98 protein-coding genes and 2 tRNA genes (1 of these 100 cut by a window edge) are annotated in these 100,927 nt (G+C 64.0%); 54 read left to right on the top strand and 46 right to left on the bottom strand.

Annotated elements, in window-relative coordinates:
* The 3 genes from FJ426_RS13800 to FJ426_RS13790 all read right to left on the bottom strand — a co-directional run.
* Positions 1-564, bottom strand: a 564-nt coding sequence (locus FJ426_RS13800; protein WP_181171839.1) for a tripartite tricarboxylate transporter permease, incomplete at its 3' end; no start/stop codon positions are given.
* A gap of 10 nt (positions 565-574) precedes the next feature.
* Positions 575-1,036, bottom strand: a complete 462-nt coding sequence (locus FJ426_RS13795) for a tripartite tricarboxylate transporter TctB family protein (RefSeq protein WP_140560255.1) — start codon at positions 1,034-1,036, stop codon at positions 575-577.
* Positions 1,037-1,111: 75 nt separating this feature from the next.
* The gene (locus FJ426_RS13790) at positions 1,112-2,089 is read right to left on the bottom strand and encodes a tripartite tricarboxylate transporter substrate-binding protein (RefSeq protein ID WP_140560256.1); all 978 of its coding nucleotides are present in this window, start codon (positions 2,087-2,089) and stop codon (positions 1,112-1,114) included.
* Positions 2,090-2,395: 306 nt separating this feature from the next.
* Between FJ426_RS13790 and FJ426_RS13785 the strand changes: the two genes are divergently transcribed.
* Positions 2,396-2,935 carry a GNAT family N-acetyltransferase gene (locus FJ426_RS13785; RefSeq protein WP_140560257.1) on the top strand — a complete coding sequence of 180 codons (540 nt, stop codon included), beginning with the start codon at positions 2,396-2,398 and terminating at the stop codon, positions 2,933-2,935.
* Positions 2,936-3,047: 112 nt separating this feature from the next.
* On the opposite strand, the gene FJ426_RS13780 is transcribed toward FJ426_RS13785, so the two are convergent.
* Positions 3,048-3,896, bottom strand: coding sequence for an IclR family transcriptional regulator (locus tag FJ426_RS13780; protein ID WP_224684736.1), 849 nt, complete (start codon positions 3,894-3,896; stop codon positions 3,048-3,050).
* A gap of 183 nt (positions 3,897-4,079) precedes the next feature.
* Between FJ426_RS13780 and FJ426_RS13775 the strand changes: the two genes are divergently transcribed.
* The 5 genes from FJ426_RS13775 to FJ426_RS13755 all read left to right on the top strand — a co-directional run bounded on the left by FJ426_RS13775 (position 4,080) and on the right by FJ426_RS13755 (position 9,314).
* Positions 4,080-5,057 carry a tripartite tricarboxylate transporter substrate-binding protein gene (locus FJ426_RS13775; protein ID WP_140513746.1) on the top strand — a complete coding sequence of 326 codons (978 nt, stop codon included), beginning with the start codon at positions 4,080-4,082 and terminating at the stop codon, positions 5,055-5,057.
* A 130-nt stretch (positions 5,058-5,187) separates the two neighbouring features.
* Positions 5,188-5,724: a tripartite tricarboxylate transporter TctB family protein gene (locus FJ426_RS13770; protein WP_140513745.1), complete on the top strand. Its 537-nt coding sequence runs from the start codon at positions 5,188-5,190 to the stop codon at positions 5,722-5,724.
* Between the two features lie 4 nt (positions 5,725-5,728).
* Positions 5,729-7,252, top strand: a complete 1,524-nt coding sequence (locus tag FJ426_RS13765; RefSeq protein WP_140556474.1) for a tripartite tricarboxylate transporter permease — start codon at positions 5,729-5,731, stop codon at positions 7,250-7,252.
* Positions 7,253-7,267: 15 nt separating this feature from the next.
* A complete protein-coding gene (locus FJ426_RS13760; RefSeq protein ID WP_140560258.1) occupies positions 7,268-8,452 on the top strand; it encodes a CoA transferase in 1,185 nt (394 codons plus the stop codon).
* A 16-nt stretch (positions 8,453-8,468) separates the two neighbouring features.
* Entirely contained in the window at positions 8,469-9,314 is an 846-nt protein-coding gene (locus FJ426_RS13755; protein WP_140560259.1) for a citryl-CoA lyase, read from the top strand.
* 5 nt (positions 9,315-9,319) lie between these two features.
* On the opposite strand, the gene FJ426_RS13750 is transcribed toward FJ426_RS13755, so the two are convergent.
* Together FJ426_RS13750 and FJ426_RS13745 are read right to left on the bottom strand one after the other, a co-directional pair.
* Positions 9,320-9,796, bottom strand: coding sequence for an NUDIX hydrolase (locus FJ426_RS13750; protein WP_140496381.1), 477 nt, complete (start codon positions 9,794-9,796; stop codon positions 9,320-9,322).
* A 122-nt stretch (positions 9,797-9,918) separates the two neighbouring features.
* On the bottom strand, positions 9,919-10,197 hold the full coding sequence (locus FJ426_RS13745) for a hypothetical protein (RefSeq protein WP_224646479.1): 279 nt from the start codon (positions 10,195-10,197) through the stop codon (positions 9,919-9,921).
* A gap of 175 nt (positions 10,198-10,372) precedes the next feature.
* Between FJ426_RS13745 and FJ426_RS13740 the strand changes: the two genes are divergently transcribed.
* Positions 10,373-11,140: an invasion associated locus B family protein gene (locus FJ426_RS13740; protein ID WP_246674783.1), complete on the top strand. Its 768-nt coding sequence runs from the start codon at positions 10,373-10,375 to the stop codon at positions 11,138-11,140.
* 71 nt (positions 11,141-11,211) lie between these two features.
* On the opposite strand, the gene coaBC is transcribed toward FJ426_RS13740, so the two are convergent.
* From coaBC to ubiE, 4 genes are all read right to left on the bottom strand, one after another.
* Complete coding sequence (gene coaBC, locus FJ426_RS13735) at positions 11,212-12,684, bottom strand: bifunctional phosphopantothenoylcysteine decarboxylase/phosphopantothenate--cysteine ligase CoaBC (RefSeq protein ID WP_210240544.1); 1,473 nt, start codon at positions 12,682-12,684, stop codon at positions 11,212-11,214.
* Positions 12,685-12,686: 2 nt separating this feature from the next.
* Positions 12,687-12,896, bottom strand: coding sequence for a plasmid stabilization protein (locus tag FJ426_RS13730; protein ID WP_140496375.1), 210 nt, complete (start codon positions 12,894-12,896; stop codon positions 12,687-12,689).
* A 74-nt stretch (positions 12,897-12,970) separates the two neighbouring features.
* Complete coding sequence (ubiB, locus tag FJ426_RS13725) at positions 12,971-14,545, bottom strand: 2-polyprenylphenol 6-hydroxylase (RefSeq protein WP_140496372.1); 1,575 nt, start codon at positions 14,543-14,545, stop codon at positions 12,971-12,973.
* Positions 14,546-14,558: 13 nt separating this feature from the next.
* Positions 14,559-15,335, bottom strand: a complete 777-nt coding sequence (ubiE, locus tag FJ426_RS13720; RefSeq protein WP_140560260.1) for a bifunctional demethylmenaquinone methyltransferase/2-methoxy-6-polyprenyl-1,4-benzoquinol methylase UbiE — start codon at positions 15,333-15,335, stop codon at positions 14,559-14,561.
* 133 nt (positions 15,336-15,468) lie between these two features.
* Between ubiE and FJ426_RS13715 the strand changes: the two genes are divergently transcribed.
* The 3 genes from FJ426_RS13715 to FJ426_RS13705 all read left to right on the top strand — a co-directional run bounded on the left by FJ426_RS13715 (position 15,469) and on the right by FJ426_RS13705 (position 17,954).
* The gene (locus FJ426_RS13715) at positions 15,469-16,443 is read left to right on the top strand and encodes an adenosine deaminase (RefSeq protein ID WP_140560261.1); all 975 of its coding nucleotides are present in this window, start codon (positions 15,469-15,471) and stop codon (positions 16,441-16,443) included.
* Positions 16,444-16,573: 130 nt separating this feature from the next.
* Positions 16,574-17,203: a uracil phosphoribosyltransferase gene (gene upp / locus FJ426_RS13710; protein ID WP_140496366.1), complete on the top strand. Its 630-nt coding sequence runs from the start codon at positions 16,574-16,576 to the stop codon at positions 17,201-17,203.
* A 187-nt stretch (positions 17,204-17,390) separates the two neighbouring features.
* Positions 17,391-17,954 carry a TIGR02281 family clan AA aspartic protease gene (locus FJ426_RS13705; RefSeq protein ID WP_140496364.1) on the top strand — a complete coding sequence of 188 codons (564 nt, stop codon included), beginning with the start codon at positions 17,391-17,393 and terminating at the stop codon, positions 17,952-17,954.
* 30 nt (positions 17,955-17,984) lie between these two features.
* Here FJ426_RS13705 and deoA read toward each other — a convergent pair whose 3' ends face one another.
* The 6 genes from deoA to FJ426_RS13675 form a co-directional block, all read right to left on the bottom strand.
* Positions 17,985-19,304 (bottom strand): thymidine phosphorylase, encoded by a 1,320-nt coding sequence (gene deoA, locus FJ426_RS13700; protein WP_140560262.1) that lies wholly within the window; start codon positions 19,302-19,304, stop codon positions 17,985-17,987.
* Positions 19,304-20,110: a purine-nucleoside phosphorylase gene (locus FJ426_RS13695; protein ID WP_140560263.1), complete on the bottom strand. Its 807-nt coding sequence runs from the start codon at positions 20,108-20,110 to the stop codon at positions 19,304-19,306. Before FJ426_RS13695 ends, deoA begins: the two co-directional genes overlap by 1 nt.
* Entirely contained in the window at positions 20,107-20,499 is a 393-nt protein-coding gene (gene cdd, locus FJ426_RS13690; protein ID WP_140560368.1) for a cytidine deaminase, read from the bottom strand. Before cdd ends, FJ426_RS13695 begins: the two co-directional genes overlap by 4 nt.
* Positions 20,500-20,564: 65 nt before the next feature.
* Entirely contained in the window at positions 20,565-21,536 is a 972-nt protein-coding gene (locus FJ426_RS13685) for an ABC transporter permease (RefSeq protein ID WP_140560264.1), read from the bottom strand.
* A gap of 1 nt (position 21,537) precedes the next feature.
* Positions 21,538-22,677 carry an ABC transporter permease gene (locus FJ426_RS13680; RefSeq protein WP_140513733.1) on the bottom strand — a complete coding sequence of 380 codons (1,140 nt, stop codon included), beginning with the start codon at positions 22,675-22,677 and terminating at the stop codon, positions 21,538-21,540.
* On the bottom strand, positions 22,674-24,206 hold the full coding sequence (locus FJ426_RS13675; RefSeq protein ID WP_140560369.1) for an ABC transporter ATP-binding protein: 1,533 nt from the start codon (positions 24,204-24,206) through the stop codon (positions 22,674-22,676). Before FJ426_RS13675 ends, FJ426_RS13680 begins: the two co-directional genes overlap by 4 nt.
* Positions 24,207-24,419: 213 nt before the next feature.
* Between FJ426_RS13675 and FJ426_RS13670 the strand changes: the two genes are divergently transcribed.
* Entirely contained in the window at positions 24,420-24,629 is a 210-nt protein-coding gene (locus FJ426_RS13670; protein WP_140513732.1) for a SlyX family protein, read from the top strand.
* A 17-nt stretch (positions 24,630-24,646) separates the two neighbouring features.
* The gene (locus FJ426_RS13665) at positions 24,647-25,030 is read left to right on the top strand and encodes a hypothetical protein (RefSeq protein ID WP_140560265.1); all 384 of its coding nucleotides are present in this window, start codon (positions 24,647-24,649) and stop codon (positions 25,028-25,030) included.
* On the opposite strand, the gene FJ426_RS13660 is transcribed toward FJ426_RS13665, so the two are convergent.
* From FJ426_RS13660 to FJ426_RS13645, 4 genes are all read right to left on the bottom strand, one after another.
* The gene (locus FJ426_RS13660) at positions 25,025-25,465 is read right to left on the bottom strand and encodes a GNAT family N-acetyltransferase (protein WP_224684735.1); all 441 of its coding nucleotides are present in this window, start codon (positions 25,463-25,465) and stop codon (positions 25,025-25,027) included. The genes FJ426_RS13665 and FJ426_RS13660 overlap by 6 nt on opposite strands.
* Positions 25,466-25,572: 107 nt before the next feature.
* Positions 25,573-26,562, bottom strand: coding sequence for a BMP family ABC transporter substrate-binding protein (locus FJ426_RS13655; protein WP_140496350.1), 990 nt, complete (start codon positions 26,560-26,562; stop codon positions 25,573-25,575).
* A gap of 194 nt (positions 26,563-26,756) precedes the next feature.
* The gene (locus FJ426_RS13650) at positions 26,757-27,074 is read right to left on the bottom strand and encodes a hypothetical protein (protein ID WP_140560267.1); all 318 of its coding nucleotides are present in this window, start codon (positions 27,072-27,074) and stop codon (positions 26,757-26,759) included.
* A 128-nt stretch (positions 27,075-27,202) separates the two neighbouring features.
* A complete protein-coding gene (locus FJ426_RS13645; protein WP_224617918.1) occupies positions 27,203-27,952 on the bottom strand; it encodes a hypothetical protein in 750 nt (249 codons plus the stop codon).
* Between the two features lie 370 nt (positions 27,953-28,322).
* On the opposite strand from FJ426_RS13645, the gene FJ426_RS13640 reads away from it, so the two are divergent.
* The 9 genes from FJ426_RS13640 to FJ426_RS13600 all read left to right on the top strand — a co-directional run bounded on the left by FJ426_RS13640 (position 28,323) and on the right by FJ426_RS13600 (position 37,510).
* Positions 28,323-28,412: transfer RNA gene (locus FJ426_RS13640), tRNA-Ser, on the top strand.
* Between the two features lie 259 nt (positions 28,413-28,671).
* Complete coding sequence (locus tag FJ426_RS13635; protein WP_140560268.1) at positions 28,672-28,896, top strand: alkylphosphonate utilization protein; 225 nt, start codon at positions 28,672-28,674, stop codon at positions 28,894-28,896.
* Positions 28,897-29,313: 417 nt separating this feature from the next.
* Positions 29,314-29,403: a K(+)-transporting ATPase subunit F gene (gene kdpF, locus FJ426_RS13630; protein ID WP_015315765.1), complete on the top strand. Its 90-nt coding sequence runs from the start codon at positions 29,314-29,316 to the stop codon at positions 29,401-29,403.
* Between the two features lie 22 nt (positions 29,404-29,425).
* Positions 29,426-31,126 (top strand): potassium-transporting ATPase subunit KdpA, encoded by a 1,701-nt coding sequence (kdpA, locus tag FJ426_RS13625; RefSeq protein WP_140825231.1) that lies wholly within the window; start codon positions 29,426-29,428, stop codon positions 31,124-31,126.
* Positions 31,127-31,138: 12 nt separating this feature from the next.
* Positions 31,139-31,369 (top strand): hypothetical protein, encoded by a 231-nt coding sequence (locus FJ426_RS13620; RefSeq protein WP_224518924.1) that lies wholly within the window; start codon positions 31,139-31,141, stop codon positions 31,367-31,369.
* Complete coding sequence (gene kdpB, locus FJ426_RS13615) at positions 31,366-33,459, top strand: potassium-transporting ATPase subunit KdpB (protein WP_140522466.1); 2,094 nt, start codon at positions 31,366-31,368, stop codon at positions 33,457-33,459. The genes FJ426_RS13620 and kdpB overlap by 4 nt, the downstream gene beginning before the upstream one ends.
* Before the next feature lie 12 nt (positions 33,460-33,471).
* Positions 33,472-34,041 (top strand): potassium-transporting ATPase subunit KdpC, encoded by a 570-nt coding sequence (kdpC, locus tag FJ426_RS13610; protein WP_140560270.1) that lies wholly within the window; start codon positions 33,472-33,474, stop codon positions 34,039-34,041.
* A gap of 53 nt (positions 34,042-34,094) precedes the next feature.
* On the top strand, positions 34,095-36,821 hold the full coding sequence (locus FJ426_RS13605) for a sensor histidine kinase KdpD (RefSeq protein ID WP_140560271.1): 2,727 nt from the start codon (positions 34,095-34,097) through the stop codon (positions 36,819-36,821).
* Positions 36,818-37,510, top strand: a complete 693-nt coding sequence (locus tag FJ426_RS13600) for a response regulator transcription factor (RefSeq protein ID WP_140560272.1) — start codon at positions 36,818-36,820, stop codon at positions 37,508-37,510. The genes FJ426_RS13605 and FJ426_RS13600 overlap by 4 nt, the downstream gene beginning before the upstream one ends.
* 16 nt (positions 37,511-37,526) lie before the next feature.
* Here FJ426_RS13600 and FJ426_RS13595 read toward each other — a convergent pair whose 3' ends face one another.
* The 9 genes from FJ426_RS13595 to FJ426_RS13555 form a co-directional block, all read right to left on the bottom strand.
* A complete protein-coding gene (locus FJ426_RS13595) occupies positions 37,527-38,963 on the bottom strand; it encodes an MFS transporter (RefSeq protein WP_140560273.1) in 1,437 nt (478 codons plus the stop codon).
* Positions 38,964-39,141: 178 nt separating this feature from the next.
* Positions 39,142-39,624: a DUF992 domain-containing protein gene (locus FJ426_RS13590; RefSeq protein WP_140513722.1), complete on the bottom strand. Its 483-nt coding sequence runs from the start codon at positions 39,622-39,624 to the stop codon at positions 39,142-39,144.
* A 73-nt stretch (positions 39,625-39,697) separates the two neighbouring features.
* On the bottom strand, positions 39,698-40,705 hold the full coding sequence (locus tag FJ426_RS13585) for a hypothetical protein (RefSeq protein WP_140560274.1): 1,008 nt from the start codon (positions 40,703-40,705) through the stop codon (positions 39,698-39,700).
* A 9-nt stretch (positions 40,706-40,714) separates the two neighbouring features.
* Entirely contained in the window at positions 40,715-41,725 is a 1,011-nt protein-coding gene (locus FJ426_RS13580) for a hypothetical protein (RefSeq protein ID WP_140522454.1), read from the bottom strand.
* 415 nt (positions 41,726-42,140) lie between these two features.
* Positions 42,141-42,617 carry a DUF992 domain-containing protein gene (locus FJ426_RS13575; protein WP_140522452.1) on the bottom strand — a complete coding sequence of 159 codons (477 nt, stop codon included), beginning with the start codon at positions 42,615-42,617 and terminating at the stop codon, positions 42,141-42,143.
* Positions 42,618-42,816: 199 nt separating this feature from the next.
* Positions 42,817-43,659, bottom strand: a complete 843-nt coding sequence (locus FJ426_RS13570; RefSeq protein WP_140496334.1) for a tetratricopeptide repeat protein — start codon at positions 43,657-43,659, stop codon at positions 42,817-42,819.
* A 141-nt stretch (positions 43,660-43,800) separates the two neighbouring features.
* The gene (gene rpsU / locus FJ426_RS13565; RefSeq protein ID WP_010911429.1) at positions 43,801-44,067 is read right to left on the bottom strand and encodes a 30S ribosomal protein S21; all 267 of its coding nucleotides are present in this window, start codon (positions 44,065-44,067) and stop codon (positions 43,801-43,803) included.
* Between the two features lie 179 nt (positions 44,068-44,246).
* Positions 44,247-44,633: an SET domain-containing protein-lysine N-methyltransferase gene (locus tag FJ426_RS13560; protein ID WP_140513719.1), complete on the bottom strand. Its 387-nt coding sequence runs from the start codon at positions 44,631-44,633 to the stop codon at positions 44,247-44,249.
* A gap of 111 nt (positions 44,634-44,744) precedes the next feature.
* Positions 44,745-45,503: an SDR family oxidoreductase gene (locus FJ426_RS13555; RefSeq protein WP_140560275.1), complete on the bottom strand. Its 759-nt coding sequence runs from the start codon at positions 45,501-45,503 to the stop codon at positions 44,745-44,747.
* 265 nt (positions 45,504-45,768) lie between these two features.
* On the opposite strand from FJ426_RS13555, the gene FJ426_RS13550 reads away from it, so the two are divergent.
* The 7 genes from FJ426_RS13550 to FJ426_RS13520 all read left to right on the top strand — a co-directional run bounded on the left by FJ426_RS13550 (position 45,769) and on the right by FJ426_RS13520 (position 53,137).
* Positions 45,769-47,022 (top strand): sarcosine oxidase subunit beta, encoded by a 1,254-nt coding sequence (locus FJ426_RS13550; RefSeq protein WP_140496331.1) that lies wholly within the window; start codon positions 45,769-45,771, stop codon positions 47,020-47,022.
* Positions 47,023-47,049: 27 nt separating this feature from the next.
* Positions 47,050-47,361 carry a sarcosine oxidase subunit delta gene (locus tag FJ426_RS13545; RefSeq protein WP_140496330.1) on the top strand — a complete coding sequence of 104 codons (312 nt, stop codon included), beginning with the start codon at positions 47,050-47,052 and terminating at the stop codon, positions 47,359-47,361.
* Positions 47,358-50,351 (top strand): sarcosine oxidase subunit alpha, encoded by a 2,994-nt coding sequence (locus FJ426_RS13540; protein ID WP_140560276.1) that lies wholly within the window; start codon positions 47,358-47,360, stop codon positions 50,349-50,351. The genes FJ426_RS13545 and FJ426_RS13540 overlap by 4 nt, the downstream gene beginning before the upstream one ends.
* Positions 50,344-50,928 carry a sarcosine oxidase subunit gamma gene (locus FJ426_RS13535; protein WP_140560277.1) on the top strand — a complete coding sequence of 195 codons (585 nt, stop codon included), beginning with the start codon at positions 50,344-50,346 and terminating at the stop codon, positions 50,926-50,928. Before FJ426_RS13540 ends, FJ426_RS13535 begins: the two co-directional genes overlap by 8 nt.
* Positions 50,929-50,985: 57 nt before the next feature.
* Positions 50,986-51,207 carry a hypothetical protein gene (locus FJ426_RS13530; protein WP_140496327.1) on the top strand — a complete coding sequence of 74 codons (222 nt, stop codon included), beginning with the start codon at positions 50,986-50,988 and terminating at the stop codon, positions 51,205-51,207.
* An 80-nt stretch (positions 51,208-51,287) separates the two neighbouring features.
* Entirely contained in the window at positions 51,288-52,073 is a 786-nt protein-coding gene (locus FJ426_RS13525; protein WP_140560278.1) for a ThuA domain-containing protein, read from the top strand.
* Positions 52,074-52,084: 11 nt separating this feature from the next.
* Positions 52,085-53,137 (top strand): Gfo/Idh/MocA family oxidoreductase, encoded by a 1,053-nt coding sequence (locus tag FJ426_RS13520; RefSeq protein WP_140560279.1) that lies wholly within the window; start codon positions 52,085-52,087, stop codon positions 53,135-53,137.
* Between the two features lie 44 nt (positions 53,138-53,181).
* On the opposite strand, the gene FJ426_RS13515 is transcribed toward FJ426_RS13520, so the two are convergent.
* The 6 genes from FJ426_RS13515 to FJ426_RS13490 form a co-directional block, all read right to left on the bottom strand.
* Entirely contained in the window at positions 53,182-53,430 is a 249-nt protein-coding gene (locus tag FJ426_RS13515) for a DUF680 domain-containing protein (protein ID WP_140560280.1), read from the bottom strand.
* Between the two features lie 194 nt (positions 53,431-53,624).
* Positions 53,625-54,269: a TetR/AcrR family transcriptional regulator gene (locus FJ426_RS13510; RefSeq protein ID WP_140560281.1), complete on the bottom strand. Its 645-nt coding sequence runs from the start codon at positions 54,267-54,269 to the stop codon at positions 53,625-53,627.
* Positions 54,270-54,360: 91 nt separating this feature from the next.
* Positions 54,361-55,137: an SDR family oxidoreductase gene (locus tag FJ426_RS13505; protein WP_140560282.1), complete on the bottom strand. Its 777-nt coding sequence runs from the start codon at positions 55,135-55,137 to the stop codon at positions 54,361-54,363.
* A gap of 17 nt (positions 55,138-55,154) precedes the next feature.
* Positions 55,155-56,186 carry a phosphotransferase family protein gene (locus FJ426_RS13500; RefSeq protein WP_140560283.1) on the bottom strand — a complete coding sequence of 344 codons (1,032 nt, stop codon included), beginning with the start codon at positions 56,184-56,186 and terminating at the stop codon, positions 55,155-55,157.
* Positions 56,183-56,683 carry a MaoC family dehydratase gene (locus tag FJ426_RS13495; protein WP_263483366.1) on the bottom strand — a complete coding sequence of 167 codons (501 nt, stop codon included), beginning with the start codon at positions 56,681-56,683 and terminating at the stop codon, positions 56,183-56,185. Before FJ426_RS13495 ends, FJ426_RS13500 begins: the two co-directional genes overlap by 4 nt.
* Before the next feature lie 24 nt (positions 56,684-56,707).
* Entirely contained in the window at positions 56,708-57,523 is an 816-nt protein-coding gene (locus FJ426_RS13490) for an SDR family oxidoreductase (RefSeq protein WP_140496320.1), read from the bottom strand.
* 120 nt (positions 57,524-57,643) lie between these two features.
* Between FJ426_RS13490 and FJ426_RS13485 the strand changes: the two genes are divergently transcribed.
* The 6 genes from FJ426_RS13485 (at position 57,644) to FJ426_RS13460 (ending at position 63,566) form a co-directional block, all read left to right on the top strand.
* Positions 57,644-58,882, top strand: coding sequence for an acyl-CoA dehydrogenase family protein (locus FJ426_RS13485; protein ID WP_140560284.1), 1,239 nt, complete (start codon positions 57,644-57,646; stop codon positions 58,880-58,882).
* A 50-nt stretch (positions 58,883-58,932) separates the two neighbouring features.
* Positions 58,933-59,970 carry a zinc-binding dehydrogenase gene (locus FJ426_RS13480; protein ID WP_140560285.1) on the top strand — a complete coding sequence of 346 codons (1,038 nt, stop codon included), beginning with the start codon at positions 58,933-58,935 and terminating at the stop codon, positions 59,968-59,970.
* A 228-nt stretch (positions 59,971-60,198) separates the two neighbouring features.
* The gene (locus tag FJ426_RS13475; protein WP_140560286.1) at positions 60,199-61,365 is read left to right on the top strand and encodes a glycosyltransferase family 87 protein; all 1,167 of its coding nucleotides are present in this window, start codon (positions 60,199-60,201) and stop codon (positions 61,363-61,365) included.
* A complete protein-coding gene (locus FJ426_RS13470; protein WP_140560287.1) occupies positions 61,358-62,344 on the top strand; it encodes a glycosyltransferase family 2 protein in 987 nt (328 codons plus the stop codon). Before FJ426_RS13475 ends, FJ426_RS13470 begins: the two co-directional genes overlap by 8 nt.
* Entirely contained in the window at positions 62,341-63,162 is an 822-nt protein-coding gene (locus tag FJ426_RS13465; protein WP_140496315.1) for a ChbG/HpnK family deacetylase, read from the top strand. The genes FJ426_RS13470 and FJ426_RS13465 overlap by 4 nt, the downstream gene beginning before the upstream one ends.
* Complete coding sequence (locus FJ426_RS13460) at positions 63,159-63,566, top strand: GtrA family protein (RefSeq protein ID WP_140560288.1); 408 nt, start codon at positions 63,159-63,161, stop codon at positions 63,564-63,566. The genes FJ426_RS13465 and FJ426_RS13460 overlap by 4 nt, the downstream gene beginning before the upstream one ends.
* Positions 63,567-63,621: 55 nt before the next feature.
* Here the strand turns inward: FJ426_RS13460 and FJ426_RS13455 are convergent, their stop codons facing one another.
* The 3 genes from FJ426_RS13455 to FJ426_RS13445 form a co-directional block, all read right to left on the bottom strand.
* On the bottom strand, positions 63,622-66,753 hold the full coding sequence (locus FJ426_RS13455) for an efflux RND transporter permease subunit (protein ID WP_140560289.1): 3,132 nt from the start codon (positions 66,751-66,753) through the stop codon (positions 63,622-63,624).
* Positions 66,750-67,907, bottom strand: a complete 1,158-nt coding sequence (locus FJ426_RS13450; protein WP_140560290.1) for an efflux RND transporter periplasmic adaptor subunit — start codon at positions 67,905-67,907, stop codon at positions 66,750-66,752. The genes FJ426_RS13455 and FJ426_RS13450 overlap by 4 nt, the downstream gene beginning before the upstream one ends.
* A 280-nt stretch (positions 67,908-68,187) precedes the next feature.
* Positions 68,188-69,012 carry a MurR/RpiR family transcriptional regulator gene (locus tag FJ426_RS13445; protein ID WP_140560291.1) on the bottom strand — a complete coding sequence of 275 codons (825 nt, stop codon included), beginning with the start codon at positions 69,010-69,012 and terminating at the stop codon, positions 68,188-68,190.
* Between the two features lie 144 nt (positions 69,013-69,156).
* Here FJ426_RS13445 and FJ426_RS13440 point away from each other — a divergent pair, with 144 nt between their 5' ends.
* The 14 genes from FJ426_RS13440 to FJ426_RS13375 all read left to right on the top strand — a co-directional run bounded on the left by FJ426_RS13440 (position 69,157) and on the right by FJ426_RS13375 (position 84,296).
* The gene (locus FJ426_RS13440; RefSeq protein WP_140560292.1) at positions 69,157-69,975 is read left to right on the top strand and encodes an N-formylglutamate amidohydrolase; all 819 of its coding nucleotides are present in this window, start codon (positions 69,157-69,159) and stop codon (positions 69,973-69,975) included.
* A 19-nt stretch (positions 69,976-69,994) separates the two neighbouring features.
* Entirely contained in the window at positions 69,995-71,551 is a 1,557-nt protein-coding gene (locus FJ426_RS13435) for an amino acid permease (RefSeq protein WP_140496309.1), read from the top strand.
* A 99-nt stretch (positions 71,552-71,650) separates the two neighbouring features.
* Positions 71,651-73,021, top strand: coding sequence for a glutamine synthetase family protein (locus FJ426_RS13430; protein ID WP_140496308.1), 1,371 nt, complete (start codon positions 71,651-71,653; stop codon positions 73,019-73,021).
* 61 nt (positions 73,022-73,082) lie between these two features.
* Positions 73,083-73,535 carry a hypothetical protein gene (locus FJ426_RS13425; protein ID WP_140560293.1) on the top strand — a complete coding sequence of 151 codons (453 nt, stop codon included), beginning with the start codon at positions 73,083-73,085 and terminating at the stop codon, positions 73,533-73,535.
* A gap of 8 nt (positions 73,536-73,543) precedes the next feature.
* Positions 73,544-73,948 carry a type II toxin-antitoxin system VapC family toxin gene (locus FJ426_RS13420; RefSeq protein ID WP_246675537.1) on the top strand — a complete coding sequence of 135 codons (405 nt, stop codon included), beginning with the start codon at positions 73,544-73,546 and terminating at the stop codon, positions 73,946-73,948.
* 30 nt (positions 73,949-73,978) lie between these two features.
* Positions 73,979-75,364, top strand: a complete 1,386-nt coding sequence (locus FJ426_RS13415) for an aldehyde dehydrogenase family protein (protein WP_140560294.1) — start codon at positions 73,979-73,981, stop codon at positions 75,362-75,364.
* A 17-nt stretch (positions 75,365-75,381) separates the two neighbouring features.
* Positions 75,382-76,554, top strand: coding sequence for an iron-containing alcohol dehydrogenase (locus FJ426_RS13410; protein ID WP_140560295.1), 1,173 nt, complete (start codon positions 75,382-75,384; stop codon positions 76,552-76,554).
* 240 nt (positions 76,555-76,794) lie between these two features.
* Positions 76,795-77,901 (top strand): ABC transporter substrate-binding protein, encoded by a 1,107-nt coding sequence (locus FJ426_RS13405; protein WP_140560296.1) that lies wholly within the window; start codon positions 76,795-76,797, stop codon positions 77,899-77,901.
* 63 nt (positions 77,902-77,964) lie between these two features.
* On the top strand, positions 77,965-78,879 hold the full coding sequence (locus FJ426_RS13400; protein WP_140513697.1) for an ABC transporter permease subunit: 915 nt from the start codon (positions 77,965-77,967) through the stop codon (positions 78,877-78,879).
* Complete coding sequence (locus FJ426_RS13395; RefSeq protein ID WP_140513696.1) at positions 78,876-79,667, top strand: ABC transporter permease; 792 nt, start codon at positions 78,876-78,878, stop codon at positions 79,665-79,667. The genes FJ426_RS13400 and FJ426_RS13395 overlap by 4 nt, the downstream gene beginning before the upstream one ends.
* 16 nt (positions 79,668-79,683) lie before the next feature.
* Positions 79,684-80,748: an ABC transporter ATP-binding protein gene (locus FJ426_RS13390; protein ID WP_140560297.1), complete on the top strand. Its 1,065-nt coding sequence runs from the start codon at positions 79,684-79,686 to the stop codon at positions 80,746-80,748.
* A gap of 128 nt (positions 80,749-80,876) precedes the next feature.
* The gene (locus FJ426_RS13385) at positions 80,877-82,427 is read left to right on the top strand and encodes a sodium:proton antiporter (protein WP_140513695.1); all 1,551 of its coding nucleotides are present in this window, start codon (positions 80,877-80,879) and stop codon (positions 82,425-82,427) included.
* 107 nt (positions 82,428-82,534) lie between these two features.
* Complete coding sequence (locus FJ426_RS13380; protein WP_140560298.1) at positions 82,535-83,443, top strand: endonuclease/exonuclease/phosphatase family protein; 909 nt, start codon at positions 82,535-82,537, stop codon at positions 83,441-83,443.
* A 7-nt stretch (positions 83,444-83,450) separates the two neighbouring features.
* Positions 83,451-84,296, top strand: a complete 846-nt coding sequence (locus tag FJ426_RS13375; protein WP_140496297.1) for an EamA family transporter — start codon at positions 83,451-83,453, stop codon at positions 84,294-84,296.
* Here FJ426_RS13375 and FJ426_RS13370 read toward each other — a convergent pair.
* Together FJ426_RS13370 and FJ426_RS13365 are read right to left on the bottom strand one after the other, a co-directional pair.
* Positions 84,283-85,518, bottom strand: coding sequence for an MFS transporter (locus FJ426_RS13370; protein ID WP_140513694.1), 1,236 nt, complete (start codon positions 85,516-85,518; stop codon positions 84,283-84,285). The two genes, FJ426_RS13375 and FJ426_RS13370, sit on opposite strands and share 14 nt — an antisense overlap.
* 227 nt (positions 85,519-85,745) lie before the next feature.
* Entirely contained in the window at positions 85,746-86,027 is a 282-nt protein-coding gene (locus tag FJ426_RS13365) for a hypothetical protein (protein WP_140560299.1), read from the bottom strand.
* Between the two features lie 193 nt (positions 86,028-86,220).
* Here FJ426_RS13365 and FJ426_RS13360 point away from each other — a divergent pair, with 193 nt between their 5' ends.
* Positions 86,221-86,553 carry a hypothetical protein gene (locus FJ426_RS13360; RefSeq protein WP_140496294.1) on the top strand — a complete coding sequence of 111 codons (333 nt, stop codon included), beginning with the start codon at positions 86,221-86,223 and terminating at the stop codon, positions 86,551-86,553.
* Between the two features lie 692 nt (positions 86,554-87,245).
* Here the strand turns inward: FJ426_RS13360 and FJ426_RS13350 are convergent.
* Together FJ426_RS13350 and FJ426_RS13345 are read right to left on the bottom strand one after the other, a co-directional pair.
* A tRNA-Val gene (locus FJ426_RS13350) sits at positions 87,246-87,320 on the bottom strand.
* A gap of 116 nt (positions 87,321-87,436) precedes the next feature.
* Positions 87,437-87,799, bottom strand: coding sequence for a response regulator (locus FJ426_RS13345; RefSeq protein WP_006199474.1), 363 nt, complete (start codon positions 87,797-87,799; stop codon positions 87,437-87,439).
* A 164-nt stretch (positions 87,800-87,963) separates the two neighbouring features.
* Between FJ426_RS13345 and FJ426_RS13340 the strand changes: the two genes are divergently transcribed.
* The gene (locus FJ426_RS13340; RefSeq protein ID WP_140560300.1) at positions 87,964-88,905 is read left to right on the top strand and encodes an N-formylglutamate amidohydrolase; all 942 of its coding nucleotides are present in this window, start codon (positions 87,964-87,966) and stop codon (positions 88,903-88,905) included.
* A 383-nt stretch (positions 88,906-89,288) separates the two neighbouring features.
* Entirely contained in the window at positions 89,289-90,062 is a 774-nt protein-coding gene (hisN, locus tag FJ426_RS13335; RefSeq protein ID WP_140513691.1) for a histidinol-phosphatase, read from the top strand.
* A gap of 24 nt (positions 90,063-90,086) precedes the next feature.
* Here the strand turns inward: hisN and FJ426_RS13330 are convergent, their stop codons facing one another.
* Entirely contained in the window at positions 90,087-90,530 is a 444-nt protein-coding gene (locus FJ426_RS13330; RefSeq protein ID WP_140825230.1) for a hypothetical protein, read from the bottom strand.
* Positions 90,531-90,813: 283 nt separating this feature from the next.
* Positions 90,814-91,794: an alpha/beta hydrolase gene (locus FJ426_RS13325; RefSeq protein ID WP_140496289.1), complete on the bottom strand. Its 981-nt coding sequence runs from the start codon at positions 91,792-91,794 to the stop codon at positions 90,814-90,816.
* A 470-nt stretch (positions 91,795-92,264) separates the two neighbouring features.
* Between FJ426_RS13325 and FJ426_RS13320 the strand changes: the two genes are divergently transcribed.
* A complete protein-coding gene (locus tag FJ426_RS13320) occupies positions 92,265-92,732 on the top strand; it encodes an Hsp20 family protein (protein ID WP_140496288.1) in 468 nt (155 codons plus the stop codon).
* 73 nt (positions 92,733-92,805) lie between these two features.
* On the opposite strand, the gene FJ426_RS13315 is transcribed toward FJ426_RS13320, so the two are convergent.
* On the bottom strand, positions 92,806-93,858 hold the full coding sequence (locus FJ426_RS13315) for a low specificity L-threonine aldolase (protein ID WP_140560302.1): 1,053 nt from the start codon (positions 93,856-93,858) through the stop codon (positions 92,806-92,808).
* A 473-nt stretch (positions 93,859-94,331) separates the two neighbouring features.
* Here FJ426_RS13315 and gltB point away from each other — a divergent pair, with 473 nt between their 5' ends.
* Together gltB and FJ426_RS13305 are read left to right on the top strand one after the other, a co-directional pair.
* On the top strand, positions 94,332-99,056 hold the full coding sequence (gene gltB / locus FJ426_RS13310) for a glutamate synthase large subunit (protein ID WP_140560303.1): 4,725 nt from the start codon (positions 94,332-94,334) through the stop codon (positions 99,054-99,056).
* 142 nt (positions 99,057-99,198) lie between these two features.
* Positions 99,199-100,653: a glutamate synthase subunit beta gene (locus FJ426_RS13305; RefSeq protein ID WP_140496285.1), complete on the top strand. Its 1,455-nt coding sequence runs from the start codon at positions 99,199-99,201 to the stop codon at positions 100,651-100,653.
* A 154-nt stretch (positions 100,654-100,807) separates the two neighbouring features.
* Here the strand turns inward: FJ426_RS13305 and FJ426_RS13300 are convergent, their stop codons facing one another.
* Positions 100,808-100,927 carry the final stretch of a DUF459 domain-containing protein gene (locus FJ426_RS13300; protein ID WP_140560304.1) on the bottom strand. It continues 1,110 nt past the right edge of the window, so only the last 120 of its 1,230 coding nucleotides appear in the window; its start codon lies beyond the right edge, outside the window; it ends in the stop codon at positions 100,808-100,810.

Raw genomic sequence — 100,927 nt, 5'->3', positions numbered from 1 at the left:
GTAGATATCGGTGCCGACAATGCCGAGCAACAGACCGAGCACGACCATCGCCAGCGCCTTGACGATCGAACCGTGCGCAAGCGCGACCGACGAGACGAGGCCGACGACCATCAGCGAAAAATATTCGGCCGCGCCGAATTCCAGCGCGATCGAGGTCAGCGGCGGGGCGAAGATGGCGACGAGGAAGGTCGACACCGTGCCGGCGAAGAACGAACCGATCGCCGCGATCGCGAGTGCCGCGCCGGCGCGGCCGTTCCTGGCCATCTGATAGCCGTCGATCGCCGTGACGGCCGAGGACGATTCGCCGGGCATGTTGATGAGAATGGCTGTGGTCGAGCCGCCATATTGCGCACCGTAATAGATGCCGGCGAGCATGATGAGGGAGGAAACCGGGTCGCCGATCTGAAAGGTGATCGGCAAGAGCATGGCGATGGTCGCGGTGGCGCCGATCCCGGGCAGGACGCCGATCAGCGTGCCAAGAAGGACGCCGATCAGGCAGAAACCAAGGTTCGTCAGCGATGAAGCGGTCGAAAAGCCGAGCGCCAGATTGTCGAGGAGCTCCATGCTCATCTCCTCACAATGGCAGCCATGGGCCAAAGCGCCGGAACGGAAGGCCGAGTGCGTAGCTGAAGACGAAAAATGCAAACAGGGTCAGGCCGGTCGACAGCACGAACGCGGTCAGCGGTTTCATGCGGCCGCTGGCGAACGATGCGATCAGCGCCGTCAGGAAGATTGACGGAATGAAGCCGAGGCCGCGCACCGTCAGGCCGAAGAAGATCGGAGCGGGAAGGATGAACAGCGAGCCGCGCCACGCAATGTAGCCGATCGGATCGCCCTCGAATCGCACCGCCTGGAAGAGGATGACGAGGCCAAGCAGGATCAGCACGATCGCCAGCACCAGCGGGAAATAGCCCGGCCCCATGCGGAAGGCGGTGCCGATTTCCAGGCCGAGCGACTGCAACGCGAAAAATGCGCCGAAAACGATGAACAGCGCAGCGCATATGCCGTTCGTCCTGTCGATTGCGAAAGCCTTCATGACATTCCTCCCAGGCTGCGGGCGCGCGACGATACCGAAGCGAGAACGGGGCGCCGGCGGCGCCCCGTTCAAACCTCAGTCGGCGTACTGGCCGGCGGCTTCGATGATCGGCTTCCAGCGAACGATCTCGTTTTCCAGCTTGGCCTTCAGCGCGGCCGGCGTCGCGTCGGCCTGCTGCGACGGCCTGGTGCCGAGCTCGGCGAAGCGGGCGGCGACGTTCTCGTCCTTCAGCGCGACCTGCAGGGATTTCGACAGCCGTTCGGTGATCTCCGCCGGAGTGCCCTTGGGGGCATAAAGACCGTGCCAGATGCTGACCTGCACGTCGGGAAGGCCGGCTTCCGTCGTCGTCGGGACATCGGGCAGCACATCGAGGCGCTCCGGCGAGGTGACGGCGTAAGCCTTGATCGTGCCGCCCTGGATCTGCTTGGTGGTGTTGGTCGTCTGGTCGCACATGATGTCGACCTGGCCGCCGAGGAGATCGGTCATGGCCGGGCCGGTGCCCTTGTAGGGGACGGTGACCAGCGGCGTCTTGATAGCGCTCATGAACAGCATGCCGCAGAGATGCGAGGCAGCACCTATGCCGGCATTGGCTACGGTGACGCTATCCTTGTTGGCCTTGGCGTACTCGACCAATCCCTTCAAATCGGCCGGCTCGAGGTCCTTTCGGCCAACGATGGTCATTGGCACCTCGGTGACGAGGCCGACATATTCGAAGGCGTTCAGCGTGTCGTAGGCGAGCTTTCGGTAGAGTGTGGCACTGGTGGCCATGCCGATGTGATGGAGGAGCAGGGTGTAACCGTCCGGCTCGGCCTTCGCGACGCGGCCAGCGCCCAGCGTGCCACCGGCGCCGCCGACATTCTCGACGATGACCTGCTGGCCGAGATCCTTGGACATAGCTTCCGCGACAAGACGCGTGACCGTGTCGGTCGGGCCGCCGGCCGCAAACGGCACCACGACGGTGATGGTGCGTTCGGGATAGGTTTGCGCGCCTGCGGCGACCGGATAAAGCGTGACGGCCACGGCGGCAGCCAGAGCGGCGACAAATCTTCTCATCGTGATTTCCTCCCAGAGCTTAAATCTTCAACCGCTGCGCGGAGTTCTCCTCGACACCGGCTGCACGGGTACAACTAGGGCAGGCTAACAGATTGCAATCGTACTCAAATGGCAAAGTGCTGATATCCGCAACCGTTCTGAATTGCGATCCATGAGGCGGCCGGACCATCGGAGGAACGACTGTCCCGGCTGGATCGGGGCACGCCAAGCGCGCGCCGTCTGTCTGGAAGATGATCCGCCCGGCCTGGCCCTTGCTCGCGGCCGGTGATTTGCTAGGTGCTTTGCAGGTTTGAGCGAGGGCGACCCATGAACCATCACGACACAAGCGGCGTTCCGATTATCGAAACGACGCGCGCCATCCTGCGAGCGCACCGGCTGGAGGATTTCGACGCCTATGTCGCCATGTGGGCCGATCCGGTCGTCACCCGCTTCATCGGCGGCAGGCCGCGCACGCGAGAAGAGAGCTGGATGCGCTTCCTGCGTCACGCCGGGCTCTGGTCGCTGCTCGGCTACGGTTTCTGGGCGATCGAGGACAAGGCGACGGGCCGTTTCGTCGGTGAGGCCGGGTTTCACGACCTCAAGCGCGATATGGAGCCGCCGATAGAGGGCATTCCGGAGGCCGGGTGGGCGCTCGCTCCGGCCGCCCACGGCGCCGGCCTCGCCACCGAGATCGTCAGCCGCGTGCTTGGCTGGGGCGACGAGACCTTCGGACGTGGCAAAACCGTCTGCATCATCGACCCCGAAAACACCGCTTCCTTGAACGTGGCGACGAAGTGCGGCTACCGGGAGGTGGCGCGGACCATCTATCACGAAACCCCGACCATCCTGCTGGAGCGGTTGGCCTGAGCACTCGCCAAGTGCCTAAAGCGCGCGGCGTCGAAACGGATTCATGCGCTGCGCCTAGCTTTCTTGTTTTACGTCGTTCTCCCAAAGCCGAGGTCCCTTTGGGCGGCATGCATTAGCGGTCGTTCCGCAAAGGCGTCGAAATGATCCGAGAACGCCGTCTGCTCCTGATAACCGCGCCGGGACTGGCATTATCCGTTTGCACCGCGGCTTCGCGAGCCGCTTCATCGAGCATCGAGGCATCCTCGCCGAAGGCGCGGGTGGCACTGGCCGCCGCCTCGAGCAGCGGCCGCCGCATGCGCCGCAGGAAGGCCGCGTCGACGCGTGTGCTCGGGCCGGCCAGGGTCAAGGCGCCGAGCAGAACCCGCCCAGGCCCGAACACCGGCGCCGAGACGCCCGCCGTCTGCGGGTCGCGGTCGCCGATGGCGAGGCAGTTGCAGGTCTTGCGGATGGTTTCGTACGGTTCGCCCGGCTGTCCGGAAAACGCCGCCAGCACACGCCCGCCGGAGCCCACCAGCAACGGCAGGACGTCACCCTCGCGGATCGTATAGCGGATAGGATGCTTGGACTCGACGCGATAGAGACAGGTGCGCACGTCTCCCGACCGGACATAGAACGCAACGCTTTCCCAGCTTAGCTCGCAGAGATCGCGCATGATCGGCAGCAGGATGTCGACCGCCACGACCGACCGCTGATAGAGCGCGCCGAGCCGGAAGCTGGCCGGTCCGATGCGGTAGCGTCCGTCGTCCAGGCGTTCGAGCAATTGTCCGCGCAAAAGCGAATTGGCCAGCCGCAGAATGGTGCTCTTATAGAGGCCGGTTCGGGCCGCGATCTCGGAAAGGCTGAGCGAGCGGTCCGCCGTGGTGAATGCATCGAGGATGGCAATGGCCCGGTCAAGCGCGGCAACACCGTCGGCTGACGCGCTCCGGATTTCGATGCCAGCTGGTTTGCCTGCCGAATTCATTGGTTCCCAGTCGAACAAAGGTCGAGCGGCGCGATTGTGTCGCGCAGCTCAAGCATTCTGTCCAGCAGAATATCGTTCCTGTTGACGGAACGCGGTAAAGTCTGCTTGAACTCAAGCACGGGTCTGGTTTCAGGCGCGTTTTTGGCGGGCACCGGAGGAGGTGTCGTGATTTGGAGGAATCCCATGCTGAACAGACGCAAATTTTTGATGAGCACCGCTGCCGCGGGGGCCGCCGGGCTGGTGGCGTCGCGTCTTTCTCCCGCCTTTGCCCAAGGCACGCCACAGATCCAGATTTTCGTGCCGGCGGCGCCCGGTGGCGGCTGGGACCAGACCGCGCGCACGATGGACCAGGTGCTGCGCAGCGAGAAGCTGATCTCCGGCTCGCAGATCACCAATGTCGGCGGCGCCGGCGGCACGGTCGGGCTGCCGCAATTCATCAGTCAATGGAACGGCAAGGGCAATTCGCTGATGGTTGGCGGCATGGTCATGGTCGGCGCCATCATCGCCAACAAGGCTGCCAATAATTTGACGCAGGTCACGCCGATCGCCCGGCTCACCGGCGAGTTCGAAGCGCTGGTGGTGCCGGCGGCCTCGCCGTTCAAGACGGCCGCCGACTTCGTCGCCGCGCTTAAAGAGGATCCGACGAAGGTTCCCGTCGCCGGCGGCTCGGCCGGCGGTTCGGACCATATCCTGTTCGGCCTGATCGCCAAGACGGCGGGCGTGCCGGCGACAAACCTGTCCTACGTGCCGTTCGCGGGCGGCGGCGAGGCGCTGTCAGCGCTGCTCGGCAACCAGGTGGCGGCGGGCATTTCCGGCTTTGGCGAGTTCTCCGAACAGGTCAAGGCCGGGGCGCTCAGGCTGCTCGCCATTTCCGCCGACAAGCGGCAGGAGGGCATCGATGCGCCAACGCTGAAGGAAGCCGGCATCGACGTCGAACTGTTCAACTGGCGCGGCGTCTTCGCACCCCCCGGCGTCTCCGATACCGATAAGGCGGCGATGATCACGCTGGTCGAGACCATGGCCAAGAGCGATGCCTGGGCCACGGAATGCAAGAACCGCAACTGGACGCCCATCCTGCTCACCGGCGACGACTATGCGAAGTTCCTTGCCGAGGATACGGCTCGCATCGAAGCCATCCTCAAGGATCTCGGGCTCGCCTGATTTCCCTGAAGGGGGCGGGTCCATGGTCCGCCCTTTTTCCTCCCGCCGTTCGCATGGACATGCGATCCACCGGGGATAAAAATAGGATAAAAGCCGGCTGTGAGACGCCGGCTGTCTTGGGAGGACATTCATGAGCACCAGCGACCAGCAGGCTGCGTCCTCGCGCCTTGCCGTACCCGAACTGCTGATCGGCATCGGGCTTCTGGCCTGTGCCGGGGCGGTCGCCTGGCAGACCTTGGCGATCCCGGTGTCGCCGCTCTACTCCAAGGTCGGCCCGACCGTCTTTCCCTACCTCACCATGTTCGGCCTGGTGGTTCTTTCGCTCCTGCTCATCGTCGCCGCACTGCGCGGCGGCTGGCAGCCGGAGGAGGAAAAGGAGACGCCGACCGACTGGAAGGCGATGGGCTTCGTCGTCATCGGCCTTGTCGCCAACCTGCTCCTGATCCAGCCGCTCGGCTTCACCGCGGCATCCGTCATCATGTTCGTTCTGGTCTGCTACGGCTTCGGCAGCCGGCATACGCTGCGCGATGCGCTCACTGGCCTCGTGCTGGCGCTGGCCGCCTATTTCGGCTTCGCCAGGGCGCTCGGCGTCAATATCGGCGCCGGTTTCATCGAGAACCAGCTGAATACGGTAATCGATGCGTTCACCAGCACGCTGAGGGGCTGACGCCATGGAAACGCTAGGCCATCTGGCACACGGTTTCGCCGTCGCCTTCACTCCGGTCAACCTTCTGTGGTGCCTGCTCGGCACCACGCTTGGCACCGCCATCGGCGTGCTGCCCGGCCTCGGACCGGCGCTGACCATCGCGCTGCTTCTGCCGATCACCTACCAGGTTGCGCCGGAGGCCTCCTTCATCCTGTTTGCCGGCATCTATTACGGGGCCATGTATGGCGGCTCGACGACCTCGATCCTGCTCAACACGCCAGGCGAAAGCGCTACCATCGTCACCGCGCTGGAAGGCAACAAGATGGCCCGGTCCGGGCGCGGCGGCGCCGCACTTGCCACCTCGGCGATCGGCTCCTTCGTCGCCGGCACTCTCGGCACGCTGGGCGTCGCCTTCCTGGCGCCTATCGTGGTCAGGTTCGCGCTGGCCTTCGGCCCGGCCGAATATTTCTCGCTGATGGTGCTGGCCTTCATCACGGTTTCGGCGGTGCTCGGCTCGTCCTCGGTGCGCGGCTTGACCAGCCTGTTCGCCGGCTTTGTTATCGGCATGATCGGGGTCGACCTGCAGACCGGCCAGCCGCGCTTCACCTTCGGCATGACCGAACTGCTCGACGGCGTCGACGTCATCATCGCCGCCGTCGGCCTGTTCGCCGTCGGTGAGACGCTCTACATGGCCTCGCGCCGTTATGCCGGCAAGGACGAGATCGTGCCGCTGAAGGGCTCGCTCTATATGACGGCGGCCGAATGGAGGCGCTCGTGGAAGCCCTGGTTGCGCGGCGCCGCGATCGGCTTCCCGATCGGCGCCATGCCGGCCGGCGGCGCCGAGATCCCGACCTTCCTGTCCTATGCCATCGAAAAGAAGCTTTCGAAGCACAAGCAGGAATTCGGCACGGTTGGCGCCATCGAGGGCGTAGCCGGTCCGGAGGCCGCCAACAATGCCTCGGCTGCCGGCGTGCTGGTGCCGATGCTGACGCTCGGGCTGCCGACCTCGGCGACGGCGGCAATCATGCTTTCGGCCTTCCAGAGCTACGGCATCAATCCAGGCCCGCTGCTTCTGACGACACAAGGCAACCTGGTCTGGGGACTGATCGCCAGCCTGTTCATCGCCAACGTCATTCTCGTCATCCTCAATCTGCCGCTGATCGGGCTTTGGGTGCGGCTGCTGAAGATCCCGGCGCCGCAGCTCTATGCCGGCATCCTGGTTTTCGCCACCGTCGGCACCTACGGCATTTCGCAGTCGCCGATCGACCTCGCCATCCTCTATCTCCTGGGTGCTGCCGGCTTCCTGATGCGGCGCTTCGATTTCCCGACCGCGCCCGTCATCATCGGCATGATCCTGGGACCGCTCGCCGAAACCCAATTCCGCCGCGCCATGACGATCTCGAACGGCGACTGGTCGGTGTTCTACAAGCACCCGCTGTCGCTGACCCTGCTGACGCTGGCCTTCATCGGCCTGGTCGGGCCGCATATCTGGGCCTACATCGAACGCCGCCGATTGCGGGGGCCGGAGCATGTGCCGGGCGATGCCTGATCGATTTGAAGTGACATGACAGACCTGCTTTCCGGCATTCGCGTGCTCGACCTGACCAACGTCCTGGCCGGGCCCTACTGCGCCTACCAGTTGGCGCTGCTCGGCGCCGACGTCATCAAGGTCGAGGCGCCGCAAGGCGGCGACCTGGCGCGACAGCTCGGCGGTTCGCCGGAACTCAACCAGGCCGGCATGGGCGCTTCGTTCCTGGCTCAGAATGCCGGCAAACGCTCCGTCGTGCTCGACCTCAAGAAGGAAGCCGAGCGCGAACGCTTCCTCGACCTGGTCGCCAGCGCCGATGCGCTGGTGGAAAACTTCCGCCCCGGCGTCATGGGCCGGCTTGGCCTCGGCTACGAGGCGCTGAAGGCGGTCCGCCCCAACCTTGTCTACTGCGCGATATCGGGCTTCGGCCAGACCGGGCCGATGCGCGACAATCCGGCCTATGACCAGATCATCCAAGGCCTTTCGGGCATTATGAGCATCACCGGCACGCCGGAGACGGCACCCTTGCGGGTCGGCTATCCCGTCGCCGACACGCTGGGCGGACTGGTCGGGGCCTTCGCCATCGTCTCGGCGCTGGTAAGGCAGAAGACGAGCGGCGAGGGTGCTTTTCTCGACGTGTCGATGCTTGAATGCACATTGTCGGCGCTTGGCTGGCCGGTTTCCAACTATCTGACGGCCGGGGTCGATCCCAAGCCGATGGGCAATGAGAACATGACGGCGGCACCGTCGGGCGCCTTTCGCACCGGCGACGGTCTGCTCAACATCGCCGCCAACAAGCAGGAGCAGTTCGTAACGCTTTGCCGGCTTATCGAACGGCCGGAGCTGGCGTCGGATCCACGCTTTGCCGAGCGCGAGACGCGCAAGCGGAACCGTGCGGCGCTGAAGATCGAGATCGAGGGGGCCCTGGCGAATGGCCCGGCGGCTGCGTGGGAAGAAAAACTGAACCGCGCCGGGGTGCCGGCGGGCAGGGTGCTGACGATCCCGCAAGTGCTGGCCGAACCGCAGGTGCTGGAGCGCCAGATGACCAGGGCTTTCGACGGCGTGGCTGACATGGAGAGACCGCTGACGGTTCTGCGCGGCGGCTTCATGGTCGATGGCACGGCTCCATTGCCGGCCTCCCCGCCACCGGCCCTGGGCGAGCACATGGACGAGGTTTTCGCCGGCCTGTCGCCGCGAGCGAAGACAAAGGCACTCACATGAACGAGCAAAAGACGATATGAGTGAGCAAAAGACGGGCCGCGAGCGTGCAGAGGAGTGGTGGCAGACCGGCATTATCGAAATGCGGCCGGGCGTCATCCGGCTGCGCGGCTATGAAATCCAGGACCTGATCGGCCGCGTCAGCTTCCCGGCTGTCATCTGGCTGATGCTGCGCGGCGAATTGCCCAGCGAGGAACAGGCCGCGCTGCTCGGCATTGCGCTGGGCGCCGCAGTCGACCACGGGCCGCAGGCGCCGTCGATCGCCATCGCCCGCATGGCGGCGACCTGCGGTGTCGGCATCAACAGCGCCATGGCTTCGGCCATCAACGTGCTTGGCGACGTCCATGGCGGCGCCGGCGAGCAGGCGCTTGCCTTCTATGGCGACATTGCCGCGGCGCTCGATGGCGGCACGACGCTGAAAGAGGCTGTCTCGGGGCGGCTTGACCGGTTCTTTGCCGGGGAAAAGGGCTACGTGCCGGGGCTGGGCCATCGCTTCCATCCGGTCGACCCGCGCGCGCCGCGCCTGATGGAACTGACTCGGGAGTTTGCCGCGCGCGGCGTGATCCATGGCCGCTTCGCCGATATCGCCGAGGCGATCGAGGCGGAGGTCGCGCGGCGCAAGGGCAAAAAGATACCGCTCAACATCGATGGCGCGACCGCCGTCATTTACGGCGAGCTCGGCTTTCCGCCACCGCTAACGCGGGGGCTTTTCGTGCTGTCGCGCTCGGTCGGCATCCTGGCGCATGCCTGGGAACAATCCCAGCAAGCCGAGCGGAACAAAGGTCCGCTGCCACGCGAATGGCTGTGGGCCTATGCCGGGACGCCAGTGCGACCGCTCCCCGAAGAGGACGGCGCCGGGGCGTGAGGCCTTTACGTAGGGCCGATTTGTGCCGGCTGGGGAAGCTTCAAGGTCCTTACCAGCGTCGAAAGTTCGGGTTCGTCGATGAGCATGGCCGCATCGGCCGGCGCCAGCCAGGCCCGTTGCCGCCGTTTGGCTTCCTGCCAGTCGGCGAGCTCTTGCGTTACTTCCAACAGATAGACGATGACATCGACGCGCACGAACCGGTTGGCCAGCCGCTTCCAATAGGAATAGGTGCCCGCCGGCTGCTTCAGGGTCTTGCCGAGCACGCCCGCTTCTTCCTGCGCCTCGATGGTGGCCGCCTTGCGTCCGCTCTTGCCTTTCATCGGCCAGCCCTTGGGTACGATGAAGCGCCTGGTGGTGCGCGAGGTGACCAGCATGACCTCGATGTCGCCGCGCTGGTCCAGCCGAAAAGGGATAGCCGCGACCTGGCGGATCGTCTCGCCCTTCTTGGCCTTGCGCACGGCCTTTTTCTTGGTGGCTGCCATTCGAAAATCCAGTCGGTGCAGTGCCCATACCGTGACGCGGTGTCGTTACAAAACCCAAACTGCGGCAGGGGCACCTGAACGCCCCTACCATGTAAGTCGGCTAAATAAAAGAGAAGCCCGCCTCAGCGGCAGGTGCTTACGGCGGTGTTGCCGATTATCTGCGTCTGGCAGTTCGGCCTGACCCGCGGCACGATGGGCGGGGGCTGTTGCACGATCACCCGGTCCTGAGCCCGATTCTGTTGCTGCTGCTGCTGAAACTGCTGCCGCTGGACACGGTTTTGCAAGGCCTGCAGATCGTTCTGCTGGATCAACGCGTTGTTGTCGACGGAGGGAATGAGCACCTGCGCGGAAGCAGGCAGACGGATGCCCGCCAGCGTCGCGGCTGCCAATGCCGCCGTCATGAAAACCGTTGATGGCCGAAGCGCCAACATCTGCTCATTCCCGCACAAACAAAGTTCCCTCTACATATAGTGCGTTTGTCCCCTCGTGCCACGCCAGAGTGCCGATTAACAGGAAATCGCGTGATCGCGCCCCCTTCGCGGCGGAGGAGAATCTGCCCCGCCGCCCGCATCGCACTTGACGGAAGCGATCGATTCGCCGCTCTATCGGGCTGACGCCGGCCTCGAATTCCATGGCGTCAACGGCGTCGGCATGTCCGTCGGATGTAACGGCGCCTTCGAGGAAACGGTCAAACAGAACGCCGACAGTGCGTCCTTCAGGGTCAGCTTCCAGCTGGCTCAGGGATGGAGCCGGGCAAAAGGGGTCCTTATGAGGAAGCATGCGTATCTGCTGGCGATGCTGGGGGCTGCCTGCATCGCCGGTCTGCCGGCCGCGGCGGCGCAGACAAAAGGCGACAAAGCGGCGGCCGCGCCCGCCGCCAACCAGCCACAGTTGCCCGGCGGCGCATCGGCCCTGTCCGAAACCCATGGCGACTGGGCGGTCAACTGCCAGATATCGGGCGCGGCCAAGGCATGCAGCCTGTCACACCAGCAGTTCAACAAGCAAAGCAACCAGCGTCTGCTGGCGATAGAGCTGTCGAGCAGGACGGGCGAAGACGCGACCGGTACGCTCGCTTTGCCGTTCGGCCTGGCGCTCGCCAAGGGCGTCACCCTGACGATCGACGACCAGAAGCTGGACGGCAGTCTGCAGTTCAACACTTGCCAAGCCGTCGGCTGCCTGGTGCCGGTGGCGTTCGATGCCAACGTCGTCCCCGTGCTCAAGGCGGGCACCACCTTGAAGGTCGATGCCTTCGCGGCGGATACGGGGCAAGCGGTTAGCTTCTCCATCCCGCTCAATGGCTTCGGAAGTGCGCTTGCCCGGACGGCCGAGCTTCTTGCCGACTAGCGGTTCAGCGTTCGACAGAATCGCTAGCTTGCGCTAAGCCTTTGTTTTAGGAATTCCGACGGTCCAGCTCGTCACGCTGCGGTCGTTTTCAGCCGTTCCGCGATCAGGGTGGCGAGCCGGGTCGCCACTTCGTCCTTGCTCATCTCGGGCCATTCCTCGACGCCGGTCTTCGAGACGATGCGAACACGGTTGCGGTCGCCGCCCATCACACCGGATGGGCCGACGCCGCTGGTCTGCGACACGTCGTTGGCGACAATGAAGTCGGCGCCCTTCTTCCTCAGCTTGGCTTCGGCGTTGCGCAAAAGGTCCTGCGTCTCGGCGGCGAAGCCGACCACCAGCGCCGGCCGCTGCTTGTGATGCCCGACGCCCGCAAGGATGTCGGGGTTCTCGATCATGCGCAGCACCGGCGGGCCTTCGCCCGGCGCTTTCTTGATCTTCTCGCCAGCTGGGCTGTCGGTGCGCCAATCGGCGACGGCGGCGACGAATACCGCCGCATCGGCCGGTAGAAGCTGTTCCACGGCATCGCGCATTTCCTGCGCCCGCTCGACGTGGATGGTTTTCACACCAGCCGGATCGGCGATGCTGACGGGACCGGAGACCAGCCTCACGTCGGCGCCGAGCCTGGCCAATGCCGCCGCTATGGCATGGCCCTGCTTTCCCGACGATCGGTTGGCGATGTAGCGAACGGGGTCGATCGGCTCGTGCGTCGGGCCTGACGTGACGATGATCTTCTTGCCGGCCAGCGGCTTGGATCCGGTATCGAGCAGCGCCTCGATGGCGGCGACGATCTCCAGCGGCTCGGCCATGCGGCCTTCGCCAGCCTCGTTGCTCTCGGCCATCTCGCCTTTGGCGGGGCCAACGAAGGTGATGCCATCCTTGTGCAGCGCCGCACGATTGCGCCGCGTCGCCGGATGCGCCCACATTCTGGGGTTCATGGCCGGCGCCATCAGCACCGGCTTGTCGGTGGCCAGGAGCACGGTGGAGGCAAGATCATTGGCGTGGCCGTTGGCGAGCTTGGCCATCAGGTCGGCGGTGGCGGGCGCCACGACTAGCAGATCGGCCTCGCGCGATAGCCTGATATGGCCGACATCGTGCTCGTCATTGCGATCGAAGAGATCGGTAAAGACATGGTCTGCCGAGAGCGCACCGGCCGACAGCGTGGTGACGAATTCCCGCGCAGCCGACGTCATGACCACGCGCACCGCCGCACCCCTTTCACGCAGACGGCGGATCAGGTCGAGTGCCTTGTAGGCGGCGATGCCGCCGCCGATGATGAGCAGGATGCGCTTGCCGGAGAGGCTCATGAAGGACCAGAGATCATCAGCGACTTTCTTCTGATCAAAATCTGCTTTTTGCAGCTCCCGGCCGAATTCGAGGATCTCCTCCGCCGTAACGAAATCCTCGGCACCTTTGAAGGTGGGCGCCACTTCCTTGAGCAGCAGACTTCTTGCCTCCTGCTCCATCGACACACCATGACGGGCAGCCCGCTCGCGCAGTCTTTGTTTCAAATCCTCGTCGAGATTGCGAATGGTCAGGGTACCCATGGCTAACTTTGCCTCCCTGCCATTGGTTGAACCTTGGCCTCGTCCTTGAATGTCAGGCGTCCACCATCGAAGCCTTTCGTGGTCGGAAGCCCAACTGATGCCGCGAGCACATCCCGCGCCTCCTGCTCCATGGAAACGCCGCGCGCGGCACCGCGTTCACGCAATCGCTGCATGACATGATCTTCCAGATTCCGGACAGTAATCCTGGCCATAGTCGCACTCCTGCGCACAATATAGCTATCCCGTCTTTCGACTGCAATGACCGCATTGCTGTCATTGCAGTCACTCAGAGCAGCTTCCAGGCTATATAGACCAGCGTCAGGGCTATCACCCACAGCGCCACGCGGCCGGAGCGGTTGTAGCGCGCTTCGGCCTTTCCGATGGCGCGGGCCGTCGCCTCGTCGAAGCGCAGGCCATGCTCGGCCATCAGGTCGATCTCGCGCGACAGCCGCTCGGTGCGCGCTGCCAACTCGGGGGCTTGGCGGATCAGCGTCAGCATCGCCTTGCCGCCGTCGCGGGCGTCGGCCAGCAGGCCGCTTGGCCCGAGATTTCCTGATATCCAGCCGCTGACCACGGGTTCGGCGGTCTTCCACATGTTGAAGGCCGGATCGAGCGTGCGCGCCACGCCCTCGACCACCACCATGGTTTTCTGCAGGAGGATCAGTTCGGGCCGCGTCGCCATGTCGAAGAGTTCGGTCACCTCGAACAGCAGCGTCAGAAGCTTGGCCATGGAAATGGTCTCGGCCGGCTGGCCATGGATCGGCTCGCCGATGGCGCGGATCGCCTGGGCGAAGGCCGCGACATTGTGCTGGCGCGGCACGTAGCCGGCCTCGAAATGAACCTCGGCGACGCGCAGATAGTCGCGCGTGATGAAGCCGTAGAGGATTTCGGCGAGGAACCGGCGCTCCTTCTTGCCGAGCCTGCCGGCAATGCCGAGATCGACCGCGACGATCGTGCCATCAGCCTCGACGAACAGGTTGCCCGGATGCATGTCGGCGTGAAAGAAGCCGTCGCGCAGCGTATGGCGCAAGAACGACTGGATGAGGTTGGCCGCGATTGCCCTCAGATCGTGTCCAGCGGCGGCGAGTCCGGCGATGTCGTTCATCTTGATGCCGTCGACCCATTCCATGGTCAGCACGTCGCGGCCGGTGCGCTCCCAGTCGACGGAAGGGACGCGAAAGCCCGGATCCTCCCTGGTGCTTTGACCAAGTTCGGAAAGCGCGGCCGCCTCGAGGCGCAGGTCCATCTCGATCTTGGTGGTCTGCGCCAGCGTCTCGGTCACCTCCACGGGCCGCAGCCGGCGTGAGGAGGGGATGTATTTCTCCTGCAGGCGGGCCGCGAGGAAATAGCTTTCGAGATCCTGGAAGAAGCGGCGGCGCACGCCCGGCCGGATCACCTTGACCGCCACCTTCCTGGCGACGCCGCCATCGACGGTTTCAGCGGCATGGACCTGGGCGATGGAGGCCGCGGCGACCGGGTCGCCGAACCGCGTGTAGAGGTCGCCGAGCTTGCGCCCGAGCGAGCCCTCGATGGCCGCCACCGCCTCGGCCGTCGGGAAGGTGTGCATCTTGTCCTGCAGCATGGCGAGATCGAGCGCCATGTCGTTGCCGACGACATCGGGTCGTGTCGCCAGAAACTGGCCCAGCTTGACATAGGACGGCCCGAGCCGGACCACCGCCTTGGCCAGCCGATCGCTGCGCTCATAGGCGAGCGCGCGGCGGCGGGTAAACAGCCGCGCCAGCCGCCAGCCCAATTTCGGCAGGCCGGACAGTTCCTCGCCGGGCAAAGCGGCGACGACGCCCTCGCGCACAAGCACCCAGCCGGCCCGCATGAGCCGAAATCCAGCGCTGACGGTGCTCATGCCCGGGCCTGCCTCAAAGTTTCCAGCCCGAATGAAGCGCGGCGATGCCGCCGGAATAGTTGCGGAACGAGACCCGATCGAAGCCCGCGCGGGTTATCATGGAAGCAAAATTCGCTTGGTTGGGGAATTTCGCGATCGACTCGACGAGATAGGAATAAGGCTCGCCATCGCCGGTGACGGCCTTGCCGATCTTCGGAATGGCCTTGAACGACCAGGCCTCGTAGACCCTGTCGAGCAACGGCATCTCGACCTCGGAAAATTCCAGGCACAGGAACCGCCCGCCCGGCTTCAGCACGCGCAACGCTTCGGTGAGAGCGACGTCGATCCTGGGGACGTTGCGGATGCCGAAAGCGATGGTGTAGGCGTCGAAGGTGGCGTCCGCGAACGGCAGTTCCTCGGCATTGGCTTCGACGAAGTCGGTGTTGCCGGACATGCCTTTCTTTTGCGCCCTGTCGCGACCGACGGCGAGCATCGAGCCGTTGATGTCGAGCACGGTGGCATGAGCATGCCCATGGCTGGCATCGACGATGCGAAAGGCGATGTCGCCGGTGCCGCCGGCGACATCGAGCACGCACCAGCCCGGCCGCTTCGGCGGATTGAGCCAGGCTACCATGGCGTCCTTCCACAGCCGGTGCAGGCCGCCCGACATCAGGTCGTTCATCAGATCGTAGCGGTTGGCGACCTTGTGGAAAACATCGTTGACCAGGGGCTGCTTGTCGCCTGCCCCTACACGCTTGAAACCATAGGAGGTTTCCATGCCGCCGGCGGCCGTGGTTCTCTCAACTGACATTTTTTTGATCCGTCATAAAACCGGCGGGACCATAGCCGATCGATGGTGCGGGCGCTATTGTTTAAGGCGCGGTGTTCGGCCGCGCTTCCAGGTGGCGGGTTTCGAGACCTGGACTGACCGACGGGATGTTTGAATGCCTTTGAAAGCGGAACTGCACTGCCACATCGAAGGGGCAGCGGCACCGGAACTCGTCATCCGACAGGCGCAGAAATACGGCAAGGACATCTCGCCCTATATCCAGAACGGCTCTTTCGTCTGGCACGATTTCACCTCTTTTCTCGCCGCCTATGATTTCGCCTCCGACCTGTTCCGGACCGAGGAAGACTATGCACGGCTGGCTGACCACTATCTGACCAGCCTGGCGCGTGACGGCGCCATCTACTCGGAGGTCTTCACCTCGCCGGACCATGCCACGAAGGCGGGGCTGTCGCCGAAGGCTTATACTGACGCGCTCGGCGAAGGCATGGCCCGCGCCAAGGCCAAGACCGGCATCGAGGGCCGCATGATCGTCACCGGCGTGCGCCATGCCGGCGTCGAGTCCATCGAGCGGGCAGCGCGCTTTGCCGCGCGCTGCGGACATCCGCTGGTGACCGGCTTCGGTGTCGCCGGCGACGAGAGGGTCGGCGAGATGGAGGACTACGTCAGGGCATTCGAAATCGCCCGCGAGGCCGGGCTCGGCATTACCGTTCACGCAGGCGAACTGACGGGGTGGGAGACGGTCCAGGCGGCGCTCGATCACATCCGCCCGTCGCGCATCGGCCATGGCGTGCGCGCCATCGAAAACCCCGATCTTGTCCGGCGCATCGCCGATGAGGGCGTGGTGCTGGAATGCTGTCCCGGCTCCAATATTGCGTTGAAAGTGTTCGACAGTTTCGCCGCCCACCCGTTCCCCGCCCTGCTAGCGGCCGGCTGCAAGGTGACGCTCAACTCGGATGATCCGCCCTATTTCTGGACCTCGCTGAAACGCGAATACGACATTGCGGCCGAGTATTTCTCGATGAACGAGAAGGCGCTGGCGGCCGTTACCCGAACGGCCATCGAGGCCGCTTTCGTCGACAGGAAGACCAAGGCAACGCTGCTCAGCCGGCTGGATGCGAAGGCCAGGTGAATGAAGGCTGGGTGGACAGGGAGTGGCCAGCAGTGAGCAGTTTGGCGGAGCGCGCATCGGGACTCGCAAATCGGCTCACTATTCACTACTCACTATTGGCTACTCACCACGAACCACGTCGGAGCACATCATGAAGGGCGTCACCGTCGTCGACCACCCGCTCGTCCAGCACAAGCTGAGCATCATGCGCAAGAAGGAGACCTCGACGGCCGGTTTCCGGCGGCTGCTGCGCGAGATCTCGCTGCTGCTCGGCTATGAGGTGACGCGCAATCTCGAACTCACGACGACGACCATCGAAACGCCGATCGAAACGATGGAGGCGCCGACGCTGGAAGGCAAGAAGCTGGTCTTCGCCTCGGTGCTGCGCGCCGGCAATGGCTTGCTCGAAGGCCTGCTCGACCTGGTTCCGGCGGCCCGCGTCGCCCATATCGGCCTCTATCGCGACCATGAGACGCTGGAAGCAGTCGAATATTTCTTCAAGGCGCCGAGCGACCTCGCCGACCGGCTGGTCATCGTCGTCGATCCGATGCTGGCCACCGCCAATTCCGCCATCGCGGCGATCGACAAGCTGAAGGGGCGCGGCGCCACCAACATCCGCTTTCTGTGCCTGCTGGCGGCGCCCGAAGGCATCGAGCGCTTCACCAAGGCACATCCCGACGTTCCCGTCTTCACGGCTTCCATCGATCGCCAGCTCAACGAGAAGGGCTACATCATGCCCGGCCTCGGCGACGCCGGCGACCGCATGTACGGGACAAAGTGATTTACCGAAAGTTTACGCAACGGCGCGGTTTCGAGCGGCGTTAAAACGGCAAACACCATCCCGGCGTTAAGAATCGGCCTTCACGACAGCGCCGCGCGTCCTGTCGGACGCTGCGGCACTTTGATTTGCGCGTGATCCTTTCCGAAATCGATCCCGATTTTCGGGGTCATGCGCCGGGGGCCGATCCATGCTGCGCAAGCTACTTATCCTCAGCGTCTTTGCCGGTACATCGGCATCCATCCCGATTGTCTATCAGTCGAATCCGCAGATGTTCGAAAGCCTGCTGAAAACGGCGGTGACGGCCAAGCCAGCGGCCGACGCCCGTCCGGAGGTCGCCTTGGCAGCGGCTCCCGACAAGCCGGTGGCGCCGTTGCCGATGGGCCGCAAGGTTGTCGTCACGGCCGACGCGCGAGGGCATTTCTCGTCGGCCTTCAAACTGAACGGACGCCAGATCGACGGCATGATCGATACCGGAGCGACACTGGTCGCCGTCAACACCTCGACGGCGCGCAGGATCGGATTGTCGCTGAACCCATCGGATTTCAGTCATGAGGTCAACACGGCCAACGGCACGATCAAGGCGGCGGTGGTGATGATCGACCGCTTGCAGATCGGCAGCATCACCGTCAACGACGTGCAGGCTATCGTGCTCGACGACAAGGCGCTGCACACCAATTTGATCGGCATGAGCTTTCTCAATCGGCTGGGCAAATATCAGGCCGAAAACGGCACGCTGCTTCTTGTCCAGTGAGCGGGCACGGCCGTTCGGGGCTGGGTCATATCAGCCACGCGGCAGGATGCGCCGGATGACCGACTTGTCGGCAGGCGGCTTGGAAGCGCCGATCGCATAGGCCGAAAGCACCGTTGCCGCCGTGGCTTCGGCGTCGGACACCGAGCGGGCATGGACCAGCGCCAGCGGCTCGCCAGCTCGAACCTCGGCGCCGACCGGCAACAGCCTGGTGATGCCGACCGCCGGGTCGACCTTGTCGTCTGGCCGGGTGCGGCCGCCGCCCAGCCCGACCACGGCAAGGCCGATATCGCGCGTGGCAATGCCGGTGACGAAGCCGTCCGCGATCGCTCTCACCGCGTGTTCCGTTGGCGCAACGGGCAAATATCGTTCCGGCTTCTCGATGAAATCGGCGGGGCCGCCGAGCACCGTCACCATGCGCGCGAAGGTGGCGGCGGCGCGGCCGCTGGCAAGCGTTTCGGTCGCCCGCCGCATGCCGTCCTGGTTGGACGGCACCAGACCCGCCGCCTGCAGCATTTCGGCGGCGAGCGCCAGCGTCACATCCTCCAGGCGCCGGTCGCGAAGGCGGCCGGTCAGGAAATTGACGGCGTTGCGCACCTCGACCGCGTTGCCGGCGGCCGAGGCCAGCGGTTCGTTCATGCCGGTGATCAGCGCCGAAACTTTCAGTCCGGCGCCGCTTGCGACTTCGACCAGGCTGTTGGCGAGCGCCGTCGCGTCGCGCGACTTCTCCATGAAGGCGCCATTGCCGACCTTGACGTCGAGCACCAGCGAGCCCAGGCCTGCCGCCAGTTTCTTCGACAGGATCGAGGCGGTGATCAGCGGCACCGACTCCACGGTTCCGGTCACGTCACGGATGGCATAGAGCCGGCGGTCGGCCGGCGCGAGGTCCGCGGTCTGGCCGATGATGGCGCAACCCGCCTCCAGCACCGCCTTGCGAAACAGCGCGATGTCGGGCTGGCTGGCGTAGCCGGGGATGGAATCCATTTTATCCAGCGTGCCGCCGGTGTGGCCGAGGCCGCGGCCGGATATCATCGGCACATAAGCGCCGCAGGCAGCGACGATCGGCGCCAGCATCAGCGAGACGTTGTCGCCGACGCCGCCTGTCGAATGTTTGTCCGTGACCGGGCCGGGCAGGTCCGACCAGTCGAGAACGTCGCCGGAATCGCGCATGGCCAATGTCAACGCCACGGCCTCGTCGCGGCCCATGCCGTTGAAGAACACCGCCATGGCGAAAGCCGCGACCTGGCCATCGGTGACGGCGCCATCGGTTACGCCAGCGATGAAGTCGGCGATTTCGCGCGCCGGCAGTCTGTGGCCGTCACGCTTGTGGCGGATGATTTCCTGCGGAAGCATCAGTTCTCCAACAGTCCGTCGCGGAACACACGCTTCAGGATCGTCGCCAGCCGCGCGCCGCCGACCGGGGCCATATCCTTGGTCTCCTGGTGCGAAAGCTCGGCTCCGGTCATGCCGGCGGCAAGATTGGTGATGATCGAGCAGGCGGCGACACGCAGGCCAAGGAAGCGGGCAAGGATGACTTCCGGCACGGTCGACATGCCGACCGCGTTGGCGCCCATGATGCGCGCCATGCGGATCTCGGCCGGCGTTTCGAAGCACGGGCCGGAGAACCACATGTAGACGCCCTTGTGCAGCGCCGTGCCGGTCGCCTTCGCCGCCTGTTCGATCGCCTTGCGGATGCCGGCATCGTAGGCTTCGGTCAGGCCGACGAAACGGCGGTCGCTTGGCTCGCCGATCAGCGGGTTGGTGCCGGAGAAATTGATGTGGTCCGATATCAGCATCACCGAACCCGGCCCCATCTCCGGATCGACCGAGCCGGCGGCATTGGTGAGGATCAGCTTGGTGATGCCGGTGCCGGCGAGCACCTCCAGCACCGGCCGCATAGCCGCGGCGTTGCCGTGCTCGTAATAGTGGGCGCGGCCCGACAGCATCAGCACCGGCGTGCCGGCAAACAGCCCGACCACCACCTCTCCGGCATGGCCGGAAACGCCGCTTCTGGGAAAGCCGGGCAGATCGGCATAGGAGACACGGATCGGGTTCTCGATCTGGCTGACCAGCCCTCCCAGGCCAGACCCCAGCACCAGCGCCGTGGTCGGCGCCAGGCCGTCCAGCCGTTCGATCAGATGGTCGAGCGCTTCCTTCATTTCAGCATGTCGCCGCGAAAGCCGTAAGGCAGCATGTCGCCCATGGTCACGGTCTCGGCGACGCCGGTATTGTCGCAGAGATAGAGTTTGGTGTCGGGACGGCAGAATTCGGCCAGCCGCTGCCGGCAGCCGCCGCAAGGCGAGCATTTGGCCATGCGCTCGGCAAGGACGGCGATTTCCATGATCTTGCCGCCGCCGCCCATGATATAATGGCCGAGCGCCGTCGTCTCGGCGCACCAGCCTTCGGGATAGGAAGCAACCTCGATGTTGGCGCCTGTGAAGACGCGCCCGTCCTCGGTGCGAAGTGCGGCACCGACCGGAAATTTCGAATAGGGGGCATAGGCCTTGGCCATGGCAGCCTTCGCCGCTTCGAACAATTCATGCGACATTTCAGTGTTCTCTCCGATGATCTTGTCCATAAGCCGGCGCGCCTTTTGCGTCGCGCCCTCGATCCTCAGCGTTCCTTGACATAGGGCACGCCGCCGGCGCGCGGCGGGATCGCCTTGCCGATGAACCCGGCGAGAAGGATGACGGTGAGAATATAGGGCAGGGCCTGCATGAACTGCACCGGCACCTTGCCGATGAGCGGCAGCGGCGAGCCTTGCAGGCGGATCGACAGGGCGTCGAGGAAGCCGAACAGCAGGCAGGCGAACATGGCGTTGACCGGCTTCCACTTGGCAAAGATCAACGCGGCCAGCGCGATGTAGCCCTTGCCGGCCGTCATGTCCTTCACGAAGCCGCCATTCTGCACCATCGACAGATAGGCGCCGGCGACGCCGGTCAGGATGCCGGTGCAGATCAGCGCCCTGTAGCGCAGCCAGGCGACCGAGATGCCGGCGGTGTCCACGGCGGCTGGGTTTTCGCCGACCGCGCGCAGCCGCAGCCCGAAGCGCGTGCGAAACAGCACCCACCAGGTGAAAGGCACCATCGCGAAGGCGAGATAGACCAGTATCGAGTGGCCGGAGATCAGTTCCGCGTAGATCGGCCCGAGGACCGGCACGCCTCGGACGGCCTCGGCGCCGGGCCAGACAATGGCTTCGAACCGCTCGGCTGGTTGCAGCGCCGGCGTGCGCCCGCCTTGCTGGAACCAGGCCTGGCCGAGGATAATGGTCGAGCCGGCGGCGATGAAGTTGATCGCCACGCCGGAAACGATCTGGTTGCCGCGATGGGTGATCGAGGCAAAGCCGTGGATCATCGCGAACGCGACCGAGATCAGGATCGCCATGCCCAGTCCGAGAAAGGCCGAATGGAAGACCGACGCGGCCGCCGCACCGGCGAAGGCGCCGACCAGCATCTTGCCTTCGAGGCCGATGTCGAAGATGCCGGCGCGTTCCGAATAGAGGCCGGCCAGGCAGGCGAGCAGCAGCGGCACCGAGAGGCGGATGGTGGAGTCCAGCGTCTGGACGATGGCGTTGAAGGTGTCCATCTCAGGCGCCTTTTCCCTTGACCGCTTCCATGCCGACCGACCTCGGGCTGAGCGAGGCGAACAGCGCCTGGATGTAAGGCCTGAACATGTGTTCGAGAGCACCGGCGAACAGGATGACCAACCCTTGGATGATCACGATCATGTCACGGCTGATGGCAGGCATCTCGAAGGCGAGTTCGGCGCCGCCCTGGTAGAGCATGCCGAACAGGATGGCCGCCAGCACGATGCCGACAGGGTGCAGGCGACCCATCAGCGCCACGGCGATGCCGACGAAACCGGCGCCGCTGACGAAGTCGATCGCGACATTGTGCTGGTCGCCCATCACCGGGTTGAGCGCCATCATGCCGGCGAGCGCACCCGAGATCATCATGGCGGTGATGATGATGCGGGTTTCGGAAATGCCGGCATAGCGCGCCGCCTTTGGGCTGTGGCCGTAGGTGCGCATCTCATAGCCGAGCTTGGTGCGCCAGATCAGCAGCCAGACCAGGAAGGCCATGAGCAGCGCGAGCAGGAAGGAGATGTTGAGCGGTGCCGAGCGGATCTTGGCGCCGAACAGCTCGATGACCCAGTTGAGTTTCGGCAATTCCGCGCCCGCCAGGAAGTTGCGCGTCTGCGGCGCCTGCGAGGCTGCCGGTTTCAACGGGCCGACCAGCAGGTAGACCATGATCGAAGCAGCGATGAAGTTGAACATGATGGTGGTGATGACGATGTGCGAGCCGCGCCTGGCCTGCAGATAGGCGGGGATCAGCGCCCACAAGGCGCCCACGGCCGCCGAAGCCACGATGGCCAGCGGAAATGTCAGCCACCATGGCAGCACGCTGTCGAAGGAGAGACAGACGATGGCGATGCCAAGGCCGGCGATGTAGGCCTGCCCCTCGGTGCCGATGTTGAACAGGCCGCAATGCGCTGCTACCGCCACCGAAAGTCCGGTGAAGATGAAGGTGGTGGCATAGAAGAGGGTAAAGGCGATACCTGTTCCCTTGCCGAAGGCGCCCTCGACCAGGATGACGGCGGCACGGAACGGGTTCTCGCCGACCAGAAGCACGACGAAGCCGGCGACGATGAAGGCCACAGACAGATTGATCAGCGGGATCAGCCCATAGTCGGCCCAGGCCGGCAATTTGGCATAAGGCGTGCTCATTGCGCCGCCTCCTGGCGCTCAACACCCGCCATCAGCAGGCCGAGCTCGCCCTCGCTTGCCTCCGGCCCGCGCTCGCCGACGATGCGGCCGGCAAACATCACCAGGATGCGGTCGGAGAGCGAGCGGATCTCATCGAGCTCGACCGACACGACCAGCACGGCCTTGCCCTGGTCGCGCATGGCGATCAGGCGCTTGTGGATGAACTCGATGGCGCCGACGTCGACGCCGCGCGTCGGCTGGCCGACGATGAGAACGCCGGGGTCCTGTTCGATTTCCCGCGCGAGCACGATCTTCTGCTGGTTGCCGCCGGAGAAGTTGGCCGTCTTCAGCCGAGGATTGCCGGGGCGGATGTCGTATTTCTCGATCTTGTCCTTGGCATCGGCAACGATGGCGTCGATGTTGAGGAACGGCCCTTTGAGATAGCGGGGATCGTCATGATAGCCGAGGATGGAATTCTCGTTCTCCTCGAAGGCCAGCACCAGCCCGACATGATGGCGATCCTCAGGCACATGGGCGAGGCCGCGGTCGCGCAGTTCGCCGGGATCGGCCTTGCCGGTGAGATCGATCGGCTTGCCCTCGAGCATCACCGAACCGGAAACGGCGTGCCTGATGCCGGAGATCGCCTCGAGCAGTTCGGACTGGCCGTTGCCGGCGACACCGGCGATGCCGACGATCTCGCCGGCGCGCAGGTCGAAGGAGATGTCGTCGACCATGGTGACGCCGCGGGAATCCTTGACCGTCAGGTTCTTGACCGCGAGTTTTACCGCGCCGGCTTCCGCTTCGCCCTTCTCCACCCGCAAGAGCACGCGGCGCCCGACCATCAGTTCGGCCAGTTCCGCGACGGTGGTCTTCTTCGTTTGCCTGGTCGCCACCATCGTGCCCTGGCGCATCACCGAAACCGTGTCGGTGATGGCCATGATCTCGCGCAATTTGTGGGTGATCAGCACCACCGTCTTTCCCTGCTCCTTCAATTGCTTGAGGATGCGGAAGAGGTGGTCGGCCTCGGCCGGCGTCAGCACACCCGTCGGCTCGTCGAGGATCAGGATCTCGGCGCCGCGATAGAGCGCCTTGAGGATCTCGACGCGCTGCTGCAGGCCGACCGGCAATTCCTCGACGATGGCGTCGGGATCGACCTCGAGGCCGTATTCACGCTCCAGCCGCTCCAGTTCGGAACGCGCCTTGGCGATGCTTTTCTTCAGCAAGGCGTCGCTTTCGGCGCCCAGGATGACGTTCTCCAGGACCGAGAAATTGTCGACCAGCATGAAATGCTGGTGCACCATGCCGATGCCGAGCGCGATCGCATCGTTGGGCGTGCTTATCGATGCCGGCTTGCCGCCGACGCGGATCTCGCCGCTGTCGGCCTGGTAGAAGCCATACAGAATCGACATCAGCGTCGACTTGCCGGCGCCGTTCTCGCCGACGATGCCGTGGATGGTGCCGCGCGCGATTTCCAGGTTGATGTCGCGGTTGGCGCGCACGGCGCCAAAGCTCTTGTTGATGCCAATCAGTTCGATTGCGGCCAGTTCAATCGCGGCATGCGCCATGCAGCCTGTCCCACTCTTATTTTTTTATCGCTTGGTCAAAATGCCTAGCATGACGCTCCGCCCGTGCCAATTGGCCGGAGCAGCGTCCACTCTCGACAAATCCCGGCGCGCTTGTCAATTTCGAACGTGGCCGAAGCTCTCATATTCGCTAATATGGCAAGCCGATTTGACACTGCGCGCGACACCTGAGGACTTTGCATGACCATGCCCGCCGACCGGCTGACGACGCTGGAGATCCGCTCCGCCGAGCAGGAGAAGACCATCGAGGAGCTGTCCGGCCAGATCGCCGAGCAGTGGAAGGTGATCGAGCGCATGCAGCGCAAGCTCGACGCGCTGACCGACCGCTTCCTGGCGCTGGAGGAACAGGCGGCACCCGACGTGCCGGTGACTAAGCCGCCGCACTGGTAGGGGAGGGAAGCCGAGCGATGGCCAGCGATCGCATCGCAAGAGCCGGCGACTACGTGCTTGGCCTGATGAACGATGCGCAACGCCAAAGGGCCGAGCGCGATCTGGAGGTCGACCCCGCCTTTCGCGATGCGGTGGTCCAGCTTGCCGAGCGCATGCATATTTTCGACCGCGCCGAACCTTCCGGCGACGATCGCTGGCGGCTGATCTCGCAACGCATCGCCGAACTGCCGCAGATGCGCTCGCCCGGCGATGACGAGGCGAAACCTTCGGTGGTAATCCGCAAGCTGGAACGCCAACCCTACGGCGTCGGCGTTCCCGCGCTCGGCGGCCGGCGCGGCGCGGTCATCGCCATCTTGCTGATCGCGGTTTTCGCGCTCGGTTATCTGGTGGGCCAGCTATAGCCGAAGCTCGCGCACCATTAGCAGCATTGGGTGACCGTCCTGTTCAAACGGCTCGACGACTACCCAACCGAGCCCAGCATAGAAATCACGCGCTTCCCACGTATAGAGGTAGAGTCGCTCCGCACCGATCGACGCCCCATGTGCTTCGATGGCCCGGACCAGTGCGCCACCGATCCCTTTGTTGCGGTGGTTGCGATCCACGACCAAGCCGGCAAGCCATGGCGTCAGGTCGTGCGAAGGTTCCAATTCGTGGCGAACCAGCAGGCATGTGCCAACCGATACTTCGCCGATCCGGGCCACAAGCGCCGTCTCGAAGCCGTCCCCGGCCAACAGCCTGCGGAGCCCGGCGGCATCCTCGTCCGGCGTCCTTGCGCTACCCTCGAAAAAGGCGGCAACCCGCAATCGTGCCATCGCCTCGACGTCGCTTTCGGTCATGGGTTCTATCATCGGCGCCACTCTTGCCTCGGTGCATGCCATCAAGGTCTTCCAAAAACAAAACCGCCGGGATAAGGCCCGGCGGTTCGAAACTTAGTGCTTACCGATCAATACGGGCAGGCGTTGTCGGCGGTGTAATCGTGCACCTCGACCTTGCCGGCGATGATGTCGGCCTTGGCCTTCTCGACCGCCGCCTTCATTTCGTCGGTCACCAGCGCCTTGTTGTTGTCGTCCATGGCGTAGTCGACGCCGCCTTCCTTGAGGCCGAGATTTTCGACGCCACCCTTGAAGGTGCCATTCTTGCCGTCCATGAAGGCGGTGTAGACGGCAACGTCCACGCGCTTCAGCATCGAGGTCAGAACCTTGCCGGGCTGGAGGCCGTTCTGGTTGGAATCGACACCGATGCCGAGCTTGCCGGCATCAGCCGCCGCCTGAAGCACACCGACGCCGGTGCCGCCGGCGGCCGCATAGACCACGTCGGAACCCTGGTCGATCTGCGTCTTGGCGATCTCGCCGCCCTTGGCCGGGTCATTCCAGGCGGCCGGCGTGTCGCCGGTCATGTTCTGGATGACGTCGGTCGCGCCTGCCGATTTGGCGCCGCCGACATAGCCGCATTCGAACTTGCGGATCAGCGGAATGTCCATGCCGCCGACGAAGCTCACCTTCTTCGTCTTGGAGGCCATCGCCGCCATGATGCCGACGAGATAGGAGCCTTCATTCTCCTTGAATACCAGCGAGCGGACATTGGGCAGGTCGACGGCATCGTCGATGATGGCGAAGTTGAGATCGGGATATTCGGTCGCGACCTTCTTCAGCGCATCCTCCCAGGCGAAGCCGGCCATGACGATCGGGTTGTGGCCGTCCTCGGCGAAGCGGCGCAACGCCTGCTCGCGTTGCGAAGCGTTGGAGACCTCGAACTCGACATAGGGGACGCCGGTCTCTGTCTTGAACTTTTCGGCGCCATGGTAGGCGGCCTCGTTGAAGGATTTGTCGAACTTACCGCCGAGATCATAGAGGATGGCCGGCTGCACATCCGCGGCGAAAGCCGGAAGAACCATTGCAGTTGCGGCCAGAAGGCCGAGAACGATACGTTTCATGTGATCCACACCCTGTCGGTTATTTTTTTCCGTTACGCCCCGCCCGCCTGCCCGGTTCTCCGGCATGCGCGCGACGTCAGCCAGGAGTGTATATTCCCCTCCCGCTCAGCGGCAATCTGGCACGGCCCGAAACAAAATTCACGTGGAATTTTGACCTTTTGGAAAAGCACGGCGGGGTGCGATGCCCGTGCCCTTCAGGCGAATTGCCCCGTGCGCCGCTGCCGCCTGTAGCCGATGGCGTAGAGCAGCAAGGCAAGCACCGCGAACACGGCAAAGCCCGGCTGGTTGAGCACCCAGGCGATGGGGCCGTCCCATAGCAGCGGGCCGGCCTTGGCGCGAACGAAGCTTTCAAAGGTGGCGCGCGTGTCGGGCGACACGGCCAGCCAGCTTGCATTGAGCGGGGTCAGCACCAGTGCCGAGGCGGCCACCGTGCGTGTCGTGTCAAGCACCGCCATGATGACCGAAATCGACAGCGCGACCATGGCCGCGAGACGAAAGACAAATCGAAGCATCAAAGACCTTTCCCCTGGCCGATCCTCAATATCCTCCCGAGGTCTCCGGCGGTGTTCCGAACGAGAAATAGAGCGCGCAGGCCCTATTCGCAATCACGGCACGCGAATTGAATCGCGGCCGACGCAGTCTACCCGGCCCTCCTGCGCTTGCGCCGGTTGGCGAGCCAGACGGCGAGAATGCCGCCGGCAATGGCGCCGACCACCAGCCCGGCCAGGCCGATGAAGGCGGCGAAGTAGCCGCACGCACCCTCGAAGCAACTCACGTCGGTGATATCGGCGATGAGCGAACCGGCCAGGAAGCCACCCACCGCGCCGACGACCGCGCCGAGGATGATGCCGAGCAGCGCGGCGACAATGGAAACGAAGACCGACGGCGCTTCGGCTCGCGGCCTGGCATAAACGGTCTCGGCGCCGGAGCCGCGGCGCAACAGGTAGATGCAAAGCAGGCCGATGGCGATCTCGGCGGCGGTGATGGCCAGGCTTCTGGCGGAGAAGACGAAGCCCGGCACGGCGAGTGCGTAAGCGTGACTTGCCAGCAGCCATATGATCGTGGTGGCCTGCCAGATGGTGAAATGGCTGGGGAAGCGCGCCGAACGGCCGAAGGCGAGGCCGAGCAGGTAAAGTCCCCACAGGATGGTGATGACGTCGGCGACGAGTCCGCTGAAGAGGAAATAGAAAACGGCGTCCGGCAGGCCTGAACTCCCCACCAGCCACAAGGCCGACGCCAGCCAATAGACCGACAGGGCCATAACGATAACCAGCCAGCCCACCGGGACATAGGAAAGTCCGCTGTCCGGATGTCGGGCCGGGACCTTTCCCTCGGCCGGTGGCTGTCCGTTGTCCGGCGTACCGCCCGGAATTCCGCTGCTCGACGCCATGTTGCGACGATGCCCCCCGCAAAGCCTTTCGGACACTCGACAGGCCGCTCGGGACGAAGTCAAGCGCGGCTGGCCTCGCAGCCTTGCTCGTGCACGTTATCAAGCAGCGATTGAAGTGGCGGGACTCCAAACGGATGTGCCGGCGGCCCCCATGAACGCCGTGCGGCCGGCAAAGCGAATTGACCGCCGTTATGGCTTGGCATTCGGCGCCGGATCGACTAGATGAGCCCCGCGCCTGTTGCTTTGACGGCTCAGGTGCGGGCAGGGCGTCCGCTGGTTGGCGGCGCCCGGTGCGGAAAGTTCCGCAGCCCAAAGGGAGAGCATCTCCCCAACCCGCGCGGCGAAACCGGCCGGCGCGAAAGGCAAGGACGGAGAGGTGGCCGAGTGGTTGAAGGCGCACGCCTGGAAAGTGTGTTTACGGGAAACCGTAACGCGGGTTCGAATCCCGCTCTCTCCGCCATCCTGCTTCGCTCTTCGAGCTTCGCAGGATTGGCTCAATCGACAGCGCGAAGCAGGATGCCCTCCGAAGCTTCAGCGTAGGAGGGCAGGGTCATCAACCTTGCCGACCGGCTTGCACGATTAAAAAAGCAGCTGTGAGTTTCGAGCGCTTTGGGAAGCGCGTCGAGTGATCCTTGGGCATTCTATGAAAACGCCGCGCACGAGCCGGTTTTGGAATTCCTGGTGATCTGGTAGTGGTGATCCCGATCACAGGAGATAGCATGCCGGACGATGTAGTGGTGCGCGACAGCAACGGCGCTCAGTTGAGTGACGGCGATTCCGTTACGCTGATCAAGGACCTCAAGGTCAAAGGCACTTCGGAGACGATCAAGCGGGGCACGTTGGTGAAGAACATTCGCCTCAACGGCAATCCCGGCGAGATCGAATGCAGTACCAGGCAAGTGAAGGGCCTCGTGCTCAAAACCGAGTTCGTAAAGAAGGCGTGACCCTCAAGGCGGTCGAGCCGCAGCGATAGAATTGCGTTTGCCGGCGACGAGGCGCGTCGTCGGCCAACCTGGCTACTCCTTACGACTGCCGATATGGGGCGCCAGGGCGCATTCACCACTTTCAGTTCATTCCGCCGAAAATCTTTATAGAATTCCTATTTCTTTCCGCTTTGCCCCGTCTCGAACCTTTATGGCGATCGGGTCCATATTCCGCTTTGAGAAAAACGTCGGACGCCGTCACCCAAGTGGGCGGGCCGTTTTCGCGTAATCGCCGAGCTGCTTCGAGCGGGCGCAAAGTGGAAAAATCAAAGCAAGGACAAGCACAATGGACATCATTGTTCTCGGGATCGGGGTTTTGTTTTTCGCCCTCTCCTTTGCCTACGTCAAAGCCTGCGACAGAATTTGAGCGATCGGGACATGCTTGTCGATTACATCCTCGGTGGCGGCGTGACGTTGTTCCTGCTCGCCTACCTGACATACGCACTGATCCGCCCGGAACGCTTCTGACCGGCGCACGGAAAGCCAAATCATGACTATCAACGGATGGATACAGATCCTCCTCTATTGCGGGATCCTGGTTTTGCTCGTGAAGCCGCTGGGCGGCTACATGCATCGCGTCTTCACCGGCGACCGCAGCTTGCTGTCGCCGGTGCTCGGCCCCGTCGAGCGGGGCCTTTATCGCCTGGCCGGAACCGGCGACCAGGAGCAGCACTGGACGGGCTATGCCGCCGCCATGCTGTTGTTCAACCTTGCCGGTTTCCTGGCGCTCTATTTCCTCCAGCGCCTGCAAGGCGGCCTGCCCTACAACCCGGCCGGCATGAGCGCGGTCGAACCGGGGCTCGCCTTCAACACCGCGGCCAGCTTCATGACCAACACCAACTGGCAGAACTACGGCGGCGAGAGCACGATGTCCTATCTCGTGCAGATGGCCGGCCTCACCGTGCAGAACTTCCTGTCGGCGGCCACCGGCATCGCCATCGCCATGGCGCTGATCCGCGGCTTTGCCAGCGCTTCCGGCAAGTCGATCGGGAATTTCTGGGTCGATATGACCCGTGCCACGCTCTACGTGCTTTTGCCGCTCTGCGTCGTGCTCACCCTGGTCTATGTCTGGCTCGGAATGCCGCAGACGCTGGGAGCCTATGTCGGCGCCACCACGCTCGAAGGCGCGCAGCAGACCATCGCCGTCGGGCCGGTCGCCTCGCAGATCGCCATCAAGATGCTCGGCACCAATGGCGGCGGCTTCTTCAACGCCAATGCCGCGCATCCCTTCGAGAATCCGGACGCCATCTCCAACCTGATCCAGATGCTGTCGATGTTCGCCATCGGTGCTGCCTTGACCAACGTCTTCGGCCGCATGGTCGGCAACCAGCGCCAGGGCTGGGCGATCCTGGCCGCCATGGGCGCGCTGTTCATCGCCGGGGTTGCGGTCTGCTATTGGGCGGAAGCCGCCGGCAATCCGCTGGTCCATGCGCTGGGCATCGAGGGCGGCAATATGGAAGGTAAGGAAACCCGCTTCGGCATCGCGCTCTCGGCGCTGTTCGCGGTCATCACCACGGCGGCTTCCTGCGGCGCGGTCAATGCCATGCATGACTCGTTCACCGCGCTCGGCGGCATGATCCCGCTCATCAACATGCAGCTCGGCGAAGTCATCGTCGGCGGCGTTGGCGCCGGCTTCTACGGCATCCTGATGTTCATCCTCATCGCCGTCTTCGTCGCTGGCCTGATGGTCGGGCGCACGCCCGAATATCTGGGCAAGAAGATCGAGGCCAAGGAGGTCAAGATGGCGATGCTGGCAATCCTGTGCCTGCCGCTGGCGATGCTGACCTTCACGGCCATCGCGGTGGTCCTGCCGAGCGCCGTGGCATCGATCGCCAATGGCGGTCCGCACGGCTTCTCCGAGATCCTCTACGCCTATACGTCGGCGGCGGCGAACAACGGCTCGGCATTCGGCGGCCTCACCGGCAACACGCCCTGGTACAACATCACGCTGGGTCTCGGCATGCTCATGGGCCGTTTCCTGGTCATCATCCCGGCGCTCGCCATCGCCGGCTCGCTGGCGGCGAAGAAGACCGTGTCCGCCTCGGCCGGCACGTTCCCGACCGACGGCCCCCTGTTCGTCGGGCTGCTGGTCGGCGTCATCGTCATCGTCGGCGGCCTGACCTTCTTCCCGGCGCTCGCCGTCGGGCCGATCGTCGAGCATCTGGCCGCCATCCACGGGCAGACATTCTGAGACGGAAGTGTCTTGGCTGAAACGGAAATGTCCTGGTTCAACAACAGGCATCGCAACGATCGCCATCCCGCCGACAACGGAAAGGAGGAACGGCCTCCTCCTTTCCCCACCATGTCGACATTCCTCGGCATCGCCGCCGTCATGATCGTTCTGTGGTTGCTGGCCTACGGGCTTCCGCATCTTCTTTCGGCATCCGACCGCTCGGTGCCGTCCAACAACACCGAAGCTGGAGCTTCAAAATGAGCCAGTCGAAATCAGCCAGCATCATGGATGCCGGCATCCTGTGGCCCGCCATCGGCGGCGCCTTCAAAAAGCTGAACCCACGCACATTGGCCAGGAACCCGGTGATGTTCGTCGTTGCCGTCGTCTCGGCGCTGACATCAGTGCTTTTCGTCAAGGACCTCGCCAGCGGGCGCGGCAACCTCGGCTTCACCATCCAGATCATCATCTGGCTGTGGTTCACCGTGCTGTTTGCCAACTTCGCCGAAGCCGTCGCCGAAGGCCGCGGCAAGGCGCAGGCCGATTCGCTGCGCAAGGCGCGCACCGAGACCCAGGCCAAGCTCCTGACCGGCGAGGACCGGACGAAATTCAAGCTGGTGCCCGGCACCAGCCTGAAGGTGGGCGACGCCGTGCTGGTCGAGGCCGGCGACATCATCCCCTCCGACGGCGAGGTGATCGAAGGCGTGGCTTCGGTCAACGAGGCGGCGATCACGGGCGAATCGGCGCCTGTCATTCGCGAATCCGGCGGCGACCGCTCCGCGGTCACCGGCGGCACGCAGGTGCTCTCCGACTGGATCCGCGTGCGCATCACCGCCGCCGCCGGCCACACCTTTCTCGACCGCATGATCTCGCTGGTCGAGGGCGCCGAGCGCCAGAAGACCCCGAATGAGATCGCGCTCAACATCCTGCTGGTCGGCATGACGCTGATCTTCGTGCTGGCCACCGCTACCATCCCGAGCTTCGCTTCCTATTCGGGGGGCTATATCCCGGTCACGGTGCTCGTCGCTTTGTTCGTGACCTTGATCCCGACCACTATCGGCGCGCTTTTGTCGGCCATCGGCATCGCCGGCATGGACCGTCTGGTGCGCTTCAATGTGCTCGCCATGTCCGGCCGCGCCGTGGAGGCGGCCGGCGACGTCGACACGCTTTTGCTCGACAAGACCGGCACGATCACGCTCGGCAACCGCCAGGCGACCGAATTCCGCCCGGTGAAGGGCGTCACCGAGCAGGAACTGGCCGATGCGGCACAGCTTGCCTCGCTCGCCGACGAAACGCCGGAAGGCCGCTCGATCGTCGTGCTGGCCAAGGAGAAATACGCCATCCGCGCCCGCGACATGGCGACACTGCACGCCACCTTCGTGCCCTTCACCGCGCAGACCCGGATGAGCGGCGTCGACATAGACGGCTCCTCCGTGCGCAAGGGCGCGGTCGATTCCGTGCTCGCCCATGTCAACCAGTCGACCGTCGCCAGCCACGCAACGCGCCCGAACAGCGATACGATCAGGGATCTCCAGGCGATCGCCGACGAGGTCGCCAAATCGGGCGGCACGCCGCTTGCGGTCGAGCGCGACGGACGCCTGCTCGGCATCGTGCACCTCAAGGACATCGTCAAGGGCGGCATCCGCGAACGCTTCGCCGAGCTGCGCAGCATGGGCATACGCACGGTGATGATCACAGGGGACAATCCGATGACGGCGGCGGCCATCGCGGCCGAAGCCGGCGTCGACGACTTCCTTGCCCAGGCGACGCCGGAGGACAAGCTGAAACTGATCCGCGACGAGCAGGCCAAGGGCAAGCTGGTCGCCATGTGCGGCGACGGCACCAACGACGCGCCGGCCCTTGCCCAGGCCGACGTCGGCGTCGCCATGAACACCGGCACGGTGGCCGCGCGGGAAGCAGGCAACATGGTGGACTTGGACTCCGATCCGACCAAGCTGATCGAGATCGTCGAGATCGGCAAGGCGCTGCTGATGACGCGCGGTTCGCTGACCACCTTCTCCATCGCCAATGACGTGGCCAAGTACTTCGCCATCATCCCGGCCATGTTCGCCGTGTTCTACGTCGCACCCGGCCACACCACAGGTCCGCTGCAGGCGCTCAACATCATGCATCTGGCGACGCCGCAGAGCGCCATCCTGTCGGCCATCATCTTCAACGCGCTGATCATCATCGCGCTGATCCCGCTGTCGCTGCGCGGCGTCAAATACCGGGCAATCGGCGCCGGGGCGCTGCTCAGCCGCAACCTGCTCGTCTACGGCCTCGGCGGCATCATCGTGCCGTTCGCCGGCATCAAGATTATCGACATGGCCGTCACGGCCCTCGGCCTTGCATAAGGGATCACTCCGATGCTCAAGCAAATCAGACCCGCGATCGTCATGATAGTCTTCTTCACCGTGCTGACCGGGCTCATCTATCCCCTCGGCATGACCGGCATCGCCCAGGCGCTGTTCCCGAAACAGGCCAATGGCAGCCTGATCGAGAAGGACGGCAAGGTGGTCGGTTCCGAACTGATCGGCCAGGCCTTCGCCAGCGAACGCTATTTCCACGGCCGGCCATCGGCCGCCGGCAATGGCTATGACGGCGGCGCCTCCAGCGGCTCGAATCTGGGTCCGACCAACCTCAAGCTGATCGAGCGCATCAAGGGCGACGCGGCGAAGTTGAAGGCCGAAAACCCCAATGCGCCGGTTCCGATGGGCCTCGTCACGACATCGGGCAGCGGGCTCGATCCCGACATCAGCCCCGAGGACGCTTCTTTCCAGGTTCCGCGTGTCGCCAAGGCCAGGGGTATCGATGAAGCCAAGGTCAAGGCGCTCGTCGACAGCCATGTCGAGGACCGGGAGCTCAGCGTCCTGGGCGAGCCGGTGGTCAATGTGCTGGCCCTCAACCTCGCATTGGACGACACAGCCAAGCAATGAAGAACAGCGCCGGGGATCGACACCGTCCCCGGCGCCGTTCAAACTGGATGCCGATGCCGGACGACAGAAGCAACGTCGAAAACAGACCTTCCCCCGACGCGCTGCTCGAGCATGCCGAGCGCGAGGGCCGCGGGCGTCTGCGCATCTTTCTGGGCGCGGCACCGGGCGTCGGCAAAACCTATGAAATGCTGATGTCGGGACGCGCCAGGCTGGCCGACGGCATCGACGTGGTGATCGGCGTGGTCGAGACGCACGGCCGCAAGGAAACCCTGGCCCTCGTAGAGGGCTACGAGGTCATTCCGCGCCGCCCGGTCGAATACAAGGGACGCACCCTCGACGAGATGGACATAGACGCCATCCTCGCACGCCGCCCGGCACTGGTCCTGGTCGACGAACTCGCCCATACAAACGCGCCCGGCAGCCGTCACCCCAAGCGCTATCTCGACGTGCAGGAAATCCTGGCGCGCGGTATCGACGTCTACACGACGCTCAACATCCAGCATGTCGAAAGCCTGAACGACGTCGTCGCCCAGATCACGCGGGTCAGGGTGCGCGAAACGGTTCCCGATTCCATCATCGACCAGGCCGACGATGTCGAAATCATCGATCTGACGCCCGACGACCTGATCAAACGGCTGGAGGAAGGCAAGGTCTATTTCCCCAACACCGCCCAGCGCGCCATCGAGAACTATTTCTCGCCGGGCAATCTGACGGCGCTGCGCGAGCTGGCGCTGCGCCGCACCGCCCAGCGTGTCGACGAACAACTGCTCAACCACATGCAGTCCCATGCCATCCAGGGCCCATGGGCGGCGGGGGAAAGGGTGCTCGTTTGCCTCGACGCGCGTCCGGGCGGGGCGGCGCGCGTGCGCTATGCGCGCAGGCTGGCCGACCGGCTCCGCGCGCCATGGACGGCGCTTCATGTCGACACGCCTCGTTCGGCCGCCATGTCGGAAGAAGAGAAGGACAGGCTGGCGAACCATCTGCGCCTCGCCGAGCAACTCGGCGCCGAGGTGACGACCATTCCGGGCCAGAACGTCGCGCAGGACATCGTGCGCCATGCGACGGCGAACAATTTCACCCATATCGTGGTCGGCAGGCCGACCCGGTCGCGCTGGCGGGAATTGATCGAGGGCTCGCTCACCTATGATCTGATCCGCAATGCCGGCGACATCAGCGTCCATGTCATCTCGGGAACCGAGCGCGATACCGACGCAGCATCGAGAAAGGTCAGGACGGCGGCCGAGCAGCGGCCGTTCCAGATATGGCCGTATCTGTTCGCCACGGCCTATGTCGCGGGCTCGCTGGCCGTCGGCACGGTTCTCGATCAGTTCCTCGACGTGCGCAATCTGGCGATCGTGCTGCTGCTGGCGGTGCTGACATCGGCGGTGACGTTCGGACTGTGGCCGGCCTTGTACGCCTGTTTCCTGAGCGCCCTTGCCTTCAACTACTTCTTCCTCGAGCCGCGCTACACGCTGACGATCAGGGATCCCGAGAGCATCGTTGCGTTTGCCGTCTTCCTCGTCGTTGCCGTCATCGCCAGCAACCTGACGGCGCGCGTGCAGCGTCAGGCCGCCGCCGCCCGCTCACGGGCGCGGGCCACGGAGGATATCTATCTGTTTTCCAAGAAGCTTGCCGGCGCCGGTACGCTCGACGACGTTCTGTGGGTCACGGCCTTCCAGATCGCCTCGATGCTGAAATTGCGGGTGGTGCTGCTTTTGCCCGAAAACGGCGCCATCACCGTCAAGGCGGGCTATCCGCCCGACGACACGCTGGCCGAGGCCGACATCGCCGCCGCCCGCTGGGCCTGGGAGCACGATCGCGCCGCCGGCCGCGGCGCCGATACGCTGCCCGGTGCGAAGCGGCTCTATCTGCCGCTACGCACCGGGCGCACGGCGGTCGGCGTGGTCGGCCTCGACAACGACAAGCAGGGTCCGCTGCTGACGCCCGAGCAGCAGCGGCTGCTCGACGCGCTGGCCGACCAGGCAGCGGTCGCCATCGAGCGCATCCAGCTCGTCGCCGACGTCGATCGTGCCAAGCTCGCGGCCGAAGCCGACAGGCTGCGCTCGGCGTTGCTGACCTCCATCTCCCATGATCTGAAGACGCCGCTCGCCGCCATCATGGGCGCGGCCGGCACTCTCAGGGAGTTCGCGCCTGATCTACCCGAGCAGGACCGGACGGAGCTGTTGTCGACGGTGGTCGACGAAGCGGAACGGCTGAACCGCTTCATCGCCAATCTGCTCGACATGACCAAGATCGAATCCGGTGCGATGGAGCCGAACTATGCGCTGCACTATGTCGGCGACGTCGTCGGCACCGCGCTCGATCGCGCCCGCAAGATCACCAGCGAGCACAAGATCGAGGTCGACATTCCGCCCGACCTGCCGATGCTGAAGCTCGACCCGGTGCTGTTCGAGCAGGTCCTGTTCAACCTGGTCGACAATGCATCGAAATATTCGCCGCCCGGCTCGACGATCCGCCTGCAGGGCTGGACCGACATCGGCTCCGTCGTGCTTCAGATCATGGATGAGGGATTGGGCATCCCTCCGCAGGATCTTGAGCGCGTGTTCGACACTTTCTACCGGGTCCGCAAGGGCGACCAGGTGCGCGCCGGTACCGGGCTCGGCCTGTCGATCTGCCGCGGCTTCATCGAGGCGATGGGCGGCACGATCTCGGCCGCCAACCGGACCGACCGTTCGGGTGCTGCCTTCACCATCAGGATGCCGGTGCCGGCGGAACTGTCCGGCAATCGCATCGGCTCCAGCGCGGATCAGCCTCGATGACCAATTCGAACGTCAGGATACTGGTCGTCGATGACGAGCCGCCGATCCGCAAGTTGCTCCGGGTCGGCCTCGCCAGCCAGGGCTACGCGGTCAGCGAGGCGCCGAACGCCAAGGCGGCTATCGAGCTGATGGTGCAGGAAAAACCGGATCTCGTGCTGCTCGACCTTGGCCTGCCCGGCATGAGCGGCCATGAACTGCTGCGCAAATGGCGCGACGACGGCCTCGATATCCCGGTGGTCATTCTCTCCAGCCGCGCCGACGAGGCCGGCATCGTCGACGCGCTCGAACTCGGCGCCGACGACTACATCACCAAGCCGTTCGGAATGAACGAGCTGGTGGCGCGCATCCGCGTGGCACTGCGGCACAAGTTCCAGCAGCAGGGCGAGAGGCCGGTGTTCCAAACCGGTGATCTCAGCGTCGACCTGGTCAAGCGCATCGTCAAGGTCGGGGGCAAGGAGGTAAAGCTGTCGCCCAAGGAATACGACATTCTGCGCATTCTCGTGCAGTATGCGGGCAAGGTTCTCACGCACCAGTTCCTGCTGAAGCAGGTGTGGAACGATTCGACCGACGTGCAGTATCTGCGGGTCTATGTCCGGCAGTTGCGGCAGAAGATCGAGAAGACGCCGGACCAGCCGCGCTACATCACCACCGAGACCGGCGTCGGCTACCGCCTGCGCGAGGTAGAATAAGCGTTGCCTGGCCTGATTAGCCGACAGCTTCCGGCAGCCGGTTCGCGGCCGTCGATGTGCGCAAGGCGGCGAGGCAGCCAATGATGCCGAGCGGCACGAAGGCGAGGAATAGCCAGGTCGCCACATCAGCCGCCGCGTCCCGGTTCAGGCCTTGCGAAAAGCCGCTGGCATTGGCGACGATGCCGGCAAGGGCGGCACCCACCGCATAGCCGATGCGTTGCATGGTCGGCACCGCGGCCGAGGCGATGGTCTGCTCATCACCCGGCGCGGAGGCCACGATGACGCGCGTCAGGAACGGCCAGGCAACGCCGAAGCCGCCACCCTGCAAAAGGGCGCATACCAGGATCAGCGGGATCGAGCCTGCCGGGATGGTGTAGGCGAAACCAGCGAGGCCGGTGGCGATCATCAGGGCCCCGATGACGATGATCGATCTCTCACGCTCCTGTGGCGCGTTGGCGACAAGGATCGACAGGATCGACCAGGCGATCGATTCGGCGGCGATGATGTAGCCGGTGGTCAGGAGCGGAACGTGGTGCAGCGTGGTCAGAAGCAGCGGGCCGTAAATGGCAAAGGAACAGGTCGCCACCGAGAAGGCGGCGACCATGGTCATGCCGCTGCCGACCGGCGTGCGCCACGAGAACAGCCGCGAGGGGAAAAGCCGCGATTTCGGCTTCAGCGCATCGATACGGAAGAACAGCACAAGGCCGATCAGGCCGAGCACCATCAGCAGCGACGAGCGCAGAAGGGCGATATCGACCCCCGCCGAGGCGATCAGCACGACGGCGACGGCAAGGCAGCCAAGCGCTATGAGCGGGAAGGGTGGTGCCTTGCCCGCGCCGGCACTCGGCCTCGTCGCTTCCGGCGTGTCGAGCACGACGAAGCTCGCCAGCGCCATCGCCGCACCGCCGAACACGAAGATGCCGAACGCCCAGCGCCATGACAGAAGCTCTGTCATGATCGCGCCAAGCATCGGCCCGCTGAAGGCGGCGACGCCCCAGATCGCCGACATGATACCGAAAAGCTGCGGCCAGATGGCCCGCGGAAACAGGCGCTCCACCGAGACGAAAGCCAGCGACACCAGCGCGCCGCCGCCCAGGCCCTCGATCAGGCGCCCGGCCAGGAACAATTGCATCGAGGGCGCGGTGGCGCAGATCAGCGCGCCGGCCGCGTAAAGCAGCGCCGCGACCACCATGTTGGTGCGCAGCGCCACATAGCTGACCAGCCGTCCGGCCGCGGCACCGGCGACGATGGCGCCCAGTTCATAGATCGCCAGCGACCAGCCGACGAGCTGCACGCCCGCCAGTTCGCCGATCATGGCGGGCATGACGGTCGCCACCATCGTCTCGTTGGTGGCGTGCAGCAGGATGCCGAGGCTGATGAAGCAGAAGCGCGCGAGGTCGCCGCTCGCCCACAATGCGCGCCAGTCGACCCTGTTTGTGCTGATGTCGGTCACTTCGGTCCCTCGAATTTCATGTCCCGATGCAAACGCATGGCGCCAGGAGCCGGCTCGGGGGTCCGGCAGGACCATGGTCGGATGGGTTTGTAGAACCTCAACCAAGCTTGAGCTCAAGCGATTTTTTGGACATGTTCGTGGATGCCCGCATCCCTGGCCGGCCGGCATCGCCGGCCAATCAGTTCTCCGTGCTGCGCAGCTGGAACTGGCTGACACCGATGGCGAAATTGATGCCGGTCTGGGTCTGCAGGCTGAGCGGCTGCAAGGTGAAGGACTGCGAGGAGCCGCCAACCAGCAGATTGGCCCCGGCGCCGACGGTTGCCGTCACCTCGGCGCTGGCGCCGACATAGTCGCCGGCCAATGCGCCCGGCGCGTAGATGTTCTTCAGCGGCGTCAGCACCAGCCATCGCATCACCGCCTGCTTGGTCGTGCCGATGTCGAGGCCGTATTTGTTGACCGCGCCGAAATAGGCTTCCGGCGCGAAAGTCTTGTCGGCAGGGGTGAAGGTGCAGCTCAGATCCTTGCTCGAGCCGAAGATGAAGCCGGTGCCGCCCGATATGGCGCATTCAAGTGTGCCGAGCTCGATGCCCTGGTCCTGTGCCTGGGCCAAGGCGGGGCTGGCAATGGCAACGATGGCAGCAAGGATCATTTTGCGTGTCATGGGCCCCTCGTGCATTCGCTGCAGCCATCTTTGAGGAGCAGATGACACTGCTTCGCGAGCGAAGGATGCCAGGTCAGTGCACGGGGTCCGGTCGGTGATCGTCGGGCTTTGGCCGGCAACCGTCTATGGCGGGATGTATCGTCCACTGGTTCTGAGGCTCCTGCTGGGATGCGACGGTCAATGGCGATCCTGCCGTCTCAACGGCTTCACACCAGCGCGCGGGGCCGCCGTCGGGAACCGGGGATTCGTTCCAGCTGCCGTTCCAGGTGCCGATCTTCTGACAGTGCTTGATGGGATGGATTTCGTTCCAGCCGTCATGTGCCGAATCGTAGACCCACGTTCCCTTGACGAACAGGATGTCCGCGCCGCGGCGCGTCGGATCGTTGACGTGAAGATCGCCGAGATTCTCGTCGAGATCCGTCGGATTGGCTGTGTCGAGCAGGCCGACTATGCCGCCTATGATGACGATGACCGCCGCGATGAGCGACAGGACCGCGCAGGCGATCCAGCCGAAGAAGGGAATGGCGCAAGCAACCGCGGCGGCCGTGGCGACTGGAATTGCGGCAAGGCAGGCTATCATGAGGTCGTAGACGCCGGCGCCTTCGAACTCGCAATGCAGCACCGCGGTCGGGTCGTCATTGGCCCATTGGCGCGCTTCCTGACCTTTCCAGTCGAGGCCCGCGCCTTGGATCGCAGGCGTGTTGGCGATCAGGCGTCCAAACGGCGCTATCTTTTCGGCCGTTGCCTGGTTGGTGAATTCGACGACATTGCCCGGCACCAGATTGAGACTGTAGTCGGTGTCGAACCGGTCCAGTCCCGACTTCTCCTCCGGCGGATCGACCTTGAGCAGCCAGCCCACCGCGCATTCGTCGCCACCGAGACAGATCAGCCGGTCGTACAGCCACCAGCGGCAATAGGCCAATATGGCCGCAAGCGCCACCAGCATGGCGGCCGGTCCGGGAAGGGCGCCCACAAGGATGAGCGGCAAAGCGACCACGGCCGCCGCAATGATCATCTGCCCGTATTGTTTGCCGTGGTGATTTCCGACCGATACGCATTTGGTGTAGTGCCGATAAGCCATGGCGACCCCCTATCGCTCGACATAGAGCGTCACGCCGCCGGCGAGGCCGCGGGCCGAGAAAGCATGAACGTTGATTGCCTTACGGCCGGTGAAACCGGCTGGCGGTTCAATATTGACAGTGACGGGGATTTCCTCACCCGGGGCAAGGTCCGCTTGTGCGGGCTCGAACGTGACAAGCCAGCCGGCGGGCAAAGGATGCGATTGACGGGTGTGGCCGACAGGCACTGCCGCGATGGTGCCGGGGAAGGTGCGCAAGGGCCGGCGACGCGGCCTCGGGCGAGGGCGCGGCTCACAGACCGGCAATTCAGGAAGGGAATAGGCATCGGCCTCGAGACGAAATCCCATCCTCTCCCGCTCGCCATTGCGCAGGCGAAATTCAAATCTTGCGGGCGAATGGGCGACACCGACGGTGGTGTTGTCCTGGCCTAGGTTGTTGTTCGGGTTCGCATCGTCGAGCCAGTCGAGCAGGACCTGGATGCAATAGTGACCAGGCGCTGCCGGAGTTCGCCATTTGACCGACGCGAAAGCCGGATGGTTGGCCCCGCCCTTGACGCCGAGATCGGTCCTGGTCTCATCGATCCAATGCGACACCGTGCCGATGCCGAAACTCAGATAGGAGAATTTCACCGGCAGATCGACGACCGGGGCCTCGGTCGAGTTGTTCCAGATACGGGCGACGATTTCATATTCGGTGTCGGGCGCCAGCATATGTGGTGCGACAGGATTGCCGCCGCTTCGGATCTCGATGTCGGGGTTGTCCCATGTGACGGCGAGGCCCTGGCCCATCAAATAATACTGCGCGTAGATCAGGGGATCCGGGCGTTTATAGGCGGGGTCGCTGATCTTGACGCAACGTTGCGGCCCGCTTCGGTCCAACCGATCGGGGAGCTTCATTCTTTCGCAGAGCAATCTGGCGAGGGCGCAGATCCGGGCAGCGATCTGGCGCAGGTTCGATGGCCACTCGGTGAACGCGTCGGCGAGCGCGTTCAGGAAATCCAGTACTTTGGGGAGCGGGTTCATGGCCAGTCCGCGGCCATTTCGTCAACGTCGCTGTCGACGCATGAAAAACCAGACAGCGGCAATCAAGAATGGTGCGAGTATCAGAAGAAGTTCGAAGGATCCCGACCCGCCATCGGGCGAAAATCCGAATAACTGCTCGATGAAATCCATCACGGCCTCCGGCAGCTGCAACAAAATTGCATTCGACGATGTCTTTACATCTGCCGGAGCTCGCGCGCATTTTCGCGCAGAGCCAGCAACATTTCCGGTTGGTAGCACAGAACGAGCAAGTCTTCCATCGGCAATAATTTCGATCTGCTAGCTTGGCCTGGTCACAGCAGTTCGCAAATGCAAAGCGCGCGGCGGAACCAAGTCCACCGCGCGCTATTTTGATCATCGCGCGGTTGCCGTCCGTGCCGAGAAGATCAACGTGCCGTTACTTGAGAGAGTGGATCAGCTCAAGCGAGGTCACGGCAACGGCCAGGTTGACGCCGGTCTGCGCCTGGACGCTGAGCGGCTCCAGCATGAAGGCGCTGTCGAAGCCGCCGACCAGCAGATTGGCGCCGCCGCCGGTCACGACGCTCGCCTCGGCATTGACGCCGTAATAGCTGCCGGCAAGGTCGCCCGCGTCGCGGTCACGGGTCGCGGCAAACACGGCCCAGGCGAGTTGGCCCTGGTGCGTCTTGCCAACATCGACGCCGAGCTTGGAGATGACGCCGGTGTAAATCTCGGCCGGACCGTGATGATAGGGGCGGAAGACACAGGACACGCCCTTGTTGGATGTCACGATGTAGCCGGTGCCGCCGTCGATGGTGCAGTCGAGCGTGCCGAGCTGCAATCTGCCGGCGCTTGCCGGTGCAACAGCGAACATGGTCGTGGCGAGCGCAGCGGCGCAGACGAGTTTCTTGGTCATGGGAGGTCCTTTCGCAAAACGCTTCAAAGTAACGGCTGGGTGGCCAGACCGTTCCGCTGAAACCTTGGCGCGAACAAGGCAGGCGATCACGGCTTGCAGCGGGGTCAGCGCGCGGTTGCCGGATTGATGGCGATCTACGGCGATACGTGTCCTTTCGGACACGCATCCGACGCGTGGGCTTGGCCGGCCTTGCCTGATGTCAGCTGACGCGGGCGAGGCCATCCTTGGCAGGCTGGTAGGTGGGATCGAGCCGAACGGCTTCCCGGTAGGACTTGGCCGCCTTGGCCTTGTCGCCGCGCCGCTCGTAGATCAGCGCCTGGTTGGACCAGGCTTCGGCGTTTTTGCCGTCGAGCTTGATGGCCATGTTGAAATCGGAGAAGGCATTGTCCTCGTCATTGGTGGCGAGATAGGAAAGGCCGCGGCCATTATACGGCTCGGCGGCGTCCGGGGCCAGCGAGATGGCGGTCGAGAAATCCTCGATGGCGAATTTGTGCTGGCCCTGGCTCTGATAGATCAGGCCCCGATTGTGATAGGCGCGGGCATCGGTCGTGTCGAGCTGGATCGCCTTCTGGAAGTCGTTGAAGGCTTCCTGGGTGCGGCCGGCCTTGCGGTAGAGATTGCCACGGCCGATATAGGCGGCATCGTAGTTGCCATTGATCTGGATCGAGCGGTTGTAGTCCGCCAGCGCTGCTTCCTGATTGCCGAGGAAGCGCTGGATGAGCGCACGGTTCGAATAGGCCTGGTAGAAATTCGGGTTAAGCTGGATGGCCTGGTTGAAATCCTTGAGCGCCGCCTGGTATTGGCCGCCCCGGCCATAGGCCGAGCCGCGCACATTGTAGCCTTCAGGATCCTGCGGATTGCGCTGAATCACCGCCGACAGCGAGGAGATATTCTCGCTCGACCCTTGCGCCTTGTCGATGTTGTTGAACTCGCCGGTCGGGCCTGAGGTCTGGCAGCCGGCAAGCATCAATCCGGAAAGCAGGGCTGTCGCCAGGGCAAAGCCACGAAATGTGGTTTTGCTCTCCACGCTGATTGCGTTCATGTCTGCCCTGTCCTCACTTGCCGCGTCATTCAGGTCCGGATCCCCCCTCCGGGCCGGGTCACATCAAAATAAAAAGGTGGCGGCGATTCCGCATCGCGCCACCCCTGGTATCCTTCGAAAAGGACGAAATATTGGCGTTAATCAGCGCGGCGGACGCGCTGCGCCGGCGGCACCGCCAGCAGCCACCGGACGCGGCGTCATCGGCAGCAGACCTTCGCGCTGTGCGCGCTTGCGGGCCAGCTTGCGGGCTCGGCGCACGGCTTCGGCCTTTTCACGGGCGCGCTTCTCGGAAGGCTTCTCGTAGTGACCGCGCATCTTCATTTCGCGGAAGATGCCTTCGCGCTGCATCTTCTTCTTGAGAGCGCGAAGCGCCTGATCAACATTGTTGTCGCGGACGAGTACCTGCACGGGCAATCCTGTCTTTCGGGTTTGATATCAACAGGCAAGCGGCCATAGCCACTAGCCTCCGCGGCGATTTACACCACGAATTGTGGCGGCTGATAGCAGAATCACGCCGCGCTGTCCACAGCCGAAATGAACGGAGGCGGCCAATTCGCCCAGCGGGCGCTCGCAAGATAGGCAGCCAACTACGCGGTGGCCAGATGCAACCGCTCAAAATCCTCGAAGAATTCGCCATAGTCGCAGGTTATCTCTTCGCCCGCCGCTATGTCGCGGGTCGCGGTTGCCCCGCCATATTGCGAAAAGTCCGTGTTCGGCGTCGCCGAATGGTTCATGAAGCGGCCATTGTCGACCTCATAGACCATGAAGCCGGGCCGGTCGGGACTGGGATAGGCGTAGCGGTCGAGCAGTTCCCTGAGATGCGAGGGTGCCGCCTGGTATTTTTCCAGCGGGATCAGCCGGTCGAAATCCGGGTCGAGCCGCCAGATCGAGGCGCCTTTCCTGATCGGCTCGGCGGCGAACACGCCGACGCCCTCGATTGCGCTTTGGGCGACATAGGTTTTGATCAGCAGCATGGTTCCGGCCCGTTTCCAAGGAGAGAACGGAATCGTCAATTCGAGCCCAAATGCAAGCCCGGATTGCGACATCGCGGCCCGCGTTGATCCGCATGCCGGCGCCGAAACCGTTCACGTCCGGTTGATCGACACGCCGCCGTCGGCGAACAGCGCCGTTCCGGTGGTGAAGCTTGATGCGTCGGAGGCAAGATAAAGCGCCGAGCGGGCGATCTCTTCCGGCCGGGCCATCCGCTTCAGGGCATGGATGCCTTCGACGAACGTGCGGGCCTCGGGCGTGGTTGTGGTCGCGCCGGGCGTGTCTGTGCCGCCTGGCAGCAGTGCGTTGACGCGCAACCCCTTCGGCCCGTACTCGGCGGCCAGCACTTGCGTCAGGCCGATCAGGCCGGCCTTGGCCGCGGCGTAGGCCGCCATGCCTGGCATGCCGGCGGTATAGCCGACGAAGCTGGAGGTGAAGACCAGCGATCCGCCGCCACGCTCCAGCATCGCCGGTATCTGATGCCTGGCGGCCAGATAGGCGCTGGTCAGATTGGTATCCATCGTGTCGTGCCACGACGCCGGCGGCAGGTCCGGCAGCGGCGCCATCATGCCGACAGCGCCGGCATTGTTGAATGCAATGTCGAGACCACCGAAGCTGCCGGTGGCAAGATCGACCACCGCCTTCGCATAGGCTTCGTCCCTGACGTCGCCGGCAAGAGCGAGCGCAGTGCCGCCGGTTTCCACGATCTCCTCGACAAGCCTATCGAGCTCGGCCTGACGGCGCGCGGCGGCGACGACTTTGGCTCCTTCCTCGGCAAAGAGCTTTGCAGTGGCGCGGCCGATGCCGGAACTGGCGCCAGTGACGATGGCGATCTTGTTGGCGAGTGCGAGCATGTTTCTGTCATCCTTCCGCTAAGCCGGCCTTGCCGGCGGTCGGATGCGTCGTCGCAAATGAGCATGGCCGCAGCCACCCGAAAGCTGCGAACCCGCCGATTTTCCCTGGCCTCGCACGCCGCGGCCGGTTGCGGCGCAAAACGGCAAGAGCCGTCGCAAACAGCGCAAGGGTGGCAGCGCTGTTTCGCTAGTGATACACCTCGCGCGCCGGGGGAAATTGCTAGCCCGGCCGCAAATCCGCGAGACTTTGGCGCGAGGCTGGAACGTGAAGAAATACTCTGTATTCGCCATCGCGCGTGAGGCCATGCGCGGCCACAAGGGCTGGGAGGAGCAATGGTCCTCGCCGGAGCCGAGGAAGGAATACGACGTCGTCATCGTGGGCGCCGGCGGCCATGGCCTGGCTACCGCCTACTATCTCGCCACCGTGCACGGCATCACCAATGTCGCGGTGCTGGAGAAGGGCTGGCTCGGTGGCGGCAATACCGGCCGCAACACCACCATCATCCGCTCCAACTATCTCTATGACGAGAGCGCCGGCATCTACGACCATGCGCTGAAATTGTGGGACGGGCTCAGCCAGGAGCTCAATTACAACGTCATGTATTCGGCACGCGGCGTCATGATGCTGGCGCACAATGTGCACGACATCCAGGTGCTGAAGCGCCATGTCCACGCCAACCGGCTGAACGGCATCGACAATGAATGGCTCACACCCGAGCAGGCGAAGGAATTCTGCCCGCCGCTCAATATTTCCAGGGATGCGCGCTACCCGGTCGTCGGTGCCGCCTTGCAGCGGCGCGGCGGCACGGCGCGCCATGACGCGGTCGCCTGGGGGTATGCGCGCGGCGCCTCGGCGCGGGGCGTGCACATCATCCAGAATTGCGAGGTCACCGGCGTCAAGCGGGCGGCCAATGGCGCGGTCACCGGTGTCGAGACGACGCGCGGCTTCATCGGCGCCAAGAAGGTCGGCGTGGTCGCGGCCGGCCATTCCTCGGTCATTATGAACATGGCCGGCGTGCGAATGCCGCTGGAAAGCTATCCGCTGCAGGCGCTGGTGTCGGAGCCGGTCAAGCCTGTCGTTCCCTGCGTGGTGATGTCGAACACGGTGCATGCCTATATCTCGCAGTCCGACAAGGGCGAACTGGTGATCGGCGCCGGCACCGACCAGTACGTCTCCTACTCGCAGACCGGCGGCCTGCACATATTACAGCATACGCTGGACGCAATCTGCGAGATGTTCCCGATCTTCACGCGCATGAAGATGCTGCGCTCCTGGGGCGGCATCGTCGACGTCACGCCCGACCGCTCGCCGATCCTGGCCAAGACGCCGGTGCCCGGCCTCTACGTCAATTGCGGCTGGGGCACGGGCGGCTTCAAGGCGACACCCGGCTCCGGCCATGTCTTTGCCCACACCATCGCCAGGGACGATCCGCATCCGATCAACGCGCCCTTCACCATCGAGCGGTTCCGCACCGGCCGGTTGATCGACGAGGCGGCGGCGGCGGCGGTGGCGCATTGACGATGACTGAGCTGTAGGAACGAAAACATGCTTCTCATCCGCTGCCCCTATTGCGAGGAAGAGCGTCCGGAACTTGAGTTCCGCAACGCCGGCGAGGCGCATATCGCGCGCTCGGCCAACATGTCAGGCGAGAGCGACGAGGATTTCGAAAAATTCTTCTTCATCCGCTCGAATCCCAAAGGCATCATCTATGAGCGCTGGCGACACATGCATGGCTGTGCGCGCTTCTTCAACGCCGTGCGCGACACCGTCACCGACAAGTTCGTCATGACCTACAAGGCCGGCGAGCCGAAGCCTTCCAAGCTGCCCAAGAACTCCAGCGAAGTGGTTGCCAAATGAGCGGCGCGTTCCGCATACCGAGCGCCGGCCGCCTGAGCCAGGCCAAGACCGCCCGCTTCAGCTTCGACGGTCAGTCCTTCGTCGGCATCGAAGGCGATACGCTGGCTTCGGCGCTGCTGGCCAACGGCGTGCACCTGGTCGGCCGCTCGTTCAAATATCACCGGCCGCGGGGCGTGCTGTCGGCCGGCGCGGAGGAGCCCAACGCGCTGGTGCAGATCGTGCGCGACGACGCGCGCAAAACGCCGAATGTTCGCGCGACCGTGCAGGAACTCTATGACGGACTCGCCGCCAACTCGCAGAACCGCTGGCCGTCGCTGTCCTTCGACGTCAGCGCGGTCAACGATCTGGCGTCGCCGCTGTTTTCGGCCGGCTTCTACTACAAGACCTTCATGTGGCCGAAGGCGGCCTGGAAGAGCCTCTACGAACCCAAGATCCGGGAAGCCGCCGGGCTTGGCGTGTCCCCCGACAGGCCGGACCCCGACCATTATTCGTCGCGTTACGCTCATTGCGACGTGCTGGTGCTGGGCGGCGGTGCGGCCGGCATCGCGGCTGCATTGGCAGCGGCTGAAACCGGCGTGCGGGTCATTCTGGCCGATGAGCAGGCCGAATTCGGCGGCAGCCTGCGCTTCGAGAGCGGCGCGAAAATCGACGGCCAGGGCGGCTTTGCCTGGGCGCAGGCGGCGATCGCCAGGCTGAAAGGCATGGACAATGTCCGCGTGCTGTCGCGCACGACTGCCTTCGGCTACTACGCACAGAACTTCGTCGGCCTGGTCGAACGGGTCAGCGATCATTTGCAAAATCCCGGCCACGACCTGCCGCGCGAGCGGCTGTGGCAGGTGCGCGCCAGGCGCGTGGTGCTGGCGTCCGGGGCCATCGAGCGCCACATGGTGTTCGCCAACAACGACCGGCCGGGCATCATGCTGGCCTCGGCCGCGCGCACCTATCTCAATCACCATGGCGTCGCGGTCGGAAAAAACGTCGGCGTCTACACCGCCAATGATTCCGCTTACGCGGCGGCGATCGACCTGAAGAAGGCCGGCGTCAACATCGCGGCTATCGTCGATCTGCGCGACAATCCGACAGGGCCGGTGATCGATGAAGCAAGGATGCTCGGCATCGAGATCAATTTCGGCCGCGCGGTGATCCGCGCCGGAGGCAAGCTGCGCGTCTCGTCGATGACGGTGCAGCCGAAGAATGGTGGCGGCGAGCGCACCATTGCGGTCGATGCGATCCTGATGTCGGCCGGCTGGACGCCGTCGGTGCACCTGTTCTCGCAGTCGCGCGGCAAGGTCGCCTTCAACGACGAAACCAAGCGCTTCGTGCCCGGCACCTACGCGCAGGACTGCGTCTCTGTCGGCGCCTGCAACGGCACGGACGGCCTGTCGGCGACCCTCGACGAGGCCTATGCGGCAGGGGCCAAGGCGGCAAGGGACGCCGGCGCAAAGACTGCCAAGGGTACAAGGCCAAAAGTCGACGCCTCGGAAAGCTGGTCGCGTGGCATGCTGGGCGCCGCCCCCGGCGCCGGTCCGGATACGACGGTGAAGGCCTTCGTCGATTTCCAGAACGACGTCACCGCCAAGGACATCCGCCAGGCGGTGCATGAGGGCATGCGCTCGATCGAGCACGTCAAGCGCTTCACCACCAACGGCATGGCGACCGACCAGGGCAAGACCTCGAACATGCACGGCCTGGCGATTGCCGCCGAGACGCTTGGCAAGCCAATCCCCGAGGTGGGCCTCACTACGTTCCGCGCCCCTTATACGCCGGTGACCTTCGGCGCCATCGTCAGCCATGCGCGCGGTCCGCTGTTCGATCCGACGCGCAAGACGGCGATCCATCCCTGGGCTGAAGCCCAAGGCGCCGTGTTCGAGGATGTCGGCCAGTGGAAGCGCGCCTGGTACTTCCCCAGGGGTGGCGAGGACATGCATGCGGCGGTCGACCGCGAGTGCGTCGCGGTTCGAAACACGGCCGGCCTGTTCGATGCCTCGACGCTCGGCAAGATCGAAGTGGTCGGTCCCGATGCGGCCAAGTTCATGGAGCTGCTCTACACCAATCCGTGGGAAAAGCTGGAGCCCGGTCGCTGCCGCTACGGCATCATGCTGCGCGAGGACGGCTTCATCTATGATGACGGCGTCGTCGGCAGGCTGGCGCCCGACCGCTTCCATGTGACGACGACGACCGGCGGCGCGCCGCGCGTCATGAACCATATGGAGGACTATCTCCAGACCGAGTTCCCGCATCTCAATGTCTGGCTGACCTCGATCACCGAGCAATGGGCTGTTATCGCCGTACAGGGGCCGAAGTCTCGCGACATCATCGCGCCGCTGGTCGAAGGCATCGACATGTCGGATGAGGCCCTCCCGCACATGTCGGTGCGCGAGGGCAAGATATGCGGCGTGCCGACAAGGCTGTTCCGCATGTCGTTCACCGGCGAGCGCGGCTTCGAGGTCAATGTGCCGGCCGATTACGGTCAGGCCGTGTGGGAAGCGCTGTGGGCCGAGGGCCAGAAGCATGGCGCAACCGCCTACGGCACCGAGGCGATGCACGTGCTGCGCGCCGAGAAGGGCTACATCATCGTCGGCCAGGACACCGACGGCACGGTGACGCCCAATGATGCCGGCCTCGACTGGGCCGTCGGCAAGAAGAAGGCCGATTTCGTCGGCATTCGCGGCCTGACGCGGCGGGACCTGGTCGCCAAGGGCCGCAAGCAACTGGTCGGCCTCAAGACCAAGGATCCCAAGGTGGTGCTGGAGGAAGGCGCGCAGATCGTGGAGGATCCCAGGCAGGCGATCCCGATGAAGATGATCGGCCATGTCACGTCGAGCTATTGGTCGCAGAATTGCGGCCGCTCGATCGCTCTGGCGCTGGTCGCCGGCGGTCGCGCACGCACGGGCGACACGCTCTACGTGCCGATGCCTGGCGGGACGATCGAAGTGGAGGTTTCCGGCATGGTGTTCTTCGACGAAACCGGAGGCCGCCTCAATGGCTAAGGCAGTCGCGAAAAAGACGGCTTCGGCCGCATCGCCGGCGGCCGAGCGCCGTCCGGCGCTGGCCGGGCGCGCTATCTCCGCGGCAGGCGCCAAGGTCGAACTGCTGGCGCCTGCCGAGCGTATCTCGCTGCGCGCGCCGGAGGCGTCGCTTGCCGCCTTGTCGAAGGCGCTCGGCGTGACCTTGCCGAAAAAGCCGAAGACGTCCGTGTCGAAAGGCGGGCGCACCGCGCTGTGGCTTGGACCGGATGAGTGGATGATCATCGACGAGGCCGGCAACGACCCGCTCGCCGATTGTGCAAAGATTTCCGCCCTGCATTCCGCTGTCGGCATCTCGCATCGCAACGTCGCGATATCGGTCGCCGGTCCGGCCGCGGCCGCGGCAATCAATTCGGGCTGCCCGCAGGATCTGTCGCTCGAAGCCTTCCCGGTGGGTGCCGCCTCGCGTACCATTCTCGGCAAGGCCGAGATCGTTCTGCTGCGCACGGCGCAAGACGCTTTCCGGGTTGAGTGCTGGCGTTCCTTCTCGGACTATGTCTTTACTTTCCTCTCCGAGGGAGCACGCGACGCGGCGGCCTGATCCTGGAACGTTTGCCGCCCGCGCCCATTTGCGGCAACAGGTCGAGGGAGAATGCCGATGCCATCGAAGTCCACGCCGAAGTCGCCCGGGAAAAGCTCGGCCGTGCGCTCCCTGGAGCATGAGCGGCATCACGGCGCCGACGCCGAAGAGGAACTCGAGGAAGGCCTCGAGGATACGTTCCCGGCCAGCGATCCTGTGTCGATCACGGGGACGGCTATCCCCGGCGCCCCCGCAAGGCCGGGCAAAGCCAAGACCGTTCCCGGACGCAAACCGCGCTGATTTCCCCAGCTTCGGTTGAGGAGCCATCTTTCCAAGACGGCGCCAAGTGGGATATTCAAAGCGCTTTGGGAGATCGTAAAATGCCGGTAAAAGCCGTCGTCTGGGGCGAGAATGTCCATGAGCAGACCAATGCCGCCGTGCGCGGCCTTTATCCATTGGGCATGCATGGGACCATCGCAGCCGCGCTCAACCAGGATAAGGGCATCGAGGCGACCACCGCTACCTTGCAGGAGCCGGAGCACGGCTTGAGCGAAAGCCGGCTGGCTGCCACCCATGTCCTGCTCTGGTGGGGCCATGCCGCCCATGGCGAGGTCAAGGACGAGATCGTTGAGCGCGTGCAGAAACGGGTCTGGGAAGGCATGGGTCTGATCGTGCTCCATTCCGGACACTATTCGAAGATCTTCAAGCGGCTGATGGGCACGCCTTGTTCGCTGAAATGGCGCGAAGCGGGCGAGCGCGAGCGCGTCTGGGCCATCAACCGCGGCCATCCGATCGCGCAAGGCATCGGCGAGTGCCTGGAGATCGGCGAGACGGAGATGTATGGCGAGCCCTTCGCGGTGCCGGAGCCGCTGGAGACAGTGTTCGTCTCCTGGTACGAAGGCGGCGAAGTCTTCCGGTCGGGGCTGACCTATCAGCGCGGCGCCGGACGGATCTTCTATTTCTCGCCCGGCCACGAGACCTACCCGATCTACCACAATGAAGGCGTGCAGCAGGTGCTGCGCAACGCCGTGCATTGGGCGCACAATCCCGCACCCGCATGGTCCGGCATCATCAATGCGCCGAACGTGCCGACAGACCAGGCCAAGGAGAAGATCGTCCAGAAGGGCCTGCGCCTGCATGCCGACGGCGATAGGGGCTTGAGCTAAGGGCTGAGTTGATGGCGCACCGCCTCCTTCTGCTCGGCACCGGTGGCATTGCCGGACATCACGTCGAGGAGTTCGCCAGGATTCCAGGATGCACAATCGTCGCCTGCGTCGACCAGGTGCCGGGCCGCGGTGCGATGTTCGCCGCCGCCAACAAGATCAGCCAGTCTTTCGAGAGCCTGGAAGCGGCGATCGGCTGGGGTGCGTTCGATGCGGCCATCAATGCGACGCCGGATGGCGTGCACAAGGCCACGACGCTGGCGCTGCTTGCCCAGGGGAAACACGTCTTTTGCGAAAAGCCGCTGGCGCCGAACCATGCCGACGCGCTTGCAATGACGGAAGCGGCCGAGGCGGCCGGGGTCGTCAACATGGTCAACCTGACCTACCGCAACTCGCCGGCGATCGAGGAAGCGCGACGCATGGTGCAGGCCGGCGAGATCGGCGCATTGCGCCATGTCGAGGCGAGCTACAAACAGAGCTGGCTGGTCAGCAAGTCATGGGGCGACTGGCGCATCGAGGACAAATGGCTGTGGCGCCTGTCCAACCGGCACGGCTCGACGGGCGTGCTCGGCGATGTCGGTATCCACATTCTGGATTTCGCAAGCTATGGCGCCGACCAGGACATCGCCACCCTGCACGCCGACCTGGTGACGTTTCCCAAGGCCGAAGGCGATCGGATCGGCGATTATGTGCTTGATGCCAACGACAGTGTCGCAATGACGGCGCGGTTCAAATGCGGGGCGCTCGCGACGATCGTCGCCAGCCGCTACATGACCGGCCACGCCAACGACCTGTCGCTGGCCATGCATGGCACCAAGGGCGCCATCAAGGTCAAAACAGACGGCAAGGTTTCGCGCCTGTCGGCCTGCCTGGGCGAGGACATCGACCAGCAACGTTGGCGGACACTGGCGCTGCCGGATGTGAAGCGCAACGCGCTGCGTTTCGCCGAAGCGCTCGATAGGGGAAGGAACGGCGATCCATCCTTCCGTCGCGCCGCCGACATGCAGAGGCTGATCGACGCGGCCTTCGAGAGTTCGTCGTCCAGACTGCCGGTCACGATCGCCTGAATCACATCTGGCCGGCTGCACCAGCCAGGCGTGTGTTGCCGCTATCAGAACGCGCTCGGCACGATCCAGGGATTGATGCTGATGCCGAGGCGCGGGCCCTTGCCTTCAGCGGTGGTTTCCGTGACGCCCTTTTTCTCGAGCGAGCCGGTCGATGCGCAATCGAGCTTCACATTGGCCTTGGCGTCGACGCAGGTCGCGGCGGGCACGTGCTTGACCGGGTGTGTCGTGTTGGCGGCGAGGGCCGAGCCCGAAAGTGCCAGCACGGCAGCGAGGGTGAGGAGGGTCTTTTTCATTGTCCGTCTCCGGGTTCGATGGGTGAATTTGTTCTCGTACGTGTACGGTATTCCGTACAAATACGCCCACTGATCGCGGAGTTCAAGCCAGAATCGTACACGTACGGAAATTTTTGTTAACCAAGAAAATCCGCCCCGCTTGGCACGTTAAACGCGGAGCGTCGATGAAGCGTGGATACGCAAGGAGATATCGTTCAGCAGTTGACCGGTGTCTCGGTCAGCGGGGGCACGTTCTGCGTGCTGAGCGTGGCAAGGGTGAAATCGCACATCCGTTTCACGAAAGCCCGCGGATCACCGAAGGGGTAGAAGGGGAAGGTGATCAGCAGCGAGATGGTGCCGTGGCCGACCGCCCACAGCATGGTAGCAATGGCGCGCGGATCACCCTGCAACTTCCCCGCGGCGACGCAGGCCTCGACCCTGCTGATCAGCACCTTCATCGCCGGGTTGCTTTCTTCCATGTCCTCGTAGCTCCGGCCTGCCGGCAGCTTGGTCTTTTCGGTCATGAAGACGGTGCGGTATTCATTGGGATTGCCAAGCCCGAATGCGGCGTATTCCGTCATCACCGCTTGCAGCGCCTCGATCGGATCGTCGGCAGGATGCTCCTCGATGCGTCGGGCAAGCGTCTCGAACGCATCCTCAGCCAGCGCGAACAATATGTCCTGCTTGTCGGCGAAATAGGAATAGACCGACATCGGCGCGTAGCCGACGCGCTTGGCCAGCTTGCGGATGGTCAGGCCCTCATAGCCTTCCTCCTGCACGAGCTTGTGCGCGGCCTCCACAAGTTCGGAACGCTGTTCGGCCTTTTGTTTCTCGCGGCGTGTCTGGGCGCTCACCGGCAATATCGCCTGCCTCTGCTGGTTGGGGGCCAACTGAATTATATACGCTGTACGGAAACGGACAAGGGCGTCGCTGGTTCCCAAGCGGCAGGCGTCAGATGGCGCCGACGCCGCCGTCGACAGCCAATGTGTGGCCGGTCATGAAGGAGTTGGCGGGGTCGGCGGCGAACAGGATCACCGGGGTGATCTCATCCACTTCGGCCACCCTCCTCATCGGCACGCCGCGCGTCAGTTCAGCCAAGGCGTCAGCTTCCGGAGCGCCGGAGACGCGCACGAAACTGTCGACCATCGCCGTTCTCGTGTGCGCCGGACAAACAGCGTTGATGCGCAGGCCCTTGCTGGCGTATTCAATTGCCGCCGACCGGGTCAGCCCAACCACGCCGTGCTTGGCGGCGGCATAGATCGAGAGCTTCGGCGCGCCACCCAGTCCTGCGGCGGAGGCGATGTTGACGATGGCGCCGCCCTTGCCGTCAGCCTTGAACTGCCGCTCCATCTGCTGGATCTGGTGTTTCATGGCATAGAAGACGCCGAGCAGATCGATTTCGATCACGCGGCGCGCCTCCTCCGAGGCGACCTGCGGCAAACGCACGAAACTCTGGACGATGCCGGCATTGTTGACCGCGACATCCAGCCGGCCGAATCTTTCGACCGCCAGAGCCACCAGCGCCTGCGACAGCGCCTCGTCGGCGATGTTTCCGGCCAGGACCGCCGTCTCGGCATCGAGCGTTTCGGCAAAGCTCCTCAAGGTTGGTTCATCGAGGTCGGAGAGGACCAGCCGCGCGCTCTCGGCGGCAAAAGCTTTGGCGGCGCCGCGGCCAAGCCCGCCCGCGGCACCCGTGATCAACACCGTTTTTCCGTCGAAGCGGCCCATCGATTATTTCTCGTCGATCAGTTTCGGTCGATCAGTTTCGCGGCGAGGTGCGAAAGCAGTTTCACCGCCTCGCCATAGGTCCTGGCCTTTTCCGGGTTCGAGGCATTGCCGTCCAGCGCGCGCTTGTAGACGCCCTGGCAGATCGCGGCCAGCCGGAAGAAGGAGAAGGCGAGGAAGAACGTCCAGTCGCCGCTGCCGGTGAGCCCGCGCCGCCGGCAATAGGTGGCGACATAGTCCTCTTCCGAAGGCAGTCCGAGCGCGGCGCGGTCGATACCGCCCAGGCCGCGAAAGCCCGAGCTATGCGGCAGGCGCCATTGCATGCACTGGTAGGCGATATCGGCAAATGGATGGCCTGATGTGGACAGTTCCCAGTCGAGCACCGCCATCACCTTCGGCCGGTCCGGCGCGAATATCAGATTGTCCAGCCGATAGTCACCATGCACCAGCGAGACACGGCCGTCGTCGGCGGGCCTGTGCGTCTCCAGCCAGTCGATCAGCCGGTCCATGTCGGCAATGGCACCGGTCTCCGAGGCGCGGTACTGACTGGTCCAACGCGCCAGTTGGCGCTCGAAATAGTTGCCCGGCCGGCCGAAATCGCCGAGACCCACGGCCTCGATATCGACGCCGTGCAGGGCGGCGAGCGTGGCGTTCATGGCATCGTAGATGGCGGCGCGCTCGCCATTGTCGCGCGCTTCCGGCAGTGCCGGATTCCAGAAGATGCGGCCGTCGATGAAATCCATGATGTAGAACATGCGGCCGATCGGCGAGTTCTCGGCCGAGAGATGCAGCATCCGCGGCACCGGCACGGCGGTGCCCGAAAGGGCGCTCATCACCCTGAATTCACGGTCGACCTGGTGTGCCGATTTCAGCAACTGCCCCGGCGGCTTGGCGCGCAGCACGTAGCGGCCGCTGGCCGCCGTCAGCAGATAGGTCGGGTTGGATTGGCCGGATTTGAATTTTTCGACGGAGGAAAGTCCGGCAAAACCGGGGATCCGCGCCTCGAGATAGGGCGAAAGCGCTGCCTGGTCGAGCGCGTTCGGGTCGCTCATGCGGTCTCTGGCTGGCGTTCGATCAGGGTCAGCGTCAGCCAGCGGGCGGTGAGCGCCGGTTTCTTCGAGCCCTCGATCTCGATCGTCACGTCATGGGCCGTCTGCACCCAACCTGAGGGCCTGACCTTGACGTCAGCCAGCACGAAACGGGTGCGGATGCGCGCGCCGGTCTTCACCGGCGCCAGGAAGCGCAGCGAATCGAAGCCGTGGTTGACGCCCATCTTGCCGTTTTCCAGCGGCGGCATGGTCTCGAACGTCATTGCCGACAACAGCGACAGCGACAGGAAGCCATGCGCGATGGTGCCGCCGAATGGCGTCTCGCGCTTGGCCCGCTCCGGATCGCAATGAATGAACTGGTGGTCGTCGGTGGCGTCTGCGAACTGGTCGATCATGCGCTGCGTGACCACCCGCCATGGCGAGACGCCCACCTCCTTGCCGACGCTGGCCAGAAGCACATCGAGACTGATCGGTTCCACGCGGATGTCCTCCAGTTTCATCCCCGGCTTCCCCGGCCGGACATGTCATTCCTTGAACAGGGTCAGCCCATGCTGCACCGACTGTCCGCCGTCAATCGGCAGGATGGCGCCGGTGACATAGCTGCCTGCACGGCTGCACAAATAGAGCGTTGCGCCGGCAATGTCATCCGGGGCGCCGATACGGCCGATCGGAACGTGGCTGCCGACATACCTGGCCTGTTCCTCAGTGGCGGTGGCAAACGCCGTCATCCGGCTCTGGAAGGGCCCAGGGGCAAAGGCGTTGACGGTGATGCGGCGGCCGGCGAATTCCAGCGCCAGGGTGCGCGTCAGGTGATGAACGGCCGCTTTGGAGGCGGTGTAGGAGTAGGCGTCGTCGGCCAGCGGCTGCGTGCCCATCACGGAGCCCAGATTGATCACCCGGGCTGGATCCTCGTCGCTGGCGGCGGCTTCGAGCAGCGGCAGCAGTTCGCGGGTCAGGTGGAAGACGGCGGTGACGTTGACGCCGAACACCTTGGCCCAGGCATGATAGGGGAAGCTCTCCAGCGGCGCTCCCCAGGACACGCCGGCATTGTTGACCAGGATATGCAGCCGTTCGGCCCGCGTCTTGACCTCGCCGACCAAGGCGGCAATGCCGGCCTCGCTGGAAACGTCTCCGGCAAAGCCTTCCGCCCGGCCCGGCGCGCCAAACCCGTTCAATTCCTCGGCGACCTTGATGCAGTCCTCGCCCTTGCGCGAGGCGATCATCACCGTTGCGCCGGCCTTGACGAGGCCCGTCGCCGCCATGCGGCCGATGCCGGTCGCCGCGCCCGTGACCAGCGCGGTCTTGCCGGCCACCGAAAAAAGATCGTCGAGATAGCTCATCGAACTCCTGCGCCTTTCATCGGCGGATCGGGGAAAGCGTTCGCGTTGACAAGGCTATCCGAAGTACGGTCATCCTTGCCACTGACAAAATGCCCGGCCTGAATGAAGGGTTAGCAACCGATGACGGAGATGAATCTCGGCATGACGGAGCGGCTGAGGCCGATCCATGCGCGCGTCGCGGCCATGGTGCGCGACGAGATCATGCCGCTCGACAAGGAATTCCTCGGCGAAGTCGGCAAGGCGGGCGACCGCTGGACATACACGCGGCGCCAGACCGAGATCCTCGAAGGGCTGAAGACGACCGCAAGAGAGCGCGGCCTTTGGAATTTCTGGCTGACCGGCTCGGAACGCGGCTACGGTCTTTCCACCGTCGAATACGCCTATCTGGCCGAGGAGATGGGCAAGGCGCATCTCGGCGCCGAGACCTTCAACTGCTCGGCGCCCGACACCGGCAACATGGAGGTGCTGGAGCGCTACGGCTCGGCGGAGCACAAGAACGCCTGGCTGGAGCCGCTTCTCGACGGAAAGATCCGCTCGGCCTATCTGATGACCGAGCCGGACGTAGCCTCGTCGGATGCCACCAACATTTCGATGCGCTGCGAACGGCGCGGCGACGGCTATGTGCTGAACGGCGAGAAATGGTGGGCCTCTGGTGCCGGCGATCCCCGCTGCGCCATCTATATCGTCATGGTGAAGACCTCCGATGGAGAGCCGAAGCACAGGCGGCATTCGATGATCCTCGTGCCGGCGGACACCAAGGGTGTCAGCAAGCTGCGTCCAATGCAGGTCTACGGCGACGACGACGCGCCGCACGGCCACATGCATCTTCGCTTCGACAATGTGCCGGTGCCGGCGTCGAACCTGATCCTCGGCGAGGGCAGGGGTTTCGAGATCGCGCAAGGCCGCCTCGGCCCCGGCCGCATCCATCACTGCATGCGGGCCATCGGCCAGGCCGAGATGGCGCTGGAGCTGCTGTGCCAGCGTTCGGTCCGCCGTGAAGCGTTCGGCCAGCCACTGGCGAAACTCGGCGCCAATTTCGATATCATCGCCGAGTGCCGGATGGAGATCGAGATGGCCCGCCTGCTCTGCCTCAAGGCGGCGTGGATGATCGACCAGGGCGACGCGCGCGCCGCCGCGCCCTGGATCAGTCAGATCAAGGTGGTCGCGCCACGCATGGCTCTGAAGGTCACCGACGAGGCGGTGCAGATGTTCGGCGCGCAAGGCATCAGCCAGGACACGCCGCTGGCGCGCTCGTGGACGCATCTCAGAACGCTGCGCCTCGCCGACGGGCCGGATGCCGTGCATCGCCGCCAGGTGGCGCGGGCTGAATTGAGGAAATACACGCAGGAAAAGGTTTGAGCCGGCCGGCATCTCATCGTCTTGCGTCGACAACCAAGGAGCAGCCACCAATGGCCATACCCTCCGAAATGAAGGCCCTGCTCCTGGTCGGCGACGGCTACACCAGGGCGCCGAGCGGCAGCGTGCTGGAGGCGATGGAGCCCTATCTCAAGCCAGGCAGTATCGCAGTGCCGGCACCTGGGCCGACGCAAGTGCTGATCAAGGTCAGCCTTGCGTCGATCAATCCGTCCGATGTCGCCTTCATCAAGGGCCAGTACGGCCAGCCGCGGCTCAAGGGCCGGCCGGCCGGCTTCGAAGGCGTCGGCGTGGTCGTTGCCGGCGGCGACGAGCCCTATCCCAAGAGCCTCGTCGGCAAGCGCGTTGCCTTCGCCACCGGGCTCTCCAATTGGGGCTCATGGGCCGACTATGCCGTTGCCGAAGCCGCCGCCTGCATTCCGCTCCTCGACACCGTGCGCGACGAGGATGGGGCTGCCATGATCGTCAATCCGCTCACCGCGATCGCCATGTTCGACATCGTCAGCCGAGAGGGCGAAAGGGCCTTCATCCTGACCGCCGGCGCCAGCCAGCTTTGCAAGCTGATCATCGGGCTGGCCAGTGAGGAAGGATTCCGGCCTATCGTCACCGTGCGCCGCGACGAGCAGATCGCGCTGCTGAAGGAAATCGGCGCCGCCCATGTGCTCAACGAGAAGTCTCCCGATTTCGAAGCCTCGCTGCGCGAAGTTATAAAGGCCGAACAGCCGCGCATCTTCCTCGATGCGGTGACCGGGCCACTGGCCTCGGCCATCTTCAACGCCATGCCGAAGCGCTCGCGCTGGATCATCTATGGACGCCTCGATCCCGAAGCCACGATCATCCGCGAACCCGGCCAGCTGATTTTCCAGCACAAGCACATAGAGGGCTTCTGGCTGAGCGAATGGATGCGGCAGCATAAGGACCGCCGCGGTCCTGCGATCCTCGAGGCGCAGAAGCGCTTTTCCGACGGGCGCTGGACGACCGACGTGACGGCTGTGGTGCCGCTGGCCGAGGCGATGGCACGCGTGCCGGCGGAACTGGCCAGGCCCAATGGCAAGGTGTTCATTCGGCCGTAAGGCAGGGGGTGTGCGGTTGAGCTGTATTCCGGTCCATCGAGAGCACAGCTGCGATAACCTTCGAGGGCCGGGAAGAGGGTGGTTTGTTGGCTGCGATCGTTCAATGTCGTCGGCGGCCGCGCCGTTCGATCCCCCTATGCCACCCCGCTTTGTCCGTGATATGCCGCCGCCAATGAACGCTGGGACAGTGCTGGACCGGGCCTGTTCCAGATTGGTGTGGGGTGCTTGATGAGGATTTCCAAGCCGGTTTTCGACCGTCTGGGGCTTAGCCTGTGGATTGGGGCATTCGCGGTCGTGCTTGGGCTTGTCCTGTGGTCGCCCGACGCACGCACCGTATTGCACGCCTACAGATATGGCAGTGTGGAGTTTCTCGCCGGCCGGCCGCTCTACGACCTCGAGTCCGAGATGGGATACCTTTACGCGCCCGCCTTCGCCGCGCTCTATATTCCGTTCTTGAATCTGGGACCGCATCTTGGCGGGCTGGTCTGGCATGCCCTCGGTTTCGCCGTTCTCACCATTGCCGCGGCGCGGCAGGTGCATAAGCTGGGCGGACAGGAGCAGACCTGGCTGCTTTCCTTCGGCCTCTTCCTCGCTTTACCGATGACACTGGGCGCCATCCGCAACGGCCAGGCGACAATCCTGCTGACCGGCGCCTGCTGGCTCTTGACCCTGTCGGCACTGGAAGGAAGGCGTGCGGAGACCTTTTTTTGGGCCTCGCTTGCCATCACGGCCAAGCCGACCGCGATCATCATGCTGCTGTTGGTGGGGGCGTTGCGCCCGCGGCTGATACCGGCCCTTGTGCTGGCAGTGCTGTTCGTGCTCGCCATACCCTACGCTTTCGCTCCCGCCGGCTACCTGAACGAGCAGTATGGCGATTTCGCCCGCATGCTGACGTCGATGGCCGTCGACAAGACCAGCCATTTTGTTCCTACCGATTTCACCGCGCCCTTTATCGAGATGGGGCTGCCCGTTCCGGATTCGGTTGCCACGGCGGTGCGCGTCGTGATCGGCCTGCTGACGCTCTCGATCGTGCTCTGGTTCGACCGCAAGCTCGAACAAGGAGCGGCCGGACTCGCGATCTTCCTGGCGGCCGCCTTCTACATGTGCGTCTTCAACCCGCGCGTCGAGCCCAACACCTATGCGATGATCGCGGTTCCCGCCGGCCTTGCCATTGCCCTGTTGTGGCGCGAAGAAAAAGGTGGCGTCCTGGCCTGCGTGCTGTCCATGACTTTATTCCTGACAGGTTTGACCGGTGTCGAGCGCCACATGCATGACTTTCTCTATCCCTGGTTTCGGCCGATCACGGTCACTTTCATCGCCTGCTTCCTGATATGGTGGTTCTGGGCCAAGGCGCGGCAAAAATTGGTGAATGCGGAGCCTGTCGCCCATGGCTGAGATGCGCCCGACACTCGATATCGTGGCGCCGTTCTTCAACGAGGCCCAATCGGCGACGGCTTTCGCGGCATTGCTCGACGCGCTCGAGGCGGCGGTGTCGAGCCGCTTCGGCATGCAAGTCCACAAGATCCTGGTCGACGACGGCAGCCGGGACGATAGCGCCGGGCGGTTTTCGCAGGCACTTTCGGGATCCTGGGAAATCGTGCGCCTCAGCCGCAATTTCGGCAAGGAGGTCGCCGTGCTCGCCGGCCTCGACCACTCGCGGGGCGACATGGTGCTTGTCATGGACGCGGATCTGCAGCACTCCCTGGAGACCAGCCTGAAGATGATCGTCGAGCTGGCTGAGAATCCGGACGTCGACGTCGTCTACGCGCAGAACGACCGGCGCGGGGCAAGCTGGCGGCGCAGCCAGTTGGCGAAACTGTTCTACAGCCTGATCAACAGCAGCCAGCGGTTCGATATTCCCGAGAATGCAGGCGACTTTCGCGTCATGCGCGGCACCGTGGCGCGCGCATTGACCAGCCTGCGCGACAAAAGGCGCTTCAACAAGGGCCTGTTCGCCTGGGCCGGCTTCCGCCAGAAGGCCATATCCTATTCGCCGGAAAACCGTGCCAGCGGCAAGTCAAAATGGAGCCGGCTCAACCTGATCGCCTTTTCGCTAGAGGGATTTACGTCCTTTTCGGTGATTCCGCTGCGCCTGATCAGCCTCAGCGGACTGCTTGCGGCGTTTGCCGGCGCGGTCTACGGCGCGAAAGTGCTCTTCGAGGTGCTGTTCTACGGCATTGCCGTTCCAGGCTATCCGAGCCTGCTGGTCGCCGTGGTGTTGCTCGGCGGCCTCAACCTGACACTTCTCGGGCTGATCGGTGAATATGTCTGGGTCACGCTCAGCGAAAGCAAGGATCGCCCGGTCTACATCGTGCGCGATATCGTGCGCAGCGATGTTCCCGCCAGGTCGGCGCCGGGCGTTTCCGGGGCATGATGCGCGGCATCCGCCTGATCGCCGACGATTACGGCCTGGCGCCCGGCGTCTCGGCGGCGATCCTCGACCTGCTCGATCGCGGGCGGCTAACGGGCACCGGTTGCATGACCGGTTTCGCGGAATGGCCGGGGGAGGCGGAACGCATCAAGCCGCTGTGCGGCCGGGTCGCCGTCGGCCTGCATCTGACCTTGACGGACCAGCCGGCCGTGACCGGCCCGTCGAGCCTGGCGCCGGAAGGCCGGCTGCCGCCGCTCCGCTCGCTGGCATTGCCGATCCTGCGCGGCAGCATCGAGACCTGCGACGTCCATGCCGAGCTCGACGCCCAATTTGGCCGCTTCGTCGAGGCGCTCGGACACCGGCCCGATTTCATCGACGGCCACCAGCATGTGCATTTCCTGCCTGTCGTGCGCAAATGGCTGCGGGGGCGTTTCGCCGGAGATGCCGGCAGACCGTGGCTGCGCGGCGCGCCGGCACTGGCCGGCAGCGGAGCGGCGGCATCGAAAATTGCGGCGATCGCCGCCCTGGCAACTGGTTTCAACCGATCCATGCGGCGCGCCGGCTTCACCGTGAGGGCGCCGCTCGCCGGCATCTATGACTGGCGGCAGCCGGAAAAGTTCGCGCCCGCCCTGCAAACCGCCGTTGAAAGCCTGCCGGAAGAGGGACTGTTCATGTGCCATCCCGGGCATGTCGACGAGACGTTGCGTGCACGCGACCCGATGCAAGATGTGCGCGAAGTCGAATTCGCGGTTCTCGCCTCCGATCATTTCGGCGCAAACCTGGCTCGCGCGCGTGTCGGCATCATGGACGGCACAGCATGAGTGCCGATCAGTCCCGGCGTTCGACCGGCAATAAGATTATCCGCTTCGCCATTGTCGGCCTGGTGAACACGGCCATCGACCTTGCCGGTTTCTTTCTGCTGCTCAAGCTGCACGTGCCGCCGCTGCCCGCCAACGTTGCGTCCTGGTCCATTGCCGTCACCTTCTCCTTCGCGGCCAACGGCTTCTGGTCGTTCGAGCGCGATCCGGCCATCCGGCTGCATCATGCCTTTCTTCGCTTCGCCTCGCTCGGCGCGCTGATTTCGCTTGGTGTCTCCAGCCTTGCGATCGCGCTGTTCGCCGGCGTCGTCGGCGTGTGGCCGGCAAAGATCGGCGGGGTGGTTGTGGCGGCGGTGCTGAATTTCCTCGCCGCGCGCTGGTCGATCGAGGGCCGTCTCTTGAAATAGCAGGCTGTTTCCCCACGAAAATTCCGGACCCGCTACACGGTCTCCTGGAATTTCCCTATTCAGCCGGCTCCACATCGGTGTAGGCGGCTTCCTCGAGTTCGCGCTTCAGCCGCGCCTCCTCGTGGGTCTTCGGCGTGACGAAGCGGCCGAGCAAGAGATAGGCGACGGGGGTCAGGAACAGCGTCGAGACGGTGGCCAGCCCCAGTCCGCCGACGATCACCCAGCCGAGCGCGATACGGGCCTCGGCGCCGGCGCCCGCCGCCAGCACCAGCGGCACGCCGCCGAGTACGGTGCAGATCATTGTCATCATCACCGGGCGCAAGCGAATGGTCGAGGCCTGTTCGATCGCCTCGCGCACGCCCAGTCCGCGATCGCGCAGCTGGTTTGCGAATTCGACGATCAGGATGCCGTTCTTGGCCATGACGCCGACCAGCAGCACCAGACCTATCTGGCTGTAGGCGTTGAGGCTGGTGCCCGAGAGCAGAAGCGCGAAGATGGCGCAGGCGAGGCCGAGCGGCACTGTCGCCATGATGATGATGGCGCTGACGAAGCTCTCGAATTGCGCGGCAAGCACCAGCAGGATGATGACCAGGGCAAAACCGAAGATGGTGACCATGGCGCTGTTTGTCTCACCCAGCGTCGCCGCCTCGGCCAATGGCACGATGCGGCTGCCCGGCGGCAGAAGCGGCGTTGCGATCTCCTCGGCGCGCGTAAGGGCCGAGCCGAGGGCGAAATCGCCGCCGAGGTTGGACGTGATCGCCACCGACGGCTGCTGCTGCTCGCGCGACAGCGAAGGCGGCACGGCACGCTCGGTCAGCGTGGCTATGGTCGACATCGGCACGAAACGGCCGTCAGCCGTCTTTAGGAAGACGTTCTCCAGGTCGGTCGGATCGTTGATCGGGTTGGTGGTCGAAACCAGCTTCACCCCGTAGCTGCGGTCGGCGATGTAGACATCGACGACGTCGTTGCCGTCGAGCATGGCCTGCATGGTGTTGGCCAGCCCGGTGATGTCGATGCCGAGATCGGAGGCGCGCTCGCGGTCGATGGCGACGGAGAGCTGCGGTTGCGTCGGGTCGATGGAAAGACGGGGTGTCTGGAAACGCGGATCCTTCTGCATCTCGGCGATGATCTTGACGGCCGCGTCGCCGAGCGCCTTGCGGTCGTTGCCGACCAGCGCGAACTGCAGGCCGTTGCCGGCGCCACGGATGCCGAGGCTGTTGGGCTGCACCGGGAAGATACGCACACTGGGCACCTGGCGGGTGAGTTGGCTGATCTCGGCCATGATCTCCTGCTGGCTGCGGCTGCGCTCGTCCCAGGGCGCCAGCGTCATCACCATGAAGCCTGAATTATAGGCGCCGTTCTGGCCGGCGCTCTCGAAAGTGCTGACGATTTCGCCGGAATCACGCAGCGGCTGGATCAGTTTTTCGATCTTCTGCATCTGCTGCGTCGTGTAGTCGAGGCTGACGCCTTGCGGGGCGCTGATGCGAAGCAGCACGACCGCGCGATCCTCGGTCGGCGTCAATTCCTGGCGGATGGTGCCGAACAGCGCGAATGCGGTGCCGGCGAACAGCAGCGCCACCAGCACCACGATCCACGGCGCGTCGAGGCAGACATGCAGGCTGCGCCGGTAGGCCGCGTTCAGCGCGCCGCCGATGCGTGCGCCGACGCCGTTGCCGCCCTCGTGGTGGAGGGCGGCAGTGGACAGCATGCGCGAGGCAAGCATGGGGCAAAGCGTCAGCGCGACCACGCAGGACAACAGCACCGACATGGCGAGCACGAAGCCGAATTCGCGGAACAGGCCGCCGGTCTGGCCCGGCAGGAAGGAGATCGGCACGAAGACGGCAACCAGCGTCAGGGTGGTGGCGATGACGGCGAAGAACACCTCCTGTGCGCCGAGCACGGCGGCGGCACGCGGCCCCATGCCTTGATTGCGCCGCCGCACGATGTTTTCCAAAACGACGATCGCGTCATCGACGACAAGCCCCGTCGCCAGCACCAGGGCCAGCAGCGTCAGGATGTTGATCGAAAAACCAGCGAGATAGATTGCGGCAATGGTGCCGATCATGGCGACGGGCATCGACAGGCCCGGAATGAGCGTGGCGCGCCAGTCGAGAAGAAAGGCATAGATGACGATCAGCACGATGGAGACGGAAAGCGCGAGCGCGATCTCCACCTCGTGGACGGCGCCGTTGACGAACACCGCGTCGTCGCTTGTGACCTTGATCGACATGCCTTGCGGCAGGTTTGCCTGCAACTTCTCGACCGCGGCCTTGACGCCGGTGGAGATGTCCAGCGTGTTCGATTCCGCCTGGCGGATGATGCCGATGCCGATGCCGGTCTTGCCGTCCGAACGCAACGTGGTCTGGCCGATGTCGGGGCCGAGCGTGACGGTGGCGACATCGCGGATGCGCGTCGTTCCGCCAATGATGATGTTCTCGAATTCTTCCGGCGTCGTCACATCGGCGGTGGTGCGAACGATCAGGTCCTGATTGGTGGTGGTGATCGAGCCGGCGGGTGAATCGAAGGCGACCGAGGCAAGGGCGGTCCTGAGGTCGGCGACGGTGAAGCCCAGGCTGGCGAGCTTGTTCTGATCGACGTCGATGCGGAAGATCTTGTCGCGGTCGCCATAGACCTGGACGTCCGCGACGCCTGGAACGGCAGCCAGTTCGTCCTCGATCTGGTCCTGGACCACGACGGTCATGTCCTGAACCGACATGGTGTCGGAGGTGACGGCCAGGCGCATCACGGGGTCGGAGTTGGCGTCGGCCTTCACGATGCGCGGCGGATCGGCCGTCTCCGGCATCTGGTTGGCGACGCGGCCGACGGCATCCCGCACATCCGAGGCCCCGACATTGAGGTCGACGCCGTCGTTGAATTCGATGGTGACGCGGCTCGAGCCGAAGGAGGAGGTCGAAGAGATCGACTTGACGCCGGAAACGCGGGCAACAGCTCCCTCGATCGTGTCGGTCAGTTCGCGATCGACCGTTTCGGCCGCCGCGCCTTCGAAAGTCGTGGAAACGGTGACGACGGCGCGGTCGACATCAGGCAGTTCGCGGATCTCGACGCCATAGAAGGCGGCGAGGCCGGCGACCGCGATGAGGACATTCAGCACCAGGGCCATGACCGGCCTGCGGATGAACAGGGCGGTAAAGCCGGTCTCGCTGGCGGCGTTGACGGCTCCGGTCATGAGCCTTCGGCCGCGTTCGCGGCGCGCTGCTCTCCGCGGGCGATGCGGACTTCGCCTCCCTCGCTGACGCTCTGGGTGCCTTCGGTCACCACCATGTCGCCACTGTCCAGTTCCGCGTCGATCAACACGGTTTCGGTGTTGCGCTGGATGATGCGCACCGGCACCCGCTTGGCCTTGCCGTTCTCGACCGCCCAGACGTAAGCGCCCTCCGAGCCCCACAGGATCGCCAGCGGGCTGACGGCGGGATAGGTCTCGCCGGGGAATTTCATGGTGATGGCGAACGACATGCCGGCGCGCAGCGAATCGGCCGGGTTGGCGATCGTCGCCTTGACCAGAAGCGTACGGCTGTTCTCGTCGATGTGGTTGTCGATGGCCGAAACCGTGCCGGTATAGCTGTTGCCGGGATTGGCGATCGGCGTCGCCGACAATTGCGCGCCGATCTTGACGGCGGCCGCGAAGCGTTCCGGCACCAGGAAATCGACAAGGATCGAGGAACGGTCGTCGAGCGTGGCGATCGCCGACTGGTTGGTCACATAATTGCCGGCGGAGATCGGCAGGATCCCGACCGTGCCGGAGATCGGGGCGAGAACAGACCGGCGGTGCAGTGCCAGTTCCGCATCCTGTAGCGCCAGCTTGGCACCGGCCAGCACCACTTCGGCATCGGCGACGGCGACCGGTGTCGCCGCATTGGAGGCGCGCAGCGACCTGACCCGGTCGAGCTTGGCCTGTGCGTCCTGAAGCGCGAGCCGGGCACGGTCCTGGGCGATCACTTCGGTCTCGGAATCGAGGGTCGCGATGACCTGTCCCTTGTCGACATGGGTGCCGGACGAAACCAGCAATTCGGCGAGACGGCCGGAGGAGTAGGGATTGACCGTCACCGACGCATTGGCGCGGCCGGTGCCGATGGCCTGAAGCCGGTCGTTTATGGTCGCGGAAATGGCGGGCACGACGACGACGTTGACCTGACGGGCTCGCTCGCCGCCGCCAGCGGATTTCGTGCCGGCGCCGGTTTCAGCCGGAGGCGGTGCCGCGTAGGCCCAGTCTATTCCCCAGCGCGCCAGCACGTCCGGCGCGCCCGGAAAAAAGCGCAGCCAGGCGGCAGCCGCCACCACCAGCACCACAAGGGCGAAAAGTATCTGTTTCCAGGCGGCCATCGGCACTCCGGTTGGCAAAACAATCCTTCCGTCCACCGGTTTCCCGAAATAAGCAGACGCGGCGGGGCTATTCTAAGGCAAGAAGCAAGCCCCCGATATCGTGCCTTTATGACAATTCTTCAGTGCCCGCGCACATTAAATATGCGTAAGGTTGCCGGTGTTCGTGCCGTTTTGATTTTTTAGTTCACTTCGAGCCGGGCTTTCGAGATTACAACGCTGGCTATGCGGCCCCGACGCCAGTTTCGGACCGAAATCGTTCCAGACGTATCCCGGGGCTGCATCAACGCAGGCCTTCCATCTCGCGGATGCGCCGGGCGCCGTCGGCCTCGAGTTGCCTTGTGACGGCACCGATCAGCGTTTCGGCGACGACGAAGAGCGCCGCCGAGGAGTCCCACGCCGAAGGCACGGCGGTTCGCCCGGCGATGACGTGACGGGCGAAGCGGGCGATCGGCGACAGCCACTGGTCGGTGAACAACACGATCTGCACGCCACGCTGATGCGCCTTCTCGGCGAAGCGGATGAGGCTGTCCTGGTAGCGCCTGATGTCGAAAATGACCAGCACGTCGCGCTTGCCCATGTCGATCAGCCTGTCGCGCCACATGCTTTCCTGGCCGGCGAGGTGAATGACGTCAGGCTGGATGATGGCGAGGTGGGCGGCCATGTAGCGCGCCAGCGGATCGGTGAAGCGGCCGCCGATCAGGAATGTCTTGCCGCGACGCTCGGCGAGGCGGGACGCGATGTCGGCAAGTTGCTGGTCGGACAGGTGCCGGAACGTCTCGCGCATATTGTCGAGCGTTGCCTCCAGCATCGGCGACGCCGTGCCGCCGGGCAAGGGCGGATTGAGCGTGCGGGTCGCAGGGGACTGCAATTGCGCCGCCAGTTCGTCCTGCAGGCTCGACTGGAACTCCGGATAGTTCTGGAAGCCGAGCCTTGCGACGAAACGCAGGATCGTCGGCGAGGACACGCCGGCCGCGGACGAGAATTCGGCGACAGTCTTCAGACCGATCATCGGATAGCTCGCTATCAGCGTCTGGGCCGCTCGCCGCTCGCCGGCCGGCATCGTGCCGATGCGGTCGGCTATTAGTTCGGCAATACTGGAAATCATCTTTTCCCACCCATGGCCCGGCCGACGGTGTTTTCCCCAAATCGCATTTGACAAAGCCGGGCAAACTGTATGAAATCATCCATAGGGACGCAATGAGGCAAAATACGTAACATACGATACAGCGCTCCCCGGGGACCGCAGACTATGGAGAAAGCACGGCCCGCCAGCCTTGCATCGCCTGATGCCGTAAGGGTGACCAACCCGGGCGGATCGAGCCCCTTCGTGCTCACCTGCGACCACGCCTCCAATTTCGTGCCCGCCGAATTCGGCACGCTCGGCCTCACCGCCGAGGACCTGTCGCGTCACATCGCCTGGGACCCGGGCGCGCTGCCGGTTGCGTTGCGCATGGCGCAGGCGCTCGATGCGACGCTGGTCGAAACCTGCATTTCGCGTCTCGTCATCGACTGCAACCGGCCGCTTGACGCGCCGGACCTGGTGCCGCCGGTCAGCGAAACCACAGCCATACCGGGCAACACCGGCCTGTCGGAAAAGCAGCGCGCGGCGCGGGTCGCCCTGTCCTGGCAGCCGTTTCATAACGCCATCGAGCATATTGTCGAAGACAGGCTGGCGCGCGGCCAGGAGACGCGGCTGGTATCGGTGCATTCCTTCACGCCGATCTACAAAGGCCGAGACCGGCCCTGGCATATCGGCATCATCCACGATGACGACCGCCGGCTGGCAGCGCCGCTGATATCGGCGCTGCGGCACCTTGCCGGCATCACCGTCGGCGTCAACGAACCCTATTCGCCGGCCGACCGCGTCTATTTCACGCTGGAACGCCATGCGCGCCCGCGCGGGCTGCCCTGCGCGATGATCGAAATCCGCAACGATGAAATCTCCGGCGAGACCGGGCAGCGGAAATGGGCGGATTTGCTCACAGGCATCTTTTCGGATCTGGAGCCCGAGGAGACCAGAGGCGCCAGGGAACACGCAACGGGAAAGTCAGTTCAATCGGCTAGCTGAGAACGCAAGGGGACTAAAAATGGCAGCACCTGGATATACCGAAGTTGACAAGGCGGAGGACGTCAAGGTCCTCCACAGCATGGGCTACGCCCAGGAACTGGAGCGGCGCCTCAGCCGCTTTTCGAACTTCGCCGTTTCCTTCTCCATCATCTGCATCCTGTCGGGCGGCATCAATTCGCTGGCGCAGGCAACGTCGGGCGCCGGCGGCATCGGCATCGGCATCGGCTGGCTGGTCGGCTGCTTCGTCTCGTTGACGTTCGCCGTCGCCATGTCGCAGATCAGCTCGGCCTATCCGACGGCAGGCGGGCTCTATCATTGGGGCTCGATCCTGGGCAACCGCGGCACCGGCTGGGTCACGGCCTGGCTCAACCTGCTCGGCCTGATCACCGTGCTCGGCGCCATCAATGTCGGCACCTGGACATTCTTCATCGGTGCCTTCGGACCGGCGCTCGGCATCGAAGGCACGCTGACCAACCAGATGATCTTTCTGGTCATCATCACCGGCGCCCAGGCGCTCATCAACCATCTCGGCATCAAGCTGACGGCCAAGCTCACCGACTTCTCGGGCTACCTCATCTTCTTCGGCTCGATCCTGATCGCAGTGGTCTGCCTGCTTTCCGCCGAAACCTGGGATTTCAGCCGGCTGTTCACCTTCCATAACTACTCCGGCGATGCCGGAGGCGGCGTCTGGCCGTCGGTTTCGAATGCCTGGGTGTTCGCGCTCGGCCTCCTGCTGCCGATCTATACCATCACCGGTTACGACGCCTCGGCGCATACCTCCGAGGAGACCATCAAGGCGGCCAGCTCGGTGCCGCGCGCCATGGTCATGTCGGTGATCTGGTCGGCGGTCTTCGGCTATCTGTTCCTGGCCGCCTTCGTGCTGATGATCCCGAACATGGACGATGCCGCCAAGCAAGGTTGGAACGTGTTCTTCTGGGCCTTCGACCAGCGCGTCAGCCCTGGCCTCAAGGAGTTCGTCTATCTCGTCGTGTTCATCGCTCAGCTGCTGTGCGGCCTCGCCACCGTCACCTCAGCCTCGCGCATGATCTTCGCCTTCTCGCGTGACGGCGGCCTGCCGGGTTCGTCGGCACTGGCCAAGGTCAGCCCGACCTACCGCACGCCGGTGGCCGCGATCTGGACGGCATCGATCCTGTCGGTGCTGTTCGTCTGGGGTTCGACGCTGGTTTCGGTCGCCGGCACCTCGGCCTACACCATCGTGGTCTCCTGCACCGTCATCTTCCTGTTCCTGTCCTTCACCGTGCCGATCGTGCTCGGCATGCTGGCCTGGGGCACGCCCAAATGGGACAAGATGGGACCGTGGAACATGGGGCGCGGCGTGTTCATGCTGTTTGCGGTCCTGTCGATCGTGTCGATGATCCTGATCTTCGTCATTGGCATCCAGCCGCCGAACGACTGGGCGCTCTACATCACCGTCGGCTTCTTCATCCTGACCGCGATCGTCTGGTTTGCCTTCGAGCGCAACCGCTTCCAGGGTCCGCCGCTCGGCGACATCATCGCGGCGCGCCAAGCGGCGATCAAGGCGGCTGAGCAGGCCGTCGGCGAAACCGGCCACTGAGGCCAGCATCTCACAGCCATGGCCCGCGCATCGCCGGCCATGGCTTCGACCCTTCGAAATCGACAAGCCCAAAATGACAAGCACTGGAGCGCCAAAGGAATGGCCGGAAATTTCTCGTTCGATCAGTTGAAGAAAGCGGTTTCCGGCGGGGAGATCGACACGGTGCTGGCCTGCATCGTCGATATGCAGGGACGGCTGGCGGGAAAACGGTTCCTGGCCCAGTACTTCGTCGATTCCGCGCATGACGAGACGCATGGCTGCAACTATCTCCTGGCCGCCGACATCGATATGGAGCCGGTGCCCGGCTATAAGGCGGCAAGCTGGTCGAAGGGCTATGGCGATTTCGTCATGAAGCCCGACCTCGCGACGCTGCGGCGCATTCCGTGGCTGGAAAAGACAGCGCTCGTGATCTGCGACGTGCTCGATCACCACACCCATGACGACCTGCCGCATTCCCCGCGCGCCATCCTGAAGAAGCAGGTCAAGCGGCTGACGGAGCGCGGTTATATCGGCTATTTCGCCTCCGAGCTCGAATTCTACCTCTTCAGCGAGACCTACGATTCCGCCCGCAAGAAGCACTGGCAGGGCCTCGACACCGCCTCGCCCTATATCGGCGACTATCAGATCGGCATCACCACCAAGGAAGAAGGCGTCATGCGACGGCTTCGCAACGAGATGGAAGCGGCAGGCATCCCGATCGAGAACTCGAAGGGCGAGTGGGGGCCGGGTCAGGAAGAGATCAATGTGCGCTATGCCGAGGCCCTCGACATGGCCGATCGCCACGTCATCCTGAAGAACGGCGCTAAGGAGATCGCCGAATCCGAAGGCAAGGCGATTTCCTTCATGGCCAAGTACAATTACGGGCTCGCCGGCAATTCCAGCCACATCCACAATTCGCTCTGGAGCGCCGACGGCAAGACGCCGCTTTTCTTCGACAGACAAGCCGACTGGACGCTGTCGAGCCTCGGCCAGCAATGGGCGGCGGGCCAACTTAAATACGCCAAGGAGTTCACCTGGTTCCTGGCGCCCTACATCAATTCCTATAAGCGCTTCCAGGCCGGAACGTTCGCGCCGACCAAGATCATGTGGAGCGAAGACAATCGCACCGCCGGCTTCCGCCTGTGCGGCGAAGGCACCAAGGGCATCCGGATGGAATGCCGCATCGGCGGCGCCGACTTGAACCCCTATCTCGCCTTCGCGGCGTTGATCGCCGCCGGCCTTGCCGGCATCGACGAGAAGCTGGAGCTGCAAAAGCCCTTCGTCGGCGACGCCTATCAGGCCTCGCGCCTGCCGGAGATCCCGAAGACGCTGCGCGACGCCACCGACACGCTGGCCAAGTCCAAGATGCTGAAACAGGCGCTCGGCGAGGACGTGCTCGAACACTACGTCCACACCGCCAAATGGGAGCAGTTCGAATACGACCGCCGCATTACGGATTGGGAACTGCACAGGGGGTTCGAGCGATACTAGAAAGATAGTAAGTTACTACCCTTACCTTGATCGGAAACGCGGATTGAACTAGAATTATGTGATGACCGAAGGAACCAAATACCATCCGCTTTTCGAGCATCTTCTGTTCTCGGGCCAAGGCCGTATGTCCATGAGCTTCGCGGAGATCGAGCAAGTAATAGGCGGCCGCTTGCCACCGTCGGCGCGACAGCGGCAGGAATGGTGGGCGAACAGCCCGAACGGGCACAGCCAGGCACGCGCCTGGTTGCGCGCAAACTATCGGGCGTCCCATGTCGACCTTGCGAACGAACGCGTGGATTTTAAACTGGAGGGATGGCCCGAGGGCTATCGAAAGCCGAACATGGCTACCATGGACAAGACTCCTCCGGGAATGGCGGAGCCAGCGCAGGCTAGCTACGAACGTCCACGGGAAAATATCGACCATCCGCTTTTCGGCATATGGACAGGCAAGGTTACGCTTTGCCCAGGGCATGATTACACTAGGCCGGCTTTTGAGCCTGATGTGCAGCCGTGACGCATAGGTTGCTGCTCGACACGTGCGCGATCATATGGATAGCGCTGAACGAGCCGATCAGGCCGGAAGCCAAGACTGCGATCAATACCGCCGCGGCTGTTGACGAGAAGATCCGGGTTTCCCCCATATCGGCCTGGGAATTGGGCCTGCTGAGCGCCAACGGCCGATTGGCGGCAGCAAAGTCGCCAACAAGCATTTTTGGGGAAGTGATCGCCACGCCAGGCATCAAGGTAGAGGCTCTTTCGCCGGGCTTATTGATTGAATCGTCCTTCTTGCCCGGATCGCTTCACGGCGATCCGGCAGATAGAATATTGATCGCGACGGCACGGGCGTTCGATCTGACGCTCGTGACGCGCGATCAGTCGATACTGGATTATGCGAGAGCGGGGCATGTTCGCGCCCTTGCCTGCTGACGCTTTGCCTTTCGATATGGAGACATCTTCTTGGAAATCGTGAAACTCAAATCCCCTATCGATGGTTCGGTCTATGCCGAGCGTCCGATCGCCACTGACCAGGCGGTCAATGCCGCTGTCGAGCGCGCCAAAGCGGCGCAGGAGAAGTGGGCCGGGACGCCGATCGTCGAGCGCGGCAAGTACATGCTGGCGATGCTCGAAACGCTGGTCGCCATGACCGACGAAATCGTGCCGGAGATTGCCTGGCAGATGGGGCGTCCGGTGCGCTATGGCGGCGAGTTCGGCGGCGTCAAGGAACGCACCAGCTATATGGTCGAGATCGCCGAGGCGGCGCTGAAATCGGTCCCGGCCTCCAATCCGAAGGACGGGTTCCGCCGCTATGTGAAGAAGGATCCGCTCGGCGTGGTCATGGTGATCGCGCCGTGGAACTATCCTTACCTCACCGCGGTCAACACGATCGTGCCGGCGCTGATGGCCGGCAACACCGTCATCCTCAAACACGCCGCGCAGACGCTGCTTGTCGGCGAGCGTTTCCAGCAGGCTTTCGACAAAGCCGGCCTGCCCAAGGGCGTGTTCCAGAACATCGTGCTGAACCACGCGCAGACAGAAAAATTGCTTGGCTCGGGCAAGATCGACCACGTCAATTTCACCGGCTCGGTCGCCGGCGGCCGCGCCATCGAAAAGGCAGCGGCCGGCATCTTCATGACGCTCGGGTTGGAGCTTGGCGGCAAGGATCCTGCCTATGTGCTGCCCGACGCCAAGATTGACCATGCAGTCGCCAATCTGGTCGATGGCGCCTTCTACAATTCCGGCCAGTGCTGCTGCGGCATCGAGCGCGTCTATGTGCATGAGAAGGTCTATGACGAATTCGTCGCAGGCTTCATCGCCGAGACGAAACACTATGTCGTCGGCAACCCGCTCGAACAGGCGACGACGATGGGGCCGATGGCGCAGGCTCGTTTCGCCGACCTGATTCGCGAGCAAAAGGCCGAGGCGCTGCGCAAGGGCGCCAAGGCGCACATCAACATGAAGGTGGCTCAGGACAATGCCGGCTCGCCCTATCTGGCGCCGGAAGTCCTGACCGACGTCGACCACCAGATGAGCGTCATGCGCGAGGAAAGTTTTGGCCCGATCGTCGGCATCATGAAGGTGCGCAACGACGAGGAGGCGATCGCGCTGATGAACGACAGCCCCTACGGCCTGACCGCCTCGATCTGGACGCGCGACACCGAGCATGCGGTGGCGATCGGCGACCGCGTCGAGACCGGCACGGTGTTCATGAACCGCTGCGACTACCTCGACCCGGCGCTGGTCTGGACCGGCGTCAAGGACACCGGCAAGGGGGCCGGCTTGTCCGCCATCGGCTACGACAACCTGACCCGGCCGAAATCCTTCCACCTGCGCGAAGCCATCTGATTTTTTGAAAGACAAACATGTCCAAGCTGATCTCCAAATGGAACTACCCCACCACCGTTCGCTTCGGCGCCGGGCGCATCAAGGAATTGCCCGAGGTGCTCGCCGCCACCGGCATCAAGCGGCCGCTCTTCGTCACCGATCCGGGGCTGGCGAAACTGCCGGTCGTCGCTTCGACGCTGAAAATCCTCGATGACGCAAAAGTGCCCTACGGCGTTTTCTCCGAAGTGAAGCCGAATCCGGTCGAGTCCAATCTCACCGCCGGCATCGCGGTGTTCAAGAAGGGCAAGCATGACGGCGTCATTGCCTTCGGCGGCGGCTCGGCGCTCGACCTCGGCAAGCTGATCGCCTTCCAGGCGGGACAGACGCGGCCGGTCTGGGATTTCGAGGACATCGGCGACTGGTGGACGCGCGCCAACTCGGATGCGATCGCGCCGATCATAGCGGTGCCGACCACGGCCGGCACCGGCTCCGAAGTCGGCCGCGCCGGCGTCATCACCAACGAGGCGACCCACACCAAGAAGGTCATCTTCCATCCGAAGCTGCTGCCGGCGATCGTCATTGCCGATCCGGAGCTGTCGGTCGGCATGCCGGGCTTCATCACCGCCGGCACCGGCATGGACGCGCTGGCCCATTGCCTCGAGGCTTATTGCGCGCCGGGCTATCATCCGATGGCCGACGGCATCGCCGTGGAAGGCATCAGGCTTGTCTTCGAGAACCTGCCAAAGGCCTATGCCAACGGCAGGGATCTGGTCGCCCGCGCCAACATGATGAGCGCCGCGGCGATGGGCGCGGCAGCCTTCCAGAAGGGGCTGGGGGCGATCCATTCGCTGTCGCATCCCATCGGGGCGCTCTACGACACCCATCACGGCATGACCAATGCGGTTTTCATGCCCTATGTGCTCGCCTTCAATCGCGAGGCGATCGAGGACCGCATCGCGCGGCTCGCCGCCTATTGCGGCATAAGAGGCGGCTTCGACGGCTTCGCCAAGGCTGTCATCAAGCTTCGCAAGGAATTGAAGGTGCCGCATGCGCTGCCAGGCCTGATCAAGGGGCTCGACATGGACAAGAAGCGCAAGGCCTTGATCGCCGATATGGCGGTGGTCGATCCGACAGCCGGCGGCAACCCGGTCAAGCTGACCAAGAAAGCAGCGCTGACGCTGCTCGAAAATGCAATCGCCGGGACGGTGTGATACCGCTTTAAGGGTACAATTGATCTGGAAAATCAGGGGCAACCAAGGGGAAAGGGTGAAGTGCAAAGCAAAAAGTAATTAGCCGGAAAATTAAGTGATGGCTAATTGCTACAGTCGATTAAAAGGAGTTAACTTTCGTGCTGCCAGCGGTGGGGTTTCATAAAGCTTTCATCTGGCTGTCACACGAAAACGATACCGCATCGCAGGCGTCCAACGGCGTCAGTTCAACGGAGAGAACACATGTTCAAATTCACGGGGAAAGTGCTTTCCCTTTCGGCCGCGGCGCTGTTTGCGTCGACGGTGATTTCGTCCGCGGCTCCGCTGGACGATCTCGCCAAGGCCGCGAAGACGGAAGGCCAGCTCACCACCATCGCTTTGCCGCATGACTGGTGCGGTTACGGCGACGTTATCGCGGGGTTCAAGGCGAAATATCCGGAAATCACCATCAACGAGCTCAACCCCGACGCCGGCTCGGGCGACGAGGTCGAGGCGATCAAGGCCAACAAGGACAATAAGGGTCCGCAGGCGCCCGACGTCATCGACGTCGGCCTGTCCTTCGGCCCGACCGCCAAGGCCGACGGCCTGCTGATGCCCTACAAGGTGTCGACCTGGGACTCGATCCCCGACAGCGCCAAGGATGCCGACGGCGCCTGGTACGGTGATTACTACGGCGTTCTGGCGATGATGGTGAACAAGGATCTGGTCAAGGAATCGCCGAAGGACTGGGCCGATCTGCTGAAGCCGGAATTCGCCAATTCGGTGGCTCTCGCCGGTGATCCGCGCGCTTCGAACCAGGCCATCCAGGCGGTCTATGCCGCTGGCCTTTCGAGTGGAGCCGCGGCTGGCGAAGCCGCGGGCACCGCCGGCCTCGACTTCTTCAAGAAGCTCAATGCCGCCGGCAACTTCGTACCGGTCATCGGCAAGCCGGCGACACTCGCCCAGGGTCAGACCCCGATTCTGATCAACTGGGACTACAACGCGCTCGCCGGCCGTGACACGCTGAAGGGCAACCCGCCGGTCGACGTCGTCGTGCCGAAGACCGGCGTCGTCGCCGGCGTCTACGTGCAGGCGATCAGCGCCTATGCGCCGCATCCGAACGCAGCCAAGCTCTGGATGGAATACCTCTATTCAGACGAAGGCCAGATCGGCTGGCTCAAGGGCTATTGCCACCCGATCCGCTTCAACGATCTCGCCAAGAACGGCAAGATCCCGGCGGACGTCCTGGCCAAGCTGCCGCCGGCGGAAGCCTATGCTTCGGCGGTGTTCCCGACGCTGGACGAGCAGGGCAAGGCCAAGGAAGCCGTCACCAAGAACTGGGACTCCGTTGTCGGTGCCAACGTCAAGTAACAGTTGAATCCACCGGGCGGCTTCGCGGCCGCCCGGTTCCCCCTCGAAGACGGTAGCCGGCGCATGACCGATCTCTCGCTTTCCAGTCACGATACCGCAGGCAAGACCGCGCCGCCCGCGGAGGCACGCGCGTTGCGATTGCCGACGCAATGGCTAGGCGTCGCTCCGTTCTTCATCTTCGCCATCATGTTCCTGATTTTGCCCACGCTTTATCTGATGCTGGGCGCATTCCAGAATGATGCCGGCGAGTTCACGCTCGAGAACATTGTCGCTCTGGCGCAGCCGTCGATCGTTGCCGCTTACTGGATATCGATCAAGGTAAGCCTGGCCTCGGCGCTGATCGGCGCTTTCGCGGGCCTGGCCATCGCCATCGCCATCGTGCGCGGCGGGCTGCCGGACTGGATACGCTCGGCCACCCTGACTTTTTCCGGCGTCGCCTCCAATTTCGCCGGCGTGCCGCTGGCCTTCGCCTTCCTCGCCACGCTCGGCCGGCTCGGTCTTGCCACGGTGATCCTGAACACCGTGTTCGGCCTCAACATCTATGCCCACGGCTTCAACATCCTGTCCTTCTGGGGCCTGACGCTGACCTATGTCTATTTCCAGATACCGCTGATGGTGGTCATCATCACGCCGGCAATCGATGGCTTGAAGAAGGAATGGGGTGAAGCTGCCGCCACGCTTGGCGCGACCACCGCGCAATATTGGCGCATCGTGGTCATCCCTGTGATCTGGCCGAGTTTTCTCGGCACCGTGATCCTGCTTTTCGCCAACGCCTTCGGGGCGATCGCCACCGCCTATGCGCTGACCGGCTCGTCGCTCAACATCGTGCCGATCCTGCTCTACGCGCAAATCCGCGGCGACGTGCTGCACAATGCCCATCTCGGCTACGCGATCGCCTTCGGCATGATCGTCATCACCGGCCTGGCCAATGTCTTCTACATCTGGTTCCGGACCCGTTCCGAGAGGTGGCTGAAATGAAGTCGGGCAGATTCTGGGCCTGGGTGGTCTTCATCCTCGGCGCGGCCTATTTCTTCATCCCGTTGATCGCGACGGTGGAATTTTCCATGCGCATGCGGCGCGGCGCCTATTCCTTCGACGCCTACCGGATCGTGCTCGGCGACGCGCGTTTCCAGGCGACCTTCCTGTATTCGGTGGTCGCCGCCATCTTCACCATCATTCTGGGTGTGCTGATCGTGGTGCCGGCAGCCTACTGGATCCGATTGCGGCTGCCGCAGCTCAGGCCGATCGTCGAGTTCATCACGCTTTTGCCGTTGGTCATTCCGGCCATCGTCATCGTCTTCGGCTATATCAGGATGTACGGCTCGAATTCACCCTTGCCGTTCCTCGGGTCCGATATGGGAACCAATGCCTTGCTGGTCATCGGCTATGCGACCTTGGCGCTGCCCTATATGTATCGTGCCGTCGATACGGGGCTCAGAACCATCGACGTGCGGACGTTGACGGAAGCGGCCCAGATCCTCGGAGCCGGCTGGGGCACGATCATCACCCGCGTCATCCTTCCCAATGTGCTGATTGCGGTGTTGTCCGGCGCCTTCCTGACATTCGCCATCGTCATCGGCGAGTTCACGATGGCGAGCCTGCTGAACCGGCCGGCTTTCGGCCCCTATTTGCAGAATGTCGGAGCCAACCGCGCCTATGAGCCGGCGGCCCTTGCCATCATCGCCTTCGTCATCACCTGGGGCTGCATGTCGCTGATCCAGATCCTGTCGCGCTTCGCGCCGAAATCGGCTAATCGTCCGAACTGACCCGAAAGAAAAAGCCATGGCCGAGCCATTCCTCTCCATCCAGCATGTGCGAAAATCCTTCGGCGCCACCACCGTTGTCGAGGATTTCAATCTCGACGTCGAACCGGGCGAGTTCGTCTCATTCCTCGGCCCGTCAGGCTGCGGCAAGACGACGGTGCTGCGCATGGTCGCCGGCTTCGAGGAGCCGTCGGCCGGCAAGATCGTCGTCGGCAGCAAGGACATCACCAGGTTGAAGCCGAACCAGCGCAATGTCGGCATGGTGTTCCAGGCCTATGCGCTGTTCCCGAACCTGACCGTGGCGCAGAACATCGGCTTCGGACTGAAAGTCGCCGGCATGTCCAGGGCGGATATCGATGCCCGTGTCGCCGAAATGCTGGGCATCATCAAGCTGCCGCAGATGGCCGACCGCTATCCTTATCAGCTCTCGGGCGGCCAGCAGCAGCGCATCGCGCTGGCCCGCGCCATCGCACCGAAGCCGAAGCTCTTGCTGCTCGACGAGCCGCTGTCGGCGCTTGATGCCAAGGTGCGCGTCTCGCTGCGCGAGGAAATCCGCTCGATCCAGAAGAAGCTCGGCATCACCACCATCTTCGTCACCCATGACCAGGAAGAGGCGCTGTCGATCTCCGACCGCATCGCGGTGATGTATGGCGGCAAGGCCGAGCAGGTCGGCACGCCGTTCGAGATCTACAACCGGCCGGCAACCAAGTTCGTCGCCAATTTCGTCGGCACGCTGAACGTGCTGGAAGGCACCGTCACCGACGCGGCGTTGGGCAAGGTCCGTGTCAACACCGAGGAAGTCTCGCTCAAGGGCAGGCTCAACGGCTCGAAGTCCGGCGATACGCTGTCATTGGCGCTGCGGCCAGAAGCCATTTCGCTCGGCCGCCAGCCCGGCCGCGATTCAAGCCTGTCCGGCGAGATTTCCGAAGTGCACTTTCTCGGCTCGGTGATCCGGGTCCGGGTCGGCATCGGCGGCAACACCGTTTCGCTCGACACGTTCAACAGTTCGACGACGCCACCGCCGGCCGTCGGCGAGAAGGCGGAGATTTCCTTCTCGTCGGGCGACCTGCTGGTGCTGCACTGACGCGGCCGAAGCGCCCTGCCGATCCGGCCACCGGTCCAGTTGCCGGACGATGCACTCCTATTGGACAATCAACAGCATCCTGCCGCTTTGCCACTGCCAAGAGCTCCGCTTCGCCGCTACGATGAGCCATGGCGCTATTTGAGCTCACCCTTGTCCTCCTGCTGATCGCCGTTGCGCTGACGGCGCTGTCGCGGCGCCTGCAGGTTCCTTACCCCGCCTTGCTGGCGCTGGCGGGCGCCGGCCTTGGCTTCCTGCCCGGCGCGCCGACGATCGAGATCGATCCGGAACTGGCGCTTGCGCTGTTCATTGCGCCGGTGCTGCTCGACGCGGCCTACGACACATCGCTGCGCGATCTTAACCGCTACAGGCTGCCGCTTGTGCTGCTGGCGCTTGGCGCGGTCGTTTTCACGACCGCCGTCGTGGCACTGGTCGGCTGGAAAATGGCCGGCCTGCCGATCGCTGCCGCCATAGCCCTTGGCGCCATCGTGGCGCCGCCGGACGCGGTTGCCGCGAGCGCCGTGCTCGGGCAGTTCAAGGTGCCGCACCGCATCACGGCCATCCTTCAGGGCGAAAGCCTGCTCAATGACGCCACCGCGCTTTTGATCTATCGCATCGCGATCACTGCCGCCGCCGGTCCCGTTCTTTTGGGCAGTGCCGTTCCGATGGTCCTGCTGTCGACCATCGGCAGCCTGGCCGCGGGCTATCTGCTCGGCCGCCTGTCCCAGGCGATGCTTGGACGTATCGAAGATGCGGCGAGCGGCACCGTCGTGCAGTTCGCCGGGACGTTCGGCGTCTGGATCCTGGCTGACAGGCTGGGGCTCTCGGCCATCATCACCATCGTCGTCTATGCCATGACCATCGCGCGCACCGCACCGCGGCGCATGTCGGCCAGAAAGCGCGTCAGCTCCTATTCCGTCTGGGAGACGGCGGTGTTCGTGCTTAACGTGCTGGCTTTCGTGCTGATGGGCCTGCAGGCGCGGCTGATCGTCGGTCGCCTGGCCGAGCAGGGACAGTCCGAGGCGTTCCTGTTTGCAGGGACGATCCTGGCGGTCGTCATCGTTTCCCGCCTTGCCTGGGTGCTGGGCTGCGGCGCCGTGATCCGATGGCTTGCCCGCTTCGGCAATGCGGAGCAGCGGCAAGAGGTGCCGTCGTTTCGCGGCGGGGTGCTGATCGGCTGGTGCGGCATGCGCGGCCTGGTGACGCTGGCGGCTGCCTTCGCATTGCCGGCGGACTTCCCCGGCCGCGATCCGATCGTGCTCACCGCCTTTTGCGTGGTGCTGGGCACGCTTGTCCTGCAAGGCATGAGCCTGAAGCCGTTGCTGCGCCTGCTTCGTCTCGAACCGGACGAGACCATAGACCGCGAGGTCGCGCAGGCCCGTGTCGCCATCATGCAGGCGGCCCTCGACATATTGAGCGGCAAGACCTCGACCGCGGCGGCGGCGGTGCGCGAGCAGTATGCCGCACAGCGCAAGGTCGCCAAGAACCCCGACGACGCCCAGGCAGCAACCGAGTACGACCGGCTTCGGCTCTATGCCATCAAGCGCCAGCGCGACGCGCTGGAAGAACTTCGCCGCAACGGGACGATCGGTGACGAGGCCTATCACCGGCTGGAGGAAGAAATCGACTGGTCGGAGCTGGCGGCTTCCCCGGCGGGACGGTTCCAGCCGCTGACGACCTAGGCGAGGCGAGGGGCCTTTGCGTCGTGGCCCAGCCGGGCCGCCGCGGCGGTCCATTGCAAGGTCGCCGTCGAAACGGTACTGCCGTCACCAAACTGAGCCGGACAAGAATGAAGCTGGTCAGCTACAATATCCAATACGGGTTCGGCAGCGACGGCCTCTACGATCCGGCGCGCGCCGCGCGCATTGTTGCCGGCGCCGATATCATCGCCTTGCAGGAGGTCGAGCGGCACTGGCAGCGCAGCAATTTCGACGACCAGCCAGAGCTGCTTTCGCGGCTGCTGCCGGACTATCACTGGGTGTACGGCCCGGCCTTCGACATGGACGCCAGCGAACAGCGCGACGGCCGCATCGTCAACCGGCGCCGGCAGTTCGGCACCATGGTGCTGTCGAAGCTGCCGATCGTCTGGTCGCGGCTGCATGCGCTGCCGATGCGCCGCACACTGCGGCCGCTCAACACCCGCAACGCGGCGCTCGAATGCATGATCCGCACGCCGGCGGGTCCGGTGCGGGTGCTTTCATTGCATCTCGCCCATGTCGCGGCTGAAGAACGGCTCGAGCAGATCGACTATCTGCTTGCCGAGCATCGCCGGGCGCCCTCCGATGGGGGGCCGTGGAGCGGCGCCGACGACGAGCCGGCGCGCAATTGGAGCAATGGCGAGCCAGAGCCGGAGAACCCGCTGGCGGCGATCTGGATGGGCGATTTCAACATGGAGCCGGGCAGCGCCGAATACCGCCGCATCGTCGGCGGCACGCCCTATCATCGCGGTGCCGCCTATCTGGATGGGTTCGTCGATGCCGCTGCCGTGGCGATTGAACCGGCGGATGACTTCCACACGCATGAGAAGAACATCGACGGCAGGCTGGCAAAGCGCCGGCTCGATCATTGCTTCGTCGGCGGCCTGTTTGCCGGTCGTGTGCGCTCCGTCAGCTCGGACATTGGCGAAGTGGCTTCCGATCATTTTCCGGTCAGGATCGACATCGATCTCGAAACGCCCGCCGGCCCCGGAGGCGGATGAGGCCCAAATGACGCTTTTCGTCTTCTTCGCGGTGCTTGCCGCGGCCGCGATGCACGCGATCTGGAATGCGCTGGTCAAGGTCCATCTCGACCGCTTCCTGTCGATCACCCTGATGACGCTTGGCATGGGATTTGCCGCGCTTTTCGCACTTCCCTTCGTCGAGGTGCCGAGGGCGGAAGTCTGGCTCTATATCATTGCCTCCGTCGTCTTCCACATGGGCTACCGGACCTTCCTGATCGGCGCTTACCAGGCCGGCGACTTCGCCCAGACCTATCCTCTGGCGCGCGGCACCGCGCCCTTGCTGGCGGCGCTTGGCGGTATGTTCGTGGTCGCCGAAGTGCCGGCGCCGCTCGCCATTCTGGGTATCCTTTTACTGTCGGCCGGAACGCTGGTGATGTCGTTTCGCGGCGGCGCGCATCTGGAACGATTGAACCTGCGCGCGGTGGGCTTTGCGCTGGGGACCTCGATCTTCATCGCCAGCTACACACTGTCCGACGGCAGCGGGGCGCGGCTGGCGGCCACGGCGCAGAGCTATGCCGCCTGGCTGTTCGTGTGCGATGCGCTTGGAGCGCTGGTGTTGTGCCTGATCTTCCGTGGACCGCGGGCCTTGCCGGTGCTGGCGCGGGACTGGAAAGCGGGGCTGTTCACCGGCGTGCTGAGCGGCGCTGCCTACTGGATCGTCATGTGGGCTATGACCAAGGCGCCGATCGCCTCGGTGGCGTCGCTGCGCGAGACCTCCATCCTGTTCGCCATGGTGATCTCGGTGTTCGCGCTCGGCGAGAAGATGACGGGCTGGCGCGGCGCCGCCGCGCTCAGCATCGTCGCCGGCGTCGTGGCGCTCAGACTCGGCTGACGTCGTGGTCCAGCACGGTCATCACCTGGCCGCGCCGTTCCGGACTGAAGCGGATGACGATGATGATGCAGACGGCGACCACGCCGGCGAATAGCGCCAACGCGTAGCCATAGCTGCCTCCGGGAGCCTCGGCTATGCCCGCCTGATAGGGACCGCCATAGGAGGCCGCGAGATTGCCGGCCTGGTAGATGAAGCCGGGCAGGGTCGCGCGCACCGCGCCGGGCGAGAGCTCGTTGAGGTGCACCGGAATGACGCCCCAGGCGCCCTGGACCGCGACCTGCATGACGAAGGCGCCGATGGCCAGCATGAAGGGCGTCGAACTGTAGGCCCATAGCGGGATGGACGGCAAGGCGATCAGGCAGGCGAGCGTGATCGCGTTGACGCGGCCGATCTTCTCGGAAAGCGCGCCGAACGCCAGGCCGCCGACGATGGCGCCGATGTTGGCGACGATGGTGATCCAGCTCACCGTGTGCGGATCGAAGCCATGCTGCTTCTTCAGGAAGGTCGGGTAGAGATCCTGCGTGCCGTGGCTGAAGAAGTTGAAGAACATCATCAGCACCACCGCATAGAGGGCGACGCCCCAGTGCTTTTGCAGTGTCTCCAGCATGCCGGGCCTTGCGGTCTTCCGCGCCTCGACGAAGGCCGGCGATTCCGGAACATGTGAGCGGATGAAAAGGACGATCAGGGCCGGGATGAAACTGAGCAGGAACATGGCGCGCCAGCCGATCGTGTAGCCGCCGATCGTCTGGTGATAGAGCAGGCCATAGACGACCGCCGCTAGGAGGTAGCCGGCCGGATAGCCGCATTGCAGGATGCCCGAGACCATGCCGCGGGCGCTGGGCGGGATGGATTCCATGGCAAGCGAGGAGCCAAGTCCCCATTCGCCGCCCATGGCGATGCCGAACAGTGCGCGCAGCGCCAGGAATATGCCGAGATTGGGCGAGAAGGCGGCCAAAGCGCCGATCACGGAATAACTGACGATGTTGAGCATCAGGATGGGCTTGCGCCCGAATTTGTCTGCCAACGTGCCGAAGAAGAACGCGCCAATGAAGCGCGTCGCAAGGGTCAGGAAAAGCGCCTTTGACACCGCCGGGACGTCGGTCTGGAATTCAGACGCAATGTCGGTGAGCAGGAATGTCAGAAGGAAGAAATCGAAAGCGTCGAGCGTCCAGCCCAGGAATGAGGCAAGGACGGTTTTCTTCTGCTGCGAATTGAGCTTCAAGGCGTTCCTCCTGATGTCGAGGAACGTTATCGCGTCGAGGCGGACAATCGTCAGTCACTTTTCAGAGAACTTGGTCACGTTTGCGTAGGGGGTCACCGAGTCCACAGCCGCATTCATTGGACACCCGCCGGCCGAAGCCGACGGGCTATCAGCTCAGCAGGTGGTTCCAACTGACGCGAGGCACCTGGAGGCCAAGGTTGCGAGTCGAGACATCAGCGGCAATGCGGTCAGCAACCTTCCGTCGTCGTTTCCATCTGGCCAGGGGCCGCGGACTTGGCGCTGGTATCCTGCTGACCGGGAGCTGACTCCTTGGCGCTGCCTGTCTGTTGGCCCGGTGCGCAATCCTTAGCGGAGTTGGTCGACTTGGTCGTGGTCGAGTCCGTGTTCTGATCCGTCGGCATCGTTGTCGTCGTGGAGGAGGAGCCGCTCGACGTCGTATTGGTCGATTGCGCCAGGGCAAGGCCGCCGGAAAGAATCATTACGACGGAAGCGAGAAGAAGTCGTTTCATCATTCACTCCTGGTGAGTATCCCTTCGGCCGCATAACAAGGGAGTCGGCGAACGCTTCCGTGGAGTATCTGGCGCCGTCGCCGTGGCATCAACGTGCCGGTTGTGGTGCGTCGATGACGACATACGGCCCGGCCCGGAACAAAGAAAAGCGCCGTTAGTTTCACCCGCAGGGCACTCAAACAGAAGGACGAGCATGATGAAAATGGCTTTAGTAATCGCGCTTGCGGTGTCGTTTTCTGCGGGCTCTGCAATCGCGGCATGTCCGGACAAGTCGGCTGCCAACACGGGCGCCGACACCCAACAGACAGCCGGTATTTCGAAAGATGGTACCCACGCGCCCTTGGAAACTCCGAAGGCCAAGGATAGTGCCGGCAAACCGGCCGCCAAGGATGGCAGCACAATGCCGTTGGCAGGGGCGGAAGGCGGCGGTGACAAGAATCTCGCAACATCGCAGCAGGATATCGAGGCGCAGCAGCATGGCGGCAAGACCGCGGCGGCAAAGGCCGACGACAGCTGCAATGACTGACGACGGAACAGGGCCGGAGCGGTTGTTGGCTCCGGCCTTTTCATCAAGTCTACAGAAGAGCCGGCCGGCCGGAGCCAGCGGGGCCTCGACGGACCGCGAGTGTTTGCCTTCGGCAGGTAGAGCTATGCCTTGGACGAGGCGGCCTCAGAGTTCCGCGTCGTTCGATGGCCGAAGGGGAAGAGGGAGCCAAACGAAGAGCACTCCTCCGCGGCCAGGGCTATGATCATCTCATCGATTCTCTCAACCGTTTCTCTGCTCACGTGATCATCGCCATGAAGGCACTGGCGCGCGCGCTTCAGGTGTCGTCGTGCGGCCTCGAAATCGCTGCCCATCCGTTCCTCCCGCTTAGAGAGACTCCAGATTTGAACAGTTCACTCCTTTAAGAAAGTCACCCGAAAGAGCGATTCGGTTGGCAATTGGAGGTAGATGCCCAAAACGCAGAAACCCCGCCCCGGCGCGAGCGCAGACGGGGCTATTGAGCCGACGGAGGGCGGAGGGAAGCGTGCCGGCTAACTTCTCACGGCGCTGGTTGTTCCGTTCGGCTTTTTTCTTGACCCCGCCATATCGGGCGTAACACACAAGCTGTCACGGATCGGCCGCATCGGAATACTCAAGGGCACTATTCAGGAGCTCAGTGGGCGTTTTGTGCCGTTCTGTGCCAATCGGCACAAGAGACTAAGTCTTTGAAAGGATGGTGGGCGTGACAGGGATTGAACCTGTGACCCCTGCAATGTCAATGCAGTGCTCTCCCGCTGAGCTACACGCCCATCCGAAGCCGCGCATACACCATTTTTGATCCGGCGCGTCAATAGCAGGAAAGGGGAAAGAAGGCTCCGTTTTGCCGCACCGGCCGATAGTCGCCGATGCCTTGGGCAAAAACGGCTCAGGCCGCCTGCAGCATCTTCTCGACCTCGTTGACGAGGTCGCGCAGATGGAACGGCTTCGACAGCACCTTGGCGTCTTTCGGCGCCTTGGAATCCGGGTTCAGCGCAACGGCGGCGAAACCGGTGATGAACATGACCTTGAGGTCGGGATCGATCTCGGTGGCGCGGCGGGCCAACTCGATGCCGTCCATCTCCGGCATGACGATATCGGTCAAAAGCAGCGAGAACGGTTCCTCGCGCAGCCGCTCATAGGCACTGGCGCCGTTGTCGAAGTCGCTGACCTGGTAACCGGCGCGCTCCAGCGCCTTGACGAGGAAGCGACGCATATCGTCGTCGTCTTCCGCCAGAAGAATGCGTGCCATGATATCCCGTCCGAATCACCCGCCCGGACTCTGCCGAAAGGCAGGGCCGTTAACCATCCTGTATATGAGGAGGCGAGGGTAAACATCAAGTGAACGAGGCGCGGCATAATCCGCATTCGCAAAGGCGGTGCCGGCGCCGAAATGCTGGACATGCGGCCGTCAAGGTGGCACTTTCATCCCATGATGCATTGGTGTTTTCGGGTTCGTTCAAATTGAAGACGGCAGCCGAGGATTTTTCGGTCGTTCCCCCCTTCGAAATCCGGTCGGGCGCCGAGCAGCGCGTCCCCTTCCTCTTCAACTCACCCCACAGCGGGCGCCATTATCCGGAGCGCTTCCTCGCCATGGCAAGGCTGGACCGCAACGCCATTCGCCGGTCCGAGGACTGCTATGTCGACGAGCTGTTCGGCGGCGCGGTGGCGCTTGGCGCGCCGATGCTCGCGGCTAATTTCCCGCGTGCCTATCTCGACGTCAACCGCGAGCCGTGGGAACTCGATCCGCGCATGTTCGCCGAGCCGGTGCCATCCTTCTGCAACATCCGTTCCGCGCGCGTGGCCGGCGGGCTCGGCACCGTTCCGAAGCTGGTCGGTGAAGGCCTCGACATCTACTCCGGTCGCCTGCCGCTGGCCGAAGCGGTTGCCCGCATAGAGGCCGTCTACAAACCCTATCATGAGACGCTGAAACGGCTGTTGACGCGAACCCACGCGCGTTTCGGCTTTGCCGTGCTGATCGACTGTCACTCCATGCCGGCGAGCATCCGCGTCGGAGACAGCGGCCTGCGGCCCGATTTCATCATCGGCGACCGCTTCGGCATCTCAGCCACCGCGGCATTGACCGAGACCGCGATCGGCCTGCTCAACGCCATGGGCTATACCGTCGCCCACAACAAGCCCTATGCCGGCGGCTTCATCACCGAACACTACGGTCGCCCGGCGCGCCATCTCCATGCGCTGCAGATCGAGGTCAATCGCGGGCTCTACATGAATGAGCGCACATTCGAGAAAGCGGCCGGTTTCGATGCGCTGACCGACGACCTGGCGCGATTTTCGGCCGACCTGATGGCCATGCCCGACCACCATTTCATGGATCTGCCGCTGGCCGCGGAGTGAATAGATCCTGGTTTCATTAGATGGCGCCATCCTCAACCGCCGCATAGTCTTGGGCGACATGGATCGGGATTGGCGGGGATTGGAACTGGCGGCGAAAAAAAGACCGCATCGTTCGCACGATACGGTCGAAGTCTAGGGAGGAAACGCCCAAGGAGGGCATGGACAGGAAACCCTGTCCGAGATCAAGGGTATGGTGCGCTGCACAAATGTCAAGCGACCTACCGGCTTTTTTAATTCAGAGTGATGTGGAAATTGCGCTTCGGTGGCGCCGGCGTGTTATTCTGGCAACAGTCGGCGCGGCGAAAAATCCTGGAACACCCTTGTCTTGGCGCGGAACTGGCGGCACACGTGGGCTCGGCCATGCTGCAATGCGGGAGAATCAGTTGGACATCAGCATCGATTTCATGCGCCGCATCGCGCAAGCGGCGGCGGCGGAAACCTTGCCGCGCTTCCGCAGCCAGGGTGCGGTCGCCAACAAGGAAAAGGGCAGCTTCGATCCGGTCACCGAAGCCGATCGCGAAGCCGAGCGCGCCATCCGGGCGCTGATATCGGCGCAATATCCGGACCATGGCATTCTCGGCGAGGAGCACGGAAGCGAGAATATTTCCAGCAGGCATGTCTGGGTGATCGATCCGATCGACGGCACGCGCGCCTTCATCTCCGGCCTGCCGGTGTGGGGGACGCTGGTCGGATTGACGGTGGAGGGCGATGCCGTTGCCGGATTGATGTCGCAGCCCTTCACCGGCGAGCTCTTCTACGCTAACGCTTCCGGTTCTCATTATGAGGGGCCGGGCGGGCCGCGAAAACTGGTCACGCGCAAGACGACGAGCCTTGCTGAAGCAACGCTGTTCACCACGACGCCGGCGCTGTTCAAGGGCGAGGCGCGCCTGCGCTACGACCAGTTCGAGAGGCAGGTGCAACTCGCTCGCTATGGCACCGACTGCTACGCCTTCGCCATGGTCGCCGCGGGAAGCGTCGACATCGTCGCCGATCCCGGACTGAAGCCCTATGACATCGTGGCGCTGATCCCCATCATCGAGAAGGCGGGCGGCGTGGTCACCACCTTCGACGGCGGGCCGGCCGAGAATGGCGGCGATATATTGGCGGCGGCGACGCCCGAGCTCCATGCAGCGGCGATGGCGGCCCTGCGCGGCTGAGCATCCGTTTCGCCGCGATGCGCTTTAGGCGTCCGAGAGACGCAGGCCCCATAGAATGAGCGCGAAAGCGATGAGGCCGGTCGGCGCGGACGAATAGGCGATGGCTTTGATCGCGTACTCCTGAAAGGCGCTTCCATGCGCGGCTCCTGCCGCCAGCGGCATCGTCTCGTTGCTGGCTCCCCAGAGGCTGGCCATCACATAGGCTGCCAGGATGGCCAAGGCTGAATAGATCAGGAACCAGAACGCAATCCGCGACATCGCGACGCCGAGATTGAGCCTGGACCAGACGAGACCCAAAACCAGCAGCAGGACGCCTTGCAAGGCACCGAGCGTGTGAACCGACAATCCGAGCCGCGGTGCGGCGAGGTATGGGATGGCGAACCCTTCGACTGACGAAAACAGCAGGAGGGCGATGCCGAGCTGCAGCAGGCGATGCCCCTGGCGTGGCAGCGTGTCCGATGCGTTCATGGCCGCTCCTCCCGATCCGTCGACTGACCTCTGCGGACGGTAACTAGCGCTCGGGCCCCGAACGGGAACTGGCGTCAAGTTGCCTCCGGTTGAGCAGGAGGCAGGCGTAGCCGTTAGAATTGCCGAGGCGTCGGCGCGATCATCGTCCGACATTGATCGCGCAAGACGCGGGCGCTGGGAACGGGCGTTGTCAGCGGATAGCGAGCGACCTGGGGACCAACCGGATCATGGAGTTTTCGCCAAGCATGAGCCGGAACCGGCGCCGGCTCGGCAATACGCGCCCTCAGGCCGTCGGGTCGTCGCTGCCGGGAATGAAAGCGTCGAAGGCGGCGAGGAATTGCTCGCGGTAGATGTCGGCCTCCTGCAGGATCTCGTGACGCGCGCCGTCGATCATGAGCAGCGAGCCGAGGCGCAGACGCCTGGCATAGGCTTCCACGGCCTTGGTCGAGACGACCTGATCGGCACCGGCGGCGATGACCAGCAGGGGGACCCGGATGCGGGCCATGAATTCGGGATCGCTTACCGCTTCCGCGGCTTCGGCAGCCGCTCTCAGCCAGCGGATCGTCGGGCCGCCAAGCGCCAGTTGCGGGTGATCCTCGTAGATCTTGGTGTTGCGGCGGTAGCGTTCCGGATCCGTCGTTACCTTGTTGGTGTCGAAGGGAGCGGTAACCTTCGGCCGCGGCCCCCAGGCGGCGTAAAGCCGGCCAAGGCCCAGGGCACAAAACAGCGAACAGACGCGGCGGACCGTCCGGATCGAGACCGGCAGGTCGGGCAAGGTGAAGAACGGCGCGATCAGCACCATGCGCCGCACGCGGTTGACCATGGAGGGCGAAGCAAGCAGCGTGATCACGGCGCCGGCCGAATGGGCAAGAATGTAGTACGGCCCGCGGCAGTCCGGCAGCACGATCTCCTCGAAGAACTGTTCAAGGTCGGCCGTGTGGTCGCGGAAGGACCTGATATAGCCGCGCTGGCGATCGCGGATCAGCCGGTCGGAGCCGCCTTGGCCGCGCCAGTCAAGCGTGGCGACGCCAAAACCGCGCGCCGCAAGATCGCGAATGGTTTCGAAATATTTCTCGATGCACTCGTTGCGGCCGGACAGCAGCACCACGGTGCCCTTCATCGGGCGGGCGACCGCGGCGAACAGGCCATAGCGTATCTTCTTGCCGTCGCGTGCCGTAAAAAAGCCGCCGGTGGCGTTTTCCGGTCGCGGGTTGCCCTCAGTTTCATGAAAAAGGGGAATTTCGTGAAAAAGGAGATCCGTCATTCGGCGCTTCGTGCTCGGCGTCTCGCATGCCTGCCTGTCGTGGCCGGCCTCGCCAAGGTTGATAGCCGTCCATGGGCCAAAAGCAAAGGAATTCCGGGAGGCGTCGGATCGGCAACAGGGAAGGCCGGAAGCCGCTATGAGCGCGCTTCCGGCCCCTGTCGATCCGGGAGGAAGGGACGTTGCACCCGGTTCGGCCTCGTCGCGGCGCCCGGTCCATGCAAATCCGGCGCCGCTTGTCCTTGATGTCGAGAGCAGTCTAGCGGCGGCTGTCTGAACGCGCGCAAAAGCGCCGGTTCATCTGCCGTTCATCCTCGATTTTTGCCGGGAGGCAAAATCTTGAAATGGCTTTGCCCGCTCCCCAAATGTGGATTGCGGCCGCCAATGTCGGGGCCGCTGGTCAAACCGGAACGCCGCTCACGGGTTTCGCACCGGCCAAACGCAAACCTTGTTGCTCAACAGGAGAACACACCATGCGTCACGTTGATTTTTCCCCGCTCTATCGCTCGACCGTCGGCTTCGACCGTCTCTTCACCATGCTTGATTCCCTTGCGCAGCCCGACGGCGCGCAGACCTATCCGCCCTACAATATCGAGCGCACCGGTGAGGATGCCTACCGCATCTCGATGGCTGTCGCCGGCTTCTCGGACGAGGAGATCTCGATCGAGGCCCACCGCAATGTGCTGACCGTGAAAGGCGAGCGCAAGGATGAGGGCACCGGCGAGGGTTCCGAACTGCTCTATCGCGGCATTGCCTCCAGGGCCTTCGAGCGCCGCTTCCAGCTTGCCGACCACGTCGAGGTCGTGGGCGCCACGCTGAAGAACGGCCTGCTCTTTGTCGACCTGAAGCGCAACATCCCCGAGGAACTGAAGCCGCGCAAGATCGCGATCACTTCGGCTCCGGCCAAGGCCAAGCAGATCGAGGCCAAGACCGCTGCGTAATCCCTAAGTCTCCTCCCGAGACGGAAGCGGCGCCGAAAGGCGCCGCTTCTTTTTTATTTGCCGGGAACAGCAATTACCCGGCGATCAAATGGCCAAAGCGGTCGACTTCCTCTGACGTCGTCGCAAAACTGGTGACGAAGCGATAGAGCAATTCGTCCTCGCCGATATGGCCTTCGAAGCCATGCGGCTTGTGCCAGTCGTAGAAAACAGCACCCGCCGCCTGCAGCCTGTCGGCTTCAGCCTTTTTCATCACCGCGAAAACCTCGTTCGCTTGCGGCAGCCAAGCCAGTTTCGCCGTCTGGGAATCCTCGATCGCCGCGGCAAGACGGGCAGCCATGGCATTGGCGTGCCTGGCGGTGTCGAGCCACAGGCCGTCGCGGAAATAAGCCTCGAACTGTGCCGCGATAAAGCGCGATTTGGAAAACAGCTGGGCTGCGCGCTTGCGCAGGAAGGCCAATTCCCGGGCACGCTCGAGATCGAACAGCACGATCGCCTCGGCGCACCAGCAGCCGTTCTTGGTGCCGCCGAAAGACAGTATGTCGACGCCACTTTTCCAGGTCATTTCGGCGGGCGTCGTGTCGAGCGCGACCAGTGCATTGGCAAAGCGGGCGCCGTCCATATGCAATGGCACGGAATGTTGCCGCGCGATGGCCGAGATCGCGGCGATGTCATGCAGGCCGTAGACCGTGCCGACCTCCGTCGACTGGGTGATCGAGACCGCCATCGGCCGGCCCCAATGGACCACCTCGCCGGCGAAACGGCCGATCGCCGTTTCCAGATTGTGCGGATCGATCCGGCCCAGCGCGCCATCGACGGCATGCAGCCGCGAGCCGCCAGAGAAATATTCCGGTGCGCCGCACTCATCTTCGATGACATGCGATTCGCGATGAGCGAAGGAAATGCCGCCGGGCTTGTTGTAGGCGGTCAGCGCCAGCGAATTGGCGGCGGTGCCGGTGGCCACGAAGAACACCGCAACCTCGCGTTCGAAGATTTCGCTGAAGCGCTGGCAGACGGCCTGGTCGAGCGCGCCATCGCCATAGGCAGTGGAAAAGCCGCCGGCGTGGGCCGAGAGGCCGGAGGCGATGTTGGGGTGGGCGCCTGCCCAATTGTCGGAAGCGAAGAACATGCATCTGCCTGTGCTGGGAAAATCGCTGCAACCTTGACCGGTTTCATGGCTGGCTCGCAAGGGCCAGACGCCAGAAAACGGGTAAAGCCAGCGAGCTGCCGAAAACCGGCAGGGACGGAAGCTTGCGTTTAGCGGGTATTTCACGAAGCTTTGTGTCGCGGAACCCCGAAGTTTTTTGTGAATCGGTCTTGTATGCGCCCGGCTTTTCTGCCATAAAAATTTAGGACAGTAGTGCTGTCTTATTTTGTCGCGCAAAACAGGCTGGATTGGCGTATTCTAAGCCTCTCCGGCTTTTGCCGCGAGCGACAGGTGGACGGCCGTGCTCTGGCCTGTACGATACCGGATGCGAACCGCGCGGCGAGCCGCATGGTTCGGCAAGGATTTCGCAAGACGTGCCGTAAGGATGAAGGGGAAGCAATGCGCTTCCCGAGGCAAACCAGCGCCCGCAAGGACGCGGAATGGAGGACAGGACGATGACGGAATTGACGCACGCTGCGACGAACGGCAAGGCCGCGCAGACGAAAGCGGCAGCCGTCAAAACCCTGGCCAATACCCGCCGCACCGGTTTGACCGCCCAGGGCCTTTACGATCCGCGCAACGAGCACGATGCCTGCGGTGTCGGCTTCATCGTCAACATGAAGGGCGCGAAGTCGCACACGATCGTCGAGGACGGGCTTTCCATGCTCGAAAACCTGACGCATCGCGGCGCCGTCGGCGCCGATCCGCTGATGGGCGACGGCGCGGGCGTGCTGGTGCAGATACCCGACGGCTTCTTCCGCGAGGAGATGGCCGCGCAGGGCGTCGAGCTGCCGTCGGCGGGGCAGTATGGCGTCGGCCATTGGTTCATGCCGCAGGATGCCGCGCTGCGCGCCCATGTCGAGGACATCATTGCCGAATCGGCGCAGTCCGAGGGGCTGCCGCTGCTCGGCTTCCGTGACGTGCCGGTCGACAATTCGTCGCTTTCCAAGGCTCCGGATATCGTGGCATCCGAGCCGTTCCACCGGCAGGTCTTCATCGGCCGCACGGCCGACATTCCCGACGACGAGGAGTACGAGGCCAGGCTCTATCTGCTGCGCAAGGTCATATCGGGCCGCATCTACGCCGAGAACGACAACAAGGACATCGGCGCCTACTGCGTGTCGCTGTCGGCGCGCACCATCGTCTACAAGGGCATGTTCCTGGCCTATCAGGTCGGAGCCTATTACAAGGACCTGTCCGATCCGCGCTTCGAAACGGCGCTGATCCTGGTCCACCAGCGCTTCTCCACCAACACCTTCCCCTCGTGGAAGCTGGCGCATCCCTATCGCATGGTCGCGCATAATGGCGAGATCAACACCGTGCGCGGCAACAACAACTGGATGGCGGCGCGCCAGGCGTCGGTGGATTCGGAGCTGTTCGGCAACAACATCTCCAAGCTCTGGCCGATCTCCTATGAGGGCCAGTCCGACACCGCATGTTTCGACAATGCGCTCGAGTTCCTGTTCCAGGGCGGATACAGCCTCAGCCACGCCATGATGATGCTGATCCCGGAAGCCTGGGCCGGCAACAAGCTCATGGACGCCGACCGCAAGGCCTTCTACGAATACCACGCGGCGCTGATGGAGCCGTGGGACGGGCCCGCCGCGGTCGCCTTCACCGACGGGCGCCAGATCGGCGCCACGCTCGACCGCAACGGCTTGCGGCCAGCGCGCTACATCGTCACCGACGACGACCGGGTCATCATGGCGTCGGAGGCCGGCGCGCTGCCTGTGCCGGAGGAAAAGATCGTCCAGAAGTGGCGGCTGCAGCCCGGCCGCATGCTCTTGATCGATCTTGCCAAGGGCCGCATCGTTTCCGACGAGGAGATCAAGTCGGAGATCGCCACCAGGCATCCCTACAAGACCTGGCTCGCCAATACGCAGCTCATCCTGGAGGACCTGAAGCCGGTCGAGCCGCGCGCGCTGCGCAAGGATGTCAGCCTGCTCGACCGCCAGCAGGCGTTCGGCTACACCCAGGAAGACACCAAGCTCTTGATGTCGCCGATGGCCACCACAGGCCAGGAAGCCGTCGGTTCGATGGGCACCGACACGCCGATCTCGGCAATGTCGGACAGATCGAAGCTGCTCTACACCTATTTTAAGCAGAACTTCGCCCAGGTCACCAATCCGCCGATCGATCCGATCCGCGAGGAACTGGTGATGAGCCTGGTGTCCTTCATCGGCCCGCGGCCCAACATTTTCGACCTGGTCGGCAGTTCGCGCCGCAAGCGGCTGGAAGTGCGCCAGCCGATCCTGACCAATGGCGATCTCGAAAAGATCCGCTCCATCGGCCACACCGAGGATCGGTTCGACACCAAGACGATCGACATCACCTATGCCTCGATCGAGGGCGCGGCCGGCATGCAGGGCGCCATCGATCGGCTGTGCGAGCGGGCGGAAGCGGCGGTCGCCGGCGGCTACAACATCATCATCCTGTCCGACCGCCAGCTCGGGCCGGACCGCATCGCCATTCCCGCGCTTCTGGCCACGGCCGCGGTGCATCATCATCTGATCCGCAAGGGGCTGCGTACTTCGGTCGGGCTCGTCGTGGAATCCGGCGAGCCGCGCGAAGTGCATCATTTCTGCTGTCTTGCCGGCTACGGCGCCGAAGCGATCAATCCCTATCTCGCCTTCGACACGCTGCTCGACATGCACAAGCGCGGCGAATTGCCGGAAGAGGTCGACGCCTACGAAGTCGTGTCGCGCTACATCAAGTCGATCGGCAAGGGCATCCTCAAGGTGATGTCGAAGATGGGCATCTCGACCTACCAGTCCTATTGTGGCGCGCAGATCTTCGACGCGATCGGGCTGAAGACCGATTTCGTGGAGAAGTATTTCACCGGCACCGCCACGCTGATCGAAGGCGTCGGGCTGGACGAGATCGCCGAGGAGACGTTCAGGCGTCATACGGATGGTTTCGGCAACGATCCGGTGCTGCGCAACAGCCTGGATGTGGGCGGCGAATACCTGTTCCGCATGCGTGGCGAGGCGCATATGTGGTCGCCCGACGCGGTCGCCACCTTGCAGCACGCCGTGCGCCAGGGGTCCTGGGAGACCTTCAAGGAGTATTCCGCGCAGATCGACAGCGAGACGGCGCGCGCGCAGACCATTCGTGGCCTGTTCAAGATCAAGCTGGCGGAAGATACCGGCCGCAAGAAGGTCCGTCTCGACGACGTCATGCCGGCGGCCGAGATAGTCAAGCGTTTCTCGACCGGCGCGATGTCGTTCGGCTCGATCTCCAGGGAAGCGCATACGACGCTGGCGCGCGCCATGAACGCCATCGGCGGCAAGTCGAACACTGGCGAGGGCGGCGAAGAGGCAGACCGCTATCTGCCGCTGCCCGGCGGCGGCAAGAACCCCGAACGTTCGGCGATCAAGCAGATCGCTTCCGGACGGTTCGGCGTGACGGCCGAATATCTCGTCAACTCCGACGTCATGCAGATCAAGGTGGCGCAAGGCGCCAAGCCCGGCGAGGGCGGCCAGTTGCCCGGCCACAAGGTCGACGCCACCATCGCCAAGGTCCGGCACTCGACGCCCGGCGTCGGCCTGATCTCGCCGCCGCCGCATCACGACATCTATTCGATCGAGGATCTGGCGCAGCTGATCTACGATCTGAAGAACGTCAACCCGGCGGCCGACATTTCGGTCAAGCTGGTGTCGGAGGTCGGGGTCGGCACGGTCGCGGCGGGCGTCGCCAAGGCGCGCGCCGACCACATCACCATCTCGGGTTACGATGGCGGCACGGGTGCCTCGCCGCTGACATCGCTCAAGCATGCCGGCAGCCCGTGGGAGATGGGCCTTGCCGAGACGCACCAGACGCTGGTGCTCAACGGTCTCAGGTCGCGCGTGGCGCTGCAGGTCGATGGCGGATTGCGCACAGGCCGCGACGTCATCATCGGCGCGCTGCTCGGCGCCGACGAGTTCGGCTTCTCGACCGCGCCGCTGATCGCGGCCGGCTGCATCATGATGCGCAAATGCCATCTCAACACCTGCCCGGTCGGCGTGGCGACGCAGGATCCGGTGCTGCGCAAGCGCTTCAAGGGCACGCCCGAGCACGTCATCAACTTCTTCTTCTATGTCGCTGAAGAGGTGCGCGGACTGCTTGCCGAAATGGGCTTCACCCATATCGACCAGATCATCGGCGACGCCGATCTCCTGGAAAAGCGCGACGTGATCCAGCATTGGAAGGCGCGCGGGCTCGACTTCTCGAGGATGTTCTACAAGCCCGATGCGCCACATGAGGCGGTGCACTGGACCGAGCGGCAGAAGCACCCGATCGACGACGTGCTCGACCGCAAGCTGATCGAGCTGGCCAAGCCGGCACTGGAGGCCAAGCAGCCGGTCAAGATCGAGGTCGACATCCGCAATGTCGATCGTTCGGCGGGCGCCATGCTGTCGGGCGAGGTGGCCAAGCGCTTCAGGCACAAGGGCCTGCGCGAGGATACGATCCAGGTGAAGCTGACCGGCACCGCCGGCCAGTCCTTCGGCGCCTTCCTGGCGCGCGGCATCTCCTTCGAGCTGGTCGGCGCCGGCAACGACTATGTCGGCAAGGGCCTGTCGGGCGGCCGCATCGTCATCCGGCCGCCGGATGAAGCCAAGATCGTCGCGGCCGAGTCCATCATCGTCGGCAACACGGTGCTCTATGGCGCTACCGAAGGCGAGGCCTATTTCGCCGGTGTCGCCGGCGAGCGCTTCGCGGTGCGCAACTCGGGCGTCGTCACCGTCGTCGAGGGCGTCGGCGACCATGGCTGCGAATACATGACCGGCGGCATCGTCGTCGTCATCGGCAAGACCGGCCGCAACTTCGCCGCCGGCATGTCGGGCGGCGTTGCCTATGTGCTGGACGAGGCGGGCGATTTCGCCGAGCGCTGCAACATGGCCATGGTCGAGCTGGAGCCGGTGCCGGAAGAAGACGACCTGATGGAAAAGCTGCTGCATCATGGCGGCGACCTCGACCACAAGGGCCGCGTCGACGTCTCGGGTGACATGACCAGCCATGACGAGGAGCGGCTCTATCAGCTGATCTCGAACCACGTGCACTATACGGGTTCGGTGCGCGGCCGCGAGATCCTCGACAATTGGGCGGCGTTCCGGCCGAAATTCCGCAAGATCATGCCGGTCGAATACCGCCGCGCGCTGATCGAGATGGAACGCATGCGCATGAGCGTGGCGGCCGAATAGATCTTCGCAAAGGCCGGGAAGCCCAGGCTTCCCGGCTCCATGTCACTGATAATTTGACCTCTCGCGGAAGGTTGCCACGGCTGCCTGAAGAGGTTAACGGGTGCGGCGAAAACCGCACCATCTGGACAGCAGGAACTGGACTATGGGCAAGGTAACAGGCTTTCTCGAGATCGACCGGCAGGTGCACAAGTATCAGCCGGCCTCCGACCGCATCCGGCATTTCCGCGAGTTTACGCTGCCGATGTCGGACAAGGAGGTCGAGAAACAGGCCGCGCGCTGCATGGACTGCGGCATCCCGTTCTGTCACGGGCCGACCGGCTGCCCGATCCACAACCAGATCCCGGACTGGAACGACCTCGTCTATAACAGGGACTGGGACAATGCGATCCGCAACCTGCATTCGACCAACAATTTCCCCGAATTCACCGGCCGCATCTGCCCCGCGCCTTGCGAGGAAGCCTGCACGCTGAACCTCGAGGACATTCCGGTGGCCATCAAGACGGTCGAGCAGGCGATCGCCGACAAGGCCTACGAGACCGGCCATATCAGGCCCTATCCGCCGGAGAGGAAGACGGGCAAGCGCGTCGCCGTCATCGGCTCCGGCCCGGCCGGCATGGCCGCCGCCCAGCAGCTCGGCCGCGCCGGCCATGATGTCCATGTCTACGAGCGCGAAAGCCGGCCAGGCGGGCTGATGCGCTACGGCATTCCGGACTTCAAGATCGAGAAGCACTATATCGATCGTCGCATCGAGCAGATGCAGGGCGAAGGCGTGACCTTCCATTGCGGCGTCAATGTCGGCATCGACAAGCCCGTGGCCGAACTGCTCGCCGAGCATGACGCGGTGCTCTATTGCGGCGGATCCGAGACCCCGCGCGCGGCCAATATCCCCGGCGACGATCTCGGCGGCGTCTATGACGCGATGCCCTATCTCGTGCAGCAGAACCGGCGTGTCGGCGGCGAGCCGATCCAGTCGGTGGCGTGGCCGTCGCACCCGATCATCGCCAGCGGCCAGCATGTCGTCGTCGTCGGCGGCGGCGATACCGCTTCCGACTGCGTCGGCACCGCCTTCCGCCAAGGCGCCGTGCGCGTCACGCAGCTCGACATCCGTCCGCAGCCGCCGGAGAAGGAAGACAAGCTCGCCGTCTGGCCCTACTGGGCGACCAAGATGCGCACCTCCTCCTCGCAGGCCGAGGGCGCCGAGCGCGAATTCCAGGTGGCGACACTCGAATTCATCGGCGAGGAAGGCCAGCTGACCGGTGTCAAATGCTGCGAGGTCGACGATAAGCGCCGACCGATCGTCGGCACCGAGTTCGTCATCCGCGCCGATCTCGCCTTCATCGCCATCGGCTTTGCCGGGCCGGCCATGGCCGGCGTGGTGTCGGAGCTCGAAGGGGATATGAAGATCGTCACCGACAGCCGACGCTCCCGCAATGTCGAGGCCAATGACCGCGACTACCGGACCAGCGTCGACAGGCTCTATGCCGCGGGTGACGTGCGCCGCGGCCAGTCGCTGGTGGTCTGGGCGATCCGCGAGGGTCGGCAGGCGGCGCGTTCGATCGACGAGGCATTGATGGGTTCGAGCGTCCTGCCCCGCTGAGCCCGTTTGGAAACTCTACTGCTGCGGCCATAAGGCGTTTTCTGCGCTTCCGGTGCTCCCGTACCCAAAAAGTACGCTCGCTCCGGTTCTCGAAAACGCCATCCTATGGCTCGCAGCAGCGAGTTCCGAAAACGGTTTCGGGCCCTCCGCGTTGCTAAGGAGTGATGGCCGTCGTCGTGCCAGCCCTGGCGGCCGCGGCTGCCGGATTTGTCTTCGGCGGCCAGGCGAAATCGTCGGCGCGGCCGGGCGAAGCCACCGGCGCCTTGCCCTCGAC

Origin of the sequence: Mesorhizobium sp. B2-6-4, assembly GCF_006441495.1 — a bacterium.
GTDB lineage: Bacteria > Pseudomonadota > Alphaproteobacteria > Rhizobiales > Rhizobiaceae > Mesorhizobium.
The sequence above is the reverse complement of the archived record's forward strand: the minus strand, read 5'-3'. Positions and strand labels throughout refer to the sequence as shown.

What these genes read in the sequence shown, in the direction of transcription:
- FJ426_RS13795 (WP_140560255.1), bottom strand. Translation starts at nt 1,036, where the DNA reads ATGAAGGCTTTCGCAATCGACAGGACGAACGGCATATGCGCTGCGCTG.
- FJ426_RS13790 (WP_140560256.1), bottom strand. Translation starts at nt 2,089, where the DNA reads ATGAGAAGATTTGTCGCCGCTCTGGCTGCCGCCGTGGCCGTCACGCTT.
- FJ426_RS13785 (WP_140560257.1), top strand. Translation starts at nt 2,396, where the DNA reads ATGAACCATCACGACACAAGCGGCGTTCCGATTATCGAAACGACGCGC.
- FJ426_RS13780 (WP_224684736.1), bottom strand. Translation starts at nt 3,896, where the DNA reads ATGAATTCGGCAGGCAAACCAGCTGGCATCGAAATCCGGAGCGCGTCA.
- FJ426_RS13775 (WP_140513746.1), top strand. Translation starts at nt 4,080, where the DNA reads ATGCTGAACAGACGCAAATTTTTGATGAGCACCGCTGCCGCGGGGGCC.
- FJ426_RS13770 (WP_140513745.1), top strand. Translation starts at nt 5,188, where the DNA reads ATGAGCACCAGCGACCAGCAGGCTGCGTCCTCGCGCCTTGCCGTACCC.
- FJ426_RS13765 (WP_140556474.1), top strand. Translation starts at nt 5,729, where the DNA reads ATGGAAACGCTAGGCCATCTGGCACACGGTTTCGCCGTCGCCTTCACT.
- FJ426_RS13760 (WP_140560258.1), top strand. Translation starts at nt 7,268, where the DNA reads ATGACAGACCTGCTTTCCGGCATTCGCGTGCTCGACCTGACCAACGTC.
- FJ426_RS13755 (WP_140560259.1), top strand. Translation starts at nt 8,469, where the DNA reads ATGAGTGAGCAAAAGACGGGCCGCGAGCGTGCAGAGGAGTGGTGGCAG.
- FJ426_RS13750 (WP_140496381.1), bottom strand. Translation starts at nt 9,796, where the DNA reads ATGGCAGCCACCAAGAAAAAGGCCGTGCGCAAGGCCAAGAAGGGCGAG.
- FJ426_RS13745 (WP_224646479.1), bottom strand. Translation starts at nt 10,197, where the DNA reads ATGACGGCGGCATTGGCAGCCGCGACGCTGGCGGGCATCCGTCTGCCT.
- coaBC (WP_210240544.1), bottom strand. Translation starts at nt 12,684, where the DNA reads ATGGGTACCCTGACCATTCGCAATCTCGACGAGGATTTGAAACAAAGA.
- FJ426_RS13730 (WP_140496375.1), bottom strand. Translation starts at nt 12,896, where the DNA reads ATGGCCAGGATTACTGTCCGGAATCTGGAAGATCATGTCATGCAGCGA.
- ubiB (WP_140496372.1), bottom strand. Translation starts at nt 14,545, where the DNA reads ATGAGCACCGTCAGCGCTGGATTTCGGCTCATGCGGGCCGGCTGGGTG.
- ubiE (WP_140560260.1), bottom strand. Translation starts at nt 15,335, where the DNA reads ATGTCAGTTGAGAGAACCACGGCCGCCGGCGGCATGGAAACCTCCTAT.
- FJ426_RS13715 (WP_140560261.1), top strand. Translation starts at nt 15,469, where the DNA reads ATGCCTTTGAAAGCGGAACTGCACTGCCACATCGAAGGGGCAGCGGCA.
- upp (WP_140496366.1), top strand. Translation starts at nt 16,574, where the DNA reads ATGAAGGGCGTCACCGTCGTCGACCACCCGCTCGTCCAGCACAAGCTG.
- FJ426_RS13705 (WP_140496364.1), top strand. Translation starts at nt 17,391, where the DNA reads ATGCTGCGCAAGCTACTTATCCTCAGCGTCTTTGCCGGTACATCGGCA.
- deoA (WP_140560262.1), bottom strand. Translation starts at nt 19,304, where the DNA reads ATGCTTCCGCAGGAAATCATCCGCCACAAGCGTGACGGCCACAGACTG.
- FJ426_RS13695 (WP_140560263.1), bottom strand. Translation starts at nt 20,110, where the DNA reads ATGAAGGAAGCGCTCGACCATCTGATCGAACGGCTGGACGGCCTGGCG.
- cdd (WP_140560368.1), bottom strand. Translation starts at nt 20,499, where the DNA reads ATGTCGCATGAATTGTTCGAAGCGGCGAAGGCTGCCATGGCCAAGGCC.
- FJ426_RS13685 (WP_140560264.1), bottom strand. Translation starts at nt 21,536, where the DNA reads ATGGACACCTTCAACGCCATCGTCCAGACGCTGGACTCCACCATCCGC.
- FJ426_RS13680 (WP_140513733.1), bottom strand. Translation starts at nt 22,677, where the DNA reads ATGAGCACGCCTTATGCCAAATTGCCGGCCTGGGCCGACTATGGGCTG.
- FJ426_RS13670 (WP_140513732.1), top strand. Translation starts at nt 24,420, where the DNA reads ATGACCATGCCCGCCGACCGGCTGACGACGCTGGAGATCCGCTCCGCC.
- FJ426_RS13665 (WP_140560265.1), top strand. Translation starts at nt 24,647, where the DNA reads ATGGCCAGCGATCGCATCGCAAGAGCCGGCGACTACGTGCTTGGCCTG.
- FJ426_RS13660 (WP_224684735.1), bottom strand. Translation starts at nt 25,465, where the DNA reads ATGACCGAAAGCGACGTCGAGGCGATGGCACGATTGCGGGTTGCCGCC.
- FJ426_RS13655 (WP_140496350.1), bottom strand. Translation starts at nt 26,562, where the DNA reads ATGAAACGTATCGTTCTCGGCCTTCTGGCCGCAACTGCAATGGTTCTT.
- FJ426_RS13650 (WP_140560267.1), bottom strand. Translation starts at nt 27,074, where the DNA reads ATGCTTCGATTTGTCTTTCGTCTCGCGGCCATGGTCGCGCTGTCGATT.
- FJ426_RS13645 (WP_224617918.1), bottom strand. Translation starts at nt 27,952, where the DNA reads ATGGCGTCGAGCAGCGGAATTCCGGGCGGTACGCCGGACAACGGACAG.
- FJ426_RS13635 (WP_140560268.1), top strand. Translation starts at nt 28,672, where the DNA reads ATGCCGGACGATGTAGTGGTGCGCGACAGCAACGGCGCTCAGTTGAGT.
- kdpF (WP_015315765.1), top strand. Translation starts at nt 29,314, where the DNA reads ATGCTTGTCGATTACATCCTCGGTGGCGGCGTGACGTTGTTCCTGCTC.
- kdpA (WP_140825231.1), top strand. Translation starts at nt 29,426, where the DNA reads ATGACTATCAACGGATGGATACAGATCCTCCTCTATTGCGGGATCCTG.
- kdpB (WP_140522466.1), top strand. Translation starts at nt 31,366, where the DNA reads ATGAGCCAGTCGAAATCAGCCAGCATCATGGATGCCGGCATCCTGTGG.
- kdpC (WP_140560270.1), top strand. Translation starts at nt 33,472, where the DNA reads ATGCTCAAGCAAATCAGACCCGCGATCGTCATGATAGTCTTCTTCACC.
- FJ426_RS13605 (WP_140560271.1), top strand. Translation starts at nt 34,095, where the DNA reads ATGCCGGACGACAGAAGCAACGTCGAAAACAGACCTTCCCCCGACGCG.
- FJ426_RS13600 (WP_140560272.1), top strand. Translation starts at nt 36,818, where the DNA reads ATGACCAATTCGAACGTCAGGATACTGGTCGTCGATGACGAGCCGCCG.
- FJ426_RS13590 (WP_140513722.1), bottom strand. Translation starts at nt 39,624, where the DNA reads ATGACACGCAAAATGATCCTTGCTGCCATCGTTGCCATTGCCAGCCCC.
- FJ426_RS13585 (WP_140560274.1), bottom strand. Translation starts at nt 40,705, where the DNA reads ATGGCTTATCGGCACTACACCAAATGCGTATCGGTCGGAAATCACCAC.
- FJ426_RS13580 (WP_140522454.1), bottom strand. Translation starts at nt 41,725, where the DNA reads ATGAACCCGCTCCCCAAAGTACTGGATTTCCTGAACGCGCTCGCCGAC.
- FJ426_RS13575 (WP_140522452.1), bottom strand. Translation starts at nt 42,617, where the DNA reads ATGACCAAGAAACTCGTCTGCGCCGCTGCGCTCGCCACGACCATGTTC.
- FJ426_RS13570 (WP_140496334.1), bottom strand. Translation starts at nt 43,659, where the DNA reads ATGAACGCAATCAGCGTGGAGAGCAAAACCACATTTCGTGGCTTTGCC.
- FJ426_RS13560 (WP_140513719.1), bottom strand. Translation starts at nt 44,633, where the DNA reads ATGCTGCTGATCAAAACCTATGTCGCCCAAAGCGCAATCGAGGGCGTC.
- FJ426_RS13555 (WP_140560275.1), bottom strand. Translation starts at nt 45,503, where the DNA reads ATGCTCGCACTCGCCAACAAGATCGCCATCGTCACTGGCGCCAGTTCC.
- FJ426_RS13545 (WP_140496330.1), top strand. Translation starts at nt 47,050, where the DNA reads ATGCTTCTCATCCGCTGCCCCTATTGCGAGGAAGAGCGTCCGGAACTT.
- FJ426_RS13540 (WP_140560276.1), top strand. Translation starts at nt 47,358, where the DNA reads ATGAGCGGCGCGTTCCGCATACCGAGCGCCGGCCGCCTGAGCCAGGCC.
- FJ426_RS13535 (WP_140560277.1), top strand. Translation starts at nt 50,344, where the DNA reads ATGGCTAAGGCAGTCGCGAAAAAGACGGCTTCGGCCGCATCGCCGGCG.
- FJ426_RS13530 (WP_140496327.1), top strand. Translation starts at nt 50,986, where the DNA reads ATGCCATCGAAGTCCACGCCGAAGTCGCCCGGGAAAAGCTCGGCCGTG.
- FJ426_RS13525 (WP_140560278.1), top strand. Translation starts at nt 51,288, where the DNA reads ATGCCGGTAAAAGCCGTCGTCTGGGGCGAGAATGTCCATGAGCAGACC.
- FJ426_RS13520 (WP_140560279.1), top strand. Translation starts at nt 52,085, where the DNA reads ATGGCGCACCGCCTCCTTCTGCTCGGCACCGGTGGCATTGCCGGACAT.
- FJ426_RS13515 (WP_140560280.1), bottom strand. Translation starts at nt 53,430, where the DNA reads ATGAAAAAGACCCTCCTCACCCTCGCTGCCGTGCTGGCACTTTCGGGC.
- FJ426_RS13505 (WP_140560282.1), bottom strand. Translation starts at nt 55,137, where the DNA reads ATGGGCCGCTTCGACGGAAAAACGGTGTTGATCACGGGTGCCGCGGGC.
- FJ426_RS13500 (WP_140560283.1), bottom strand. Translation starts at nt 56,186, where the DNA reads ATGAGCGACCCGAACGCGCTCGACCAGGCAGCGCTTTCGCCCTATCTC.
- FJ426_RS13495 (WP_263483366.1), bottom strand. Translation starts at nt 56,683, where the DNA reads ATGAAACTGGAGGACATCCGCGTGGAACCGATCAGTCTCGATGTGCTT.
- FJ426_RS13490 (WP_140496320.1), bottom strand. Translation starts at nt 57,523, where the DNA reads ATGAGCTATCTCGACGATCTTTTTTCGGTGGCCGGCAAGACCGCGCTG.
- FJ426_RS13485 (WP_140560284.1), top strand. Translation starts at nt 57,644, where the DNA reads ATGACGGAGATGAATCTCGGCATGACGGAGCGGCTGAGGCCGATCCAT.
- FJ426_RS13480 (WP_140560285.1), top strand. Translation starts at nt 58,933, where the DNA reads ATGGCCATACCCTCCGAAATGAAGGCCCTGCTCCTGGTCGGCGACGGC.
- FJ426_RS13475 (WP_140560286.1), top strand. Translation starts at nt 60,199, where the DNA reads ATGAGGATTTCCAAGCCGGTTTTCGACCGTCTGGGGCTTAGCCTGTGG.
- FJ426_RS13470 (WP_140560287.1), top strand. Translation starts at nt 61,358, where the DNA reads ATGGCTGAGATGCGCCCGACACTCGATATCGTGGCGCCGTTCTTCAAC.
- FJ426_RS13465 (WP_140496315.1), top strand. Translation starts at nt 62,341, where the DNA reads ATGATGCGCGGCATCCGCCTGATCGCCGACGATTACGGCCTGGCGCCC.
- FJ426_RS13460 (WP_140560288.1), top strand. Translation starts at nt 63,159, where the DNA reads ATGAGTGCCGATCAGTCCCGGCGTTCGACCGGCAATAAGATTATCCGC.
- FJ426_RS13455 (WP_140560289.1), bottom strand. Translation starts at nt 66,753, where the DNA reads ATGACCGGAGCCGTCAACGCCGCCAGCGAGACCGGCTTTACCGCCCTG.
- FJ426_RS13450 (WP_140560290.1), bottom strand. Translation starts at nt 67,907, where the DNA reads ATGGCCGCCTGGAAACAGATACTTTTCGCCCTTGTGGTGCTGGTGGTG.
- FJ426_RS13445 (WP_140560291.1), bottom strand. Translation starts at nt 69,012, where the DNA reads ATGATTTCCAGTATTGCCGAACTAATAGCCGACCGCATCGGCACGATG.
- FJ426_RS13440 (WP_140560292.1), top strand. Translation starts at nt 69,157, where the DNA reads ATGGAGAAAGCACGGCCCGCCAGCCTTGCATCGCCTGATGCCGTAAGG.
- FJ426_RS13435 (WP_140496309.1), top strand. Translation starts at nt 69,995, where the DNA reads ATGGCAGCACCTGGATATACCGAAGTTGACAAGGCGGAGGACGTCAAG.
- FJ426_RS13430 (WP_140496308.1), top strand. Translation starts at nt 71,651, where the DNA reads ATGGCCGGAAATTTCTCGTTCGATCAGTTGAAGAAAGCGGTTTCCGGC.
- FJ426_RS13425 (WP_140560293.1), top strand. Translation starts at nt 73,083, where the DNA reads ATGACCGAAGGAACCAAATACCATCCGCTTTTCGAGCATCTTCTGTTC.
- FJ426_RS13410 (WP_140560295.1), top strand. Translation starts at nt 75,382, where the DNA reads ATGTCCAAGCTGATCTCCAAATGGAACTACCCCACCACCGTTCGCTTC.
- FJ426_RS13405 (WP_140560296.1), top strand. Translation starts at nt 76,795, where the DNA reads ATGTTCAAATTCACGGGGAAAGTGCTTTCCCTTTCGGCCGCGGCGCTG.
- FJ426_RS13400 (WP_140513697.1), top strand. Translation starts at nt 77,965, where the DNA reads ATGACCGATCTCTCGCTTTCCAGTCACGATACCGCAGGCAAGACCGCG.
- FJ426_RS13395 (WP_140513696.1), top strand. Translation starts at nt 78,876, where the DNA reads ATGAAGTCGGGCAGATTCTGGGCCTGGGTGGTCTTCATCCTCGGCGCG.
- FJ426_RS13390 (WP_140560297.1), top strand. Translation starts at nt 79,684, where the DNA reads ATGGCCGAGCCATTCCTCTCCATCCAGCATGTGCGAAAATCCTTCGGC.
- FJ426_RS13385 (WP_140513695.1), top strand. Translation starts at nt 80,877, where the DNA reads ATGGCGCTATTTGAGCTCACCCTTGTCCTCCTGCTGATCGCCGTTGCG.
- FJ426_RS13380 (WP_140560298.1), top strand. Translation starts at nt 82,535, where the DNA reads ATGAAGCTGGTCAGCTACAATATCCAATACGGGTTCGGCAGCGACGGC.
- FJ426_RS13375 (WP_140496297.1), top strand. Translation starts at nt 83,451, where the DNA reads ATGACGCTTTTCGTCTTCTTCGCGGTGCTTGCCGCGGCCGCGATGCAC.
- FJ426_RS13365 (WP_140560299.1), bottom strand. Translation starts at nt 86,027, where the DNA reads ATGAAACGACTTCTTCTCGCTTCCGTCGTAATGATTCTTTCCGGCGGC.
- FJ426_RS13360 (WP_140496294.1), top strand. Translation starts at nt 86,221, where the DNA reads ATGATGAAAATGGCTTTAGTAATCGCGCTTGCGGTGTCGTTTTCTGCG.
- FJ426_RS13345 (WP_006199474.1), bottom strand. Translation starts at nt 87,799, where the DNA reads ATGGCACGCATTCTTCTGGCGGAAGACGACGACGATATGCGTCGCTTC.
- FJ426_RS13330 (WP_140825230.1), bottom strand. Translation starts at nt 90,530, where the DNA reads ATGAACGCATCGGACACGCTGCCACGCCAGGGGCATCGCCTGCTGCAG.
- FJ426_RS13325 (WP_140496289.1), bottom strand. Translation starts at nt 91,794, where the DNA reads ATGACGGATCTCCTTTTTCACGAAATTCCCCTTTTTCATGAAACTGAG.
- FJ426_RS13320 (WP_140496288.1), top strand. Translation starts at nt 92,265, where the DNA reads ATGCGTCACGTTGATTTTTCCCCGCTCTATCGCTCGACCGTCGGCTTC.
- FJ426_RS13315 (WP_140560302.1), bottom strand. Translation starts at nt 93,858, where the DNA reads ATGTTCTTCGCTTCCGACAATTGGGCAGGCGCCCACCCCAACATCGCC.
- gltB (WP_140560303.1), top strand. Translation starts at nt 94,332, where the DNA reads ATGACGGAATTGACGCACGCTGCGACGAACGGCAAGGCCGCGCAGACG.
- FJ426_RS13305 (WP_140496285.1), top strand. Translation starts at nt 99,199, where the DNA reads ATGGGCAAGGTAACAGGCTTTCTCGAGATCGACCGGCAGGTGCACAAG.